This window comes from Variovorax sp. 05T418, assembly GCF_056396385.1.
On the sequence record NZ_JBFTLJ010000004.1, the window covers coordinates 166,353 to 277,724 of the forward strand.

103 protein-coding genes, 1 tRNA gene and 3 pseudogenes (2 of these 107 running past the window's edge) are annotated in these 111,372 nt (G+C 67.6%); 64 read left to right on the forward strand and 43 right to left on the reverse strand.

Annotated features, from left to right (window positions below; translation table 11 throughout):
• The 5 genes from AC1DMS_RS09300 to AC1DMS_RS09320 form a co-directional block, all read right to left on the reverse strand.
• Positions 1–1,089, reverse strand: the 5' portion of a protein-coding gene (locus AC1DMS_RS09300) for a SurA N-terminal domain-containing protein (protein WP_012746931.1). The gene continues 822 nt to the left of window position 1, outside the view; 1,089 of the gene's 1,911 nt are visible here — the first part of the coding sequence; it begins with the start codon at positions 1,087–1,089; the stop codon falls past the left edge of the window.
• A gap of 77 nt (positions 1,090–1,166) precedes the next feature.
• Positions 1,167–1,242, reverse strand: a tRNA-Val gene (locus tag AC1DMS_RS09305).
• Positions 1,243–1,271: 29 nt separating this feature from the next.
• A complete protein-coding gene (locus AC1DMS_RS09310) occupies positions 1,272–1,544 on the reverse strand; it encodes an HU family DNA-binding protein (RefSeq protein WP_007830705.1) in 273 nt (90 codons plus the stop codon).
• Positions 1,545–1,759: 215 nt separating this feature from the next.
• Positions 1,760–2,845 (reverse strand): tartrate dehydrogenase, encoded by a 1,086-nt coding sequence (locus tag AC1DMS_RS09315; protein ID WP_478180906.1) that lies wholly within the window; start codon positions 2,843–2,845, stop codon positions 1,760–1,762.
• The gene (locus tag AC1DMS_RS09320) at positions 2,842–3,756 is read right to left on the reverse strand and encodes an alpha/beta fold hydrolase (protein ID WP_478180907.1); all 915 of its coding nucleotides are present in this window, start codon (positions 3,754–3,756) and stop codon (positions 2,842–2,844) included. Before AC1DMS_RS09320 ends, AC1DMS_RS09315 begins: the two co-directional genes overlap by 4 nt.
• Before the next feature lie 70 nt (positions 3,757–3,826).
• Here AC1DMS_RS09320 and AC1DMS_RS09325 point away from each other — a divergent pair, with 70 nt between their 5' ends.
• Positions 3,827–4,789, forward strand: a complete 963-nt coding sequence (locus AC1DMS_RS09325) for a LysR substrate-binding domain-containing protein (RefSeq protein WP_478180908.1) — start codon at positions 3,827–3,829, stop codon at positions 4,787–4,789.
• Between the two features lie 18 nt (positions 4,790–4,807).
• Here AC1DMS_RS09325 and AC1DMS_RS09330 read toward each other — a convergent pair whose 3' ends face one another.
• From AC1DMS_RS09330 to uvrC, 3 genes are read right to left on the reverse strand one after another with little or no spacing between them, the layout of a single operon-like run.
• On the reverse strand, positions 4,808–5,692 hold the full coding sequence (locus AC1DMS_RS09330; RefSeq protein WP_012746927.1) for a DMT family transporter: 885 nt from the start codon (positions 5,690–5,692) through the stop codon (positions 4,808–4,810).
• Positions 5,689–6,255, reverse strand: a complete 567-nt coding sequence (gene pgsA, locus AC1DMS_RS09335) for a CDP-diacylglycerol--glycerol-3-phosphate 3-phosphatidyltransferase (protein WP_012746926.1) — start codon at positions 6,253–6,255, stop codon at positions 5,689–5,691. The genes AC1DMS_RS09330 and pgsA overlap by 4 nt, the downstream gene beginning before the upstream one ends.
• A 54-nt stretch (positions 6,256–6,309) precedes the next feature.
• Positions 6,310–8,271: an excinuclease ABC subunit UvrC gene (uvrC, locus tag AC1DMS_RS09340; protein WP_012746925.1), complete on the reverse strand. Its 1,962-nt coding sequence runs from the start codon at positions 8,269–8,271 to the stop codon at positions 6,310–6,312.
• A 141-nt stretch (positions 8,272–8,412) separates the two neighbouring features.
• Between uvrC and AC1DMS_RS09345 the strand changes: the two genes are divergently transcribed.
• Entirely contained in the window at positions 8,413–10,467 is a 2,055-nt protein-coding gene (locus AC1DMS_RS09345; protein WP_478180909.1) for a gamma-glutamyltransferase family protein, read from the forward strand.
• Positions 10,468–10,502: 35 nt separating this feature from the next.
• Here the strand turns inward: AC1DMS_RS09345 and AC1DMS_RS09350 are convergent, their stop codons facing one another.
• On the reverse strand, positions 10,503–11,900 hold the full coding sequence (locus AC1DMS_RS09350; RefSeq protein ID WP_478181061.1) for a M20/M25/M40 family metallo-hydrolase: 1,398 nt from the start codon (positions 11,898–11,900) through the stop codon (positions 10,503–10,505).
• An 83-nt stretch (positions 11,901–11,983) separates the two neighbouring features.
• On the opposite strand from AC1DMS_RS09350, the gene earP reads away from it, so the two are divergent.
• The 4 genes from earP to AC1DMS_RS09370 all read left to right on the forward strand — a co-directional run bounded on the left by earP (position 11,984) and on the right by AC1DMS_RS09370 (position 15,684).
• On the forward strand, positions 11,984–13,147 hold the full coding sequence (earP, locus tag AC1DMS_RS09355; protein WP_478180910.1) for an elongation factor P maturation arginine rhamnosyltransferase EarP: 1,164 nt from the start codon (positions 11,984–11,986) through the stop codon (positions 13,145–13,147).
• Between the two features lie 190 nt (positions 13,148–13,337).
• Positions 13,338–13,892 (forward strand): elongation factor P, encoded by a 555-nt coding sequence (gene efp / locus AC1DMS_RS09360; RefSeq protein ID WP_012746921.1) that lies wholly within the window; start codon positions 13,338–13,340, stop codon positions 13,890–13,892.
• A gap of 86 nt (positions 13,893–13,978) precedes the next feature.
• A complete protein-coding gene (locus AC1DMS_RS09365; RefSeq protein ID WP_478180911.1) occupies positions 13,979–14,758 on the forward strand; it encodes a crotonase/enoyl-CoA hydratase family protein in 780 nt (259 codons plus the stop codon).
• 62 nt (positions 14,759–14,820) lie between these two features.
• The gene (locus AC1DMS_RS09370) at positions 14,821–15,684 is read left to right on the forward strand and encodes an LOG family protein (protein ID WP_026283814.1); all 864 of its coding nucleotides are present in this window, start codon (positions 14,821–14,823) and stop codon (positions 15,682–15,684) included.
• A 45-nt stretch (positions 15,685–15,729) separates the two neighbouring features.
• On the opposite strand, the gene AC1DMS_RS09375 is transcribed toward AC1DMS_RS09370, so the two are convergent.
• Genes AC1DMS_RS09375 through pncB form a run of 5 tightly spaced genes read right to left on the reverse strand, consistent with a single transcriptional unit; the run spans position 15,730 to position 21,940 of the window.
• Entirely contained in the window at positions 15,730–16,893 is a 1,164-nt protein-coding gene (locus AC1DMS_RS09375) for an MFS transporter (protein WP_028256160.1), read from the reverse strand.
• Entirely contained in the window at positions 16,890–18,257 is a 1,368-nt protein-coding gene (locus AC1DMS_RS09380) for a DNA recombination protein RmuC (protein ID WP_278878463.1), read from the reverse strand. The genes AC1DMS_RS09375 and AC1DMS_RS09380 overlap by 4 nt, the downstream gene beginning before the upstream one ends.
• Positions 18,258–18,282: 25 nt before the next feature.
• Entirely contained in the window at positions 18,283–19,269 is a 987-nt protein-coding gene (locus AC1DMS_RS09385; protein WP_307594076.1) for a 2-hydroxyacid dehydrogenase, read from the reverse strand.
• A gap of 11 nt (positions 19,270–19,280) precedes the next feature.
• Positions 19,281–20,693 (reverse strand): sodium:proton antiporter, encoded by a 1,413-nt coding sequence (locus AC1DMS_RS09390; RefSeq protein ID WP_307594074.1) that lies wholly within the window; start codon positions 20,691–20,693, stop codon positions 19,281–19,283.
• Positions 20,694–20,719: 26 nt separating this feature from the next.
• Positions 20,720–21,940, reverse strand: coding sequence for a nicotinate phosphoribosyltransferase (pncB, locus tag AC1DMS_RS09395; protein ID WP_012746914.1), 1,221 nt, complete (start codon positions 21,938–21,940; stop codon positions 20,720–20,722).
• A gap of 176 nt (positions 21,941–22,116) precedes the next feature.
• Here pncB and AC1DMS_RS09400 point away from each other — a divergent pair, with 176 nt between their 5' ends.
• Both AC1DMS_RS09400 and AC1DMS_RS09405 read left to right on the forward strand, forming a co-directional pair.
• The gene (locus AC1DMS_RS09400; RefSeq protein ID WP_012746913.1) at positions 22,117–22,350 is read left to right on the forward strand and encodes a CsbD family protein; all 234 of its coding nucleotides are present in this window, start codon (positions 22,117–22,119) and stop codon (positions 22,348–22,350) included.
• A gap of 38 nt (positions 22,351–22,388) precedes the next feature.
• Positions 22,389–22,805, forward strand: a complete 417-nt coding sequence (locus AC1DMS_RS09405; protein WP_012746912.1) for a hypothetical protein — start codon at positions 22,389–22,391, stop codon at positions 22,803–22,805.
• A 57-nt stretch (positions 22,806–22,862) separates the two neighbouring features.
• Here AC1DMS_RS09405 and AC1DMS_RS09410 read toward each other — a convergent pair whose 3' ends face one another.
• Together AC1DMS_RS09410 and AC1DMS_RS09415 are read right to left on the reverse strand one after the other, a co-directional pair.
• Positions 22,863–23,306, reverse strand: coding sequence for an acyl-CoA thioesterase (locus AC1DMS_RS09410; RefSeq protein WP_307594072.1), 444 nt, complete (start codon positions 23,304–23,306; stop codon positions 22,863–22,865).
• A complete protein-coding gene (locus AC1DMS_RS09415) occupies positions 23,303–24,229 on the reverse strand; it encodes a histone deacetylase family protein (RefSeq protein WP_174545050.1) in 927 nt (308 codons plus the stop codon). Before AC1DMS_RS09415 ends, AC1DMS_RS09410 begins: the two co-directional genes overlap by 4 nt.
• A gap of 189 nt (positions 24,230–24,418) precedes the next feature.
• On the opposite strand from AC1DMS_RS09415, the gene AC1DMS_RS09420 reads away from it, so the two are divergent.
• Both AC1DMS_RS09420 and AC1DMS_RS09425 read left to right on the forward strand, forming a co-directional pair.
• Positions 24,419–24,970, forward strand: coding sequence for a phasin family protein (locus AC1DMS_RS09420; protein WP_012746908.1), 552 nt, complete (start codon positions 24,419–24,421; stop codon positions 24,968–24,970).
• Between the two features lie 128 nt (positions 24,971–25,098).
• Complete coding sequence (locus AC1DMS_RS09425; RefSeq protein ID WP_012746907.1) at positions 25,099–25,857, forward strand: 3-hydroxyacyl-CoA dehydrogenase; 759 nt, start codon at positions 25,099–25,101, stop codon at positions 25,855–25,857.
• Here the strand turns inward: AC1DMS_RS09425 and AC1DMS_RS09430 are convergent.
• Positions 25,805–26,746 carry a YihY/virulence factor BrkB family protein gene (locus AC1DMS_RS09430; RefSeq protein WP_307594070.1) on the reverse strand — a complete coding sequence of 314 codons (942 nt, stop codon included), beginning with the start codon at positions 26,744–26,746 and terminating at the stop codon, positions 25,805–25,807. The genes AC1DMS_RS09425 and AC1DMS_RS09430 overlap by 53 nt on opposite strands.
• A gap of 82 nt (positions 26,747–26,828) precedes the next feature.
• Between AC1DMS_RS09430 and dnaG the strand changes: the two genes are divergently transcribed.
• The 5 genes from dnaG to sugE all read left to right on the forward strand — a co-directional run bounded on the left by dnaG (position 26,829) and on the right by sugE (position 34,275).
• A complete protein-coding gene (dnaG, locus tag AC1DMS_RS09435; protein WP_478180912.1) occupies positions 26,829–28,805 on the forward strand; it encodes a DNA primase in 1,977 nt (658 codons plus the stop codon).
• 296 nt (positions 28,806–29,101) lie between these two features.
• Positions 29,102–31,453 carry an RNA polymerase sigma factor RpoD gene (rpoD, locus tag AC1DMS_RS09440; protein WP_026283816.1) on the forward strand — a complete coding sequence of 784 codons (2,352 nt, stop codon included), beginning with the start codon at positions 29,102–29,104 and terminating at the stop codon, positions 31,451–31,453.
• A gap of 100 nt (positions 31,454–31,553) precedes the next feature.
• Positions 31,554–32,789, forward strand: coding sequence for a multidrug effflux MFS transporter (locus AC1DMS_RS09445; RefSeq protein WP_012746903.1), 1,236 nt, complete (start codon positions 31,554–31,556; stop codon positions 32,787–32,789).
• Between the two features lie 15 nt (positions 32,790–32,804).
• Entirely contained in the window at positions 32,805–33,935 is a 1,131-nt protein-coding gene (locus tag AC1DMS_RS09450; protein ID WP_012746902.1) for an HPP family protein, read from the forward strand.
• Positions 33,936–33,954: 19 nt separating this feature from the next.
• Entirely contained in the window at positions 33,955–34,275 is a 321-nt protein-coding gene (gene sugE, locus AC1DMS_RS09455; protein ID WP_012746901.1) for a quaternary ammonium compound efflux SMR transporter SugE, read from the forward strand.
• A 9-nt stretch (positions 34,276–34,284) separates the two neighbouring features.
• On the opposite strand, the gene AC1DMS_RS09460 is transcribed toward sugE, so the two are convergent.
• From AC1DMS_RS09460 to AC1DMS_RS09470, 3 genes are read right to left on the reverse strand one after another with little or no spacing between them, the layout of a single operon-like run.
• Complete coding sequence (locus tag AC1DMS_RS09460; protein WP_278881393.1) at positions 34,285–35,271, reverse strand: Bug family tripartite tricarboxylate transporter substrate binding protein; 987 nt, start codon at positions 35,269–35,271, stop codon at positions 34,285–34,287.
• Between the two features lie 37 nt (positions 35,272–35,308).
• A complete protein-coding gene (locus tag AC1DMS_RS09465) occupies positions 35,309–36,514 on the reverse strand; it encodes a CaiB/BaiF CoA transferase family protein (protein ID WP_478180913.1) in 1,206 nt (401 codons plus the stop codon).
• Positions 36,511–37,458 (reverse strand): hydroxymethylglutaryl-CoA lyase, encoded by a 948-nt coding sequence (locus AC1DMS_RS09470; protein ID WP_478180914.1) that lies wholly within the window; start codon positions 37,456–37,458, stop codon positions 36,511–36,513. Before AC1DMS_RS09470 ends, AC1DMS_RS09465 begins: the two co-directional genes overlap by 4 nt.
• Before the next feature lie 98 nt (positions 37,459–37,556).
• Here AC1DMS_RS09470 and AC1DMS_RS09475 point away from each other — a divergent pair, with 98 nt between their 5' ends.
• From AC1DMS_RS09475 to AC1DMS_RS09485, 3 genes and pseudogenes are all read left to right on the forward strand, one after another.
• On the forward strand, positions 37,557–38,474 hold the full coding sequence (locus AC1DMS_RS09475) for a LysR family transcriptional regulator (RefSeq protein ID WP_478180915.1): 918 nt from the start codon (positions 37,557–37,559) through the stop codon (positions 38,472–38,474).
• 121 nt (positions 38,475–38,595) lie between these two features.
• A pseudogene (locus AC1DMS_RS09480) lies at positions 38,596–39,489 on the forward strand (MBL fold metallo-hydrolase); the annotation flags it as partial.
• Positions 39,483–40,220, forward strand: coding sequence for a DsbA family protein (locus AC1DMS_RS09485; protein WP_478180916.1), 738 nt, complete (start codon positions 39,483–39,485; stop codon positions 40,218–40,220). The pseudogene AC1DMS_RS09480 and the gene AC1DMS_RS09485, both read left to right, overlap by 7 nt.
• A gap of 19 nt (positions 40,221–40,239) precedes the next feature.
• Here AC1DMS_RS09485 and AC1DMS_RS09490 read toward each other — a convergent pair whose 3' ends face one another.
• The 7 genes from AC1DMS_RS09490 to AC1DMS_RS09520 all read right to left on the reverse strand — a co-directional run bounded on the left by AC1DMS_RS09490 (position 40,240) and on the right by AC1DMS_RS09520 (position 47,780).
• Positions 40,240–41,940 (reverse strand): tannase/feruloyl esterase family alpha/beta hydrolase, encoded by a 1,701-nt coding sequence (locus AC1DMS_RS09490; RefSeq protein ID WP_478180917.1) that lies wholly within the window; start codon positions 41,938–41,940, stop codon positions 40,240–40,242.
• 30 nt (positions 41,941–41,970) lie between these two features.
• Positions 41,971–42,675: an ABC transporter ATP-binding protein gene (locus AC1DMS_RS09495; protein ID WP_478180918.1), complete on the reverse strand. Its 705-nt coding sequence runs from the start codon at positions 42,673–42,675 to the stop codon at positions 41,971–41,973.
• Positions 42,668–43,429 carry an ABC transporter ATP-binding protein gene (locus tag AC1DMS_RS09500; protein ID WP_436289087.1) on the reverse strand — a complete coding sequence of 254 codons (762 nt, stop codon included), beginning with the start codon at positions 43,427–43,429 and terminating at the stop codon, positions 42,668–42,670. Before AC1DMS_RS09500 ends, AC1DMS_RS09495 begins: the two co-directional genes overlap by 8 nt.
• Complete coding sequence (locus AC1DMS_RS09505) at positions 43,426–44,424, reverse strand: branched-chain amino acid ABC transporter permease (RefSeq protein WP_478180919.1); 999 nt, start codon at positions 44,422–44,424, stop codon at positions 43,426–43,428. Before AC1DMS_RS09505 ends, AC1DMS_RS09500 begins: the two co-directional genes overlap by 4 nt.
• A gap of 1 nt (position 44,425) precedes the next feature.
• Positions 44,426–45,298, reverse strand: a complete 873-nt coding sequence (locus tag AC1DMS_RS09510; RefSeq protein ID WP_012746890.1) for a branched-chain amino acid ABC transporter permease — start codon at positions 45,296–45,298, stop codon at positions 44,426–44,428.
• Positions 45,299–45,654: 356 nt separating this feature from the next.
• Complete coding sequence (locus tag AC1DMS_RS09515) at positions 45,655–46,830, reverse strand: ABC transporter substrate-binding protein (protein ID WP_012746889.1); 1,176 nt, start codon at positions 46,828–46,830, stop codon at positions 45,655–45,657.
• A 176-nt stretch (positions 46,831–47,006) separates the two neighbouring features.
• Positions 47,007–47,780, reverse strand: coding sequence for a GntR family transcriptional regulator (locus AC1DMS_RS09520; RefSeq protein ID WP_012746888.1), 774 nt, complete (start codon positions 47,778–47,780; stop codon positions 47,007–47,009).
• Between the two features lie 164 nt (positions 47,781–47,944).
• On the opposite strand from AC1DMS_RS09520, the gene AC1DMS_RS09525 reads away from it, so the two are divergent.
• Genes AC1DMS_RS09525 through AC1DMS_RS09535 form a run of 3 tightly spaced genes read left to right on the forward strand, consistent with a single transcriptional unit; the run spans position 47,945 to position 51,173 of the window.
• A complete protein-coding gene (locus tag AC1DMS_RS09525) occupies positions 47,945–49,066 on the forward strand; it encodes a 5-methyltetrahydropteroyltriglutamate--homocysteine S-methyltransferase (protein WP_012746887.1) in 1,122 nt (373 codons plus the stop codon).
• Positions 49,067–49,093: 27 nt separating this feature from the next.
• Positions 49,094–49,759, forward strand: coding sequence for a glutathione S-transferase family protein (locus tag AC1DMS_RS09530; protein WP_018903043.1), 666 nt, complete (start codon positions 49,094–49,096; stop codon positions 49,757–49,759).
• Between the two features lie 34 nt (positions 49,760–49,793).
• Positions 49,794–51,173, forward strand: a complete 1,380-nt coding sequence (locus AC1DMS_RS09535; protein WP_018903044.1) for a phospholipase D-like domain-containing protein — start codon at positions 49,794–49,796, stop codon at positions 51,171–51,173.
• Here the strand turns inward: AC1DMS_RS09535 and AC1DMS_RS09540 are convergent.
• Complete coding sequence (locus tag AC1DMS_RS09540; protein WP_018903045.1) at positions 51,151–51,858, reverse strand: TetR/AcrR family transcriptional regulator; 708 nt, start codon at positions 51,856–51,858, stop codon at positions 51,151–51,153. The genes AC1DMS_RS09535 and AC1DMS_RS09540 overlap by 23 nt on opposite strands.
• Before the next feature lie 99 nt (positions 51,859–51,957).
• Between AC1DMS_RS09540 and AC1DMS_RS09545 the strand changes: the two genes are divergently transcribed.
• The 5 genes from AC1DMS_RS09545 to AC1DMS_RS09565 all read left to right on the forward strand — a co-directional run bounded on the left by AC1DMS_RS09545 (position 51,958) and on the right by AC1DMS_RS09565 (position 58,684).
• Positions 51,958–52,968 (forward strand): HlyD family secretion protein, encoded by a 1,011-nt coding sequence (locus AC1DMS_RS09545; RefSeq protein WP_436289081.1) that lies wholly within the window; start codon positions 51,958–51,960, stop codon positions 52,966–52,968.
• 132 nt (positions 52,969–53,100) lie between these two features.
• Positions 53,101–54,882 carry an ATP-binding cassette domain-containing protein gene (locus AC1DMS_RS09550; RefSeq protein ID WP_478180920.1) on the forward strand — a complete coding sequence of 594 codons (1,782 nt, stop codon included), beginning with the start codon at positions 53,101–53,103 and terminating at the stop codon, positions 54,880–54,882.
• Complete coding sequence (locus tag AC1DMS_RS09555; protein WP_478180921.1) at positions 54,879–56,012, forward strand: ABC transporter permease; 1,134 nt, start codon at positions 54,879–54,881, stop codon at positions 56,010–56,012. The genes AC1DMS_RS09550 and AC1DMS_RS09555 overlap by 4 nt, the downstream gene beginning before the upstream one ends.
• A gap of 13 nt (positions 56,013–56,025) precedes the next feature.
• On the forward strand, positions 56,026–57,144 hold the full coding sequence (locus AC1DMS_RS09560) for an ABC transporter permease (protein WP_478180922.1): 1,119 nt from the start codon (positions 56,026–56,028) through the stop codon (positions 57,142–57,144).
• 10 nt (positions 57,145–57,154) lie between these two features.
• Entirely contained in the window at positions 57,155–58,684 is a 1,530-nt protein-coding gene (locus AC1DMS_RS09565) for an efflux transporter outer membrane subunit (RefSeq protein WP_478180923.1), read from the forward strand.
• Here AC1DMS_RS09565 and AC1DMS_RS09570 read toward each other — a convergent pair.
• On the reverse strand, positions 58,681–59,733 hold the full coding sequence (locus AC1DMS_RS09570; protein ID WP_436043176.1) for an ROK family protein: 1,053 nt from the start codon (positions 59,731–59,733) through the stop codon (positions 58,681–58,683). The genes AC1DMS_RS09565 and AC1DMS_RS09570 overlap by 4 nt on opposite strands.
• A gap of 144 nt (positions 59,734–59,877) precedes the next feature.
• On the opposite strand from AC1DMS_RS09570, the gene AC1DMS_RS09575 reads away from it, so the two are divergent.
• A complete protein-coding gene (locus AC1DMS_RS09575) occupies positions 59,878–61,407 on the forward strand; it encodes an ABC transporter permease/substrate-binding protein (protein ID WP_478181062.1) in 1,530 nt (509 codons plus the stop codon).
• Positions 61,408–61,456: 49 nt separating this feature from the next.
• On the opposite strand, the pseudogene AC1DMS_RS09580 reads toward AC1DMS_RS09575, so the two are convergent.
• Positions 61,457–62,296 (reverse strand): annotated as a pseudogene (locus AC1DMS_RS09580) (LysR family transcriptional regulator); the annotation flags it as partial.
• A gap of 73 nt (positions 62,297–62,369) precedes the next feature.
• Here AC1DMS_RS09580 and AC1DMS_RS09585 point away from each other — a divergent pair.
• A complete protein-coding gene (locus AC1DMS_RS09585; protein WP_478180924.1) occupies positions 62,370–63,623 on the forward strand; it encodes an MFS transporter in 1,254 nt (417 codons plus the stop codon).
• A gap of 58 nt (positions 63,624–63,681) precedes the next feature.
• Here the strand turns inward: AC1DMS_RS09585 and AC1DMS_RS09590 are convergent, their stop codons facing one another.
• From AC1DMS_RS09590 to AC1DMS_RS09615, 6 genes are all read right to left on the reverse strand, one after another.
• The gene (locus tag AC1DMS_RS09590) at positions 63,682–65,118 is read right to left on the reverse strand and encodes an aldehyde dehydrogenase family protein (RefSeq protein WP_278878942.1); all 1,437 of its coding nucleotides are present in this window, start codon (positions 65,116–65,118) and stop codon (positions 63,682–63,684) included.
• An 86-nt stretch (positions 65,119–65,204) separates the two neighbouring features.
• Entirely contained in the window at positions 65,205–66,560 is a 1,356-nt protein-coding gene (gudD, locus tag AC1DMS_RS09595) for a glucarate dehydratase (protein WP_478180925.1), read from the reverse strand.
• 32 nt (positions 66,561–66,592) lie between these two features.
• Complete coding sequence (locus tag AC1DMS_RS09600) at positions 66,593–67,042, reverse strand: nuclear transport factor 2 family protein (RefSeq protein ID WP_436035470.1); 450 nt, start codon at positions 67,040–67,042, stop codon at positions 66,593–66,595.
• A 48-nt stretch (positions 67,043–67,090) separates the two neighbouring features.
• Positions 67,091–68,002, reverse strand: a complete 912-nt coding sequence (gene kdgD, locus AC1DMS_RS09605; RefSeq protein WP_012746871.1) for a 5-dehydro-4-deoxyglucarate dehydratase — start codon at positions 68,000–68,002, stop codon at positions 67,091–67,093.
• A 43-nt stretch (positions 68,003–68,045) separates the two neighbouring features.
• Positions 68,046–69,020 carry a Bug family tripartite tricarboxylate transporter substrate binding protein gene (locus AC1DMS_RS09610; RefSeq protein ID WP_012746870.1) on the reverse strand — a complete coding sequence of 325 codons (975 nt, stop codon included), beginning with the start codon at positions 69,018–69,020 and terminating at the stop codon, positions 68,046–68,048.
• Positions 69,021–69,102: 82 nt separating this feature from the next.
• The gene (locus AC1DMS_RS09615; protein ID WP_012746869.1) at positions 69,103–69,924 is read right to left on the reverse strand and encodes a FadR/GntR family transcriptional regulator; all 822 of its coding nucleotides are present in this window, start codon (positions 69,922–69,924) and stop codon (positions 69,103–69,105) included.
• Between the two features lie 61 nt (positions 69,925–69,985).
• On the opposite strand from AC1DMS_RS09615, the gene AC1DMS_RS09620 reads away from it, so the two are divergent.
• The 19 genes from AC1DMS_RS09620 to AC1DMS_RS09710 all read left to right on the forward strand — a co-directional run bounded on the left by AC1DMS_RS09620 (position 69,986) and on the right by AC1DMS_RS09710 (position 91,726).
• The gene (locus tag AC1DMS_RS09620) at positions 69,986–70,819 is read left to right on the forward strand and encodes an NAD-dependent epimerase/dehydratase family protein (protein WP_278878940.1); all 834 of its coding nucleotides are present in this window, start codon (positions 69,986–69,988) and stop codon (positions 70,817–70,819) included.
• Positions 70,809–71,699 carry an SMP-30/gluconolactonase/LRE family protein gene (locus tag AC1DMS_RS09625; RefSeq protein WP_478180926.1) on the forward strand — a complete coding sequence of 297 codons (891 nt, stop codon included), beginning with the start codon at positions 70,809–70,811 and terminating at the stop codon, positions 71,697–71,699. The genes AC1DMS_RS09620 and AC1DMS_RS09625 overlap by 11 nt, the downstream gene beginning before the upstream one ends.
• A gap of 56 nt (positions 71,700–71,755) precedes the next feature.
• Positions 71,756–72,733 (forward strand): TRAP transporter substrate-binding protein, encoded by a 978-nt coding sequence (locus AC1DMS_RS09630; protein ID WP_012746866.1) that lies wholly within the window; start codon positions 71,756–71,758, stop codon positions 72,731–72,733.
• A gap of 63 nt (positions 72,734–72,796) precedes the next feature.
• Positions 72,797–73,285, forward strand: coding sequence for a TRAP transporter small permease (locus AC1DMS_RS09635; RefSeq protein ID WP_012746865.1), 489 nt, complete (start codon positions 72,797–72,799; stop codon positions 73,283–73,285).
• Positions 73,286–73,293: 8 nt separating this feature from the next.
• Entirely contained in the window at positions 73,294–74,589 is a 1,296-nt protein-coding gene (locus AC1DMS_RS09640; protein ID WP_012746864.1) for a TRAP transporter large permease, read from the forward strand.
• Positions 74,590–74,620: 31 nt separating this feature from the next.
• Positions 74,621–76,210: a galactarate dehydratase gene (garD, locus tag AC1DMS_RS09645; protein ID WP_278878935.1), complete on the forward strand. Its 1,590-nt coding sequence runs from the start codon at positions 74,621–74,623 to the stop codon at positions 76,208–76,210.
• Positions 76,211–76,227: 17 nt separating this feature from the next.
• Positions 76,228–76,989 carry an SDR family NAD(P)-dependent oxidoreductase gene (locus AC1DMS_RS09650; RefSeq protein WP_436035460.1) on the forward strand — a complete coding sequence of 254 codons (762 nt, stop codon included), beginning with the start codon at positions 76,228–76,230 and terminating at the stop codon, positions 76,987–76,989.
• Between the two features lie 59 nt (positions 76,990–77,048).
• Positions 77,049–78,029, forward strand: coding sequence for a tripartite tricarboxylate transporter substrate binding protein (locus tag AC1DMS_RS09655; RefSeq protein WP_278878931.1), 981 nt, complete (start codon positions 77,049–77,051; stop codon positions 78,027–78,029).
• Positions 78,026–79,117, forward strand: coding sequence for a lactonase family protein (locus AC1DMS_RS09660; RefSeq protein ID WP_478180927.1), 1,092 nt, complete (start codon positions 78,026–78,028; stop codon positions 79,115–79,117). The genes AC1DMS_RS09655 and AC1DMS_RS09660 overlap by 4 nt, the downstream gene beginning before the upstream one ends.
• Before the next feature lie 40 nt (positions 79,118–79,157).
• The gene (locus AC1DMS_RS09665; RefSeq protein ID WP_012746859.1) at positions 79,158–80,150 is read left to right on the forward strand and encodes a Bug family tripartite tricarboxylate transporter substrate binding protein; all 993 of its coding nucleotides are present in this window, start codon (positions 79,158–79,160) and stop codon (positions 80,148–80,150) included.
• 115 nt (positions 80,151–80,265) lie between these two features.
• Positions 80,266–81,117, forward strand: a complete 852-nt coding sequence (asd, locus tag AC1DMS_RS09670; RefSeq protein WP_478180928.1) for an archaetidylserine decarboxylase — start codon at positions 80,266–80,268, stop codon at positions 81,115–81,117.
• 179 nt (positions 81,118–81,296) lie between these two features.
• Entirely contained in the window at positions 81,297–81,758 is a 462-nt protein-coding gene (locus tag AC1DMS_RS09675; protein WP_478180929.1) for a winged helix-turn-helix transcriptional regulator, read from the forward strand.
• 102 nt (positions 81,759–81,860) lie between these two features.
• Positions 81,861–82,211 carry an FKBP-type peptidyl-prolyl cis-trans isomerase gene (locus tag AC1DMS_RS09680; RefSeq protein ID WP_012746856.1) on the forward strand — a complete coding sequence of 117 codons (351 nt, stop codon included), beginning with the start codon at positions 81,861–81,863 and terminating at the stop codon, positions 82,209–82,211.
• Between the two features lie 166 nt (positions 82,212–82,377).
• Positions 82,378–82,953 carry a nucleotide exchange factor GrpE gene (gene grpE, locus AC1DMS_RS09685; RefSeq protein ID WP_027730027.1) on the forward strand — a complete coding sequence of 192 codons (576 nt, stop codon included), beginning with the start codon at positions 82,378–82,380 and terminating at the stop codon, positions 82,951–82,953.
• A 112-nt stretch (positions 82,954–83,065) separates the two neighbouring features.
• Positions 83,066–85,003, forward strand: a complete 1,938-nt coding sequence (gene dnaK, locus AC1DMS_RS09690) for a molecular chaperone DnaK (RefSeq protein WP_012746854.1) — start codon at positions 83,066–83,068, stop codon at positions 85,001–85,003.
• Between the two features lie 97 nt (positions 85,004–85,100).
• Complete coding sequence (gene dnaJ / locus AC1DMS_RS09695; RefSeq protein ID WP_012746853.1) at positions 85,101–86,237, forward strand: molecular chaperone DnaJ; 1,137 nt, start codon at positions 85,101–85,103, stop codon at positions 86,235–86,237.
• Positions 86,238–86,897: 660 nt separating this feature from the next.
• Positions 86,898–88,820 carry a PrkA family serine protein kinase gene (locus AC1DMS_RS09700; RefSeq protein WP_012746852.1) on the forward strand — a complete coding sequence of 641 codons (1,923 nt, stop codon included), beginning with the start codon at positions 86,898–86,900 and terminating at the stop codon, positions 88,818–88,820.
• A 69-nt stretch (positions 88,821–88,889) separates the two neighbouring features.
• Complete coding sequence (locus AC1DMS_RS09705) at positions 88,890–90,182, forward strand: YeaH/YhbH family protein (RefSeq protein ID WP_478180930.1); 1,293 nt, start codon at positions 88,890–88,892, stop codon at positions 90,180–90,182.
• Entirely contained in the window at positions 90,179–91,726 is a 1,548-nt protein-coding gene (locus AC1DMS_RS09710; protein WP_436035453.1) for a SpoVR family protein, read from the forward strand. The genes AC1DMS_RS09705 and AC1DMS_RS09710 overlap by 4 nt, the downstream gene beginning before the upstream one ends.
• A 24-nt stretch (positions 91,727–91,750) precedes the next feature.
• Here AC1DMS_RS09710 and aroQ read toward each other — a convergent pair whose 3' ends face one another.
• Entirely contained in the window at positions 91,751–92,191 is a 441-nt protein-coding gene (gene aroQ / locus AC1DMS_RS09715) for a type II 3-dehydroquinate dehydratase (protein ID WP_278879173.1), read from the reverse strand.
• A 55-nt stretch (positions 92,192–92,246) separates the two neighbouring features.
• On the opposite strand from aroQ, the gene AC1DMS_RS09720 reads away from it, so the two are divergent.
• From AC1DMS_RS09720 to AC1DMS_RS09765, 10 genes are read left to right on the forward strand one after another with little or no spacing between them, the layout of a single operon-like run.
• Positions 92,247–92,924 (forward strand): Rieske 2Fe-2S domain-containing protein, encoded by a 678-nt coding sequence (locus AC1DMS_RS09720; protein WP_478180931.1) that lies wholly within the window; start codon positions 92,247–92,249, stop codon positions 92,922–92,924.
• A gap of 13 nt (positions 92,925–92,937) precedes the next feature.
• The gene (locus tag AC1DMS_RS09725; protein WP_478180932.1) at positions 92,938–93,801 is read left to right on the forward strand and encodes an aromatic ring-hydroxylating dioxygenase subunit alpha; all 864 of its coding nucleotides are present in this window, start codon (positions 92,938–92,940) and stop codon (positions 93,799–93,801) included.
• Complete coding sequence (locus AC1DMS_RS09730; protein WP_478180933.1) at positions 93,798–94,436, forward strand: glutathione S-transferase family protein; 639 nt, start codon at positions 93,798–93,800, stop codon at positions 94,434–94,436. Before AC1DMS_RS09725 ends, AC1DMS_RS09730 begins: the two co-directional genes overlap by 4 nt.
• 42 nt (positions 94,437–94,478) lie before the next feature.
• A complete protein-coding gene (locus AC1DMS_RS09735) occupies positions 94,479–95,585 on the forward strand; it encodes an S-(hydroxymethyl)glutathione dehydrogenase/class III alcohol dehydrogenase (protein ID WP_478180934.1) in 1,107 nt (368 codons plus the stop codon).
• A gap of 21 nt (positions 95,586–95,606) precedes the next feature.
• Entirely contained in the window at positions 95,607–96,530 is a 924-nt protein-coding gene (locus AC1DMS_RS09740) for an alpha/beta fold hydrolase (protein ID WP_478180935.1), read from the forward strand.
• The gene (gene fghA / locus AC1DMS_RS09745) at positions 96,530–97,405 is read left to right on the forward strand and encodes an S-formylglutathione hydrolase (RefSeq protein ID WP_436035445.1); all 876 of its coding nucleotides are present in this window, start codon (positions 96,530–96,532) and stop codon (positions 97,403–97,405) included. Before AC1DMS_RS09740 ends, fghA begins: the two co-directional genes overlap by 1 nt.
• A gap of 36 nt (positions 97,406–97,441) precedes the next feature.
• A complete protein-coding gene (locus AC1DMS_RS09750) occupies positions 97,442–97,945 on the forward strand; it encodes a GNAT family N-acetyltransferase (RefSeq protein WP_223262442.1) in 504 nt (167 codons plus the stop codon).
• Positions 97,946–97,971: 26 nt separating this feature from the next.
• Positions 97,972–98,361, forward strand: coding sequence for a VOC family protein (locus AC1DMS_RS09755; protein ID WP_025569733.1), 390 nt, complete (start codon positions 97,972–97,974; stop codon positions 98,359–98,361).
• A gap of 19 nt (positions 98,362–98,380) precedes the next feature.
• Positions 98,381–98,767, forward strand: coding sequence for a TfoX/Sxy family protein (locus tag AC1DMS_RS09760; protein WP_012746840.1), 387 nt, complete (start codon positions 98,381–98,383; stop codon positions 98,765–98,767).
• Positions 98,764–99,375 carry a 3'-5' exonuclease gene (locus tag AC1DMS_RS09765; RefSeq protein ID WP_278879184.1) on the forward strand — a complete coding sequence of 204 codons (612 nt, stop codon included), beginning with the start codon at positions 98,764–98,766 and terminating at the stop codon, positions 99,373–99,375. The genes AC1DMS_RS09760 and AC1DMS_RS09765 overlap by 4 nt, the downstream gene beginning before the upstream one ends.
• Here the strand turns inward: AC1DMS_RS09765 and AC1DMS_RS09770 are convergent.
• Both AC1DMS_RS09770 and AC1DMS_RS09775 read right to left on the reverse strand, forming a co-directional pair.
• Positions 99,372–100,100 carry an alpha/beta fold hydrolase gene (locus AC1DMS_RS09770; protein WP_478180936.1) on the reverse strand — a complete coding sequence of 243 codons (729 nt, stop codon included), beginning with the start codon at positions 100,098–100,100 and terminating at the stop codon, positions 99,372–99,374. The two genes, AC1DMS_RS09765 and AC1DMS_RS09770, sit on opposite strands and share 4 nt — an antisense overlap.
• A 123-nt stretch (positions 100,101–100,223) precedes the next feature.
• Positions 100,224–101,198 (reverse strand): AraC-like ligand-binding domain-containing protein, encoded by a 975-nt coding sequence (locus AC1DMS_RS09775; RefSeq protein WP_478180937.1) that lies wholly within the window; start codon positions 101,196–101,198, stop codon positions 100,224–100,226.
• 119 nt (positions 101,199–101,317) lie between these two features.
• Here AC1DMS_RS09775 and gnd point away from each other — a divergent pair, with 119 nt between their 5' ends.
• Positions 101,318–102,742 (forward strand): decarboxylating NADP(+)-dependent phosphogluconate dehydrogenase, encoded by a 1,425-nt coding sequence (gnd, locus tag AC1DMS_RS09780; RefSeq protein WP_478180938.1) that lies wholly within the window; start codon positions 101,318–101,320, stop codon positions 102,740–102,742.
• Positions 102,743–102,983: 241 nt separating this feature from the next.
• On the opposite strand, the gene AC1DMS_RS09785 is transcribed toward gnd, so the two are convergent.
• A complete protein-coding gene (locus AC1DMS_RS09785; RefSeq protein ID WP_478180939.1) occupies positions 102,984–104,078 on the reverse strand; it encodes a PA0069 family radical SAM protein in 1,095 nt (364 codons plus the stop codon).
• Between the two features lie 118 nt (positions 104,079–104,196).
• Between AC1DMS_RS09785 and AC1DMS_RS09790 the strand changes: the two genes are divergently transcribed.
• The 5 genes from AC1DMS_RS09790 to AC1DMS_RS09810 are packed head-to-tail and all read left to right on the forward strand — an operon-like array spanning position 104,197 to position 107,716.
• The gene (locus AC1DMS_RS09790; RefSeq protein WP_012746834.1) at positions 104,197–104,802 is read left to right on the forward strand and encodes a GbsR/MarR family transcriptional regulator; all 606 of its coding nucleotides are present in this window, start codon (positions 104,197–104,199) and stop codon (positions 104,800–104,802) included.
• Between the two features lie 57 nt (positions 104,803–104,859).
• Positions 104,860–105,285 carry a thiol-disulfide oxidoreductase DCC family protein gene (locus AC1DMS_RS09795; protein ID WP_478180940.1) on the forward strand — a complete coding sequence of 142 codons (426 nt, stop codon included), beginning with the start codon at positions 104,860–104,862 and terminating at the stop codon, positions 105,283–105,285.
• Positions 105,286–105,302: 17 nt separating this feature from the next.
• On the forward strand, positions 105,303–106,262 hold the full coding sequence (locus AC1DMS_RS09800) for an SAM-dependent methyltransferase (protein WP_478180941.1): 960 nt from the start codon (positions 105,303–105,305) through the stop codon (positions 106,260–106,262).
• Between the two features lie 32 nt (positions 106,263–106,294).
• Positions 106,295–107,347 carry an SRPBCC domain-containing protein gene (locus AC1DMS_RS09805; protein WP_478180942.1) on the forward strand — a complete coding sequence of 351 codons (1,053 nt, stop codon included), beginning with the start codon at positions 106,295–106,297 and terminating at the stop codon, positions 107,345–107,347.
• Positions 107,348–107,368: 21 nt separating this feature from the next.
• Positions 107,369–107,716 (forward strand): DOPA 4,5-dioxygenase family protein, encoded by a 348-nt coding sequence (locus AC1DMS_RS09810; RefSeq protein ID WP_012746830.1) that lies wholly within the window; start codon positions 107,369–107,371, stop codon positions 107,714–107,716.
• On the opposite strand, the gene AC1DMS_RS09815 is transcribed toward AC1DMS_RS09810, so the two are convergent.
• Complete coding sequence (locus AC1DMS_RS09815; RefSeq protein WP_278874674.1) at positions 107,717–109,066, reverse strand: aromatic ring-hydroxylating oxygenase subunit alpha; 1,350 nt, start codon at positions 109,064–109,066, stop codon at positions 107,717–107,719.
• 22 nt (positions 109,067–109,088) lie between these two features.
• Positions 109,089–110,084, reverse strand: coding sequence for a Bug family tripartite tricarboxylate transporter substrate binding protein (locus AC1DMS_RS09820; protein ID WP_278874678.1), 996 nt, complete (start codon positions 110,082–110,084; stop codon positions 109,089–109,091).
• A 112-nt stretch (positions 110,085–110,196) separates the two neighbouring features.
• Here AC1DMS_RS09820 and AC1DMS_RS09825 point away from each other — a divergent pair, with 112 nt between their 5' ends.
• Positions 110,197–111,018 carry a helix-turn-helix domain-containing protein gene (locus tag AC1DMS_RS09825; RefSeq protein ID WP_478180943.1) on the forward strand — a complete coding sequence of 274 codons (822 nt, stop codon included), beginning with the start codon at positions 110,197–110,199 and terminating at the stop codon, positions 111,016–111,018.
• Positions 111,019–111,043: 25 nt separating this feature from the next.
• Here AC1DMS_RS09825 and AC1DMS_RS09830 read toward each other — a convergent pair.
• Positions 111,044–111,372 (reverse strand): annotated as a pseudogene (locus tag AC1DMS_RS09830) (glutathione S-transferase); it runs 328 nt beyond the window's last position.

The following is a 111,372-nucleotide window of genomic DNA, read 5'->3' on the forward strand; positions in this document are numbered from 1 at the left end:
AATGATGTGATAGCCGAACTCGGTTTCGACCACGTCGCTGATGTCGCCCTTCTTGAGTGCGAACAGCGCATCCTCGAAAGGCTTGACCATTGCACCGCGCGTCACGAAGTCGAGGTCGCCGCCCTTCTCCGCCGATCCGGGATCCTGCGAATTCTTGCGCGCGACGTCGGCGAAGGTGGCGGGCGCCTTCTTCACTTCGGCAAGCAATTGCTCCGCCTTGGCCTTGGCCTTGGCGCGGTCGGCTGCCGGTGCGCTGGCCGGCGCGGTGATCAGGATGTGGCTTGCGCGGCGCTCTTCCTTGGTGCCGAAGCGCGCCGTGTTCTGCTCGTAGTAGGTCTTGAGGTCGGCCTCGTTCACCGAGATGTTCTTCTTGGCGGCTTCGAGGTCGAGCACCAGGTACTCGATGCTGGCCTGCTCGGGCGCCTGGAACTGCGCGGTGTGGGCCTTGTAGTAGGCCTCCACGTCGGCATCGCTCACGGTCACCTTGGACGCGAAGCTCTCGGGGCTGAAGCGCGCGACCTGGATCTCGCGCCGGTCGTAGAAGGCGTTGATGGTTGCCGCCGCCAGCGCGGGCGGCGTGAACGCCGTGCCCGTGACGCCCAGCAGCATCTGCTGCGTGGCCAGCTCGGCGCGCATCGACGCCTCGTACTGCTCCGGCGTGCGGCCGGTGACGCGCTGGAAGCTCTCGCGGTCGAACTTGCCGTCCGGCGTGCGGAAGGCCGCAAGGCCCGTGTCCTGCGCGAAGATGCGCGACAGCCGCTCTTCGGAGATGGTCACGTTCGACTTGGCCGCTGCCGCGGCCAGCACGCGGTCGCGCACCATGCGCTCCAGCGTGGCATAGCGCATCACGTCGGATTCGAGCAGCGTTGGATCGACGTTGGGCGATTGCTGGCGGATGCGGTCGGTCTCGAGACGGTGCTGCGCATCCCACTCGGGCCGGGTGATGTTCTGGCCATCGACCCGCGCAACCTTCACTTCGCCGCCGGAGCCCTGATAGCGCTCCACGCCAAAGAGGACGAACGAGGGAATGATCAGCAAGAACAAGAAAATCATGACGATCTTGTTGTACTTGCGGAAGAAATCAAACATGCTTGAACACTCTTTTGCGACGGATGTCGGGACGGCAATAAAAAAGGCGAACCTGTGTTCGCCTTTGCATCGGGTGGTGGTGGGTGCTGAGGGGCTCGAACCCCCGACCTACGCCTTGTAAGGGCGCCGCTCTACCAGCTGAGCTAAGCACCCCACCGGGAATACTCTCCGTAGTCTACGTCTTAGTTCAGCGCGTCTTTCAACGCCTTGCCCGGACGGAACTTCGGAATCTTGGCGGCCTTGATTTTAATCGCGTCGCCGGTGCGCGGATTGCGGCCGGTGCGGGCGGCCCTTTTTCCGACTGCGAAAGTGCCGAAACCGACCAGCGACACCGAGCCGCCTTTTTTGAGCGTGGTACGAATGGCGCCGATGGTGGATTCCAGCGCGCGGGTGGCGGCTGCCTTGGAAATATCGGCGTTCTTTGCGATGTGCTCAATCAGTTCGGTCTTGTTCACAAGGGCCCCTTGTAGAAGAAATAAAGTTGGTCGGCTTTCGTCAGCTGCGAGCTGGCCGCGAAATGACGCGGCTCGAAAAGCCTGGCAGGACTGACGCCTCGGCAGCGCGCTGCCAGCGAGGATTACAACCACTGGTCTGCAGGGTGTCAATACGACACGAGGCCGTGCAGAACAGCGGAGCGCGCGATTTTAGGGGCGTTTCTTGAAGACGAATTTCAAAGGGCCTCGGCAATGGCCTTGCCAAGGTCGCTGGTGCTCGCCTTGCCGCCGATGTCGGGCGTGCGCGGCGCTCCGCTTTGGGGCGCCAGCACCTTTTCGATGGTGGAAAGGATCGCGTCGTGCGCGTTCTTGTGGCCCAGGAACTCGAGCATCATCGCGCCGCACCAGATCTGTCCGATGGGGTTGGCGATGCCCCTGCCCGCGATGTCGGGCGCCGAGCCGTGCACCGGCTCGAACAGCGAGGGCGTGGTGCGCTCCGGGTTGAGGTTGGCGCTGGGCGCAATGCCGATGGTGCCGGTGCAGGCAGGGCCGAGGTCGGACAGGATGTCGCCGAACAGGTTGCTGGCCACCACCACGTCGAAGAAGTCGGGCCGCTGCACGAAGTGGGCCGTGAGAATGTCGATGTGGAACTTGTCGAGCTTCACGCCCGGATAGTTCTTTGCCATTTCGGCCACGCGTTCGTCCCAGTACGGCATGGTGATGGAAATGCCGTTCGACTTGGTCGCGCTGGTCAGGTGCTTCTTGGGGCGCGATTGCGCAAGCTCGAACGCGAACTTGAGCACGCGGTCGACGCCCACGCGCGACATCACGGTTTCCTGCACCACGATCTCGCGCGGCGTGCCTTCGTACATGCGCCCGCCGATGCTCGAGTACTCGCCTTCGGTGTTCTCGCGCACGATGTACATGTCGATCTCGCCGGGCGCGCGCGGCGTGCCGTCGCGCCGCACCACGGGGGCCGTGATGCCGGGCATCAGGCGCGCGGGGCGCAGGTTGATGTACTGGTCGAACTCGCGGCGGAACAGGAGCAGCGAGCCCCAGAGCGAGACATGGTCGGCAATCTTCTCGGGCCAGCCGACCGCACCGAAGTAGATGGCGTCATGGCCGCCGATCTGGTCCTTCCAGTTGTCGGGCAGCATCTTGCCGTGCTTCTCGCAGTAGTCCCAGCTCGAGAAGTCGAAGTGGTCGAACTTCAGGTCGATGCCGAACTTGCGCGCCGCGGCATCGACCACGCGCAGGCCTTCGGGCATGGTTTCCTTGCCGATGCCGTCGCCGGCGATGACTGCGATTCTGTGGGTGGTCATGGTCTGGTTCCTTCTTGCTGGAGAGGGGAAGTGAAAAACTGGAGCGCCTCGGCGAGCAGTTCGCCCGGGGCCTCCTCCGGTACGTAGTGGCCGCACGGCAAGGCGCGGCCCGAAACCTGGGCGGCGCATTCGCGCCAGAGCGAGAGCACATCGAAGCAGCGGCCCACCGCGCCGTGCTCGCCCCAGACCACGCGCAGCGGCTGCGCAAGCTTGCGGCCGGCGGCGATGTCGGCGCGGTCGTGCACCAGATCGATGGTGGCGGACGCGCGGTAGTCGCCGCAGATCGATTCGGCCGTGCCCGGAATGGCGGCGCAGCGCTCGTATTCGGCCAGCACCTCGGGCGCGAAAGGCGCGAGCCCCGCGTGGCGCCCGCCCATCACGCTGCGCACGTAGCGCACCGGATCGGAGGCGATCAGCGCCTCGGGCAGCGGCGGCGGCTGGATCAGGAAGAACCAGTGCCAGTAGGCGCGCGCAAAGGCCTCGGTGGTGTTCTCGTACATCGAGAGCGTGGGCGCGATGTCCAGCAGCAGCATGCGGTCGACGGCCGCCGCATGGTCGGCCGCCAGCCGATGCGCGACACGCGCGCCGCGGTCGTGCGCCAGCACGCCGAAGCGCTCGAAGCCGTGATGGCGCATGGCGGCGAGTGCATCGAGCGCCATTTCGCGCTTGCTGTAGGCCACGTGGTCGGCATCGTCCGCGGGGCGGCCGGAGTCGCCATAGCCGCGCAGGTCCACCGCCACCACCGTGAACCGCTCGGCGAGCGCCGGCGCCACGCGATGCCAGATCAGGTGCGTCTGCGGATGCCCGTGCAAGAGCAGCAGGGGCGCGCCGCGCCCGCCGATGCGGCCATGCACGCGCACGCCGTTGCGCTCGATGTCGAATCTCGGAAAGTCGAAGAAGGAAGCAGTCACGCGGCGATTGTGCGTTGCGCTCCATCGATCATCAAGCAACAATCAACCAATTCATACTTTCCAATCTGGCATGAATCCATTGTCGATGGACCGCGGCGATCTCGAGCTGGTGCTGGCGATCCGCGACCAGGGAAGCCTGGCGGGCGCCTCCGCCACGCTGGACGTGGTGCCCTCGGTCGTGACCAAGCGGCTCGGTGCGCTCGAGGCGCGGCTGGGCCAGCGGCTGTTCGAGCGCACCACGCGCCGCCTCAGCGTGACAGCCGAGGGCGAAGCGGTCTGCCTGCACGCGAGGGCGTTGCTCGAAGGCTTTGCGGCGCTCGAAAGCGAGCTCGGCGAGCGGCAGAACGAGCTGGTCGGCACCATCCGGCTGGCCGCCACTTTCGGCTTCGGCCGGCGCTGGCTCGGCCCTGCCCTGGCCAGCTTCCAGGCGCGCCATCCCGGGCTGCAGATCGAGTTGCTGTTGACCGAGCGGCTGCCCGACCTCGGCGCCGAAGGCTATGACGGCGCGCTCTGGCTCTGGGCCGTGCAGCAGCGCCGCGCGGCCGACTGGGTCACGCGCCGCATTGCGCGCAACCAGCGCGTGCTGGCCGCCTCTCCTTCATATATAGAGCGGCGCGGCCTGCCGGCCACCGTCGATGCGCTGGCGGCGCACGACTGCCTGGTCGCGCGCGAGAACGGCGAGGTCAACCAGCACCAGTTCGCGCTGTGGACCCTGCGCCATGCGCGCGACGGCAGCACGGCGCGCGTGCGCGTCCAGGGTCCGCTCACGAGCAATTCGGGCGAGATGGTGCGCGACTGGTGCCTGGCCGGCCACGGCATCATGCTGCGCAGCCTGTGGGACATCGCACCGCAACTGGCTTCCGGTGAACTGGTGCGGGTGCTGCCCCACTACGCCATGCCCGATGCCGACATCCACTGGATCGCGCCCTGGCGCCCCAAGACGCCGCGCCGCGTGCGGCTGCTGCTCGACCACCTGGCCGAACAGTTCCGCGGCGAACCCTGGAAACCCGGCAAGGGCGGTTCGCCGCGCTGAAGAAAAAGCAAGGGCGGCTCAGCGATCGCTGCGCACCACCAGGCTCACGCCGGCGGCGGTAAGCCCGATGCCCAGCAAGGTCACCAGGGTGATCGGCTCGGCGAACAGCAGCCAGGCCATGACTGCCGTGCACGGCGGCACCAGGTAGAGCAGGCTCGTGACGGCGGTGGCCGTGCCGCGCTGGATCAGCATGTAGAGCAGCGAGCTGCCGCCCAGCGACAGCACCAGCACCGACCAGGCCATGGCGCCGGTCGAATGCGCGTTCCATTCGATGCCCTGCGATTCCATGGCCGCAAAGGGCAGGCACACGATCAATGCGGCCGCCATCTGCACGGCGCTCGCGCTGCGCACGTCGCAGGGCGCGACGAAGCGCTTCTGGTACAGCGTGCCCGCCGTGATCGAAAGGAGCGCCATCACCGCAAGCGCCATGGTCAACGCGCTGACCTCGCTGCCCTGGCCGAACTTGCGCGACACCACGAGCACCAGGCCCGCAAAGCCGAGCACCAGCCCGGCCCATTGGCGCTGCGAGATGCGCCCGCCGTTGAACGACAGCCAGACGGCGGTCAGCACCGGCTGGATGCCGACCAGCAATGCCACCAGCCCCGCACCCATGCCCGCATGCACCGCGGCCCAGACGCCGCCCAGGTAGCCCGCCTGCATCAGGACGCCGGTGACCGCCAGATGCCCCCACTGCGCGCGGTCCTTCGGCCAGGCGACCCGCGCAAGCCTGACCCAGAGGCAGAAGCACACGAGAGAAAGGGCAAAGCGCACAGCCAGGAACTTGAGCGGCGGCGCATAGGGCATGCCATAGCGCGCAACGATGAAGCCCGTGCTCCAGATCAGCACGAAGACCGCCGGCATGGCGCGCAGCCAGCTTGCGCCGCGGGCCGCAGCCACGCTCATTTGGCGCGGGCCCGGATTTCGGGAATGGCCTTCTGCAGGTAATAGACCATCGACCAGATCGTGAGCACGGCCGAGATCCAGATCAGCCACTGGCCCCAGAGGCCGGTGTCGATGATCTTGAAGAGGCGTCCGTCATAGAGCAGGAACGGAATCGCGACCATCTGCACGGTGGTCTTGACCTTGCCGATCATGTGCACCGCCACGCTCTTGCTCGCGCCGATCTGCGCCATCCACTCGCGCAGCGCCGAGATCGCGATCTCGCGGCCGATGATGATCAGCGCCACGAACACGTCGGCGCGGTTCAGGTGCACCAGCACCAGCAGCGAGGCGCAGACCAGGAACTTGTCGGCCACCGGATCGAGGAAGGCGCCGAAGGCCGAGGTCTGGTTGAGCTTGCGCGCCAGGAAGCCGTCGAGCCAGTCGGTGGCCGCAAAGACGATGAACATGACCGTGGCGATCAGGTTGCGCATCGGCTCGGCCATCGGCAGGTAGAACACACCAACGATCAATGGAATCGCGACGATGCGCGTCCAGGTCATGATGGTCGGGAGGGTCCAGAACATGCGGGCGATTGTGTCATGCGCGAGAGGCTGAAGCTGAAGCCGGGGCAATCGGCCTCAATGCAGCGCGCGATAGATTTCCTCGGCCAGGTCGGTGGCAATGCCTTCGACCGATGCAATGTCCTCGACGCTGGCGGCCGCCACGCCGCGGATTCCGCCAAAGCGCTGCAGCAGGCGCGCCCGGCGCTTCGGCCCGATGCCCGGAATGTCCTCGAGCTGGCTGCCGCCCACGCGCACCTTCGCGCGCTTGGCGCGCATGCCGGTGATGGCGAAGCGGTGTGCCTCGTCGCGGATCTGCGCCACCAGCATCAGCGCCGCGGAGTCCTTGCCCAGGTAGACCTTCTCGCGGCCATCGGCAAACACCAGTTCCTCGAGCCCGACCTTGCGCCCCTCGCCCTTCTCGACGCCGACGATGAGCGACAGCGGCAGGCCCAGTTCGCTGAACACCTCGCGCGCCATCGACACCTGGCCCTTGCCTCCGTCGACCAGCACCAGTTCCGGCATGCGCGCGGTCCGGGTCTTGGGCGGCGCACCGCCGCCATCGCTCTCGGCGTCGCCCGGCGGCAGCGCTTCAGTCTCGGCCGCCATGGCCTCGGCCAGCTTGCCGTAGCGGCGGTGCAGCACCTGGCGCATCGCGGCGTAGTCGTCGCCGGGCGTGATGCCCTCGATGTTGTAGCGGCGGTATTCGCGGTTCTGCATCGTGTGGTGCTCGAACACCACGCACGAGGCCTGCGTGGCCTCGCCCGCGGTGTGCGAGATGTCGAAGCATTCGATGCGGAAGTTGTCGAGATCGTCGGGCGCGAGCTCCAGCGCATCGGCCAGCGCACGGGTGCGCGCCTGCTGCGAACCTTCTTCCGCCAGCAGCCGGGCCAGTTGCAGGCCGGCGTTGGTCTCGGCCATCTCGAGCCAGTGCCTGCGTTGCTCGCGCGGCTGGAACACCGCCGTCACGCGCGCGCCGGCCTGCTGCGAGATCGCCTCGATCAGCTCGCGGCTCACCAGGTGGCTCAGCACCAGCGTGGCGGGCACGGGCACGTCGATGTAGTGCTGGGCAATGAAGGCCTCGAGCACCTGCACCTCGATCGGATCGGCCGCGGCGGGCGCTGCGCCCTCTTCCGCATCGAGCTCGCCATGGTGGATCTGCGCGGCGTCTTCCACATGCACCGGGAAATAGGCGCGGTCGCCCAGGTGCCGGCCGCCGCGCACCATCGCCAGGTTGACGCAGGCCTTGCCGCCCTGCACCTTGACGGCAAGGATGTCCACGTCCTTGTCCGAAGCGATCTCGATCGACTGCTGATGCAGCACGCGCGAGATCGCCGACATCTGGTTGCGCAGCTCGGCCGCCTGTTCGAATTCGAGCTTCTCGGCGTGCTCGGTCATGCGCGCCTCGAGCTTGGAGAGCACGAGCTGGGTGTCGCCCCTCAGGAAGGCCTCGGCGCTGGCCACGTCCTGCGCATAGGCCTCGGGCGTGATGTAGCCCACGCAGGGGCCGGTGCAGCGCTTGATCTGGTACAGCAGGCAGGGCCGTGTGCGGTTGGCGTACACCGTGTCTTCGCAGGTGCGCAGCCTGAACACCTTCTGCAGCAGCTGGATCGACTCCTTCACCGCCCAGGCGCTCGGGTAGGGCCCGAAGTAGCGGTGCTTCTTGTCGACCGCGCCGCGGTAGTAGGCCAGGCGCGGAAACTCGTGCGAGGCGATCTTCAGGTAGGGGTAGCTCTTGTCGTCGCGGAACAGGATGTTGTAGCGCGGCTTGAGCGTCTTGATGAGATTGTTCTCGAGCAAGAGCGCCTCGGCCTCGGAGCGCACCACGGTGGTCTCCATGCGCACGATCTTGCTGATCATGTGGCCGATGCGCGTGCCGCCATGGCTCTTCTGGAAATAGTTGGCAACCCGCTTCTTGAGGTTGCGCGCCTTGCCCACGTAGAGCACCGCGCCGGCCGCGTCGAAATAGCGGTAGACGCCCGGCAGCTGCGGCAGGGCCGCGACTTCGCTGAGCAATTGATCGGAATGCACGTCTGACATGGCGGCTATTGTGGCGCGCACGCCAGGCCGCAGGGCCAGCCTGCGAGGAAACCCCGATCGGCCTGGAATGAATTGTGCTGATGATGACGGGCGCGAGGAGCGCCTGTGTCATTTCATCAAGACTACTCGGGGGAACTCTCCATGAAGAAAAACATCCGGACGGGCGCCTGGCTGGCACTGTCCCCCATCGCGCTGGCCTTGACGGTGGCCGGCTGCGGCGGCGGCGGCAATGGCGCGCAGGACAACGCCGCCCTGGTCGCGGCGATCGCCGCCATCAACGCGGCCAACGCCAACCGGCCTGCCCCACCGCCGCCCGAAGCCGACAAGGGCTGCCTGATCGGCGACGGCGGCACGCCGGTCGTGGTGGGTTCCGGCGACCCGGGCGACCCGGCGGCACCCGAGCCCGCCTCGGGCTACGTCGTCGGCCACAAGCTGGTCTACGCGAAGAACTACATGGTGGTGGCCAACCATCCGCTCGCCACGCGCGCGGGCTGCGATGTCCTCAAGGCCGGCGGCAGCGCAGTCGATGCGGCAGTGGCGGTGCAGGCCGTGCTGGGCCTGGTCGAGCCGCAATCCAGCGGCCTGGGCGGCGGCGCGTTCATGCTTCACTACGACGCGGCAACCAGGAAGCTGCAGGCCTACGACGGGCGCGAAATGGCGCCGGCAGCGGCAACCGAGAACTACTTGCGCTGGATCGACGACGTGGCGGACCAGAACCCACCCAAGCCCAGCGCCCGTGCGAGCGGCCGTTCCATCGGCACACCCGGCGCGGTGCGCATGCTCGACATTGCCTACAAGGACCATGGCAAGCTGCCCTGGAAAGACCTCTTCAGCTACGGCATCACGCTCGCCGCCGATGGCTTCCCGATCGGCGGGCGCATGGCCGCCGCCATCTCCGGCTCGGCCGCCAGCCTCAAGCGCGACGCCGAGGCCACGGCCTACTTCTTCAACGACGACGGCACGCCGAAGGCGCTGGGCACCAGGCTCAAGAACCCGGCCTATGCCAGGACCCTCGGCACCGTTGCCACACAGGGCGCGGACGCGTTCTACACCGGCGCCATCGCGCAAGGCATCGTCGACAAGATCGGCATCACGGCGGCCGCCGATGGTTCGGCCATCACGCCCGGCAAGACGACCATGGCCGACATGGCCGGCTACGTGGCCAAGCGCCGCGACCCGGTCTGCGGCACCTACCGCGACTACTACGTGTGCAGCATGTCGCCGCCGTCTTCCGGCGGCATTGCGGTGGTGCAGTCGCTGGGCATCCTGGAGACCTTCAACCTGGGCCTGTACAAGCCCACCGCCATCGACCTCGAAGGCGGCAAGCCGACCGTGATGGGCGTGCACCTGGTGAGCGAGGCCGAGCGCCTGGCCTATGCCGACCGCGACAAATACGTGGCCGACACCGACTTCGTGCCGCTGCCCGGCGGCTCGGTCAACACCCTGATCAACAAGCCCTACCTGCAGAAGCGGGCCAGCCTGATCAGCCTGTCGGCGAGCATGGGAACGGCACTGCCGGGCGACCTTGGAAGCGTGCCCCTGGGCATCGACAAGACCGAGGAGCACGGCACGACGCACTTCACCGTGGTCGACAAGCAGGGCAACGTCGTCACGATGACCACCACCGTCGAGAGCACGCTCGGTTCGTTCCACATGACCCAGGGCTTCATGCTGAACAACCAGCTGACCGACTTCGCTTCCAACCCCGACGACACCAGCGTCACGCCGAGCGTGAAGGTGGCCAACCGCGTCGCCCCCGGCAAGCGCCCGCGCAGCACGATGGCGCCCACGATGGTGTTCAGGAAGAACAGCGACGGCAGCATGGGAGAGTTCGTGATGGGAACCGGATCGCCGGGAGGCGGCACGATCATCCAGTACGTGGTGAAGACGCTGGTCGGCGCGCTCGACTGGGGCCTCGATGCGCAGCAGGCCACCTCGCTGGTGGACTTCGGCGCCTCCAACAGCAAGACCACCAACGTGGGCGGCGAGCACCCGGCGATCGACACGTCGGACTCGGGCAACAACGACCCGCTGATCACCGGCCTGCGCGCGCTCGGCCACACAGTGGGCTTCGGGGCGCAGTCCAGCGGCATCAGCACCATCATGCGCACGACCGTGGGCGGCAAACCGGTGCTCACCGGCGGCGCCGATCCGCGGCGCGAAGGCATCGTGCTGGGAGACACCTTCACGCCCTGACCGGGACGCCCGCCCTCTCCGCGGGAGGGCGGCGCCTATCTGGCGAGCTCGCTCACCAGCCGGTACAGGAACTCGCGGCCGTCGTAGAGCCGCTGGATCTCGATGCGCTCGTCCAGCCCGTGGGCGCGCGCATCCGCGGGATCGAGGAACATGCCCGTCACGCCATACATCGGAATGCCGGCGTTGCGCATGAAGCGGCTGTCGGTGGCGCCGGTGCTCATCGCGGGCACCACCGGCACGCCGGGCCACATGGCCTGCGTCACCGATTCCACGGTCTTCACCAGGTCGCCGTTCAGCGGCGAGGCCGGGCTGCGCAAGGGCTTGCCGAGGTTGCGCACCACGATCTTGTCGTTGCCCACGGCCTGGGTCAGCAGGCGCTCGACTTCGTCCGGGTCGTCGTGCGGCAGGATGCGGCAGTTGACCGTGGCCTTGGCCGACTGCGGCAGCGCGTTCTCGGCATGGCCCGCCTGCACCATGGTCGCCACGCAGGTGGTGCGCAGCTGCGCGTTGTAGGCCGGGTTGGCCGAGAGCCGCTCGATCACCGCGGGCTCGGGGTTGCCGCCGCCGACGGCGCGCATGTCGTCGGCCAGCTGGCCGGTGGCAAACGGCGCGCTGCGTGCGAAATAGGTCTTGGTGACCTCGCCCAGCTTGACCGGGAACGCGTAGCTGCCCAGGCGCTCGAGCCCCGCGGACAGTGCGTAGATCGGGTTGCTTTTGGTCGGCACCGAGCTGTGGCCGCCGACGTCGCGCGCCTCGAGCATGTAGGTGGTGTACATCTTCTCGGCCACCTGCATGCGGTGCAGGTTGGGCTTGCCCCCGCGCAGCTCGCCGCCGCCGCCTTCGTTGATGCCGAACTCCGCCTGCAGCAGCTCGGGCTTGTTGTTGATGAGCCAGAAGGCGCCGTTGCTGAGCGCGTCGCCGCGCTCTTCGTCGGCCGTCAGCGCCAGGATGATGTCGCGGCTGGGCTTGAAGCCTTCCTGCTTGAGCTGCCCCAGCACCGACACCAGCGCCGAGGCCATGGCCTTGTCGTCGATCGATCCGCGCGCCGTGAAATAGCCGCCGGTTTCCTGCAGCTTGAACGGATCGGTCTTCCAGTCCTCGCGCCGGGCCTCGACCACGTCGATGTGGGCCAGCAGCAGCAGCGGCTTCTTGCTGCCGTTGCCCTTGAAGCGCAGCACCAGGTTGCCCTTCTTGGGGAAGGGCTCGAAGATCTGGATGTCGCCGGGCGCAAAGCCCGCTTCGACCAGCCGCTTCTCCATGGCGCGCGCCGCGAGCGTGTTGTCGCCCGCCGAATGGCTGGTGTTGATCTCGATCAGCTCCTTGTAGATGTCGTGAAAGCGCTGCTGCTGCGGTGTCAGCGACGGCGTCGTTTGCGCCGAGGCACCGGCCAGGCCGCCCAGGGCCAGGGAAAGCGCGAGCACGGTTCTCGCCATGCCGGGGTGGGCAAAGAAACCAAGGGAAAGTGGCGAACGGCGGCGGGTCGGCAGGCGCATGGTTTCTCTCTCCGGATGTTGTGATGCCGGCCAGCATACCAAGCAGGCACCACGGCCTCGCCCCGCCGAAGACAGGCACACTCGCGCCCATGCAATGGGACATTTTCTGCAGGGTCATCGACAACCACGGCGACCTCGGCGTGTGCTGGCGGCTGTCGAGCCAGCTGGCCGCCCTCGGCGAACGCGTGCGCCTGTGGATCGACGACGCCACGGCGCTGCACTGGATGGCGCCCACCGGCTGCGAGGGCGTGAGCGTGGTCGACTGGCTCCAGCCCGCCGCCGTCCGGCAAGCCGTGGCGGCCCCGCCGCCCGATGTGCTGGTCGAGGCCTTCGGCTGCGAGCCGGCGCCCGAACTGATCGCGCGCTTTGCCGAGCCGCAGGCCCCGGGGGGGCCGGGGCGGGCGTGGATCAATCTCGAGTACCTGTCGGCCGAGCCGTACGTCGAACGCCTGCACGGCCTGCCCTCGCCCGTGTTCAAGGGGCCCGGCACGGGGTTGACGAAGCGCTTTTTCTATCCGGGCTTCACACCCGCCACGGGAGGGCTGCTGCGGGAGCCCGGCCTGCTGGAGCGACGGGCACGCTTCGACCGCGCGCAATGGCTCGCGGCGCAGCAAATTCCCTGGCGCGACGGTGAACGCCTGTTGTCCCTGTTCTGCTACGAGCCGCCGTCGCTGGCGACCCTGCTCGAGCAATTGGCAGTGGGTTCGCAGCCCACACGGCTCCTGGTCACCTCGGGCCGCGCCGCGCATGCGGTCAGGGCGTTCTTTGCCGACAGGAAACAGCCGGATCACGGGGTCTCGGGGCTCGGCGCGCTATCAATTTCATACCTGCCGTATCTCACGCAAGCCGATTTCGATCATCTTCTCTGGGCCTGCGACCTGAATTTCGTGCGCGGCGAGGATTCGCTCGTTCGGGGGCTGTGGGCCGGCGCGCCGCTGGTCTGGCAGATCTATCCGCAGGACGACGACGCGCACCACGTCAAGCTCGGCGCCTGGCTCGACTGGCTGGGCGCCCCGCCGTCGCTACGGCAGTTCCACCATGCCTGGAACGGGTTCGACAGCAGCCCCCTGCCCGCTCTCGAAACACAGGGCCCATGGCGTGAAACCGTGCTGGCCGCCCGCCAAAAGCTGTGCGCACAAGAGGACTTGGTCACTCAATTGCGGCATCTGGTCGCCGGAAAAAGCTAAAATAGCGGGCTTTGCGGATTTCGGCCCGGATTTACACAGATCCGAGATGCTCTCCGCCAAACCTGCCGCGGGACATGTACCGCGGGGCCAATGAGGCCGGCAAGACACGCCGGCAAGACCTTGCAAACCACATTGCATACGTCGCCCGATGGCTCCGCGCACCGAGCGGCCAACATCCAGAGAACCTGATATGAAAATCGCTCAAGAAATCCGCGCCGGCAACGTCATCATGCACGGCAAGGACCCGATGGTCGTCCTCAAGACCGAATACAGCCGCGGCGGCCGCAATTCCGCCACCGTGCGCATGAAGCTCAAGAGCCTGATCGCCAACTTCAACACCGAAGTGGTGTTCAAGGCCGACGACAAGATCGACCAGATCGTGCTGGACAAGAAGGAGTGCACCTACTCCTACTTCGCCGATCCGATGTACGTCTGCATGGACACCGAGTACAACCAGTACGAAGTCGAAGCCGAGAACATGGGCGACGCCCTCAACTACCTCGAAGACGGCATGCCGGTCGAAGTGGTGTTCTACGACGGCAAGGCCATCTCGGTCGAACTGCCGACCAGCGTCGAGCGCGAAATCACCTGGACCGAGCCGGCCGTCAAGGGCGACACCTCGGGCAAGGTGCTCAAGCCCGCCAAGATCGCCACCGGCTTCGAAGTGCCAGTGCCGCTGTTCGTGTCGCAAGGCGACAAGATCGAAATCGACACCCGCACCGGCGAATACCGCAAGCGCGTCTAAGCCCGCACCCCTGCTGGCTGGCCAGCACCCAACGACAAAGGCTCCGCAAGGAGCCTTTTTCCGTTGATGGGCTTACCCTTGCGCCCATGAACACGTCCGCCAGCGTCCGCACCGAGATCGATGGGCCGGTCAGCACCATCGTCATGAGCCGCCCGAAGCAGCGCAACGCCGTCGACCGGCCCATGGCCGACGCGCTGCGCGCCGCCTTCGAGCGCTTCGAAGCCGATCAAAGCCAGCGCGTTGCGGTGCTCTGGGGCGAGCACGGCAGCTTCTGCGCCGGCGCTGACCTGGGCGCGGTCGGCGACCCCGCGCGCCGCAACGAACTCGACCCCGAGGGCGGCGGCACGGGCCCGATGGGCCCGACCCGCATGGCGCTTGCCAAGCCCCTGATCGCCGCCATCAGCGGCCATGCGGTGGCCGGCGGCCTGGAGCTGGCGCTGCTGGCCGACCTGCGCGTGGCCGAGGAAGATGCCGTGCTCGGCGTGTTCTGCCGGCGCTGGGGCGTGCCGCTGATCGACGGCGGCACGGTGCGGCTGCCGCGCATCGTTGGCATGGGCCGCGCGCTCGACCTGATCCTGACCGGACGCCCCGTGAGCGCCCCGGAAGCGCAGGCCATGGGCCTGGTCAACCGCGTGGTGCCGCTCGGCCAGGCCCGCCACGCGGCCGAAGCGCTCGCGCGCGAGATCGCATCGTTCCCCCAGCAGTGCATGCTGGCGGACCGCCAATCCGTCCATGCCCAATGGAACCTGCCGCTGGCCGAAGCGCTGCGGCAGGAAGGCCGGCTCGGCGTGCCGATCGTCGCGGCCGAAGGCGTGGCCGGTGCCGAACGCTTCGTTCGCGGCGAGGGGCGCCACGGCACCTTCTGAGCCGCGGGGCGCCGCATCCGCGACGCTGCACAATGCTGCAAGTCTTCCTGTCCGATTTCTCCATGAACAACACGCACGACCTTCACGACAAGCGCCTCGCGGACGCCTGGGCCACCCTCAAGGCGCACGCCGAAAAGGGCCTCCCCCTCGATCCCGATCCTTCGCGCCTCGCCTTTGCCGATCCGGAATTCCTGCTGCGCCGCGAAACCCGCGGCATCCGCATGCAGCTCGAGCTGATGAAGCCCGACCTGGAGCAGCGCGCCCACGGCATCGAGAACACCGTGGTGGTGTTCGGCAGCGCGCGCTTTCGCAGCGAGGAAGAAGCAGCCGCGCTGGTCGCGCAGGCCGAAGCCGCCGGCGATGCGGTGGCGGCCGAGCGCTGGCGCCGCCTGGCGCGCAGCTCGCACTACTACGAGAAGGCGCGTGCCTTCGGCAAGCTGGTGGCGGAGTTCAGCAACGGCAAGGAGCCCGAGGACAAGCTCTTTGTCTGCACCGGCGGCGGCCCCGGCATCATGCAGGCGGCCAACCGCGGCGCGCACGAAGGCGGCGGCCTCTCGGTCGGCCTGGCCATCGCGCTGCCGATGGAAGAAGAAGCCAACCCCTACGTCACGCCGGCGCTGAGCTTCAAGTTCCACTACTTCGCGATCCGCAAGATGCATTTCATGATGCGTGCCAAGGCGCTGGTGGCGTTTCCGGGCGGCTTCGGCACGCTGGACGAGCTGTTCGAGGTGATCACGCTGGTGCAGACCCGCAAGTCGAAGCCGGTGCCGATCGTGCTGTTCGGCTCGGCCTACTGGAAGAAGCTGGTCGACTTCGACTTCCTGGTCGAGGAAGGCGTGATCTCGCCGGCCGACGTGAAGCTCTTCGAATACGTCGACGCGCCCGAAGATGCCTGGGATGCGATCAAGCGCTTCTACAAGCTGTAGTCCGGTTCCAGGCTCCGGCGGCATCGCCCCGCCTCCGCGGGGCAGCTAGACCTTCAAGCCCCAGGTCGCCCGCGCCCCCAGCACAACCACGCCGCCCACTACCCAGAAGACGCCCGCGATGCCGATCAGCGCGCCGATCGAGCCGAACAGCATCGGCATGGCCACGCTCGATGCGTTGATGGTCATGAGGCGCAGGCCCAGCGCCTCGCCGTGCCGCGCATGCGGTGTGATCTGGTGCAGCATGCTCATCACCATCGGCTGCACCGCGCCGAGCGCAAAGCCCAGGATCACCGAGCACAGGCCCATGCTCCAGGCCGAATCGAGCAGCGGATAGACCGCGAACACCAGCGCCGTGACGAGGGTGGAGCTCAGGATCACGCTGCGCTCCGAAGCGCGCGAGGCCACCAGCGGCAGCACCACCCGGATGGCCGCCGCTGCAATGGCGAAGGCGCCGAGGATGGAACCGATCATCGACGCGCTGATGCCGCGGTCATGCCCCAGCACCGGCAGCACGAAGGCATGCACGTCCCAGCTCGACGACTGCAGCCAGTTCACGAACAGCAAGCGGCGGAACATCGGCTCGCGCAGCAGGTCCCAGGCGCGCGTGGGCGCGGCGCCGGCGGCGGGTGCCGCAGGCGGCGGTTCGTGCGCGCCGCGCGCCAGCAGCCAGCAGGCGATGGGAAAAGCCGCCATCACCGCAAAGCAGACCCGGAACGCCAGCATGTCCGCAGGGGCTCGCCCCGCATGGTCGATGAGCATGCCGGCGACGAACGGGCCGATGAAATTGGCAACCGCGGGCGCTATCGCAAGCCAGCTGAACACGCGCTTGAGCTGCGTGGCGTTGGTCGCGGAGCGGCCCACGTGGCGCTGCAGCGCAATGACGGTCGCGCCGGTGGCGCCGCCGGTCAGCAGCGCCGCGATGCACATCATTGGAAAGGTCGGAAAGGCGAGCACGAGTGCTGCGCCGGCCGAAGCCGCAATGACCGACAGCCACAGCGGCCGCTTGAACCCGTACCGGTCGGCAAAGCGCCCCGCCGGCAGCGCCAGGAACACCTGCGTGAGCGCGAACAGCGCGATCAGCACGCCGACGGCCGCCGCGCTGTAGCCCAGTTGCAGCGCCAGCAGCGGGGTTGCGAGCCGCATGCCGGCCATGGTGGCGTGCAGGCAGACCTGGGCGCCGATCACGCGCAGCAGTTCGGAGCCTTTCACGGAGTGTCGTCGCCCTCGCTGTCAGCGGTGGGAGGCAGCAGCACCTGCGCCTCTGCCTCGGGCAGCGCCTCGACCTTGCGCAGCGCCAGGCGCATCTGCTTGGCGCGCGTGTCGGCCTTGTCGAGCGTGTCGGAGGCCTTGGCCACCTGCTCCTTGATGCGCGAGACCCATTCGCCATAGCGCTCGAACTCGGTCTTGACCGCGCCCAGCACCTTCCAGACCTCGGAGGCCTGCTGCTCGAGCGCCAGCGTGCGAAAGCCCATGTGCAGGCTGTTGAGCATGGCAAGCAGGGTGGTGGGGCCGGCCAGCGTGACGCGGTGCTGGCGCTGGATGGCGTCCATCAGGCCCGGGCGGCGCAGCACCTCGGCATAGAGGCTTTCGACCGGCAGGAAAAGAATGGCGAAGTCGGTGGTGTGCGGCGCCGCCAGGTAGTTCTCGGCGATCGAGCGGGCCTCCACGCGGATGCGCGCCTCGAGCGCCTTGGCCGCGAGCTCGGCGCCGGGCGCGTCGGCGCGCTCGTGCGCATCGATCAGGCGCTCGTAGTCGTCGCGCGGAAACTTGGCGTCGATCGGCAGCCACACCGGAGCGCCATCGTCGCCGCGGCCCGGAAAGCGGATCGCGAAGTCCACGCGCTGGCCGCTGCGCGGCTTGGTCTCGATCTGCTTGGCGTACTGCTCGGGCGTGAGCACCTGCTCGAGCAGCGCCTCGAGCTGCACCTCGCCGAACACGCCGCGCGTCTTCACGTTGGTCAGCACACGCTGCAGGCTGCCGACGCCGACGGCCAGCGTCTGCATCTCGCCCAGGCCCTTGTGCACCTGCTCGAGCCGGTCGGCCACCTGCTTGAAGCTCTCGCCCAGGCGGGCTTCGAGCGTGCTCTGCAGCTTCTCGTCGACGGTCTTGCGCATCTCGTCGAGCTTGGCGGTGTTGCTCTGCTGCAGCTGCGCGAGCTGCGCTTCCATGGTCGCGCGCACTTCCGACAGACGGCGCGCATTGGATTCGCTCAGGCCCTGGAGCTGGGTGTTGAGCGTGTCGGCCAGCGTCTTCTGCAAAGAGGCGAGCTGCAGCGAGAAGGCATCGAGCTGGGCGTTCTGCGTGCGGGTGGCTTCGGCGCCCTGCTGCACCAACGCCTGCTGGAAGGTGGCGAAGGCCTGCGCGGTTTCCTGCCGCGCGCCGCGCGAGCTTTCGCCGATTTCGTGGCGCAGTTCGCGCTCGGTGCGTTCGTTGGCGGTGCCCATGGCGGACAGCACGGAGAGCAGTTCGCTGTGGTCGGGCGCCGGCTGGCGGCGTGCCAGCAGCCAGACCGCGAGCACCAGCTGGACCACCGCAAGGGCGGCCAGCAGAAGAAGAATCAGGGAAGTGTCCAAGGTGGCGATGAGGGTCCGTGTTTATTTACTTGGCAGCGGGCGGAACGGGCGTGACGGGCGTCAGTGCGCCCTTGCCGCTGAACCAGGCGATGAGGTTGTCGGCCGCGAGATCGGCCATGGCGCGGCGCGTGGGCACGGTGGCGCTTGCGATGTGCGGCGTCAGCACCACGTTGGGCACGGTCAGCAGGTCGGGATGGACCTTGGGTTCGCCCTCGAACACGTCGAGCCCCGCCGCGGCAATGCGCTTCTCGCGCAGCGCCACGGCCAGCGCCGCGTCGTCGACGATGCCGCCGCGCGCGATGTTCACCAGCGTGGCGGTCGGCTTCATCAGCGCGATCTCGGCCGCGCCGATGGTGTGGTGCGACGCCGGCGAATACGGCACCACCAGCACCACGTGGTCCGCCGTCTTGAGCAGCTCTTCCTTGCTCAGGTAGCTGGCCTTGCATTCGGCCTCCAGCGCCGCATCGAGCCGCGAACGGTTGTGATAGACCACCTTCATGCCGAAGCCGTGCGCGCCGCGCTTGGCAATGCCCTGGCCAATGCGGCCCATGCCGATGATGCCGAGCGTGGCGCCGTGGATGTCGGAGCCCGCGAACATGTCGAAGCTCCACTTCTGCCACTTGCCCGCGCGCAGGAAGTGTTCGCTCTCGGTGATGCGGCGGGCCGTGGCCATGAGCAGCGCAAAGCCGAAGTCGGCCGTGGTCTCGGTGAGCACGTCGGGTGCGTTGGTGCCGAGCACGCCGTGCGCGGCCATGGCGTCGACGTCGAAGTTGTTGTAGCCCACCGCCATGTTGGCGCAGATCTTCAGGTCGGGGCAGGCGTCGAGCAGCGCGGCGTCGATGCGCTCGCTGCCGGTGGTGAAGGCGCCCTGCTTGCCTTGCAGCCTGGCGATCAGCTGCTCCTTGCTCCAGCTTTCGTCGGCCTGGTTCGACTCGATTTCGAAATGCTGCGAGAGGCGCTCGATGGTCTCGGGAAAGATCGCGCGTGCGACCAGGATCTTGGGCTTGCTCATGATGTCTGCTCTCAACGGAAGAAGATGAAGGTGGAAAGAACGAACAGCGGAATCAGCACGACCACGGACCAGCCCATGTACCCGAAGAAGCTCGGCATGCGCACGCCGCGGCTTTCGGCAATGGCCTTGACCATGAGGTTGGGCGCGTTGCCGATGTAGCTGTTGGCGCCCATGAACACGGAGCCGGCCGAAACTGCGGCCAGCGTGGTGGCGTAGGTGGTCATGAGCGTGGCCGGATCGCCGCCTGCGGTGTTGAAGAACACGAGGTAGGTCGGCGCGTTGTCCAGGAACGAGCTCAGGATGCCGGAGGCCCAGAAATACATGGCCGGATCGGGCTGGCCGTCGGGCCTCGTCACCGCCGCGATCACGGGCGCGAACGCCCCGTGAGCGCCGGCCTTGAGCATCGCGATCACCGGGATGATGGTCAGGAAGATGCCCGCGAACAGCTTGGCCACCTCGGCCATCGGACCCCATTCGAACTGGTTGTCGGCATGCACCTTGGCCGCGGTGGTCTTGAACGAGACGAGCGTGATGGCGATGAGCCCGACGTCGCGCACCAGCCCCGGCAGCCCGACGTGCGTGCCGAACACCTCGAAGCCGACGGGCGATTTCCAGACGCCGGAAAGCAGCACCAAGAAGACGATTCCGCCCAGCAGCCAGAAGTTGGCAGCGCCGTCGAAGCCGACGCGCCGGGTGTCCGGCGTCGGGTCGAACGGCAGCACGCCTTCCTTGCGGTAGAGGTGGCGGTCGATGACGTAGAACAGCGCCAGCAGCATGCCGACGAGGAACAGCGTGTTGGGCAGGATGTTGCGCGCCGTCCAGAAGAAATCGACGCCTTTCAGGAAGCCGAGGAACAGCGGCGGGTCGCCGAGCGGCGTGAGCGAGCCGCCCGCATTCGAGACGATGAAGATGAAGAACACCACCACGTGCGCCTTGCTCACGCGGTTGTCGTTGGCGCGGATCAGCGGGCGGATCAAGAGCATCGAGGCGCCCGTGGTTCCCATGAGGCTCGCGAGCACCGCGCCAATGGCCAGAATGGCCGTGTTCAGGCCGGGCGCGCCGTGCAGGTTGCCGCGGATGTGGATGCCGCCCGCCACCGTGAACAGCGCCGTGAGCAGGATGATGAAGGGAATGTATTCCTCCACCAGCGCGTGCACGAACTGGGAGCCGGCCAGCGGCGCGCCATGGATCGCGGCAAAGGGAAGCAGGAACGCCAGCGCCCAGGCGGCGGAGATCTTGCCGTAGTGGTGGTGCCAGACCGACGGGGCCAGCAGCGGCATCAGCGCAATCGACAGCAGGATGCCCGCGAACGGAACACCCCAGAGCGCCGACAGCTTGCTGCCGTCGAGCTCGGCCGCCATGGCCAGCGCGGGGAACATCATCGGCAGCGCTGCGGCTGCCGCAAGGCGGATTGTTTTTTTCATCGGGGCCGTACCGTACCAGACGCGCGTCAGGCCGGCGGCTGCTCGATCTCGAACACCTGGCGCAGGTAGGCCAGGTATTTTTCGTCCTCGCACATGTTCTTGGAAGGCGTGTCCGACAGCTTGGCCACCGGCTGGCCGTTGCAGTTGATCATCTTGATGACGATCTGCAGCGGCTCGTAGCCGAGGTCGTTGGTGAGATTGGTGCCGATGCCGAAGGCCAGCTGGCAGCGGCCGCGGAACTGCTGGTAGAGCTCGACGGTGCGCGGCACCGTGAGGCTGTCGCTGAAGATCAGCGTCTTGGTGCGCGGATCGACCCGGTTGGCGATGTAGTGCGCCAGCATGCGCTCGCCCCACTGGAACGGATCGCCGCTGTCATGGCGCGCACCGTCGAACAGCTTGCAGAAGTACAGGTCGAAGTCGCGCAGGAAGGCGCTCATGCCGTAGACGTCGGACAGCGCAATGCCCAGGTCGCCGCGGTATTCGCGGGCCCAGCTCTCGAAGCCGAAGATCTGGCTGTCGCGCAGCCGCGGGCCGAGCCCCTGGCAGGCCTGCAGGTATTCGTGCGCCATGGTGCCGAGCGGAATCAGGCCGAGCTTCATCGCATAGAGCACGTTGCTGGTGCCCGCGAGCTGGGGCAGCCGCGCACCGGGCTCGGCCTGCGCCGGCGGCGAGGTGACGGCACCGAGCCTGGCGGTCAGCGTGCGCAGCACCTCTTCATGCCAGTCCTTGGAAAAGCGGCGGCGCGTGCCGTAGTCGGCAATCTTGAGGTCCGACAGGCCGGCATCCTGCAGCTGCCCGATCTTGGTCTCCAGGCGCCGCCGGCCTTCCTCGAGATCGGGCTTCTTCTGCGTGTTGCGGAAGTAGACCTCGTTCACGATGGCCAGCACCGGAATCTCGAACAGGATGGTGTGCAGCCAGGGCCCCTTGATGCGGATCTCGAGCTCGCCCGAGGGCTGGGGCGTGATGGAGATGTACTTTTCGTTGAGCCGGAACAGGCCCAGGAAGTCGACGAAGTCGCTCTTGATGAAGCGCATCGAGCGCAGGTAGGCCAGCTCGGCGTCCCGGAACTGCAGCGAGCAGAGGCTTCGCACCTCTTCGCGGATCTGCCCCGCGAACTGCGCCAGGTCGATGCCGGGATTGCGGCACTTGAACCGGTACTCGACCTGGGCGCCCGGGAAGTGATGCAGCACGACCTGCATCATGGTGAACTTGTAGAGGTCGGTGTCGAGCAGGCTGTGAATGATCATGGTGCGGCGCGCGTTGTCCCAAGCTTTTCGGCGTGCGTTCGATTATCACGGGCGCCGTCGGCTTGTGCCTACGGCGCCAGCACTGGGCGTCCTACCGCCAGGGTGAATGGCCCCCGCGACAGTGCGTTCACGGCAGCCGGGGAGCTCGCCGAATCCATCTTTTCAAGGAGATTCGCATGAACAAGGACACCATTGCAGGCAACTGGAAACAGCTCAAGGGCAAGGTCAAGGAGCAATGGGGCAAGTTGACCGACGATGACTTCGACGTGATTGCCGGCAAGCGCGACCAGCTGCTGGGCCGCATCCAGGAACGCCACGGCATCAGCCGCGACGAGGCCGAAAAACAGGTCCGGGACTGGGAAACGCGCGACGGCCGCACGCCGGAAGCGCTCTGGTACGAGAAGTACTGAGCTCCCGATTCCTCTCTGAACAGCAAAGGAAGAACACCATGAAAAAGCACCTGCTCATGCTCGCTCTTGCATCCACCTGCTTCATGGCCACCCAGGCGGGCGCCATGACCAAGGACGAATACAAGGCGGCCAAGGAAAAGATCGAGGCCGACTACAAGTCCGCCAAGGCCCAGTGCGATGCAATGAAGGACAACGCGAAGGACGTCTGCCAGAAGGAAGCCAAGGGCACGGAAGACGTGGCGAAGGCCGAACTCGAACAGCAGTACAAGCCGAGCGACGCCCATGCCCGCAAGGTGGCCGAGGAGAAGGTCAAGGCCACGTACGAAGTCGCCAAGGAAAAATGCGACGACCAGTCCGGCGATGCCAAGGCTGCCTGCGTGAAGCAGGCCAAGGCCGACGAGGCCCAGGGCAAGGCCGAGATCAAGGCCATGAAGAAGACGAAGACGGCCATGTAGCCGCGGCCCGGTCCGCACGGCAAAAAAGGCGCCCTCCTCGGGCGCTTTTTCTTGTGATCAGGCCTTCAGCGAATCGACCACGCGCTGCAGCGCCTCGGGAAGCGGCACCGGCCGCTGCGTGGCCCGGTCCACATACACGTGCACGAAGTGGCCCTGCGCGGCTGCGCTGTCCACGCCTTGCGCAAAGAGCGCGATCTCGTAGCGCACGCTCGACCGTCCGGCCTGGGCCACGCGGATGCCGGCCTCCACGGTCTGGGGAAACGCGATCGGGGCGAAATAGTTGCATTGCGTCTCGACCACGAAGCCGACGGTCTGCCCCTGGTGGATGTCGAGCGCGCCGCGTTCGATCAGCAGCGCATTCACCGCCGTGTCGAACCAGCTGTAGTAGACGACGTTGTTGACATGGCCGTACATGTCGTTGTCGGCCCAGCGCGTGGGAATGCTGCGGAACGCGCGGTAGCTGCTTCGGGAATGCGGCGTGGGTTTGGCGGCGGAGCTCATCGGGCGGCATTTTGCCAGCGGCGCCAATAGTCGAAGGCCACCCTGAAGGTGCCCAGCTGCACCTGCACCGTTTCGGCGATGTCGCTGGCGTAGCCTCCGGCCATCGCAAAGGCCAGCGGAATGCGGCGCTGCCAGGCCCAGTCGAACACCCGGCGGTCGCGCGCCTCCAGGCCGTCGAATGTCAGCTTGAGCCGGCCGAGGCGGTCGCGCTCGAACGGGTCGGCGCCCGCCAGGTAGATCACCAGGCCCGGCGAGAAGCGCCGCTCCAGCTCGTCGAGCGCATGCTCGAGCGCGGTGAGGTAGTCGGCATCGCCGCAGCCGTCGGGCAGCTCGACGTCCAGGTCGCTCGCCTCCTTGCGGAACGGAAAGTTCTTCTGGCCGTGCAGCGACAGCGTGAAGACGCTCGGGTCGCTGCGGAAGATGCTGGCCGTGCCGTTGCCCTGGTGCACGTCCAGGTCGATCACCGCGACCTTGAGCTGCCGGCCAGCGCGGCCGTGCTCCGCCTGCATCAGCCGCGCAGCCACCGCGGCGTCGTTGAAGACGCAGAATCCGCCGCCCTTGTCGGCGTATGCATGGTGCGTGCCGCCCGCCATGTTGGCCGCCACGCCGCCGGCGAACGCCGCGCGGCAGGCCGCGATGGTCGCCCCGGTGGACCGGCGCGAGCGCTCGACCATCGCCTCGCTCCAGGGAAAGCCGATCTCGCGCATGGCCTGCGGGCTCACGCTGCCGTCGCTGATGGCGGCGATCCACTGCGGGGTGTGGGCCAGCGCCAGCTCGCCGTCGGTGGCACGCGGGGCCTGGTCCATGTCCACCGCCGGCAGGTGCTCCAGCAGGCGGTCGCGCAGCAGGGCATAGCGGGACATCGGGAAGCGGTGGCCCGGAGGCAGGGGCAGGACGAACTGGCCGGAATAGAACGCGCGCATGGCCCGCATTCTGGAGGCCGGAGCGAATTTAGAAAGTGTGTTCTAAATTGCTGCAAAGCAGCAAAACCCCCTTGATCGCAAAGCTGTGCTGCCTATACTTGAGGCCATGCTGCACCGCAACATAGAACATGGACGACGAGGCAGCGCAACGTGAACCGACCACCCTTCATCCTTACCGGAGATTCCCAAATGGCCCTGACCGCTGACCAAATCCTCGCCGCCCAAAAAGCAAACCTCGAAACCCTGTTCGGCCTGACCACCAAGGCCTTCGAAGGCGTCGAGAAGCTCGTCGAACTGAACGTGACCGCCTCCAAGGCTGCGCTGAGCGAAGCTCAGAGCACCGCCCAAGCCGCCCTGAACGTCAAGGACGCACAAGAGCTGCTGACGCTGCAAGCCAGCCTGTTCCAGCCCCTGGCCGAAAAGACCGCTGCCTACAGCCGTCATCTCTATGACATCGCCCAGGGCACCGGCGCCGAGTTCACCAAGGCTTTCGAAGCCAAGGCTGCTGAAGCCCAGCAAACCTTTGTCGGCCTGGTCGACAGCGCTTCCAAGAATGCACCCGCCGGCTCGGAAACCGCCGTTGCCGTGCTGAAGAGCGCCGTGGCTGCCGCCAACAACGCTTTCGAATCGGTCCAGAAGGCCGTCAAGCAAGCGTCGGACGTTGCCGAAGCCAACTTCAACGCCGTGTCGACGCAAGCCGTTGCCGCCGCCAAGACCGCGACCACCTCGCGCAAGCGCTAAGCTGCCGACCACCACCAGTTGTCTCCTTGGGTCCTCACGGATCCAATTCAAGCCTCGTCTTCGGACGGGGCTTTTTTTTGTCCCGCAGCCGTCTTCGATAATGCCGGTCTCATTTCAGGAGACTCTCAATGCAGATCGACGGCAAGGTTTTTATCGTGACCGGTGGCGCCTCGGGCCTCGGCGAAGGCACGGCGCGCATGCTGGCTGCCAATGGCGGCAAGGTGGTGATCGCCGACATGCAGGCCGACAAGGGTGAAGCCGTCGCCAAGGACATCGGCGGCGTGTTCGTCAAGTGCGACGTGAGCCAGGAGGCCGACGGCCAGGCGGCGGTGGCCGCGGCGCAGAAGCTCGGCAAGCTGGTGGGCCTGGTCAACTGCGCGGGCATCGCGCCGGCCGAGAAGACCGTGGGCAAGAACGGCCCGCATGCGCTGGCGGTGTTCAGCAAGACCATCACGGTCAACCTGATCGGCAGCTTCAACATGATCCGCCTCGCGGCCGACGCCATGAGCCGGAACGAGCCCGAAGCCACGGGCGAGCGCGGCGTGCTGATTTCCACCGCATCCGTGGCGGCCTACGACGGCCAGATCGGCCAGGCCGCCTACAGCGCCTCCAAGGGCGGCGTGGTCGGCATGACCCTGCCGATCGCGCGCGACCTGGCACGCAACGGCATCCGCAACATGACCATTGCGCCCGGCATCTTCGGCACGCCCATGCTCTTCGGCATGCCGCAGGAGGTGCAGGACGCGCTGGCCGCCAGCGTGCCCTTCCCTTCCCGCCTGGGCACGCCGGAGGACTACGCCAAGCTCGCCAAGCACATCATCGAGAACGACATGCTCAACGGCGAGGTGATTCGTCTCGACGGAGCGATTCGGCTTCCGCCCCGGTGAGCGGTGGCACCGCCGTGCTGCCGGTGCGGTCCAGCCGCTCGTACTGGGCGATCACCTGGGCGCCCAGCAGCACGAGCGTGGCGGCGATCTCCAGGCTCAGCAGCACCACGATGGCCGTGGTGAGCGAGCCGTAGACCACGTTGACCTGCGACAGCGTCGAGAAGTACCAGATCAGCACGCGCCGCGTGGCCTCCCACAGCAGCGCGGCGGTCACGCCTCCCAGCAGCGCATGGCGCAGCGACATGCGGCCGGCCGGCATCACGAGGTAGAGCGAGGTCAGCATGAATATCTCGCCGCCCAGGCCCAGCAGGTAGAGCAGCAGGCCCGACACCCCCGACAGCGACCAGCTGCGGCCCAGCAGGTCGACGCTTTCCTGGCCCACCAGCTGCAGCGCGCCCGACACCAGCGTGACCAGCAGCAGGCCCACGCACAGGAACAGGATGTAGAGATAGGGCATGACCGCCGACACCAGGAAATGGCGCCGGTGGTCCGCCTTGCGGTGATGGAAGATCACCGCCATGGCGCTCTCCAGCACGCTGAAGGCCAGCGAGCTGAAGAAGATCATGGTCACGAACAGCACCGGCCCCATCACGTCGCGGTGCTGCAGAAAGTTCGACAGCTCCGCCACGATCGCCTTCGACTGCCCCGGCAACAGCCATTCGAGGTACCGGCCGATGGTGCGCAGCAGCTCGGCCTGCTCGATCAGGTGGGACATCGCGATCACGCTCACGATCAGGAGCGGCACGATGGAAAGCAGGGCGTAGTAGGCCACGGCTCCCGCGAGCAGCAGCCCCTGGTTGGCGCGGAAAGCCTTGAGCGCATCCCAGACGAAGCGCAGGGGATGGCGCAACAGCGGCGCGACGTGGTGCAATGGGTGGGGCGTCTTCATCCGTGGATTCCAGCTGCGGGCAGTATGGCCTTCGCGCGCGGGCGTTCGAAGGCTTGCGTATGATTTGCCGCTCTTCGCCTACATGACCATCCCCGCTTCATTCATCCAGGAACTCATCGCGCGCGCCGACGTGGTGGAAATCGTCGGGCGCTACGTGCAGCTCAAGAAGGCCGGCGCCAACTTCATGGGCCTGTGCCCGTTCCACGGCGAGAAGTCGCCCTCCTTCTCGGTCAGTCCCACCAAGCAGTTCTATCATTGCTTCGGCTGCGGGGTCCACGGCAACGCCATCGGCTTTCTCATGGAGCACGCGGGCATGGGCTTCGTCGAGGCGGTGCACGACCTTGCCGGCCAATACGGCCTGCAGGTGCCCGAGGACGATGCCTCTCCGGCCGAACGCGCCCGCGCCGCCAGCCAGCGCCAGAAGCAGGCCACGCTGACCGACGTGCTCGAAAAAGCCGGCGAGGCCTACCGCAAGGCCCTGCGGCAGGCACCGGGCGCCATCGAATACTTGAAGGGCCGCGGCGTCTCGGGCGAAGTGGCCAGGCAGTTCGGCATCGGCTATGCGCCCGCCGGCTGGCGCACGCTTGCCAGCGTGTTTCCCGACTACGACGACCCGCTGCTGGCCGAAAGCGGCCTGGTGATCGTCAACGCCGAAGACGGCGCCGAAGACGCCAAGCGCTACGACCGATTCCGCGACCGCGTGATGTTCCCGATCCGCAACGTGAAGGGCGAATGCATCGGCTTCGGCGGCCGGGTGCTCGGCGACGAAAAGCCCAAGTACCTCAATTCGCCCGAGACGCCCGTGTTCAGCAAGGGGCGCGAGCTCTACGGCCTGTACGAGGCCCGCGCCGCCTTCCGCGAGCGCGGCTTCGCCCTGGTGACCGAGGGCTACATGGACGTGGTCGCGCTGGCCCAGCTCGGCTTTCCCAATGCCGTGGCCACGCTCGGCACGGCCTGCACCACGGAGCACGTGCAAAAACTCTTCCGGTTCACCGAATCGGTGGTGTTCAGCTTCGACGGCGACGCCGCCGGCCGCCGCGCCGCGCGCAAGGCGCTCGACGGCGCCCTGCCCTATGCCACCGACGTGCGCAGCATCAAGTTCCTGTTCCTGCCGGCCGAGCACGACCCCGACAGCTTCATCCGCGAGTTCGGCGCCGATGCGTTCGCGCGCTTCATCCAGGAAGCCACGCCGCTGTCGCGCTTCATGCTCGAGGCCGCGCGCGAAGGCTGCGACCTGACCACCGCGGAGGGCCGCGCCCACATGACGAGCAATGTGCGCCCGCTCTGGAGCGCCATGCCCGACGGCGCGCTCAAGCGCCAGCTGCTGAGCGAGATCGCCGCGCTGGTGCAGCTCGACGCGGCGGCGCTCTCCGAACTCTGGGCCTCCACGCCGGGCCCGCGCAGGCCGGCTGCGGCGCCGGCCCAGCGCCACGATGCGGGCCACGAGAGCGACTACCCCGACATGCCCCCGCCGGCCGAATACGAGCCGCCGCGCTATGAAAGCGATAGCAAGCCGCGCAAATTCACCAAGGGCAAGCGCTGGGGCGGCAAATTCGAGGCGCCGATCGAGCCGCTGCGCGGCCGGGGCAAGCCGCCGAGCCGGCCGGACGTGGCGGCGCGGCTGCTGCTGTCGAACATGGCGCAATGGGACGCGCTGTCGCACGAGCTCCACGTGATGCTGTGCGACCTGCCGGGCCCGCACGGGGCGCTTTTCACCTGGCTCGACAGCCAGTTGCACGAGCACGGCGTGCAGCCGTGGGCGGCGCTCCGCGAAGGCATGCGCGGGCTCGATTTCGAGGCGCTGGCCGAGCGCCTCATGAGCGTTTCCGAGAGCGCCCCTGTCCCCGAGGGCGAGGAAGAGCAGCACTTGGCCGATGCCGCCAAGGAGCTCGCGAGCGTGCTCGACTTCATGCTCGACGACCGGCTGAAGGCCCAGCAGAGCGAGGCCATTGCCGCGGTCGGAAAGGACCCGAAGGCGCTCGAACGCTACAAGGCGCTGGAGGCCAGGCGGCTCGAATTGCGCAACCGATTGAACCCGCGCGGTGCAGAAACTGCTTGAAATTTGCGCAATAGGCTATAATGTAAGGCTTCGCAACTGGCGAAATTAGGCAAGAGCGACAGCAGCACCTCCGGGCCGACCCCTAGCGCAACGCACTCCCACGGAAAGAATCCGTCGGAAAGGGTCAATAACCGCAAGGACTGCACACCAAATGTTCGCCCGACATCTTGCCTGACGAGGAATTTCTTCCTCTTTCCCAATTGTTCCGTCCGTGCCTGTGCCCGGACCGTGGTGGCGCTGCCGTGTGGCGGTGCGCCTGTGATTCCGCTTGGTCCATCTTGCTGTAACGAGGTCGTATGCCCAGTTCAAAGAAGCCTGCTCCTTCACTCGCCAAAAGCGCCGCCGCGAAGTCTGTCGCAGAAAAACCGTTGAAAGCTGGCGTTATGCCGGCAACTAAGTCGGGTGCCGCCGCTTCCAAATCGGCAGCCGCAACGAAAGTGAAAACCGTGCCCACGAAATCGACCTCCATCGACGATCCGAAAAAAGCTGCCGCCAAGGCAGTTGCCGCCCCCGCCGCCAAGAAAGTAGGCCGCCCGCCCAAGGCCGCCGGCGCCGCTGCGCCCGCCACCGGCGCCAAGCGCGGCCGCAAGCCCAAGGCCGGCAACGAAGCACCCGAAAGCGACGTCGACCTGTCGGACATCGAGGAAGACCTGGCCGGCGACGAGCCCGCAACCGCCACGACCACCGAGGAAAAGGTCAAGCCGCTGCGCATGAAGATCAGCAAGGCGAAGGAACGCGCCTTGATGAAGGAGTTCGGCCTGGACGAGACCGTGCTCTCCGAGGAAGACCTGGCCAAGCGCCGCTCGCGCCTGAAGACGCTGATCACGCTCGGCAAGACCCGCGGCTACCTCACGCACGGCGAAATCTCCGACCACCTGCCCGACAAGCTGGTCGACGCCGAGACCATGGAAGTCGTGGTCACCATGCTCAACGACATGGGCGTGGCGGTGTACGAGCAAACGCCCGACGCCGAGACCCTGCTGCTGAACAACACCGCGCCCACCGCCACCACGGTGGAAGAAGCCGAGGAAGAAGCCGAAGCGGCCCTGTCCACGGTGGACAGCGAATTCGGCCGCACGACCGACCCGGTGCGCATGTACATGCGCGAAATGGGCACGGTCGAGCTGCTCACGCGCGAAGGCGAAATCGAAATCGCCAAGCGCATCGAAGGCGGCCTGATGGCCATGATGGAAGCCATCTCGGCCTCCCCCGCCACCATCGCCGAGATCCTGCGCCTGGCCGCCGACATCCGTGAAGGCAAGGTCGTCATCTCCACCGTGGTGGACGGCTTCTCGAACCCCAACGAAGCCGACGACTACGTGGCCGAGGAAGACTTCGACGAGTTCGACGAGGAAGACGACGACGACGGCAAGGGCGGCTCCAAGGCCCTCACCAAGAAGCTCGAGGAACTCAAGCGCGATGCGCTCGAGCGCTTCGACCGCATTGCCTCGATGTTCGAGAAGGTCCACAAGATCTACGACAAGGAAGGCTACGGCACGCCCGCGTACGAGAAGGCCCAGCAGGCCCTGTCGGACGAGCTCATGACCATCCGCTTCACGGCCAAGACCATCGAGAAGCTGTGCGACCTGGTTCGCACGCAGGTGGACGACGTGCGCAAGAAGGAGCGCGAGCTGCGCCGCATCATCGTGGACAAGTGCGGCTTCCCGCAGGACGAGTTCATCCGCGATTTCTCGGGCTACGACAAGAACGGCAACCGCGTGCCCTCGAACCTGCTGAACCAGAAGTGGGTCGAGAAGCAGGCCGCTGCCGGCAAGCCCTGGAGCGCCGTGCTCGCGCGCAACATTCCGCCGGTGCAGGAACTGCAGCAGAAGCTCGCCGACATCCAGTCGCGCGTGGTGGTGCCGCTCACCCAGCTCAAGGAAATCAACAAGCGCATGAACGAGGGCGAATCGTCCTCGCGCGATGCCAAGAAGGAAATGATCGAGGCCAACCTGCGCCTCGTGATCTCCATCGCCAAGAAGTACACCAACCGCGGCCTGCAGTTCCTGGACCTGATCCAGGAAGGCAACATCGGCCTGATGAAGGCGGTCGACAAGTTCGAATACCGCCGCGGCTACAAGTTCTCGACCTACGCCACGTGGTGGATCCGCCAGGCCATCACGCGCTCGATCGCGGACCAGGCGCGCACCATCCGCATCCCGGTGCACATGATCGAGACGATCAACAAGATGAACCGCATCTCGCGCCAGCATCTGCAGGAGTTCGGCTTCGAGCCCGACGCCGGCATCCTGGCTGCCAAGATGGAGATCCCGGAAGACAAGATCCGCAAGATCATGAAGATTGCGAAGGAGCCGATCTCGATGGAAACCCCCATCGGCGACGACGACGATTCGCACCTGGGCGACTTCATCGAGGACAGCAGCAACACGGCCCCGATCGAGGCCGCGATGCAGGCAGGCCTGCGCGACGTGGTCAAGGACATCCTCGACAGCCTCACGCCGCGCGAAGCCAAGGTGCTGCGCATGCGCTTCGGCATCGAGATGTCGACGGACCACACGCTCGAAGAAGTCGGCAAGCAGTTCGACGTGACGCGCGAGCGCATCCGCCAGATCGAAGCGAAGGCCCTGCGCAAGCTCAAGCATCCCTCGCGTTCGGACAAACTGCGCAGCTTCATCGATACTCTGTAATCCGGGTTCCCTGAAGCCACAAGCGCCCGCAGCGCCCCGTCATACGGGCGGCGGGCGCTCTCTTTTGTGCAACGCAAACAAGAAGAATGGAGCAATTGCCATGAATCCCGATGCAGACAAACTCTGGCAGGCCCCGCGCTGGGCACTGGCCGTGCTGCTCGCGGTGCTGGGCATGCTGGGCCCCTTCTCCATCGACACCTACATCCCGGCCTTCTCTGGCATTGCGCGCTCCATCGGCGCCACGCCGGCCGAGATGCAGCAGACACTTTCGGCCTACCTGTTCGGCTTTGCGTTCATGAACCTGTTCCATGGCGCGCTGTCGGACAGCTTCGGCCGGCGGCCCGTGGTGCTGTGGGGGCTCGCGGTGTTCACGCTCGCCTCGCTGGGCTGCGCGCTGTCGCAGAACATCGCGCAGCTGGTGCTGTTCCGCGGGCTGCAGGGCCTGTCGACCGGCGCGGGCATCGTGGTGTCGCGCGCGGTGATCCGCGACATGTTCCCGCCGGCCGAGGCGCAGCGCGTGATGAGCCAGGTGACGATCTACTTCGGCGTGGCGCCGGCCATTGCGCCGATCATCGGCGGCTTCCTGTTCGTGCATGCGGGCTGGCACGCGGTGTTCTGGTTCCTGGTGGCGGTCGGCGTGGTTCTGTTCGCGGCCAACTACAAGCTGCTGCCCGAAACGCTGCACCAGAGCCAGCGCCAGTCCTTCCATGTGCGGCACCTGCTGCGCGGCTACTGGGACCTGTGTTCCGATCCGCGCTTCCTGCTGCTCGCGCTCGCGAGCGGCGTGCCGTTCAACGGCATGTTCCTCTACGTGCTGGCCGCGCCCGCCTTCCTGGGCGACCACCTCTCGCTGCAGCCGCAGCAGTTCTTCTGGTTCTTCCTGCTGACCATCGGCGGCATCATGCTGGGCGCGCGCGCCAGCGGCCGCATGGCGGGCAAGGTGACGCCCAAGCGGCAGATCCGCGACGGCTTCCTGATCATGCTGGTCACCTCGGTGGTCAACGTGGCGGCCAACTTTTTCTTCGATGCGCACGTGGCATGGGCGCTGTGGCCGCTGGCGGTGTTCGCCTTCGGCTGGGCGCTGATGGTGCCGGTGGTCACGCTGCTGGTGCTCGACCTGCACCCCGAGCGCCGCGGCATGGCCTCGTCGCTGCAGGCCGTGATCGGCTCGACCGCCAACGGCCTGGTGGCCGGCGCGATCGCGCCGCTGGTGATGCATTCCACGCTGGCGCTTGCCGTCACCTCCATGCTGATGCTGGGCATCGGCCTGGTCGCCTGGGTCTGGCTGCACGGCCGCTGGCCCGAGATCGGACGAAGCCTCGCCAACGAAACCTGAAAGAGCGATACCCGCATGCGGACCTCCCCGTTCCTGACCTACGCGCGCGCCTGGTTGCCGGGCCGCACCACCGTCGACATGCGCGAGAGGCTGCGCGCGGTCTGCGGGGCCGCCATCGGCCTGCTCGTCACGGCCGTGCTGTGCCGCTGGCTGGCCGAGCCGCTGGGCAGCAGCGTCTGGCTGATCGCACCGCTGGGGGCCAGCGCCGTGCTGGTGTTCGCGGTGCCCGCGAGTCCGCTGGCGCAGCCCTGGTCGGTGATCGGCGGCAACACGCTGTCGGCGATGGTCGGCATCGCCAGCGTGAGCTGGATCCCCGACCCGGCGCTGAGCGCCGCGGTGGCGGTGGCCGCCGCCATCGGCGTGATGTTCTTCGCACGCTGCCTGCATCCGCCGGGCGGCGCGGCGGCGCTGCTCGCGGTGCTCACGCACACCACGCATTTCTCGTCCGCCCTCTTTCCGTTCTTCACCAATTCGCTGCTGCTGGTGCTGGCGGGCGTGGCCTACAACTCGCTCACGGGCAGGCGCTATCCGCATGTGCAGGTCGCGCAGCCGCCGCGCACCGATGCGCGCTTCAGCCAGGCCGACATCGATGCGGTGCTGGCGCGCTACAACCAGGTGCTGGACATCAGCCGCGACGACCTCGAATCGCTGATCCAGCAGACCGAGCTCGAGTCGTACAAGCGCCGGCTCGGCACCCTGCACTGCGGCGACATCATGTCGCGCGATCCGGTGTCGGTGGAGTTCGGCACGCCGCTGCAGGAGGCCTGGATGCTGATGAACCAGCGCCGCATCAAGGCGCTGCCGGTCACCGACCGCACGCGCCGCGTGGTCGGCATCGTGACGCAGGCCGACTTCTTCCGCCAGCTCGACCTGGAGCACCACGAAGGCATTGCCGGCCGGCTGCGCGACCTGATCCGCGCCACGCGCACCGTGGTGTCGAACAAGCCGGAGGTGGTGGGCCAGATCATGACGCGCCAGGTGCGCGTGGCCAGCGCGGATCGCCCGGTGGTCGACCTGGTGCCGCTGTTCTCCGAGGGCGGCCACCACCATATCCCCATCATCGACCATGAAAAGCGGCTCACCGGCATGATCACGCAGTCGGATTTCGTGCGCGCCCTCTACCGTGCCGTGCGGCCGGAGAACTGAAACTTTTCAAGGAGCGTGCATGGCGTGGATCGTTTTGCTGGTGGCGGGGCTGCTCGAAATGGGATGGGCCATCGGGCTCAAGTACACCGAAGGATTCACGAGGTTCTGGCCTTCCGTCGGCACTGCGATCTCGATGGTGCTCAGCGTGGTGCTGCTGGGCTGGGCGATGCGCTCGCTGCCCGTGGGCACGGCCTACGCGGTGTGGACCGGCATCGGCGCCGTGGGCACGGTGATCCTGGGCATCGTGCTGTTCCATGAGCCCGCCAACGCCGCGCGCCTCATCTGCGTGGGCCTGATCGTCGCGGGCATCCTCGGGCTCAAATTCACGAGCGCTGCCTGAATCGGTGCTTCACTCCAGCACCACGTTCGCCTTCTTCACCAGCGCCGCATAGCGCGCCGCCTCGCTGCGGAAGTAGCTCGCGGCCTGCTCGGGCGAGGTGGGCTTGATGATGTTGCCCTGCTTGTCCATGGCCTCGCGCACCTCGGCGCTCGCGAAGGCCGCGGCCACGGCGTCGTGCACGCGCTGGACGTCGGCAGGCTGCATCTTCGGCGGGCCGATCACCGCGAACCAGCCTTCCACGACGTAGTTGGGCAGGCCCTGCTCGGCGATGGTGGGAATGTCGGGCGCGGCCGGCGAGCGAGCCGGGCCGCACAGGCCGATGGCGCGCAGCGCGCCGCTCTTGAGGTGCGGCTGCACCGCGGGCAGCGCCACCACGCCCATCTCGACCTGGCCCGCGATCATGTCGGTGACCATCGGGCCGGTGCCCTTGTAGGGAATGTGGCGCGCCTTCACGCCGGCCTCTTCCATGAACATCTCGCCGGCCAGGTGGATGATGGTGCCGTTGCCCGACGAGGCGTAGTTGTAGCTCTCGGGCCGGGCGCGCAGCAGCGCCACCAGTTCCTTCACGTTCTTCGCGGGCAGCTTGGAATTGACCACCAGCACCAGCGGCGTCGCGCCCACCACGCTGATCGGCGTGACGTCGCCAAGGGCGTCGAAGGGCATCTTCTTGTACACGGCGGGATTGATGACGTGGTTGTTCGACACCATGCCGAGCGTGAGCCCGTCGGGCGCGGCCTTGACGACGGCCGAGGTGCCGGTGATGCCGCCCGCGCCGGGCAGGTTCTCGATCACCACCGGCTGGCCGAAGGCCTTGCCGAGTGCAACCGAAGCCGCGCGCGCGATGGCGTCCACGCCCGAGCCGGCGCTGATCGGCAGGATGAAGCGGACGGGCTTGTCGGAGCCCTGCGCGATCGCGGGGCACGCCGACAGCGCGGCGGCGCAGGTGCCGAAGCCCAGGACGGCGCGGCGGGTCATCGGGGGAAGGATCGTGTGCATGGTCTTTGTCTCTCTTTATGTTTTTTGGAAAAGGCGTTCAGGCGACGGCCGATTCGGCCTGCATCGCGGCCACCTGCGCATCGCCGTAGCCGAGCTCGGCGAGCAGCTCGCGCGTGTGCTCGCCGAGCGTCGGCGGGTCCAGGCGCACGCCCAGGCGCTCGCCGCCGAGCGTGATCGGGAACAGCGTGGTCTGCGCGGTCTGGCCGGCGCGCTCGCCGTCGGGCAGGCGGATGTCGGCGAGGCCGCCGGTCGCCTTCAGGTGCGGATCCTCGTAGAGGTCCTCGGGCCGCACGATGGGCGCGAACGGCAGGCCGCGCGCCTCGAAGATCGCCGACAGTTCGGCGGCCGGGCGGTCGGCCAGGCGCTGGCGCAGGTCCGCGAGCAGCGTGGGGCGCAGGCGGACCCTGTCGTTGTTGGTGCGCAGCGCCGGGTCGGCCTTCAGGTCGTCGAAGCCCAGCGCGTCGCAGAACACGGTCCATTGCGCATCGCTCACCGCGGCCAGGAAGATCTGCTCGCCATCCTTCACGGTGAACACGTCGTACAGCGCCCAGGCCGAGATGCGCTGGGGCATCGGCGCCGCGGCCTGGCCGGTGATCGCGTACTGCAGCATATGCTGGCCGACCAGGAACACGTTGTTCTCGAACAGCGCCGACTGCACCTCCTGCCCCTTGCCGGTCTGCGCGCGCTGCATCAGCGCCGCCATGGCGCCGATCGCGCCGAACATGCCGCCCATGATGTCGTTCACGCTGCTGCCCGCGCGCAGCGGGTCGCCGGGGCGCCCCGTCATGTAGGCGAGGCCGCCCATCATCTGCACCACTTCGTCCAGGGCCGTGCGGTGCTCGTAGGGGCCGGGCAGGAAGCCCGTGTGGTTGACATACACCAGGCGCGGGTTGAGCTTGCCGAGCGCGGCATGGCCGAGGCCGTACTTGTCCATGGTGCCGGGCCTGAAGTTCTGCGCCACCACGTCGGCGGTCGCGCACAGGCGCAGCGCCGCTTCCAGGCCCTGCGGGTGGCGCAGGTCGAGCGCGATGCTCTTCTTGTTGCGGTTGAACATCGGAAAGAAGCCGGTGCCCGCGCCCAGCAGGTGCCGTGTGCGGTCGCCCTCGATCGGCTCGACCTTGATGACCTCGGCGCCGAGGTCGGCCAGCACCATGCCGCATGTCGGGCCCATGACCATGTGCGTGAATTCGACCACGCGGATGCCCGTGAGCGGCAGGCGCTTTTCTTCGTCGGCCGCGCTCATGCGGTGGCTCCCGCGGTTGCTGCGAAGGTCTTCGGGAAACCCGCGCGCCACACCGTGCCCTGCAGCGTCTCGCCTTCGAGCCAGCCGGCCACGCGCTGGCGCAGGCCGAGCAGCTTCGGCAGGTCGACGCCGGTTGCAACGCCCATGCTTTCGAGCATGAAGACGAGGTCTTCGGTGTCGACGTTGCCGCTGGCACCGGGCGCGTGCGGGCAGCCGCCGATGCCGGCCAGGCAGGCGTCGAAACGCGCGATGCCGACTTCCAGCGCGGCATAGACGTTGGCGAGCCCCAGGCCGCGCGTGTCGTGGAAATGGCCGCACCACAGGCGCTCGCCCGCGATGCGCTGCGCGCGCTCGAACAGGCTGCGGACCATCGCGGGATCGGCATAGCCGACGGTGTCCGCCAAGCTCACGCGGTCGGCGCCCGCATCGAGCAGCGCCTGCATCAGCCGCAGCACCTCGCCGGAGTCCACATGGCCCTGGATCGTGCAGCCGAACGCGGTGCCCACGCCGCCCTCGATCAAGGTCCTGGAGCCCGCGGCGTCGCGCGCGGCGCGGATGCGCGCGACTTCGGCCACCACCTCGTCGGGCGTCTTGCGCAGGTTGGCAAGGCTGTGGGCATGGCTGGCGGACAGCGGCACCATCATGAGATCGGCCTTGCCGGCAATGGCCAGTTCGGCGCCGCGCAGGTTGGGCACCAGCACCGAGGCGACGAGCCCGGGCAGCGTCTTTGCAAAGGCCAGCAGCTCGGCCGTGTCGGCCAGCTGCGGCAGCAGGCGCGCGGGCACGAAGGAGCCGACTTCGATCTCGCGCTGGCCGGCGGCGTGTGCAGCGCGGATCCAGTCGAGCTTCTGGGCGGTGGGCAGGGTTCTGGCGATGCTCTGCAGGCCGTCGCGCAGCCCCACTTCGCGAACGGCCGCGCTGGGCGGCAGGAAGGCATGAATCAAAACTGGTCTCCGTCGTGAGGGTCGGCATCGATCTTAGAAGTTCCGATTCGATCCAGAAGGTATATTTTGGAAGCCATTCGATTCCAGAACGGAACATCATGAGAGACCTCGACCTCACCACGCTCCGCCTCTTCGTCGCCGTCTGCGAGACCCGCAGCATCGCGCGTGCGGGCGAGCAGGCCAGCATCGTCGGCTCGGCCATCAGCAAGCGCCTGGCCCAGCTCGAGGACGCCGTCGGCACGCCGCTGCTGCTGCGCAAGCGCCGCGGCGTGGTGCCCACGCCCGCCGGCGAAACGCTGCTCGAGCATGCGCGCGCGATGCTCGGCAGCGCCCACCGCATCGAGCGCGACATGGCCGCCTATGCAGGCGGCGCGCGCGGGCATGTGCGCATCCTGGCCTCAGCCTCGGCGCTGGCCGAATCGCTGGCCGAGGACGTGGCGAACTTCCTGCAGAACCCCGCGCACCGCAACATCCGCGTCGACATGGAAGAGCGCGTCAGCCCCGAGATCGTGCGCGGCATCCGCGAGGGCAGCGCCTCGATCGGCCTGTGCTGGGACGCGGCCGACCTTGAGGGCCTGCAGCGGCGCGACTACCGCACCGACCACCTCGCGATCGTCGCGCACCCCTCGCATCCGGCGGCGCGCCACGGCCAGGTGCGCTTCGAGGACGTGCTCGGCCATGAATTCGTCGGCATGCCCGCGCTGAGCGCCGTGCAGCTGATGCTCGCGCGCGAAGCGGCGGTGGCGGGCAAGCCGCTGGTGTACCGCGTGCTGGTGTCCAACTTCGATGCCGCCCTGCGCGTGGTGCGGGCCGGGCTCGCGATCAGCGTGGTGCCGGCCGAGGTGGCGCGGCCCTTCACCGACACCTACGGGCTGCGGCTGATGCCGCTCGCCGATGCCTGGGCGCGCCGCCGATTCGCGATCTGCTTTCGCGACGAAGCGGCGCTCTCGCCGTCGGCGCAACTGCTGGTGGCGCATCTCGAACAGTGCGCGACCGAGCGCGAGGCCGCTGGGTGATTTGCTCGAAATGCGAAACTATTCATTGGCAAATACAAGGTTTTTGTTTCCATTCACGAAACCTAACATTCGGGCTGTCCGCGCTGCCATCCCGCCAACGCCACTCCACCGAAAGACCCGAATGTTCCGCAGAACCCTTCTCTCCGCCGCCGCGCTCGGCGCCGCCCTGTCGTTCGCTGCCCTGGCGGCCCATGCCGCCGAGCCGCTCAAGCTCGAGGTGTACAACCCCGGCGCCAAGTCGATGTTCCCGGTGTCTTCCGAACTGGTCATGGGCCAGGCCGATGCCGTGCTGATCGACGCGCAGTTCCAGCGCAACGACGCCGAGGCGCTGGTGCAGAAGATCAAGGCCAGCGGCAAGAAGCTGACCACGGTCTACATCAGCCACAGCGACCCCGACTACTACTTCGGCCTCGACGTGATCCAGGCCGCGTTCCCCGACGCAAGGATCGTCGCCACGCCGCAGACCGTGGCCGCCATCCAGGCCTCCAAGGACGGCAAGCTTGCGCACTGGGGCCCGATCCTGAAGGACAACGCGCCCAAGGCGCTGGTCGTGCCCGAGCCGCTGGCCGGCGACAGCATCACGCTCGAAGGCCGCAAGATCCAGGTCGTGGGCCTCGACGGTCCCACGCCCGAACGCACTTTTGCATGGATCCCCTCGCTCAAGGCGGTGGTCGGCGGCATTCCGGTCTCGGCCAACATCCATGTGTGGGTGGCCGACACGCAGACGCCCGCCTCGCGCCGCGAGTGGATCAAGACGCTCGGCCGCATCGAGGCGCTGCGCCCGAAGACCGTGGTGCCCGGCCACTACCTTCCGAATGCGGACGGCAGTGCGCCCTACGCGCTCGCCTCGGTGAAGTTCACGCGCAGCTACCTGCAGGCCTTCGAGACCGAGGCCAAGAAGGCCGCGGACTCGGCCGCGCTCATCGCCGCGATGAAGAAGCGCTACCCGAAGCTCGAAGGCGCCTCGTCGCTCGAACTGGGCGCCAAGGTCATCAAGGGAGAAATGAAGTGGCCGCAGTGAACGACAACCCATCGGCAGCAGGCGCCACGCTGCACTACATCTTCGATCCGATGTGCGGCTGGTGCTATGCGGCTGCGCCGCTGGTCGAGGCGGCGCGCGGCGTGCCGGGCCTCCAGGTCGCGTTCCACGGCGGCGGCATGATGACCGGCGCCAACCGGCGCGCGATCACGCCGCAATGGCGCGACTACGTGATGCCGCACGACCGCCGCATTGCCGAGCTCACGGGCCAGCCCTTCGGCGAAGCCTACTTCGACGGCCTGCTGCGCGACACCGGCGCGGTGATGGACTCCGAGCCGCCGACCACCGCGGTGCTCGCGGCCGAGGCGCTGCGCGAAGGCGGCGGCCTCGACATGATCCATCGGCTGCAGCGCGCGCACTATGTCGAAGGCCGGCGCGTGGCCGATGCGGAGGTGCTCACGGCGCTGGCAGCGGAGCTCGGCTTCGATCGAGGCGCCTTCGCATCGGCCTTCTCGCGCCTTGCCGGCGAAGCGACGGCCAGGCACATCGCCGCAAGCCGCGAGCTGCTGCAGCGCGCGGGCGGCCAGGGCTTTCCGACCTTCGTGCTGGCACAGGCCGACGGCAGCGAGGGCCGGATCGAGATCGGTCCCTGGCTCGGCCGTACCGAGGAATGGAAGGCGCAGCTCGCCGGGCTCGTGCTGCCCTCGCCTGCCACGGCGGCGGGCGCCGGCCCGACCTCATGCGGGCCCGACAGCTGCGCGGTCTGAGCCGCTCAATCGCTTCGCGCTACCTGCTGCACTGGAAGCTCGCGGCCTGCGACACATCGCCGCCGGTGTAGCGCGGCCACAGCGGCCACTCGCACAGCGGGCGCGCGCGCACGACCCTGAACGGCGGCGGCACTTCCTGTTCGACCAGCTGCAGCCCGCTGGGCGCACGGCCGCGCTCGACCCAGTCGGCCAGCGCGCCGAGCATGTCGACGTTGGCCGGCGCGCCGCTGCCCACGTGGTCGACGCCGGGTGCGGTGTACAGGCGCAGGAAGCGGTCCGCGTTGTCACGGCCCATGCGGGCAACGACCGACTCGTAGTAGCGGATGCCTGCGAACGGGCTCTGCGCATAGTCGGCCATGTGCTCGAGCATCAGCAGCTTGCCGCCGCGCGCCTGGAAAGCGCCCAGGTCGGGGTTCGTCGAATCCATCAGCTGCGAGACGGCGGCGATGCGCGTGGCAAAGTCTTCCGCGCGGTAGTTGCGCACGTCGAGCGACGGATTGCGCGCATAGAAATACTGCAGCGCGCCGCTGCCATAGAACCACGCGATGCCGTTGCTCGGCTGCGGCGGCATCGTCGGCGCGCTGGTGCCCGTCCACCATGCATTCCACCCGCCCATCGATGCGAAAGCCGGCGTCGCCTCGCCACCGATGCCCCAGCCGGGGTATTCGGTGACGCCATGGGCCAGCGGCACGGGCGAGCGCCACGGCGAACGCAGCGTGCGCACCGCCTGCACCTGCGCATCGTTCAGGCAGTTGTCGCCGCTCGTGCCCGCCGCGCAGCGCAGGCTCGCCGGATCGAAGCGCTGCAGGCAGGCCACCGGGTTCGACACGATGCGGTCCGCCGCGCCATCCGCGGCATCGCACGATGCGAGCACGGCGTTGTGCACCAGCTGCACCTGCGCGGGCCGCAGCCATCCTTCGCCGAAGGTGGCGATGCCGTTGCGCGTGCCGGCGTGCTGGAGCCCCGTCCAGTTGATGACCGGCACGCGGCTGAAGATGCCGTCGAAGTCCTGCGGATAGCGCTGCGCCATCGTGAGCGCCTCGCGCCCGCCTTCGGAGCTGCCCATGAAGTACAACTTCTGCGGCGCCTGCCCGTAGGCGCGCTGCATCAGCGCCACCGCCACGTCGCGCACCTTCTTGTACGAGGCGTGGGCGAAGTTCGCCAGCGCCTCGTCGTTGAGCGCAAAGGCCTGCGGCGGCTGGCCCGCCACGTTCTGGTGGCCGGAGTCGGTGCCGTAGGTCACGTAGCCCTGCGCGAGCGGTGTCGGCTGGTCGAAGCGCGCAGCCGGCACCAGCGCAAGGCCGGTGATCAGCGTGCCGTTGAAACCGCCGCCGCCGTACTGCACGCTGCGCCCGTTCCATGCGAGCGGCAGGTTGACCCGGAACAGGATCGGCGGTGCCGTGGCATCGAGCGGCGCGATGCGGCCGAGCACCGCGCAGTGCGCAGGCGTTGCCGGCGTGATGCGCGCGGCCGGGCTGGGGCCGCGCTCGGCGACGGCAAGGGCCGTGGCGGGAACGAGCGTGGCCGAATCGATCGTGGCCGCGCCGCTCGGCAGGCCGATGGCCGCGGGCGCGACCGGCGCGGCGGCAAGGGCCGCACAGGCCACCGCCGGATCGGTGCCGAGGCCGAGGCTCTTCGGGCCGGTGGTGCCGCAAGCGGCGAGCAACGCGGCGGCCGCCAGCATGGCGCCCCCGCTGAGCACTGTCTTCGGGATCGCCATTTTTCTGTCTCCTTGTTGTTCGCCGGGCCGCTAGCGCGCCACGCCCAGCAAGCGTTCGAGCACCTGCGGCTGGCTGCGCAATGCCGCGGCGCTGTCGGTGTGCACGATGGTCCCGTGGTCGAGCACCACGGCGTGATCGGAAATCGCGAGGATCGCCTGCGGATGCTGCTCCACGATGATCGCGGCCAGCCCCTCGTCCTGCGTGATGCGGCGGATGGCGCGCAGCAGCTCTTCCACGATGATCGGCGCCAGCCCTTCGAGCGGCTCGTCGAGCAGCAGCAGCTTGGGGTTGAGCACCAGCGCGCGGCCCACGGCCAGCATCTGCTGCTCGCCGCCCGAGAGCTGCGTGCCCAGGTTGGTCTTGCGCTCGGCCAGGCGCGGGAACATCTCGTAGACGCGCTGCGGGTTCCACTTGCCGGGCCGCTCCACCGCCGTGAGGTTCTCGTGCACCGTGAGCGACTTGAAGATGTTGCGCTCCTGCGGCACCCAGCCGATGCCGGCCGCCGCGCGCTGGTGCGGCGCGAGCTTGTGCAGGGCCAGTCCAGCCAGCGAGATGCTCCCGCCATGCTGCCGCGTCGCACCCGCCAGCGTGTTGATCAGCGTGGTCTTGCCCGTGCCGTTGCGGCCCAGCAGCGCCAGCGTCTGGCCTTCGCCGAGCGCGAAGGCCACGTCGTGCAGCACCACGGCCTCGCCGTAGCCGGCGCTCAGGTTCTCGATGCGCAGCAGTTCAGACATGAACGGCATCTCCATGGCCGAGGTAGACCTCTTTCACCTTCGGATCGTTGGCGATGGTTTCGGGATCGCCCTCGGTCAGCAACGTCCCGTTGACCAGCACCGTCATGCGGTCGGCAAAGCTGAACACCAGGTCCATGTCGTGCTCGATCAAGAGCACCGACACGTCGGCCGGCAATGCGGCCACCGTCTGCAGCAGCTCCTCGCGCTCGCCGGCGGGAACGCCCGCCACCGGTTCGTCGAGCAGCAGCACGCGCGGCTCGCAGGCCAGCGCAATCGCGATCTCCAGCAGGCGGCGCTTGCCATAGGCCATGAACTTCGTCTGCTGCTGCGCCACGTCGCCGAGGTGGAACTGCTCGAGCAGCTGCGCCGCGCGCTCCGTCACGGCCTTGCTGGACCCCAGCGGGCGCCACCATTGCGACGCAATGCCCTGGTGCTGCGACACCACGAGCGCCAGTGTTTCGAGCGGCGTCATCGAGTCGAACAGCTGGTTGATCTGGAAGGTGCGCACCAGGCCGCGCGCCACGCGCTTGTGCGGCGCGAGCGTGGTGATGTCTTCACCGAGCAGCGAGATGCGGCCTTCGGTGGGCACGAGCACGCCCGTCAGCAGGTTGATGAGCGTGGTCTTGCCGGCCCCGTTGGGGCCGATCAGCGCATGGCGCGCGCCGCGCTTGAGCTCCATCGTGACGTTGTTGGTGGCCGTGATGCCGCCGAAGCGCATCACCAGGCCCTCTGTCGAAAGCACGGTCTCGGTCATGCCGCGCCTCCCTTCTTCCTCTTGCGCAGCCAGGTCCATGGCTTGAGCACGCGATCGCGCCCCACGAGCACCAGCAGCACCAGCAGGAGGCCGATCCAGAACATCCAGTACTGTGGCGTCACGGCCGAGAGCCAGTTCTGCAGCAGCTTGAAGACGATGGCGCCCGCCACGCCGCCATAGAGCCAGCCCACGCCGCCGATCACCAGCATCAGCAGCACGTCGGCCGAGCGGTCGAAGGCCAGCACGTCGAGCGAGGCAAAGCCCGTGGTCTGCGCGAGCAGCGCGCCCGCGGCACCGGCAATGCCGGCGGCCACGGTGTAGATGACGACGACCCGCGACACCACCGGAATGCCGATGGCCATGGCGCGCAGCCGGTTGTCGCGGATGGCCTTGAGCGTGGCGCCGAAGGGCGAATGCACGATGCGGCGCATCGCAAGGAACAGCAGCAGCATCACGGTCAGCGAATACCAGGCCGCCGTGCGGCCGTAGAGGTCGAACGCGAACAGGCCGAGCACCGGCCCCATCACCACGCCCTGCAGGCCGTCGGCACCGCCCGTGAGCCAGTCGAGCTTGTTGGCGAGTTCGAGCAGGAGCAGCGCAGTGCCCAGCGTGACCATCAGCCGCGTGAGGTCGCTGCCGCGCAGGATCGTGACGCTGGCCACCAGGCCAAGCACGGCCGAGAGCGCGGCGGCCACCACCAGCCCCACGGTCGGGTCGGGCATCACGAGCTTGGCGAACAGCGCCGCGGCGTAGGCGCCGAAGCCGAAGAAGGCGGCATGCCCGAGCGAGACGATTCCGGTGTAGCCGAGGATCAGGTCGAGCGACATCGCGAACAGCGCGACGATGGCGATCTCGTTGACCAGCAGCGAATGCGAGGGCATGAGAAACGGCAGCGCAAAGGCCACGGCCCACACCACGAATTCGAGCGGGCGCCAGCGCGCCTTGCGCAGCAGGGCCGATTCGTAGGTCGTTGTTGCAGAAGAAGGCGCGCTCATTTCAACGGCCTCCCTTGCGCGTGAACAGCCCCTGCGGCCGCCACATCAGGATCAGGATCATGAGCAGGTAGACGGTGAACGCACCCATCTTGGGAATGAAGTACTTGCCCGCCACGTCGGCAATGCCGAGCAGCAGCGCGGCCGCGAGCGGGCCGGTGATCGACGAGGTGCCGCCGACCGACACCACGATCAGGAAATAGATCATGTACTTGAGCGGAAAGGTCGGATCGAGTCCGAGGATCTCGGCGCCCAATGCACCGCCCAGCCCCGCGAGCCCGGAGCCGACCGCAAAGGTCAGCAGGAACACGATGTTGACGTTGATGCCCAGCCCTGCGGCCACGCGCGGATCGTCGACCGCGGCGCGCAGCCGGCTGCCGAAGCGCGTCTTCGACAGGATGAGCTGAAGCACCACCGTGAGCACGGCGCACACGGCAATGATGAAGAGCCGGTAGTGCCCCATGCCGAGCAGCAGCGCGCCGTCGCCGACTTCGGTGCGGCCGCGCAGCCATTCGGGCAGCTGGATGTTCTGCTGCGACGAACCGACGAAGTAGTCGACCGCCGCCACGGCCATGAATGCGAGGCCGATGGAAAACAGCACCTGGTCGAGGTGCGGCTTGCCGTACATCGGCCGGTAGAGCGTGCGCTCGAGCAGCGCCCCGGCCAGTGCCACCACGATGAAAGCGAGCGGCAGGCAGGCCAGGAACGGCACGCCCAGCTTCTGCATCGCAAACACCGTGAGGTACCCGCCCGCCATGGCAAAGGCGCCATGCGCGAGGTTGATGAAGTTCATCAGCCCGAGCGTCACGGCCAGCCCCACGGCGAGCACGAAGAGCAGCATGCCGTAGGCGATGCCATCGAAAAGAATGGTCAGCATGTCATTGTTCCGCTACGGCGTTTGCTTGGGCTCGCTTGTTTTTCGGTTCTTGTTCGAGACGTTTTGTTCAGGGCGCGTGCCCAGGCCACCGGGTACTCCCCTCCGCGAATGTCCCCCGCCTTCGGCTCCTCCTTTATTTCGCTGCGGGGAGCACCCGATGCCCTGGGCACCAGGGCACGCTCTGGGTGCACCGCTGATCAACCAGTGCTCTGAACACGCTCCCGTCGATGGGGTGCCTTGCGCAGCGAAATCAAGGAGGAGCCCGAAGGGCGGGGGACATTCGCTTCGCCGCGTACCCCGTCGGCGGGAGCGCCGCCCTGAACAGGAGCGCCCGAACAAAGCACCCGAACACCCAATTACTTCGCCTTGCCCGGATCCTTCACACCCTTGATCACGTCGAACTCGACGTTGTAGAGCTGCCCGTCCTTCTTCTCGACCTTGCGCAGGTACACGTCCTGCACGATGTCGCGCGTCTGCGCATCGATGTACACCGGGCCGCGCGGGCTCTCGAAGATCTGGCCCTTCATGGCGGCCAAGAGCGCATCCCCGCCGCCCTGCCCCTTGGTGGCCTTGAGCGCCTCGTAGATCACGCGCATGCCGTCATAGCCGCCCACGGCCATGAAGTTGGGGCGCATCTTCGGGTTGGCCTTCTGGAAGGCCTCGACGAACTTCTTGTTGGCAGGCGACGGATGCGCGGCCGAATAGTGGTGCGAAGTGACCACGCCCAGCGCGCCGTCGCCCATGTCGTTGAGCTGGTCGTCGTCGGTCACGTCGCCGGTGGCGATCATGCGGATGCCGGCCTTGTCCATGCCGCGCTCGAGGAACTGCTTCATCACGGCCGCGCCGGCGCCCGAGGGCACGAAGACGAACAGCGCGTCGGGCTTGGCGTCGCGCACCTTCTGCAGGAACGGTGCGAAGTCGGGGTTGCGCAGCGGCACACGCAGCTTCTCGATCACCTTGCCGCCGTTGAGCTGGAAGCGCTCGGTAAAAAACTTCTCGGCGTCGTTGCCCGGGCCGTAGTCGGCCACCAGCGTGACCACCGTCTTCACGCCGTTCTTGGGCGCCCAGTCGCCCATGGCCACCGACACCTGCGGCAGCGTGAAGCTCGAACGCACGATGTAGGGCGAGGCCTCGGTGATGCTCGACGTGGCCGCGGCCATCACCACCTGCGGCGTCTTCGACTGCGTGGCCAGCGGCGCGGCGGCCAGCGCGGCCGGCGTGACGCCGAAGCCCGCGATCACGTTCACCTTGTCGTTGACGATGAGTTCCTGCGCGAGGCGCTTGGTGACGTCGGGCGTGGCCACGTCGTCCTTGACGATCAGTTCGATCTTCTTGCCCGCCACGGTGTCGCCGTTCTGCGCCATGTACAGCCGGGCCGCCGCTTCGATCTGCCGGCCGGTGGAGGCCTGCTGCCCCGTCATCGGCAGGATCAGGCCGATCTTGAACTTGTTGCTGTCCTGCGCAGTGGCAAGCGACATGGAAAGCGCAAGCGCCGTGAGGCCTGCGGTCTGGATGAGATGGCGTCTTTGCATGAAGTTTTCCTTGGGGGGGCGGATGCGAACGGGGAGCTATTTTTCAATACTTTGCAACATGCGGCGGAGCAGGCAATCACCTACTCCACCGCCGGGGCGCGCCTTTGTTGCGCGATGAACAAATGAACTGCGCGATGATCGCGCAGCACAGCGGGCTGCGTGCATGCATCCATTGCTCAGCCGCGGCGGCGGATCAGCTGCACGCCGGGCAGCGGGCGCTGTTCGGCGGTGGTTGCGCCATGCAGCGCCTCGCGCAGGTTGCGCCGCGCGATGCGGCTGTGCTCGCGCATCAGCGCCTCGGCGCGCGAGCCTTCGCCGGCCTCGATGGCATCGAGCACCTGCAGGTGCTGGTCCTGCGCGATCACGAGCATGTCGCGCGCGGCGGGCGAATTGGCCTGCACGATGACGAAGCCCGACGGCGACGCGAACGGCAGGTTGACCACGCGTTCGAGCTGCTGCGCAATGACCGGGCTGGCCGCCATTTCGCACAGCAGCGAATGGAACTTCTCGTTGTGCGTGACGTAGCGCGAGAACGCCGCGTCGTCGAGCGCGGGCTCGCGCAGCAGTTCGTCGATGCGTGCCAGGCAGGCGCGCGCCTCGCGCAGCACCACCGGCGCCGCGCCGCGTTCGGCCGCGAGCCGCGCCACCAGGCCTTCGAGCGTGCCGCGCAGCTCGATCGCGTCGGCCACGTCGCGCTCGGAAAACGTGCGCACCGCATAGCCGCCGTTGGGCAGCGCCTCGAGCAGGCCTTCCTGTTCGAGCCGCATGAGGGCGCTGCGCACCGGCGTGCGCGAGACGCCGAGCTGCTCGGAGATGGCCACCTCGGCAATGCGCGCACCGCCGGGCAGCTCGCCGGCCAGGATCATCTCGCGCAGCCGCAGCTGTGCCTTCACGGCCTGCGAGCCGCCGCCGTCCGCGGGTTCGACGGGTGATGCAGCTGCGGCTTTCATGCGGTTGCGGGTGTTCTCATGAATACTGAATGTATACAAATCTCACGAGACTTTCGCTGATGAAGCCCCGTATTGCGGGTAAACACTAAGCCCGTTGTACACACCAATGTCCGTTCCTGAGGCGATACGATGTCCATCGTTTTTCAGCCACGACGGAGATCACCATGTCCCAGCACGCCGCCCTGCCCGCCCGCTACGACCACGTGGGCAGTTTCCTGCGCCCCAAATACCTGCTCGAAGCACGCGAGCAAAAGGCCAAGGGCGAGATCACGCCCGAGCAGCTGCGCAAGGTCGAAGACAAGGCCATCACCGAGATCGTCCGGTTCCAGGAAGACATTGGCCTGAAGAGCATCACCGACGGCGAATTCCGCCGCACCTACTTCCACATCGACTTCCTCGACCAGCTCGGCGGCGTGAAGACCGACATTCCAGTCACCATCCGCAAGCCCGACGGCACCGAGGAACTCGCGCCGCCCGCGATGCGCGTGCTCGACAAGGTGCGCCACATCAAGGACATCCAGCTCGCCGACTTCCAATACCTCAAGAGCCAGGTCTCGGCCGGCCGCACGCCCAAGGTGACGATTCCTTCGCCGACGATGCTGCACTTCCGCGGCGGCCGCGCCGGCATCAGCAAGGAGGCCTACCCCGAGCTCGACCCGGTGTTCTACGACGACGTCGCCAAGGCCTACGGCGACGAACTGCGCTCGCTCGCGGCCGCGGGCTGCACCTACGTGCAGATGGACGACACCAACCTGGCCTACCTGTGCGACGAGCACATGCGCGAAGCCGCCCGCAAGCGCGGCGACGATCCCAACGAGCTGCCGCACCGCTATGCCGCCTTCATCAACAAGGTGGTGGCGCAGAAGCCGCCGGGCATGCTGCTGGCCATGCACCTGTGCCGCGGCAACTTCAAGAGCACCCATGCCGCGGCCGGCAACTACGAGCCGGTGGCCGAGGCGCTGCTGAAGGAAATGGACCTCGACGCCTACTTCATGGAATACGACGACGCGCGCTCGGGCGACTTCAAGCCGCTGCGCTACCTGCCCAAGGGCAAGACGGTGGTGCTGGGCCTCGTGACCACCAAGTTCGGCGAGATGGAAGACAAGGACGAACTCAAGCGCCGCATCGAGGATGCCGCCAAGTACGCGCCGCTCGAGCAGCTCGCGCTGTCGCCGCAGTGCGGCTTCTCGAGCACGGTGCACGGCAACAACATCGCGGTGGAAGCGCAGCGCGCCAAGCTGCGCCTCGTGGTCGAGACCGCGCAGGAGGTCTGGGGCTCGACCTGAAGCGCCTTTCATGGTGAAGTCGGGGGCATGAAGACCCAGATCTATTCCGCCCCCCTCAGCATGTTCGGCGCCAAGGTGCAGATCGCCGCGCTCGAAAAAGACGTCGATTTCGAACTGGTGATGGTGCCCTTCACCAAGGACGACACCTACGAGCCCAAGCACCCCGAGGTGCTGCGCGTCAATCCCGTCAAGCAGCAGGTGCCGATCCTGATCGACGGCGATGTCGAGCTGTTCGATTCGACCCAGATCTTCGAGTACCTCGAAGACCGGTATCCGAATCCTGCGCTGTGGCCCCGCGGCATTGCCGAGCGGGCCCGTGCGCGGCAGCTCGAGCAGAAGTCGGACGAAGTGTTCTTCCCCAACGTGATCCGGCTCTTCGGCCTGCAGCACGACATGCAGAGCGCGCCCGCCGTGGCGGCCTGCGCCGCCTGCGCGCGCTACTACGAGGAAATGGAAGGCCTGCTGGCCACGCGCGAATACCTCGCTGGCCCCTACTCCTTTGCCGACATCGCCTTCTACATGGCGCATGTGTTCGCCGACCGCAAGGGCGCCGGCATGACCGGTGCCACGCCGCGGCTCGTGGCCTGGCGCGGCCGCGTGGGCGAGCGGCCCGCAGTGCGCGCGGCGGTCGATCCGATGATGCGCTTCCTGGCCTCCGAGGGACGCGGCGTGCCCGCCTTCCTGCAACGCTGAGCGGCGCGGACCTGTCCTCGGGCATCATCGCCACATGCCGAATTCCATATTCGACTGGCTCCCCTCTCCGTCCCAGCATTTTCTCGTCGTCACCTTTGCGCTGCTGGTCTATGTGCTGACCACGCGCGCGCGCCGCGAGCAGCGCGCCCCCACCACGGCCATTGCCTGGGTCATGGGGCTGGTGCTGATGCCCTACATCATCCTGCCGATGTACCTGCTGTTCGGCCAGCGCAAGCTGCGACCCGCGGGCTCGCCGCGGCCGCCGCGCACGGCCGCGCGCGGGCACTGGGCGGCCGACCTCATCGAGAGCTTCGGCCTGGCGCCGCCCGGGCGCTGCGAGATCCGGCTGCATGCCGATGGCGACGCCGCGCGCGAGGCGTTGTGGCAGGTGATCGACGGGGCGCGCGAGCGCATCGACGTGTGCACCTTCATCATCGGCGACGACGCGCTGGGCCATGCCGTGATCGAGCGGCTGGCGCTGCGCGCGCGCGAAGGCATCAAGGTACGCGTGCTGCTCGACGGCTTCGGCGCGCTGACCCTGCCGCGGCGCCATATGCGCCTGCTGCGCGCGGCGGGCGGCGAGATCGCCGTGTTCCGCCCTTTCTTCAGCCTGCGCCGCATCGGGCCGCGCAACCTGCGCAACCACCGCAAGTTCACCATTGCCGACGACGGCTGGCTGTGGTCGGGCGGGCGCAACCTCGCGAGCGAATACTTCGCCGGCAACGACGCGCAACCCGACGCCTGGCGCGACCTTTCGTTCGACCTGCGCGGCAGCGTGGCCGCCGCGGCGGCGCGCCAGTTCGACCACGACTGGAGCTCGGTGCGCGGGCGCAAGGCGCGCGCCATCACGGCCGACGACGTGGCGGAAAGCGCGGGCAGCGCCATGGCGCAGTTCCTGCCGAGCGGCCCCGACCAGACCGAGGACACCGCCCATGCACTGCTGATCGATGCCTGCTTCCGCGCCGAGCACCGCGTGCTCGCCGTCACGCCCTACTTCGTGCCCGGCGACGGGCTGCGCGATGCGCTGCGGCTGGCCGCGCGGCGCGGCGTGCAGGTGACCATCGCCATGCCCGCGCGGTCGAACCACCGCCTGGCGGACTTCGTGCGCGCACGCGCCATGCGCGACCTGGCGCGTGCCGGCGTGAGCTTTCGCATGCTGCCGTTCATGGCCCACGCCAAGGCCGTGGTGGTCGACGACGAACTGGCCATGTGCGGCTCCATCAACCTCGACCTGCGCAGCCTGCTGCTCAACCACGAGGCGGCCGTGGTGTTCTACGGCCCGCGAGAGATCGATTGGCTGGCCGAGTGGATCGACACCATCGCCTCCGCCGGCGAGCCCTACCGCGCGCGGCGGCCGGGCCTGGTGCGCGACGTGGCCGAGGGACTGCTGCTCACCGTCGCCTTCCAGCTTTAACGGGCGCCGCCTCCTTCGCGATGGCGTCGAGGCCCGCGAACACGTAGCGCATCAGGTCGTCCGCGAGGCCCTCCGCATCCTTCAGCGCCGGCAGCACCTTGCTCGCCAGGTCCTTGGGTGCCACCGTCATCACGATGCAGGGCAGCACCGCGAACAGCAGGCCACGCTGCACCGAGGGATGGTCCTCGGGCAGGCCCATGATGCCGCCGATCAGGCCGCGGATCAGCCGGGCCTTGGGCAGCACCGCCTGGCGGATCAGCGCGGGCAGCGCCGGAGACGGCGACAGCGCCTCGCGCAGCACCACGCGAAAGCCCCAGGGCGCCTTGGACTGGCTGCCCATCTCGACCAGGTGCGTGAGGAAGGCGCGCAACTTGAGCCGCGGATCGCCGGCCTCGCTGGCCAGGGTGATCAGCTCGTCCATGCTCACGAGCTGGCGGTGCGCCTCGATCAGCACGGCCTCGTAGAGTCCGTCCCGGCTGCCGAAGTGGTAGTTGACCGCCGCCATGTTGGTGCCGGCGCGCGTGCAGATTTCCTTGCTGGTGCTCTCGGCGAAGCCGCGCTCGGCGAACAGTTGGCCCGCGGTTTCGAGGATGTGCAGGCGCGTGGTGCTGCCGTCGGTGCGCTGGGTGCGCGCCGCGCCCTCGCGCGCTGCGGGGGAGCGGGTGGTGGAAGAGCGTGTCGCCATGCGCCAAGGTTAATCGAACTGAAAAAATACTTCAAATTCAAATTTCAATTTGATAACATCCGGCCGTTATCCGACCCGGAAACCGGCAGGAGCCCGCCCATGAACAAGAAACCCTTCATTGCCGCGGCCGCCGTGGCGTTGGCCGCTGCGGCCGGCGGCTGGTGGTACTTCAGCCGCTCGGCCGCACCGTCCGACCAGCTCGTGCTGTACGGCAACGTCGATGTGCGCCAGGTCTCGCTCGCCTTCAATGCCAACGAGCGCGTGGCGGAGCTCGCGGTGCGCGAAGGCGACCACGTGCGGGCCGGGCAGGTGCTGGGCCGGCTCGACACGCGCTCGCTGGTGCTGCGCGTGGCGCAGGCGCAGGCGCGCATCGGCGTGCAGGAGCAGGCGCTGCTGCGCCTGAAGACCGGCAGCCGCCCCGAGGAACTGGCGCAGGCCGGCGCCCAGGTGGCCGCGGCGCAAGCCGATGCCGACCTGGCGCAGCAGCAGCTCGCACGCCTGCAGGCCATCGGCCAGACCACCGCCGGCCGCGCCGTGAGCCAGCAGGACCTCGACAGCGCGCAGGCCCGCCGCAAGGTGGCGCTCGCGCAGCTGGACAACGTGCGCAAGGCGCAGCAGCTCGCGGTGGCCGGCCCGCGCAAGGAAGACATCGCGCAGGCGCAGGCCCAGCTCGAATCCGCGCGCGCCGACCTCGCGCTCATGAACCACCAGCTGGCCGAAGCCGAGCTCAAGTCGCCCATCGATGCCGTGGTGCGCGCCCGCCTGCTCGAGCCCGGCGACATGGCTTCGCCGCAGCGCCCGGCCTTCACGCTGGCCATCACCGATCCCAAGTGGGTGCGCGCCTATGTGGCCGAGCCCGACCTCGGCCGCGTGCGGCCCGGCCAGCCGGCCAGCGTGGCCACCGACAGCCAGCCCGGCCAGCCGATCGCGGGCAAGGTGGGCTACATCTCGTCGGTGGCCGAGTTCACGCCCAAAACGGTGCAGACCGAGGAGCTGCGCAGCAGCCTGGTCTACGAGATCCGCGTGATGGTCGACGACAAGGAAGACCGGCTGCGGCTCGGCATGCCAGCCACTGTGCGGCTGCAGCTGTCGTCGACCGGCAAGCCGTGATGACCGATCTCATCGATCGTCCGTGCGCATTGCTCCCTCCCCTTCCGGGGGAGGGCTGGGGTAGGGGCGCCCCCATCCCAACCTTCCCCCGAAAGGGGAAGGAGCAAGACCGCATGCCCGGAGGGAGGTTGAATGCTGCGCGTTGAGCCGGCCGTCAGCGGACGCTCCCTGCACAAGCGCTTCGTGGCCAAGGGCTCGAAGCAGGTGGTGCGCGCGCTCGACGACGTGTCGCTCGAAGTGCCCACCGGCACGCTCACGGCACTGGTCGGCCCCGACGGCGCCGGCAAGACCACGCTGCTGCGGCTCATGGCGGGCCTGATGCGCGCCGACGAGGGCGAGCTGCGCGTGCTCGGCATCGACGTGTCGGCCGATCCGCAGGCAGTGCAGGACCGCATCAGCTACATGCCGCAGCGCTTCGGCCTCTACGACGACCTGAGCGTGCAGGAGAACCTTGACCTCTACGCCGACCTGCATGGCGTCTCCGCGGACAAGCGCCGCGAGCGCTATGCGCGGCTGATGGAAATGACCGACCTCGGCCGCTTCACCAGCCGTCCCGCGGGCAAGCTCTCGGGCGGCATGAAGCAGAAGCTCGGCCTGGCCTGCACGCTGGTGCGCTCGCCCGACCTGCTGCTGCTCGACGAGCCCACCGTGGGCGTCGATCCGCTCTCGCGGCGCGAGCTCTGGCAGATCGTGCAGCAGCTGGTCGGCGAGGAAAAGCTTTCGGTGATCGTGAGCACCGCCTACCTCGACGAGGCCGAGCGCTGCAGCCACGTGTTCGTGCTGCAGGAGGGCCGGCTGATCGCAGAGGGCACGCCGGACGAGATCCGCGGCCATGCCGAGGGCACCTGCTTCGTCGCGGCGCCGCCCGAGGGCGAGGCGCCGCGCCTGATGCAGGCGCGCCTGCTCGATGCGCGGCAGCAGATCGTCGATGCCGTGCCGCAGGGCGGCGAAGTGCACTTCATCCGCCGCCCGGACGCGGACGACGCGGCGCTCGAAAAGCTGCTGGCCGGCGCGCGCGCCGAACCCGTGCCGCCGCGGCTCGAGGACGGCTTCATGACACTGCTGCGCACGCGGCAGGCCAGCGACACGAACATTGCCCCATCGGCGGCGAGCGAAGGCCTTGCGCCGGCCGAGGGTGAACCCGGCGAAGTGGTCATCGAGGTGAAGGACCTGGTGCGCCGCTTCGGCGACTTCGTGGCCGTGGCCAGCACCAGCTTCTCGGTGCGGCGCGGCGAGATCTTCGGCCTGCTGGGGCCCAACGGCGCCGGCAAGACCACCACCTTTCGCATGCTCTGCGGCCTCCTGCCCGCAAGCGGCGGTCAGCTGCGCGTGGCCGGCGTCGACCTGCGCCATGCGCGCGCGCAGGCCCGCCAGCGCATCGGCTATGTCTCGCAGAAGTTCGCGCTCTACGGCAATCTCACGGTGCGCGAGAACCTCTCGTTCTTTGGCGGCGCCTACGGCCTGCGCGGGCAGAAGCTGCAGGGGCGCATGGACACGGTGCTGCGGCAGTTCGACCTCGAGCGCGAACTCGACGCGCCCAGCGGGCAGCTGCCCGGCGGCTACCGGCAGCGCCTGGCCATGGCCACGGGCCTGCTGCACGAGCCCGATATCCTGTTTCTCGACGAGCCCACCAGCGGCGCCGATCCGCTTGCGCGGCGCGAGTTCTGGCGCCGCATCACGGCGCTGGCCGAAGGCGGCACCACCGTCGTCATCACGACCCACTTCATGGAAGAGGCCGAGTACTGCGACCGCATCGTGATCCAGGACGCCGGCAAGGTGCTGGCCATCGGCACGCCGCGCGAGGTGCGCGCGCAGGCGCAGGACGGCGCAGACGGCGGAAGGCGCATCGACATGGAGCAGGCCTTCATCGGCATCGTCGAGAAGGCGCGGCAGGAAGAAAGGAGACAGCCATGAGCGGCTTCGGCACCCGGCTCGTCTCGCTCACGCGCAAGGAATTTCGCCAGCTGCTGCGCGACCGCAGCAACCTGGCCATCGGCATCCTGCTGCCGATGGTGCTGATCCTGATCTTCGGCTATGGCATGTCGCTGGACGTGAAGAACGCACCGGTGGCCGTGGTGGTCGAAGATTCCTCGCCCACCGCGCACGAGGCCATTGCCGGCCTGCAGCTCTCGCCCACCATCGCACCCGTGCTGCTGGGCTCGATGCACGATGCCGAGGCCCTGATGCGCGAGCGCAAGGTCGATGGCATCGTGCGCGTGCCCGCCGACTTCTCGCGCGCGCTGGCCGCGGGCAATGCGCGCGTGCAGCTCATCGTGCATGGCGCCGACGCGGGGCGCGCCACCATCATCCAGGCCTATGTGAGCGGTGCGCTGGCGCAAGCGGCCCTGCGCCAGGCCGACCGCGGCGGCGGCGCCGGTGCGGCTGCGCCTTCGGCGGGCCGCGTGACGGTGGAGCAGCGCATGTGGTTCAACGCCGCGAACACCAGCACCTGGTACCTGGTGCCCGGGCTCATCGTGCTCATCATGACGCTGATCGGCGCCTTTCTCACCGCGCTGGTGATGGCCCGCGAATGGGAGCGCGGCACGCTCGAGGCGCTGTTCGTCACGCCGGTGCGGCCGGTGGAAATACTGCTGGCCAAGATCATTCCGTATTTCGCGGTCGGCATGCTGGGCCTTGCGCTGTGCCTGCTGGCCGCGCGCTTCCTGTTCGCGGTGCCGATGGTCGGCTCGCTGTTCGCGGTGGTGCTCAGCTCGATGCTCTACCTGATCGTGGCGGTGAGCCTGGGGCTGGTGATCTCGTCGGTCACGCGCAACCAGTTTCTTGCGAGCCAGGTGGCGCTGATCGCCACGTTCATGCCCTCGATGATGCTGTCGGGCTTCCTGTTCGACCTGCGCAACGTGCCCACCGCCGTGCGCGTGATCGGCCACCTGCTGCCGGCCACCTATTTCATGGACCTGATCAAGACGCTGTTCCTCGCGGGCGACGTCTGGCCGCTGATCTGGCGCAACTGCGCGGTCCTCGTGGCCTATGCCGTGGGCCTGCTGCTGCTGGCCCGCCTGGTGACGCGCAAGAGCCTGGACTGAAGGGGAGCATTCCATGATCGACTTCCTGCTGCGCATTGCCAACCTCTGCAAGAAGGAGCTGCTCGCCATCTTCAAGGACCCGGCCAGCCGCGTGATCCTGTTCGTTCCGGCCATCATGCAGAGCCTCATCTTCGGCTACGCCGCCACCTACGACCTCTCGAACGTGCCCTATGCGCTGCTCGACCAAAGCCGCACGGGCGCCTCGACCGAACTCATTGCGCACCTGGACAGCACCGGCGTCTTCCATCGCGTGGCCACGCTGCGCACGCAGGCCGACATCCGCGAGGTGATCGATACCGAGAAGGCGCTGCTGGTGATCCAGATCGCGCCCAACTTCGAACAGCAGCTCGGCGCGGGCCAGCCCGCGGCCATCCAGCTGGTGCTCGACGCGCGCAACTCCAACACCGCGGGCTCCGCGGCCGGCTATGTGGGCGCGGTGGTCGAGCGCTACAACGCCGAGCTGCGCACGCGCGCCGGCGCGCCGCCGGTTCCGCTCACCATTGAATCGCGCGCCTGGTTCAACCCGAACCTCCAAACGCGGTGGAACCTGCTGCCCGGCCTGATTGCCGCGCTCAGCATGCTGCAGACGCTGCTGCTCACCGCGCTCTCGGTGGCGCGGGAGCGCGAGCAAGGCACCTTCGACCAATTGCTGGTCACGCCGATGTCGCCGCTCGAGATCATGATCGGCAAGGCGCTGCCGCCGGTGCTGGTGGGCCTTGCGCAGTCGACGTTGATCCTGCTGGTCGCGCTGTTCTGGTTCGGCATTCCGATGGCGGGCTCGCTCATCACGCTCTACACCGGGCTGGTCTTCTTCACGGTGGCCAGCGTGGGCATCGGCCTGTCGATCTCGGCGGTGTCGGCCAACATGCAGCAGGCCATGCTCTACACCTTCGTGCTGCTGATGCCGATGATGCTGCTCTCCGGCCTGACCACGCCGGTGCGCAACATGCCGCACGTGCTGCAGCTGATCACCATGGCCAACCCGCTGCGCTTCGCGATCGACCTGGTGCAGCGCGTCTACCTCGAAGGCGTGGGCCTGGCCACGGTGTGGCACAACCTGATTCCGCTGTCGATCATCGCCATCGTCACGCTGCCGCTGGCGGCCTGGCTGTTTCGCCATCGTCTGGTCTAGGGAGCACTCCATGTCCGCATCGCGCACCCTCTTCTCCTGTTCCGCGCTCGCGCTCCTTCTTGCAGGCTGCGCCGTGGGGCCCGACCACCGGCCCGCGCAGCCGCAGGCGCCGGCCGACTGGTCCGCATGGCACGGCGGCTCGGCGGCGCTGCTCGGCGCCGAGCGCAAGGCCGCGCCCACGGCCGCCGCATCCGGCGACTGGAAGGCCTTCGGCGATCCGCTGCTCGACCAGTTGCAGGCCCGCGCGCTCGCGGCCAATCACGACCTGCAGACCGCGGCCCTGCACTTCGCGCAAAGCCGCGTGCAGCGCACCGCGGCCGCGGCGCAGCAGGCGCCACAGCTCAATGCCAGCGCCAGCGTGAACCGGCAGCGCCAGAGCGAGAGCGGCGCCGCCACGCGGATGATCGATGCGCTGGGCTCGTCGGTCGCCAACCGCGACCAGCTGATCCGCACGCTCAGCGAGCCCTACAACCTTTACCAGGCCGGCTTCGACGCCTCCTGGGAAATCGATCTCTGGGGCCGCGTGCGGCGCAGCATCGAGGCCGCCGATGCGGATGCCGGCGCATCGGCCGCGCTGCTGCAGCAGGCGCAGCTCAGCGTGCAGGCCGAGGTGGCGCGCAGCTACTTCGAACTGCGCGGCGCGCAGCGCGAACTGCGCGTGGCGAACGCCGACATCGCGGCCGCGGCCGAATCGCTCGAGCTGGTGCAGGCGCGTGCCGACGGCGGCCTGGTCACCGACCTGGACCCGACGCGCCAGCGCACGCAGCTGGCCGAACTCAAGGCGCGCATCCCCATGCTGCTGCAGCAGGAGGCGCAGGCGATGAACCAGATCACGCTGCTGACCGGCGCAGCGCCGGGCGCGCTGAATGCCGAGCTCGCGCCAGCTTCCGAGGGTGCGGGCAATCCGCTCGAAGCGCCGCCACCGCCGCCGCTGCCCGAGCTTGCGCTGGGCCTGCCCGGCGACGTGGTGCGCCGGCGCCCCGACATCGCCGCGGCCGAAGCCCAGCTGCATGCCGCCACCGCGCGCATCGGCGTGGCGGTGGCCGACCTCTATCCGCGCGTCACGCTCGGTGCGGGCTTCGGGTACGAATCGGCCGGCAGCGAGCGTTTCGGCGAATGGGGCAGCCGGCAATGGCATGTCGGGCCTTCCATCAGCCTGCCGATCTTCGACAACGGCCGGCGCCGCAGCACGGTGAACCTGCGCGAGCTGCAGCAGCAGGAAGCCGCGGTGGCCTTCCAGCAGGCCGTGCTCAAGGCATGGCACGAGATCGATTCGGCGCTCAGCGCCTACGCCGCCGAGCGCCAGCGCCATGCCGAGCTGGCCGAGCGCGAGCGCAGCAGCCGCGATGCGCTCACGCTGGCGCATGCGCGCTATGCGAACGGACTCACGGATTTCGGCGTCGAACTCGATGCGCGCCGCGCACTGCTGCAGGCGCGGCGCGACCAGGTGCAGAGCACGAGCCGCATGGCGGTGGGCATGGTGGCGGTCTACAAGGCGCTCGGCGGCGGCATTCCCGCGGCGCCCGGCACTCCAGGCTAGAAGGTGTTGGTGAAGCTCGCATTGCCGAGCCCGGTGCCGATCGTCAGCACGCCCCAGTGGGACACGTCGCGCATGAAGGGCAGTTCGCTCAGCCCCTGCACCACCGCGTCGTTGTGCATCAGGATCAGCGTGGGGCCGGAGCCGATCATCGGCATGCGGCGCCACAGCGCGCTCGGCAGGTGGAACGCGCGGCTTTCCCAATCGCCCGGCAGGTTCTGCGTGCCGCGCTCGATCGAGCCGTCCTTGCGGATCAGCCCGGGGCAGGCAATGCCGATGAAGGGCGCCAGGCGGATGTGCTTGCGCTCGCAGTAGCGCACCATGTCCTCGAGCATGGCCGCGATGCGCTCGACCATGCCGGTGCGGTTCGGGTCGTCGTCCGCATGCCGCCATTTCTCCCGCCGCACCACCTTGGCCAGCGACAGGTCGCGCGCCTTGCGCCGGCGCGTCTTCACGATGCCGCAGCGCACGTTGGTGCCGCCGATGTCCACCGCCAGGATGGCGTCGTGCTTCTTGAGCATGGCCGGCGGTGCCAGGTGCACCCAGCCGATCAGGCCGCCGTCGTCGACCTCGTGCGACAGGCGCCCGAGCTGGACGTGAACGCCCAGCTCCTCGAGGATGGCGGCGGTCTGCAGGATGGCGCGCTCGCCCACGTCGCTTTCGGTGAAGCCGCCGCCCACCACGATGCGCTCCACCTTCTTCCATGAGGGCTGGCGCGTGAAGCGCTGGATCACGAGGGCCAGTTCCTCGGCGAACTCCTCGATGGCGCCGTGCATCAGGTCGCCGGCCGCCGAGGTCTTCAGCAGCACGCGGTCGAGCTGCTTCTTGCTGAGGTCGCGCGAGTGTTCCTTGCCCAATGGATCGGTGCCCGTCTTGCGGCGGCGCTTGCGCCAGCGCTCGAGCAGTTCCCTGAAGGCCGTCTGGCTGGCCTGGTCGCCCACGAAGCCGTCCTTGTCGCGCAGCTGCAGGCTGTAGCCCTCGACCCGAAGGCCCGGGAGTTCGCGCAGGCCGTGAACGTCGGGGCCGGGCAGGAGATGGGTTTTCTTCTTCATGGCGGCCACTATGGGCGCGGCTGCATCTACGAAGCATCGGTAGCCCGCACCAGGGTTTGTAGGAGATTGGCGGGTACGCCGGCCAGGGCCTCTGTCAACGCTATTTCTATACACTGGCCTGCGATGCCACTGCCCCACCACCGCATGCTGCGCGCCGCCTTGTTGTTCCTTGCCATGGCCTGGCTCGGTGCCGTTGCATCGGCGCAGCCCGGCGAGGGCACGCTGCGCGTCGGTTCCAAGCGCTTCACCGAGTCGTACATCCTGGCCGAGCTGCTCGCGCAGACCGCCGCGCCGCACACCGCATCGCCGCCGGTGGTGCGCCAGGGGCTCGGCAACACGGCCATCGTGTACGAGGCGCTGCGTTCGGGCGCCATCGATCTCTATGCCGAATACACCGGCACCATCGCGCTCGAAATTCTCAAGGGTTCGCCGGCGGAAACGCGCGAGGCCATGAACGCGGCGCTGGCGCCCATGGGCCTGGGCGTGGCGATTCCGCTGGGCTTCAACGACGGTTATGCACTGGCCGTGCGGGCGGCCGATGCCGAGCGGCTCGGGCTGCGTACGCTGAGCGATCTTGCAAAGCATCCTGAACTCAAGCTCGGCCTGTCGAACGAATTCCTCGGCCGCGCCGACGGCTGGAAGGGCCTGGCCGCACGCTACGGCTTCACGCAGGCGCCCACCGGCCTCGACCATGGCCTGGCCTACGAAGCCGTGGCCGCGAAGCAGATCGACGCGATCGACATCTACACCACCGACGCCAAGATCGAGCATCTCGGCCTGCGCGTGCTCGAAGACGACAGGAAATACTTTCCGCGCTACGACGCCGTGGTGCTCTACAGGCTCGACCTGCCCACGCGGCTGCCCCAGGCCTGGGCCGCGTTGAAAACGCTCGAAGGCCGCATCGACGAACACGCGATGATCGCGATGAATGCGCGCGCCGAACTCCAGAGCGTGCCCTTCGACACCATTGCGCGCGACTTCCTGGCCGGCGCAGGCCAGGGCGCAAAGACCCAGGAGCCCCGGCGCGGCTTCAGCGCCAAGCTGTTCGGCCCCGATCTCTGGCAGCTCGCGCGGCAGCACCTGGTGCTGGTCGCCGTATCGGTGGGCGTGGCGATCCTGGTCGGCGTGCCGCTCGCGATCCTGGTGTTTCCGCATGTGCGGCTGCGCGCGCTGGTGCTCGGCTTCGCGAGCCTGCTGCAGACCGTGCCTTCGCTCGCGCTGCTGGCCGTGCTGATCTCCATGCTCGGTGCGATCGGCGCGCTGCCTGCGCTGATCGCGCTCACGCTCTATTCGCTGCTGCCGATCATGCGCAACACCGTGACGGGCCTGGCCGAAGTGCCGAACGGCCTGCGCCTGGCCGGCACCGCGCTGGGCATGACGCCGCCGCAGAGCCTGCGGCTGGTGCTGCTGCCGCTGGCACTGCCCACACTGCTGGCGGGCGTGCGAACGGCCACCGCCATTGCCATTGGCACCGCGACCATCGCGGCCTTCATCGGCGCGGGCGGATTCGGCGAGCGCATCGTCACGGGGCTCGCGCTCAACGACCGCGAGCTGCTGCTGGCCGGCGCGCTGCCGGCCGCGGCGCTGGCGTTGCTGAGCGAGGGGATCTTCGAGCTCGTGGAGATGCTGATGCGCCGCCGGCGCCGGGCGCCGCCGCCTTCGCTTCCGCCATGAGGCATTCGCGCAGCAGCGTAGCACCCGCTCCCAGCGCCTTGTCGCCGCGGTGGCAGAAATGGCACTGCTGGCTGGTTCCACCGCCGGGGCCGATGCGGCTCACCGGCAACTGCACCAGCGTTCCGGCGGCCAGGTCGCCGGCCACCAGCCACGACGGCATCTTTCCCCATCCCAGGCCCGCGCGCAGCAGCGCGAGCTTGATGTACATGTCGGTCACGCGCCAGGTCGAGGGCGAGAGCACATCGATGTCGTAGCCCTGGCTGAGCGTGCTCGGGTCTTCCACCACGACCTGCACGTGCTCCGCCGCGGCGGCATCCAGGCCCCCGGCACCGCGCCGGCCCGCATGGACCGCCAGCGCATGCGACGGCGCAGCGACGGCCAAGGTATGAAGCTGCATGAGGAATTCGCGGCTGATTTTTTCGTCGGCATGGCCGAAGGCCGCAATGGCGAGATCGCACCGACCCGAATTCAATGCATCGACGGTGCCGCCCATCGAGCTGTATTCCACGCGGATGGCAATGCTCGGGTAGACCGCATGCATGCCACGCAGCGCGCTGGCCAGGAGCTCCGGCGGAAAGAGCGTGTCCACCGCAACTGCCAGCCCGAGCTCGATGCCCTGTTCGAGCCCCTGCGCGCGCGAGCGCAGCGCCTCGACCTTCGACAGGATGACCCGCACGTCGCCCAGCAGTGCCTTGCCCGTGGGCGTGAGCACCGGCTTGTGGCCGGAACGGTCGAAGAGCCGCACCTGGAGCTGTTCCTCGAGATTGGCAATGGCATGGCTCACGGCCGACTGCACCCGGTGCAGCCGGGCCGCGCCGGCACGGAAGCTGCCGGCATCCGCCACGGCAACGAACATCTGCATCTGGCTCAGCGTGAGGATGTCCAGCATGATCTGTCCAATCGATTGAGTTGGCCGATATTATTCGCTTTCATTGATCGGGTGCCCGCTGCAAAGTGGCGGCATGCAGAACCGAATCGAAATGCGCGGCGCCACATCGCCACCCGCCGCCGCGCCGCTCTCACCTTCTTCAACGCACTGGCTCGGCGTGGCGCTGGTCGTGGCCGCCGGGGTCGTGGCGTCCCTCCAGGTCGGCAAGGTCGCCATTGCCGTGCCGCAGTTGCGCACGGACTTCGGGCTCGACCTCACGATGGTCGGCTGGCTCATGGCAACGTTCTCGCTGCTGGGCGTGGTTGGCGCGGTGCCGGTCGGCGCGTGGGTCGCGCGCGCCGGCGACAGGCGCCTGCTGGTGGCCGGCCTGCTGGCCATTGCCATCGGCAGCATGGTCGGCGCATGGGCCCACGGCATTGCCATGCTGCTGATCGGCCGCGTCGTCGAAGGCCTGGGTTTCGTGCTGATCACCATTGCCGGCCCTTCGGTGCTGCAGCGCATGGTCGCGCCCGGCGGCAAGGACCTTGCCTTCGCGATCTGGAGCTGCTTCATGCCCGCCGGGATTGCCATCGCGCTCTTCAGCGGCTCGCTGCCGGGCAGCTGGCGCGGCTTGTGGCTGGGCAATGCCGCGCTTGCGGGCTTGATCGCGGTGCTGGTGCTGGCGGGCGTTTCGCGCGGCGCGAGTGCAAATACCCGCGAGGCACTGGTCTCGTGGCGCAGCATGGCCCGCGACGCGGCCGCCACGGCAAAGGCCGGCGCGCCGGCGCTGATCGCCGCTTCGTTCGTGATCTACAGCCTGCAGTTCTTCGCGCTCTTCAGTTTTCTGCCGGTGCTGCTGATCGAGCGCATGGGCGTGGGCACGGCCACCGCCGGACAGCTGAGCGCCGCGGCCTGCTGCGTCAACGTGGCGGGCAATCTTGCGGCCGGCATGCTGCTCCAGCGCGGCATCGCGCGCTGGCTGCTCGCGGCACTGGCCAGCGCGGCGATGGGCATCGCGTCCATCGGGATCTTCCTGCCGGTGCTCGGCGCAGTGCCGGCCTTTGTGCTGTGCCTGGTTTTTTCGGGCGTGGGCGGCCTGCTTCCCGCAACGCTGATCGGCACCTCTCCCATCGTGGCACCGAGCACGCGGCTGGTCCCGATGTCGATGGGCTTGCTCATGCTGGGCAGCAATCTCGGCCAGATGATCGGCCCCGTGATCGTGGGCGGTGCAGTGGATTCGCTGGGCTGGCCGGCGGCCGCCGCCATCGTCGCCCTGGCGGGCGCAATGGGCGTGCTGCTTGCACTGGGCCTGCGCCGCTCGATGGCGCGCGGCGGCCATCGGCTGTAGGGCGGACAAAGTGGACGGCCAGCGCCGGGCGCGTGCGGCGCCCGGCGCGGGGGTGGCATCAAGCCAGCGTGTACGCCGTCTTCACCGTGGTGAAGAACTCCTGCGCATACTTGCCCTGCTCGCGCGGGCCGTAGCTCGAGCCCTTGCGCCCGCCGAACGGCACGTGGTAGTCCACGCCCGCCGTGGGCAGGTTCACCATCACCATGCCGGCCTGGCTGTGGCGCTTGAAGTGCGTGGCGTACTTCAGGCTGGTGGTCGCAATGCCGGCCGACAGGCCAAACTCGGTGTCGTTGGCCGTGGCCAGCGCCTCTTCGTAGTTCTTCACCCGGATCACGCTCGCCACCGGGCCGAAGATCTCTTCCTTGTTGATGCGCATCGCCGCCGCCGATTCGCTGAACAGCGCCGGCGACATGTAGTAGCCGTCGGTCTCCAGCTTCAGCAGTTCCCCGCCGGCCGCCAGCGTGGCGCCCTCGCCCTTGCCGATGGCGATGTATTCCATGTCCTGGTCCAGCTGCGACTTCGAGGAGACCGGGCCCACGTCGGTGCCCTGCGCCAGCGCATCGCCCACCTTGATCTTGGCCATGCGCGCCTTCATCGCCTCGATGAACTTGGGGTAGATGCCTTCGGTCACGATCAGCCGGCTCGACGCCGTGCAGCGCTGGCCGGTCGAGTAGAAGGCGCTTTGCACGCTGAGCTCCACGGCCTGGGCCAAGTCGGCGTCGTCCAGGATCACCTGCGGGTTCTTGCCGCCCATCTCGAGCTGCACCTTCTTGTGGTTGGTCACGCACTGCACCGCGATGTTGCGGCCCACGCCGACCGAGCCGGTGAAGCTGATGGCATGGATGCCGGGGTGGCTGACCAGCGCGTTGCCGATCACGCTGCCGCGGCCCATCACCAGGTTGAACACGCCCGCCGGAATGCCCGAGCGGCTGATGATCTCGGACAGCGCCCAGGCGCAGCCGGGCACGAGGTCGGCGGGCTTGAGCACCACGCAGTTGCCGAAGGCCAGGGCCGGGGCGATCTTCCAGGCCGGGATGGCAATGGGGAAGTTCCAGGGCGTGATCAGGCCGACCACGCCGACCGGCTCGCGCGTGATTTCCACGCCGATGTTGGGGCGCACCGAGGGCAGCACTTCGCCTGCGAGGCGCAGGCATTCGCCGGCGAAGAACTTGAAGATCTGGCCGGCGCGGGTGGCTTCGCCGATGCCTTCGGCCTTCGTCTTGCCTTCTTCACGGGCGAGCAGGGTGCCGAGCTCTTCCTTGCGCGCGAGGATCTCGGTGCCGATCTTGTCCAGGGCATCGGAGCGCGCCTGGATGCTGCCGGTGGCCCAGGCCGGGAAGGCGGCGGTAGCGGCGGCCACGGCGGCCTCGACATCGGCAGCCGTGCCCTGCGCGTAGTGGCCCAGCACGTCGGACAGGTTGCTGGGGTTGAGGTTGGGGCTGTAGCTTGCGCCGGCACGCCATTCGCCGCCGATCAGGTTGTCGAAGTTTTGCATGAGGATTCCTTGTGCTGCTCGATGGAAAGAAAGAAGCCGGAGCACTGCGTGTCCGGCTGCGGAAATGGAAACGGGAGACTAAACCTTCAGCGCACCATGCAGGGTTTTTTATTGTCGAAAGTCCATCCCTGAATCAGGTATTGCATCGCCTGCGCATCGTTGCGCGCGCCCAGGCCATGCTTCAGGTACAGCTGGTGCGCCTTCTCGACTTCGTCCATGTCGAGCTCCACGCCCAGGCCGCCGCGCGTGGGCACCTTCACGTAGCCGCCTTCGATCTGCAGCGGCGCCTTGGTCAGGCGCTGGCCGTCCTGCCAGATCCAGTGCGTGTCGATGGCCGTGACCTTGCCCGGCGCGGCCGCGGCCACGTGCGTGAACATGGCGAGCGACACATCGAAGTGGTTGTTCGAGTGCGAGCCCCAGGTCAGGCCCCAGGCCTGGCACAGCTGCGCCACGCGCACCGAGCCCTGCATCGTCCAGAAGTGCGGATCGGCCAGCGGAATGTCGACCGACTGCAGCGAGAGGCTGTGCACCATCTCGCGCCAGTCGGTGGCGACCATGTTGGTGGCCGTGGGCAGGCCCGTGGCGCGGCGGAACTCGGCCATCACCTCGCGGCCCGAGAACACGCCTTCGGCGCCGCAGGGGTCTTCGGCATAGGCCATGACGCCGTGCAGGTCGCGGCACAGGCGGATCGCATCGGCCAAGAGCCAGCCGCCGTTCGGGTCGAGCGTGACGCGCGCCTTGGGAAAGCGCTCGTGCAGCGCGCGGATGGCCTCGACTTCTTCCTCGCCGCGCAGCACGCCGCCCTTGAGCTTGAAGTCGGTGAAGCCGTAGCGCGCATGCGTGGCCTCGGCCAGGCGCACGATGGCTTCGGGCGTCATGGCTTCTTCGTGGCGCAGGCGAAACCAGTCGTTGTCGGCGTTCGGGTCGGTCTCATACGCCAGGTCGGTCCTGGTGCGGTCGCCCACGTAGAACAGGTAGCCGAGCATCTGCACCGCGTCGCGCTGCTGGCCTTCGCCGAGCAGTGCGGCCACCGGCACTTCGAGGTGCTGGCCCAGCAGGTCGAGCAAGGCCGCCTCGACGGCGGTGACCGCATGGATGGTCACGCGCAGGTCGAAGGTCTGCTGGCCGCGCCCGCCGCTGTCGCGGTTGGCAAAAGCACTGCGCATGCTGTTGAGCACTGCGTGGTGTTTGCCCAGGGGCTGGCCCACGATGAGGCCGCGCGCATCTTCGAGCGTCTGGCGGATCTTCTCGCCGCCCGGCACTTCGCCCACGCCGGTGTGGCCCGCGCTGTCGGTCAGGATCAGCAGGTTGCGCGTGAAGAACGGGCCGTGCGCGCCGCTCAGGTTCATGAGCATGCTGTCGTGGCCCGCGACGGGCACCACGCGCATGCCGGTGACCACGGGTGCGCCGGAGATGGGAGAAGCGGAGTCTGGAAGTGTCATTTTTTGCGCGAGCCCTGGAAGAAAAAATGCTGCTAGATCCGAACGGCCTGGCGGGCCAGCATCTTCCACTCGCCGCCCTGTTTTTGCCAGATGCCGAGGATCTTGAGCGCCACCTTGCCGGGCTTGCCCGAATCGTTGGTGTCGGCCGCGAGCGTGTGGCGCACGATCGCAACGTCGCCCGCCAGCTTGATGGTCTGGTCGGTGATCGTGATGCTCACGAAGTCCGACTTGCCGGCCACCAGGTCGCCGATGAAGCTGGCCTTGGTGTCGACCTTGCCGCTCGAATGGCCGTAGCTCAGGTCGTCGGCCACCAGTGCGCCAAGGGCGGCCGGCGTGGGATCGATCATTGCAAGGCGCAGCCGCTCGGCGGCCGCGGCCACGGCCGGCTCGGCCGAAGCACCGCCGCCCGCGGGCGCCATGGCACAGCCCGAAAACATGACGGCCGATGCGGCAATGAGGAAGAACTTCTTGATGATGGACATGCGTTGTCTCCGTTGTTGTTTGTTGTCGTCGTTCCCGGCCCCGGCCGCTTACTGCGGGCCGAGCGCGTCGATCAGCGCCTTGAGCTGTTCCATCTCGGCGGGCTGGAGGTCCGTGAGCGGCGTGCGCACCGGGCCGGCGTCGTGGCCGACGATCTTGGCACCGGCCTTGACGATGCTCACCGCATAGCCGGGCACGCGGTTGCGCAGATCGAGATACGGCATGAAGAAGTTCTTGAGCAGGCGGTGCTGCGTGGGCAGGTCGTCGGCGGCAACGGCCTTGTAGAAATCCATCGCGGTCTTCGGGATGAAGTTGAAGACGGCCGACGAATACACCGGCGTGCCCAGCGCCTTGTAGGCCGCGGCATAGACCTCGGCCGTGGGCAGGCCGCCCAGGTAGGCGAAGCGGTCGCCCATCTTCTGGTAGATGGCGACCATGGCTTCGATGTCGCCCACGCCGTCCTTGAAGCCGACGAGGTTGGGGTTGCGCTCGGCCAGCGCGGCCAGCGTCTCGGGCTTGAGGCGGCTGGTGGCGCGGTTGTAGACGATCACGCCGAACTTCACGCTCTTGCACACGGCTTCCACGTGCGCGGCCAGGCCTTCCTGGCCGGCTTCGGTCAGGTAGTGCGGCAGCAGCAGGATGCCGTGCGCGCCGGCCTTCTCGGCCGCCTGCGCGCACTGGATCGCAAAGCGCGTGGGGCCGCCGGCGCCCGCGATGATCGGCACCACGCCGCGGCAGGTGTCGACCGCGGTCTGGATGATGCCGGGGTACTCGTCGCCCGTCAGCGAGAAGAACTCACCGGTGCCGCCGGCCGCGAACAGCGCGCTCGCGCCGTAGGGAGCGAGCCATTCGAGACGCTTCTCGTAGCCCTTCTTGTTGAAGTCCCCGTTCGCGTCGAAGTCGGTCAACGGGAACGAGAGCAGGCCGGAGCCCATGATGGATTTGAGTTCTTGAGGGTTCATCGAGACACCAATGAGTGAGTTGAAAAATGGATGCTGAGGGCGCTCAGTCCAGCTTGATGCCGGCGTCGGCAACGACCTTGGCCCAGCGCGCGCGCTCCTTGCCGAAGAACTGCTCTTCCTCGGCCGGCGCCATGGTCACGACCTCGGCGCCCTGCCCCGCAAGGCGCGAGCGGATGTCGGCCGTGCGGATGACGGTGATCAGTTCCTTGTTGAGGCGCTGCACGATGGCGTCGGGCGTGCCCCTGGCCACGCGCACGCCCTGCCAGGTGCCCGACTCGAAGCCGGCCACGCCCTGCTCCGCGATGGTGGGCACTTCGCCGATCAGCGGCATGCGCGTCGCTTTCGACACGCCGAGCACCTTGAGCTTGCCGCTCTGCACATGCGGCAGGGTGGCGAGCATGCCGTTCATCAGGATCTGCGTCTGGCCGGCGACCGTGTCCTGCACCGCCTGCACGCCGCCCTTGTAGGGCACGTACTGCCAGCGTGCGCCGCTCGCACGCTCCAGCGCCACGCCGGCCAGGTGCGGCGCACTGCCGGTGGCGGTGACGGCGAAGTTGATTTCCGACTTCTTCGACAGCGCGATCAGTTCCTTCAGGTTGTTGGCCTGGACCGAGGGATGCACCACCAAGAGGTGCGGCGAATAGGCCAGCATGGTCACGCCGCGCAGGTCCTTGGAAGGATCGAAAGGCAGCCGCGTGTAGACCGAGGGGCTGATGGCGAGCGCGCCGACGTCGCACAGCAGCAGCGTGTAGCCGTCGGGCTTGGACTTGGCGACGAAATCGGCGCCGAGGTTGCCGTTGGCGCCCGGCTTGTTGTCGACGATGACCGGCTGGCCCAGCGCTTCCGACAGCGGCTGGCTGATGGAGCGGGCAATGATGTCGGACGAACCGCCCGGCGGGTACGGCACCACGATGCGCACCGGCCTGGACGGCCAGTTGTCGGCGGCATGCACGCCACCGGCCGCAAGCACCCCGCCGCCCAGGGCGCCTAGCATCAGATCACGTCGTTTCAAGCTCATTCTGAGTCTCCTGCTGGGTTGTGTTGTCAGTCATCGTACAACTAGGAATGACACTTGTCCAGCCTCTGCTCGAAATTTCTTCTCAGGGAGCCGCTGGCGGCGTCTTGGCCGCGGCCTGCTGGGCCGCTTCCTGCGCCACGCGCAGCCGCTCGCGGCTGTTGGTCAGGTGGATGCGCATGGCCGCGCGGGCCGATTCGGGATCGCGGCGCGCGATGGCCGCGTAGATCTCTTCGTGCTCGCGGTTCACGCGGCTCAGGTACTCGCCGCGCCGGTCGTAGTTGCGGATGGCGGTGATGCGCGTGCGCGGAATGATCGTGGTGCCCAGGTGGCTCATGATGTCCGCGAAGTACGGATTGCCGGTGGCCTGGGCGATCTGCAGGTGGAAGCGGAAATCGGGCGCCACGGTGTCCCCCGCCACCGCCACGTTGCGCTCGAAATCGTCGAGCGCCTGGCGCATCGCGAGCAGCTGCTCCTCGGTGCGGCGCGTGGCGGCCAGCCCGGCGGATTCGGTCTCGAGGCTGATGCGCAGCTCGAGCACCGCCAGCACGTCCACCGAGGTGGCGATGTCGGCGGAATCGAGCCGGAACATGCCGGCCGCGCGCGGCTGCAGCACGAAGGTGCCCACGCCGTGGTGCGTTTCCACCAGCCCCGCCGCCTGCAGCTTGGACAGCGCCTCGCGCACCACGGTGCGGCTCACGCCGAAGGATTGCATGATGGCCGACTCGGTCGGCAGCTTGTCGCCCGGGCGCAGCTGCTGGCTGCGGATCTTCTCGCCCAGGTCCTCGACCAGCCCGTGGGCGAGCCCGCGTGCGCGCGGACGCGGGCGCCCCACGAAGGGCGTGCCGGCGGCAACTTCTGTCGCCGCGTCGGAAATTGAGGGATTACCCGCAGTCGTCTGGACCATGGTCACGATAATAATCCCGCATTAGTTGTACGACAACAGATAACTTCTCAGGCCAGCAAAAATGTCGACGTCCCATCAAGCCCCCAACACCCCGCTCCACCGGATTCTGCTGACCGGCGCCGCCGGCGGACTGGGCAAGGTCCTGCGCGAACGCCTGCGCCCCTACGCCCGGATCTTGCGCCTTTCCGACATTGCCGCCCTCTCCCCTTCCGAGGGCGCGCACGAAGAAGTCGTGCCCTGCGATCTTTCGGACAAGGCCGCGGTCCACGCACTGGTCGAGGGCTGCAGCGCCATCGTGCACCTGGGCGGCGTTTCGGTCGAGCGGCCGTTCGAGGAAATCCTCGAGGCCAACATCAAGGGCGTCTTCAACGTCTACGAAGCCGCGCGCCGCCACGGCGTGAAGCGCGTGGTGTTCGCAAGCTCCAACCACGTGATCGGCTTCTACAAGCAGAGCGAGCACATCGACGCCCACGCCCCGCGCCGGCCCGACGGCTACTACGGCCTGTCGAAGTCCTTCGGCGAGGACATGGCGCAGTTCTATTTCGACCGCTGGGGCATCGAGACGGTGAGCATCCGCATCGGCTCGTCCTTTCCCGAGCCGCTCAACCGCCGGATGATGAGCACCTGGCTCAGCTACCGCGACCTGACCACGCTGCTCGAGAAGTCGCTCTTCACGCCCGGCGTGAAGCACACGGTGGTCTACGGCATGTCCGACAACCGCGACGTCTGGTGGGACAACAGCGCCGCCGCCCACCTGGGCTTCGTGCCGCAGGACAGCTCCGAGGTGTTCCGCGACAAGGTCGAGGCGCAGCCGCCCGTGGCGCCGACCGATCCCAACGCCATCTACCAGGGCGGCGCCTTCACGGCACAGGGACCGTTCGGCGATGCAGGCTGAGCTCGTCTTCGATGCGCGCAACGGCACCGGCGAAAGCCCGGTGTGGCATGCCGCGGAGCAGGCGCTCTACTGGGTCGACATTCCGGCGCGCACGCTGAACCGCTGGCATGCGAGCGAAGGCCATGCCCAGTGGCATGCGGACGAAATGATCGCCTGCATCGCGCCGCGCGCCGATGCGCCCGGCGCCTGGATCGCCGGCATGGAAAGCGGCCTCTTCTCGCTCGCGCCGCAGGCCGGCGGCACGCTGGCCGCCACCGCGCTCGCACCCGTGGCGCATGCCGTGCTCGCGATGCGCTTCAACGACGGCCGCTGCGACCGCCAGGGCCGCTTCTGGGCCGGCACGATGCTGCAGGACATGGCTGCCGGCGCGCGCGTCGGCCGGCTCTACAGCTACGCCAAGGGCAGTGCCGGCGCCGCCATGCGGCTGGACGACTTCATCGTGCCCAACGGGCTTGCCTTCAGTCCCGACGGCCGCACGATGTACCTCTCGGATTCGCATCCCGCGGTGCAGGCCATCTGGTCCTTCGACTACGACACCGACACCGGCACGCCGCACAACCGCCGCCTGTTCGCCGACATGAAGCCGCTGCCCGGCCGCCCCGACGGCGCGGCCATGGACGCCGACGGCTGCTACTGGATCTGCGGCAACGACGCGGGCCTGGTGCACCGCTTCACACCCCAGGGCCGGCTCGACCGCTCGCTCGAAGTGCCGGTGAAGAAGCCCGCGATGTGCGCCTTCGGCGGCCCCGCGCTCGACACGCTCTTCGTCACCTCGATCCGGCCCGGCGGCGTCGACCTGTCGGACCAGCCCCTGGCCGGTGGCGTGTTCGCGCTGCGGCCCGGCGTGGCGGGCGTTCCCGAGCCGGCGTTCGGCGGCTGACCCTTTTTCTTCTTTCTTTCTTTTTTCACGACAACCACCACGCAGAGGACGAGACAATGAAGCTCCACAAGACCCTGATCGCACTTGCCGTCGGCGCCGCAGCCGCGCTCACCACACTGGCTGCCAGCGCCACCGAGTTCCGCTCGGCAGACATCCATCCCGACGACTACCCGACCGTGACCGCGGTCAAGTTCATGGGCGAGCGGCTCAAGGCGCTCTCCGGCGGCAAGCACAGCATCAAGGTGTTCAACAACAGTTCGCTCGGCAGCGAGAAGGACACCATCGAGCAGACCAAGATCGGCGCGCTGCAGATGGTGCGCGTGAACATCGCCCCGATGAACAACATCTGCGCCGAGACGCAGGTGCCGACCATGCCCTTCCTGTTCCGCTCGGTGGACCACCTGCACAAGGTGCTCGACGGCCCGATCGGCGAAGAGATCCTGAAGTCGTGCGAGAAGCAGGGCTTCGTCGGCCTCGCCTACTACGACAGCGGCGCGCGCTCGATGTTCACGGCCAAGAAGCCGGTGCGCAGCTTTGCCGACATGAAGGGCCTGAAGGTGCGCGTGCAGCAGTCCGACCTGTGGGTGTCGATGCTCGAGGCCATGGGCGCCAACGCCACGCCGATGCCCATGGGCGAGGTCTACACGGGCCTGAAGACCGGCCTGATCGACGCCGCCGAAAACAACTACCCGACCTACGAAAGCGCCCGCGCCTTCGAAGTGGCCAAGTACTACAGCAAGACCGAGCATTCGATGGCACCCGAGATGCTGCTGTTCTCCAAGCGCGCGTGGGACAAGCTCTCGGCCGAGGAGCAGGGCTGGATCCGCCAGGCCGCCAAGGAATCGGTGCCCTACATGCGCAAGCAGTGGGAAGAGCGCGAGATCAAGTCGCTCGCCACGGTGAAGGCCGGCGGCGCCGAGATCATCGAAGTCGACAAGGCCCCGTTCCAGGCCGCGATGAAGCCGGTGTATGACAAGTTCATCACGGACGCGAAGCTCAAGGACCTGGTCAAGCGCGTGCAGGACACGAAGTAAGTCCGCCTCCTCGACCTGGCTCCTCCCCTTCCTTCCCCCTCCGGGGGAAGGGCAAAGAAATCTATGTACACCAAACTTTGCCGCACCCTCGCCCGTGCCTGCATGTGGTTGGGCATCCTCGGGCTCGTCGCGGTGATCTGCGCCGTGAGCTGGCAGGTGTTCGGCCGCTACGTGCTCAACAACACCCCCACCTGGGCTGAAAGCCTGGCGCTGCTGCTGGTGCTCTACGTCACGATGTTCGGCGTCGCCGTCGGCGTGCGCGACGCGGGCCACATCGGCCTCGAATCCTTCCTCGTGCTCGCGCCCGACTGGCTGCGGCTGAAGATGGAATACCTGATCCACGCACTGATCCTCGTGTTCGGCCTGGCCATGGCCTGGAATTGCGCCTCCCTCGCCGAATCGGTGTGGGACTACCGGCTGCCCACGCTCTGGATCTCCGAGGGCTGGAAATACGTGCCCGCCTCCGTGGCCGGCGTTCTCATCGTGATGTTCTCCATCGAACACATCATCGCGCTCGCCCAAGGCCGCGAAGTCGAACCCGCCTGGGCCTGAACCGCATCATGACGATTCCTCTGCTCATTCTTTGCCTCTCGTTCACGCTCTTCCTGCTGCTGGGCGTGCCGGTCGCTTTCTCGATCGGCCTCTCGGCCCTGTCCACGCTGCTGTATGAAGGCCTTCCGCTGGAAGTCGGTTTCCAGCAGATGACCTCCGGCATGGGCATCTTCTCGTTCCTTGCGATTCCGTTCTTCATCTTTGCCGGCGAGCTGATGCTCTACGGCGGCATTGCGGACCGCATCGTCAACTTCGCGCGCAACGTCGTGGGCCACGTGCGCGGCGGCCTCGGCATGTCGAACGTGGTGGCCTGCACGCTGTTCGGCGGCGTCTCGGGCTCGCCCGTGGCGGACGTCTCGGCCATGGGCGCCGTGATGATCCCGATGATGAAGAAGGAGGGCTACCACGCCGACTACGCGGTCAACGTGACGACCCATGCGGCCCTGGTCGGCGCGCTGATGCCGACCAGCCACAACCTGATCATCTATTCGCTCGCGGCGGGCGGCAAGGTGTCGATCGCGGCGCTGATCCTGGCGGCGCTGCTGCCGGCGGCGGTGCTCACGCTCAGCAACCTCGCGGCCGCCTACCTGGTGGCGGTGAAGCGCGGCTACCCGGCCGGCAGCTTTCCGGGCTGGGCCATCGTGGCGCGCTCGTTCGCGGCGGCGCTGCCGGGCCTGTTCATCGTGGTGCTGATCCTCGGGGGCATCCTGTCGGGCGTCTTCACGGCGACCGAGTCGGCGGCCGTGGCGGTGCTCTATGCGCTGGCGCTCACCATCTTCGTCTACCGCACGCTGAAGTGGGAGCACTTCGTCAAGGCGGCCTCGAAGGCGGTGCGCACCACCGGCGTGATCCTGCTGCTGATCGGCATCTCCAGCACCTTCGGCTACCTGATCAGCCTGTACGGCGTGGCCGAACTCACGGGCCAGATGCTGTCGCAGATCACGAGCACGCCGTGGGTGATCTTCCTGCTCATCAACATCATCCTGTTCGTGCTGGGCACCTTCCTCGACATGGCGGCAACGATCCTGCTGTGCACGCCGATCTTCCTGCCCATTGCACAGCACTACGGCATGAGCTCGGTGCAGTTCGGCATCGTGATGCTGATCAACTGCGCGCTCGGCCTGAACACGCCGCCGGTGGGCACCACGCAGTTCGTGGGCTGTGCGATTGGCGGCGTGTCGGTGGGCACGGTGATGAAGACCATCTGGCCGTTCTACGGTGCGCTGATCTTCGCGCTCGCGGTGGTCACCTTCGTGCCGGCCTTCTCGACCTGGCTGCCGAGCATGTTCATGGTCGTGAAGTAACGGCAGCACAAAGCAAGACAGAGGTTCCGCGATGACCGATCCGAACACCCGAGCACCGCACTTCATCCGCATGCACGCGGCGGACAACGTCGCCATCGTGGCCAACGACGGCGGCCTGCCCGCCGGCACCGTGCTCGCGTCCGGCCTGGTGCTGGTCGACAAGGTGCCCCAGGCGCACAAGGTGGCGCTCGAGGACATTCCCGAAGGCGGCGTGGTGCGGCGCTACAACGTGCCGATCGGCTATGCCCTGAAGCCGATCCCGGCCGGCAGCTGGGTGCACGAACGCCTGCTGCAGATGCCCGCCGCGCGCGAGCTCGAAGGCCTGCCGATCGCCACCGTCAAACCGCCCGTGCAGCCGCCGCTCGAGGGCTACACCTTCGAGGGCTACCGCAACCTCGACGGCTCGGTGGGCACGCGCAACATCCTCGCCATCACGCAGACCGTACAGTGCGTGGCGGGCGTGGTCGACTTTGCCGTGCAGCGCATCAAGACCGAGCTGCTGCCCAAGTACCCCAACGTCGACGACGTGGTGGGCCTCTCGCACAGCTACGGCTGCGGCGTGGCCATCGATGCGCCCGACGCCGTCATCCCGATCCGCACGCTGCGCAACATCAGCCTCAACCCGAACTTCGGCGGCGAGGTGATGGTCATCAGCCTGGGCTGCGAGAAGCTGCAGCCCGAGCGCCTGCTGCCGCCCGGCAGTATCGCGCTGGTGGACGAGCGCAACGTGGCCGACGTCGGCGAAACAGCCAACGCCAAGCTCGACGTGGTGTGCCTGCAGGACGACGCGCACGTCGGCTTCATGTCGATGATCGATTCGATCATGCGGCAGGCCGAAGAGCACCTGGAGCGGCTCAACGCCCGCCGGCGCGAGACCGTGCCCGCGAGCGAGCTGGTGGTGGGCGTGCAGTGCGGCGGCAGCGATGCCTTCTCGGGCGTCACAGCCAATCCGGCCGTCGGCTTTTGCACCGACCTGCTGGTGCGCGCCGGCGCCACCGTGATGTTCTCGGAAGTGACCGAGGTGCGCGACGGCATCGACCAGCTCACCTCGCGCGCCACCACGCCCGAGGTGGCCGAGGCCATGATCCGCGAGATGGCCTGGTACGACGCCTACCTGGACCGCGGCCGCGTCGACCGCAGCGCCAACACCACGCCCGGCAACAAGAAGGGCGGGCTCTCGAACATCGTCGAAAAGGCGATGGGCTCGATCGTCAAGAGCGGCAGCGCGCCGATCTCGGGCGTGGTTGCGCCGGGCGAGAAAGCGAAGCAAAAGGGCCTGCTCTACGCCGCCACGCCCGCCAGCGACTTCATCTGCGGCACGCTGCAGCTGGCCGCCGGCATGAACCTGCATGTGTTCACCACCGGCCGCGGCACGCCCTACGGCCTGGCCGAGGTGCCGGTGATCAAGGTGGCCACGCGCAGCGACCTGGCGCGCCGCTGGCACGACCTGATGGACGTGAACGCGGGCCGCATCGCCGACGGCGACGCCACCATCGAGGACATCGGCTGGGAGATGTTCCGCCTGATGCTCGACGTGGCCAGCGGCCGCAAGAAGACCTGGGCCGAACAGTGGAAGCTGCACAACGCGCTGGTGCTGTTCAACCCAGCCCCCGTGACCTGACTTCGAAAGGAAACACCATGGAAGACCTCAAGGGCAAGACCGCACTCGTCACCGGCGCCAGCACCGGCATCGGCGCCGCCGTGGCCATTGCGTTCGCGGCGCGCGGCATGCGCGTGGCGGTGCACTACAACAGCTCGGCCGATGCCGCCAACCAGGTCGCCGAGACCATCCGCCAGGCCGGCGGCGACGCCTTCACGCTGCAGGCCGACGTGCGCGACACGGGCGCGATCCGCGAGTGCGTCAAGCAGGCGGCATCGCGCCTCGGCCGCATCGACGTGCTGGTGAACAACGCCGGCAGCCTGGTCAAGCGCGTGCCCATCGCCGAGTTCGACGATGCGCTGTTCGACGAGGTGATGCACATCAACGCACGCTCGGTGCTCGCGTTTGCGCGCGAGGCGGTGCCGCTGATGCGCACGCACGGCGGCGGCAACATCATCAACGTGACCTCGGTCGCGGCGCGCACCGGCGGCGGGCCGGGCGCCTACCTGTATGCGGGCTCCAAGGGCTTCGTGAGCACGGCCACGCACGGGCTCGCCCGGGAACTCGTCGGCGACAGGATCCGCGTGAACGCCGTGGCACCGGGCGTCATCCAGACGCCGTTCCAGGACCGCTTCTCGACGCCCGCCATGCTCGAATCGTTCCGCACCGCCATTCCCATGGGCCGCATCGGCACGCCCGACGAATGCGTGGGCGCCTTCCTCTACCTGGCTTCGGAGCAGCTCTCGGGCTACGTGACGGGCCAGGTGATCGAAGTGAACGGCGGGCAGTACATGCCCTGACGCGGCAGGCGCGCTTTTTCGAGACACCGGAATCAGATCAATAACGGAGACAACACCTCATGAAGAGAAGCAGATTCCTTGGCGGCCTCGCCACCCTTTCGGCTGCGGCCGCCCTGTCGCTCGGGTTCGCCGCGACTGCCGCGGCGCAGGCCGGCGACTTTCCGAACCGCACGATCGAGCTGCTGGTGCCCTACCAGCCGGGCGGCGGCACCGACGGCCTGGCGCGCGCCTTCTCCGAGGCCAGCCGCAAGCACATTTCGCAGAGCATCGTGATCGTCAACCGCCCGGGCGCGGGCGGCGCCATCGGCTGGACCGAGGTGATCAACGCCAAGCCCGACGGCTACAAGCTCGCGGTGCTCACGGTGGAACTGCTGACGCTGCCGCACCTGGGCCTGGCCAAGTTCAACTACGACGACTTCCAGCCGATCGCGCAGCTCAACGCCGACCCGGCCGCCATCACCGTCAAGGCCGATGCGCCGTGGAACACGATCGAGGAATTCCTCGCGGCGGCGAAGAAGTCGCCCGAGAGCGTGCGCGTCGGCAACTCGGGCAACGGCTCGATCTGGCACCTGGCCGCCGCGGCGCTCGAGGACAAGACCGGCGCCAGGTTCGGCCACATCCCGTTCCAGGGTGCGGCGCCCGCGGTGCTGGCGCTGCTGGGCGGGCACATCGAGGCCGTGGCGGTGAGCCCGGCCGAGGTCACGACGCATGTGCAGTCCGGCAAGCTCAAGGTGCTGATGGTCATGGCCGACAAGCGCGTAAAGGGCTTCGACAAGGTGCCCACCGCCAAGGAGCGCGGCATCGACCTGTCGATCGGCACCTGGCGCGGCCTCGGCGCCCCCAAGAACACGCCGCCCGAAGTGATGGCCAAGCTGCGCGAGATCACGGCCAAGACGGCCGCCGAGCCGCTCATGCACGAGGTGATGGACCGGCAGAACCTCGGCTACGTCTACACCGACGGCGCGGTGTTCAAGGAAACCCTGGCCAAGGACAACGCCTACTTCAAGGCGCTGATCGCCAAGCTCAACATCAAGCCATGAACCACCGCACTCCCATCCTTCGCGCGCTCCAGGGCGCGGCCGCGCTGCTGTCCGTGGCCGCCATGGGCCAAGCCTGGGCCGCCACCTGGGTCTACGTGTCCAACGCCGACAGCCAGGAGATCTCCGTGCTCGAGCTGGACCGCACCGAGGGCGTGCTCAAGCCGGTGCAGACGCTCAACGTCGGCGGCACGGTCATGCCGATGGCCGTGAGCCCCGACAAGCGCGTGCTCTACGCCGCGCTGCGCTCCCAGCCATTCCGCGTGGTCAGCATGTCGATCGACGCGGCCACCGGCAAGCTGCAGAAGCTCGGCGAGGCGCCGCTGGCCGACAGCATGGCCAACATCGACCTCGACGCGAGCGGCAAGTGGCTCTTCGCGGCCTCCTACCAGGGCGGCAAGATCTCGGTCAACGCCATCGGCAAGGACGGCGCGGTGGGGCCGATCCAGCAGCTGGTGCAGACGGGCCCGAACGCGCACGCGGTCCACGCCGATGCGAACAACCGCTTCGTGCTCGCCACCAGCCTGGGCGGCGACAACGTGTCGAGCTGGCGCTTCGATGCGGACAAGGGGCTGCTCGCGGCCAATGATCCGCCGCTGACCATGAGCACCGCCAAGTCGGGACCGCGCCACTTCGTTTGGGACAAGGCGCAGCGGCACGTCTACCTGCTGAACGAGCTCGACGCGTCCCTGCACGTGTACGCCTGGGACGCGGCGCGCGGCACGCTCAAGCTGGAGCAGAGCACCACCACGCTGCCGCCGGGCTTCACGGGCAAGCCCTGGGCGGCCGACCTGCACCTGACGCCCGACGGGCGCTACCTGTACGCCTCGGAGCGCACCTCGAGCACGCTCTCGGCGTTCAAGGTGGACGCGGCGAGCGGCCAGCTGCAGCCGCTCGGCCAGACGCCGACCGAGAAAGGGCCGCGCGGCTTCGCGATCGATTCGAGCGGCCGCTACCTGATTGCCGCCGGGCAGGAGTCGCACGGCATTTCGCTGTACCCCATCGACTCGGCCACCGGCGCGCTGGGCAAGCCATCGCGCGTCACCGCGGGCAAGAACCCGAACTGGATCGAGATCGTAGACGCACCCTGAGGTGGCGGCCGCCATCCACATCATCAAAGGAGATATTGCAATGCAACGCCGCACATTGATTCGCACCGCCCTCGCCTCTTCGCTCGCCGCGGGCCTGCCCGCGTTCGCGCAGGGCCCCGGCAACTGGCCCACGGGCAAGGCCATCACCTACCTCGTGCCCTTTCCCGCGGGCGGCACCACCGACGTGCTGGCCCGCCTGATCGGCCAGAAGCTCGGCCCGGTGCTGGGCACGAGCGTGATCATCGACAACAAGGGCGGCGCCGGCGGCAGCGTGGGCTCGGAAATCGGCTCGCGCGCAGCGCCCGACGGCTTCATGATGGTGGGCGGCACGATCAGCTCGCACGCGATCAACGTGAGCCTGTATCCGAAGCTCGGCTACGACCCGCAGAAGTCGTTCGCGCCGGTGACGCTGATCGGCACCAACCCGCTGGTGCTGGTGGTCAACCAGGCCAGCCCCTACAAGACGCTGAAGGACGTGCTGGAAGCCAGCAAGACCAAGTCGGGCGGGCTCTCGTCGGCCTCGGCCGGCACCGGCACCTCGCAGCACCTGTCGCTCGAGCTGCTGGCGTTCAAGTCGGGCGTGAAGTTCACGCACATTCCCTACAAGGGGAGCGGCCCGGCGATCCAGGACGTGATCGGCGGCCAGGTCGACATGATGTTCGACACCACCGTGGTGGCGGGTCCGCACATCCAGAGCGGCAAGCTGCGCGCCATTGCCGTGACCTCGGCCAAGCGCCTGGCCTCGATGCCCGACGTGCCGACGGTCGCGGAATCCGGCATTGCGGGATTGCAGGACTTCGAGGTGCTGTCGTGGCAGGCGATCTTCGTGCCCGCGGGTACGCCGGCGCCCATCGTCGAGCGGCTGCACACCGAGATCCGCAAGATCCTCGCAACGCCCGAGATGCAGGAAAAGCTCAAGGGCTTCGGCATGGAGCCGGCCGACCTCTCCACGGCAAAGATCGCGGCCTTCCAGAAGGCCGAGGTCGAGAAGTGGGCGCAGGTGATCAAGGCCGCGGGCATCAAGGCGGACTGACGCCAACCGGGAAACGGCGCGCCGGATACAAGGGAAGCCTCCTACGCCCGGGCTGCCGGGCGCTTTATAGAATGCCCCTCCGATTCGCACTCCAGGCATTCCAGGCCTCCCACACGTGTCCGACCGCTCTGCCGTACTGCCCCAATACCTGTTCCCCAAGCAGGCCCTGACGAACTTCGCCGGCTGGGTCGCGGGCAAGGAACGCGGCGCCGTCACCACCTGGATCATCCGGCGCTTCGTTGCCAAGTACGGTGTCGACATGGGCGAGGCGCTCGAATCCGACATCAACCACTACAAGAGCTTCAACCAGTTCTTCACGCGCGCGCTCAAGCCCGGCGTGCGGCCTCTTGCGCAGGCCGACCTCGTGTGCCCGGTGGACGGCGCGATCAGCCAGTTCGGCGCCATCGAGGGCGACCAGATCTTCCAGGCCAAGGGCCACAACTACACGACCACCGCGCTGGTCGGCGGCGACGCGGTGCTCGCGGCGCGCTTCGCGCATGGCAGCTTTGCCACGCTGTATCTGAGCCCGAAGGACTACCACCGCATCCACATGCCCTGCGACGGGCGCCTGGTGCGCATGATCCACGTGCCCGGCGACCTGTTCTCGGTCAACCCGGTCACCGCGCGCGGCGTGCCCGGGCTGTTCGCGCGCAACGAGCGCGTGGTGTGCGTCTTCGAATCGGCGCACGGGCCTTTCGTGCTGGTGCTGGTGGGTGCCACCATCGTCGGCAGCATGGCGACCGTGTGGCACGGCGTGGTCAATCCGCCGCGCGGCGGCGAGCTGCGCGAATGGCACTACGCCGACCAGCAGATCCTGCTCAAGCAGGGCGAGGAGATGGGCCGCTTCCTGCTCGGCTCCACCGTCGTCATGCTGTTCCCGCCGCCCCCGCTGGCCTTCAACCCCGACTGGGCGCCCACCCGGCCGGTCCGGCTGGGCGAGGCCATGGCCAATTTCGCGAATTTGTGAAGCTTTGTCTCACGGCCCGCATGCAGCATGCACCCGTAGCTATAAAACTAGTAGCATCGTGATCCTTGCGCTATAGTCGCCGACGCAATGCGCGGTCCCTGATAGCGAGCCAACAAGAACGCGAGGCACCGGCCCTGCCCAGGACCGACGGCCCGCCCAGCCCCGAGGAGATGATGTCGATGAGTACCAAGGAAAACGCAGCCGTCAGCCAGCTGCTTGCGCTTCTCGAGGCCCGCTACGCACTTCGCGTGCTCTGGGCGCTGCGCGACGGCCATGCCCAGACCTTCCGGCTGCTGCAGGACAGCGTCGGCAGCATCACCCCCAACACGCTCAACACCCGCATCAAGGAACTGCGCGAGGCGGGCCTCGTGAGCCACGGCGGCGACGGCTACAGCCTCACGGTGAGCGGACAGGACCTTCTCAAGCGGCTCTCGGACCTGCAGGCCTTCGCGGGCAAATGGCAGCTGGGCCAGGTCAAGAAGGCCGCGGCACCGGCGGCGCCCACGCCTGCTGTGCCTTCATCGCCTTCGTCTTCGCCTTCGGCGCCCCCTTCGTCCTCTTCCCCGGGCGCCCCGCCCTCCGCCCCGCCTGCGGCGCCCTCCCCGCCCTCCTCCGTCCCGCCTCTTGACACTGGCAATTGAGCAGGCCGGCCGGGCCGCTGCCGGGGCGTCGGTAAACTCCGCGCCTTCGGTCCGTTTATCCATCCACCTTCCATCCTCCCATTGACGCAAGGAGCGTTCAACATGCCTACCACTCCCTCCGGCCTGCAATACGAAGACACCACCGTGGGCGACGGCGCAGAAGCCAAGGCCGGCCAGCACGTGCACGTGCACTACACCGGCTGGCTCTACAACGACGGCGTGCAAGGCGCCAAGTTCGACTCGAGCCGCGACCGCAACGACCCGTTCGCGTTCTCGCTGGGCGCAGGCCAGGTCATCAAGGGCTGGGACGAAGGCGTTGCCGGCATGAAGATCGGCGGCAAGCGCACGCTGATCATTCCCGCTTCGCTGGGCTATGGCGCACGCGGCGCAGGCGGCGTGATCCCCCCGAACGCCACCCTCAAGTTCGACGTCGAGCTGCTCGACGCGCACTGAACTCGCCCCCGGGGGCCGCGCGCGCTGCGTGCCGCTACGCCCTCCCGTCGGCGCTTTTGTCCCCGTTGCGGCCTTCCGGCCGCATTTTTTCGCTTGAAAAGCCCCTGACCAGCCCCAAGTGGCTGGCTATCGTTTGTTTCCCGGCCCCCCGCCGGTTCTTTGAAAAATGTCTGACCCGCAACAATCCGCACAGAATTCGCAAATGCTGCAAGGCGAGCCAAGCCCCGAAGAACTGGAAGCCGCACAGGCTGCCAACGAAGCGGAGGCGCAGGATGCGCTGGCCGTGGCACAGGGCGAACTCGCTGCCCTGCAGGCCAAGAACGCCGAGCTGTCCGACCAGTACCTGCGCGCCCAGGCCGACGTCCAGAACGCCCGCCGCCGCGCCGACGACGAGATCACCAAGGCGCGCAAGTTCGCGGTCGAAGCCTTCGCCGAGAGCCTGCTGCCGGTGACCGACAGCCTCGAAGCCGGCCTGGCCGTCAAGGACGCCACGCCCGAGCAGATCCGCGAAGGCGCCGAAGCCACGCTGCGCCAGCTCAAGAGCGCGCTCGAACGCAACAAGGTGATCGAGGTGGCCCCGGCCCCCGGCGCCAAGTTCGACCCGCACCAGCACCAGGCCATCTCGGTGGTGCCCGCTCCCGAGCAGGAGCCCAACACCGTGGTGACCGTGCTCCAGAAGGGCTACACCATCAACGACCGCGTGCTGCGCCCGGCGCTGGTCACGGTCAGCGCCCCCAAGTAAGCGGCGCGGTACACACGATTCCCACAGGAAATCCCCGCTTCATACCTTGAATCGCGCCGGGTTATCCACAAGTTCATAACAACATATTTTTCAGGCTTTCAGGAGTAAGAACATGGCAAAGATCATCGGCATCGACCTCGGCACCACCAACTCGTGCGTGTCGATCATGGAAGGCAACACCACGCGTGTGATCGAGAACTCGGAAGGTGCGCGCACCACGCCGTCGATCGTGGCCTACCAGGAAGACGGCGAAGTGCTGGTCGGTGCCTCGGCCAAGCGCCAGGCCGTGACCAACCCCAAGAACACGCTGTACGCGATCAAGCGCCTGATCGGCCGCAAGTTCGAGGAGAAGGAAGTCCAGAAGGACATCGACCTGATGCCCTACACCATCGCGAAGGCCGACAACGGCGACGCGTGGGTGGAAGTGCGCGGCAAGAAGATCGCGCCCCAGCAGGTCAGCGCCGACATCCTGCGCAAGATGAAGAAGACCGCCGAAGACTATCTCGGCGAGCCCGTGACCGAAGCCGTGATCACGGTGCCGGCCTACTTCAACGACGCGCAGCGCCAGGCCACCAAGGACGCCGGCCGCATCGCCGGCCTGGACGTCAAGCGCATCATCAACGAACCCACCGCCGCGGCGCTGGCCTTCGGCCTCGACAAGCAGGACAAGGCCGACCGCAAGATCGCCGTGTATGACCTGGGCGGCGGCACCTTCGACATCTCGATCATCGAAATCGCGGATGTCGACGGCGAGAAGCAGTTCGAAGTGCTGTCGACCAACGGCGACACCTTCCTGGGCGGCGAAGACTTCGACCAGCGCATCATCGACTACATCATTGCCGAGTTCAAGAAAGAGCAAGGCGTGGACCTGGGCAAGGACGTGCTCGCGCTGCAGCGCCTGAAGGAAGCCGCCGAAAAGGCCAAGATCGAGCTGTCGAACAGCGCGCAGACCGACATCAACCTGCCCTACATCACGGCCGACGCCTCGGGTCCGAAGCACCTGAACATCAAGCTCACGCGCGCCAAGCTCGAAAGCCTGGTCGACGAGCTGGTCGAGCGCACCATCGCGCCCTGCCGCCTGGCCATCAAGGACGCCGGCATCAGCGTGTCGGACATCAACGACGTGATCCTGGTCGGCGGCATGACCCGCATGCCCAAGGTGCAGGAAAAGGTCAAGGCCTTCTTCGGCAAGGAGCCGCGCAAGGACGTGAACCCCGATGAAGCCGTGGCCGTCGGCGCCGCCATCCAGGGCCAGGTGCTCTCGGGCGACCGCAAGGACGTGCTGCTGCTGGACGTGACCCCGCTGTCGCTCGGCATCGAGACCATGGGCGGCGTGATGACCAAGATGATCACGAAGAACACCACGATCCCGACGAAGTTCGCGCAGACCTTCTCCACCGCCGAGGACAACCAGCCGGCCGTGACCATCAAGGTGTTCCAGGGCGAGCGCGAGATCGCCTCGGGCAACAAGCTGCTGGGCGAATTCAACCTCGAGGGCATCCCGCCGGCAGCGCGCGGCACGCCGCAGATCGAGGTGAGCTTCGACATCGACGCCAACGGCATCCTGCACGTGGGCGCCAAGGACAAGGGCACCGGCAAGGAAAACAAGATCACCATCAAGGCGAACTCGGGCCTGTCGGAAGACGAGATCCAGAAGATGGTGAAGGACGCCGAGCTCAACGCGGCCGAGGACAAGAAGAAGGTCGAGCTCGCGCAGGCCCGCAACCAGGGCGAAGCCATGGTGCACAGCGTGAAGAAGTCGCTCGGCGAACACGGCGCGAGCCTGGACGCCGGCGAGAAGGAAAAGATCGAAGCCGCGATCAAGGACCTGGAAGAAGCCCTCAAGGGCGAGGACAAGGCCTCGATCGAGGAAAAGACCAACACGCTGATGACCGCAAGCCAGAAGCTCGGCGAAAAGATGTATGCCGATGCGCAGGCCGCGGCAGGCGCCGCCGGCGGCCCGGGTGCCGCTGCTGGCCCGGAAGCTGCAAGCGCACCGGCCGACGACAACGTGGTCGACGCCGAGGTCAAGGAAGTCAAGAAGGGCTGATCTTCAGTCCTTCGAACGAGGCTGGACCACCTGACCGGGTGTTCCAGCCTTTCTCGCTTCAAGTTACGGCTTCCCGCCCGCCCCGACCGAACCAGCCATGGCCACAAAACGCGACTACTACGAAACCCTCGGCGTTCCCAAGAACGCGAGCGAGGAGGAAATCAAGAAGGCTTATCGCAAGCTTGCGATGAAGCACCACCCGGACCGCAACCACGGCGACACCACCAAGGACGCCGAGACCAAGTTCAAGGAGGTCAAGGAAGCCTACGAAATGCTGTCTGACGCGCAGAAGCGCGCGGCCTACGACCAGTACGGCCACGCCGGCGTCGACCCCAACATGCGCGGCGGCCCCGGTGCCGAAGGCTTCGGCGGCTTTGCGGAGGCCTTTGGCGACATCTTCGGCGACGTGTTCGGCGGCGCGCGCGGGCGCACCAGCGGCGGGCGCCAGGTGTTCCGCGGCAGCGACCTGAGCTATGCGATGGAAGTCACGCTGGAAGAAGCGGCCGAGGGCAAGGAAGCGCAGATCCGCATCCCCAGCTGGGACGACTGCGGCACCTGCAAGGGCACCGGCGCCAAGCCTGGCACCAAGCCCATCACCTGCACCACCTGCCACGGCGCCGGCGCCGTGCAGATGCGCCAAGGCTTCTTCAGCGTGCAGCAGACCTGCCCCACCTGCCACGGCAGCGGCAAGATCATTCCCGAGCCCTGCACCGTGTGCCATGGCCAGGGCAAGATCAAGAACAACAAGACGCTCGAGGTCAAGATCCCGGCCGGCATCGACGACGGCATGCGCATCCGCAGCACCGGCAACGGCGAACCGGGCACCAACGGCGGGCCGCCGGGCGACCTGTACATCGAGATCCGGCTCAAGAAGCACGAGCTGTTCGAGCGCGACGGCGACGACCTGCACTGCGTCGTGCCCGTCAGCATGACCACCGCGGCGCTGGGCGGCGAGATCAGCGTGCCCACGCTCAAGGGCGCCGCCGCCATCGACATTCCCGACGGCACCCAGAGCGGCAAGCAGTTCCGCCTGCGCGGTAAGGGCATCAAGGGCGTGCGCTCCAGCTATCCGGGCGACCTGTACTGCCACGTGCGCGTCGAAACGCCGGTCAAGCTCACCGAGCACCAGCGCAAGCTGCTCAAGGAGCTCGACGAATCGCTCAAGAAGGGCGGCGACAAGCACAGCCCTACCGACAAGGGCTGGTTCGACAAGGCCAAGGAATTCTTCAGCTGAAGGCCCGGCGCAGCCGATTTCCCAGTCTTTTCAAGCAGTTAGAAAGCGCGGCACGCACTCGCTTGGGTGCCGCGCTGCTTCGCGCACGCGAACGGTGCCTGCCGACCTCGTTCGGTGCCGCGCACCATTGACGACACCCCCTCGGAACCCCGCCGACCACGCGTTGGCGCGCTTTCCCACGCCCACATGCGCGACATGCCCATCAAAAGATGGCGCGCAGATTGCTTTTATATATTTTTCGATTGAGCAATAAACCTAAACACGACCCGGCGCGTTATTGGTGTGTAACTGCTTTGAGCCGCCGGGGGCTCATTAGGAGGTGCTTTCGCCGGAAAAGATGCAATGACTGCATATGCCGATCGCCATAGGTATTTTCACTGGGCGGCAGGGTGGCGCTGAGATCGATAGCCCGAACCCTGAAATTTAGCTGGAATTGCCAAATGCTGCGGGTTTTTCTCAGGAACTTTACTCGGCACTGTGGTTCTGATTTAACAAAGAATTTTCCGGGTGCACTCTTTGCTTTATGCTGTTTGTGCAGATGGAGATTAAGGGAGTTTCGATGGCTTGCAGCCATGGGCGGTACACCTTTAAAAAGTTGCTACGCGTTGCGGCTGCTGGCTTCGGGTCCAATAAACCCGCAGACCTGATGGAGGCGTGACCATGGATGTGATCAGCAACTTTGCCGCCCGTTACGAGCGCACCCGCGAGGAAGTCCTCTCGCTGCAGGACTTCCTGGATATCTGCAAACGCGACCCCACCGCGTATGCCACTGCGTCCGAGCGGATGCTCAAGGCCATCGGCGAACCCGAGCTGGTCGACACGCGCAACGATTCCCGGCTTTCGCGGATCTTCGCGAACAAGGTCATCAAGATCTACCCGGCGTTCAAGGAGTTCTACGGCATGGAGGACGCCATCGAGCAGGTGGTGTCGTACTTCAGGCATGCCGCGCAGGGCCTGGAGGAAAAGAAGCAGATCCTCTATCTGCTCGGCCCGGTCGGTGGCGGCAAGAGCTCGATCGCCGAGCGCCTGAAGCAGCTCATGGAGCACGTGCCCTTCTATGCCATCCAGGGTTCGCCGGTCAACGAGACGCCGCTCGGCCTGTTCGACGCCGCCGAAGATGGCGAGATCCTCGAAAAGGAATACGGCATCCCGCGCCGCTACCTGAACCGCATCCTCTCGCCCTGGGCCGTGAAGCGGCTCGAGGAGTACGGCGGCGACATCCGCCAGTTCAAGGTGGTCAAGCGCTACCCGTCGGTACTGCGCCAGATCGCCGTGGCCAAGACCGAGCCGGGCGACGAGAACAACCAGGACATCTCCTCGCTGGTCGGCAAGATCGACATCCGCAAGCTCGAGACCTACGCCCAGGACGACCCCGACGCCTACGCCTATTCGGGCGGCCTGTGCCTGGCCAACCAGGGCCTGCTGGAGTTCGTGGAAATGTTCAAGGCGCCCATCAAGGTGCTGCACCCGCTGCTCACGGCCACGCAGGAAAGCAACTTCAAGGGGACCGAGGGCTTCGGCGCCATTCCGTTCGACGGCATCGTGCTGGCGCACAGCAACGAGAGCGAATGGAAGGCCTTCCGCAACAACAAGAACAACGAGGCTTTCCTCGACCGCATCTACATCGTCAAGGTGCCCTACTGCCTGCGCGCCTCCGAAGAAATCAAGATCTACGAGAAGCTGGTGCGCAACTCGTCGCTCGCCAAGGCGCCCTGCGCCCCGGGCACGCTGCGCATGATGGCGCAGCTCTCGGTGCTCACGCGGCTGAAGGAGCCCGAGAACTCCAGCATCTACAGCAAGATGCAGGTCTACGACGGCGAGAACCTCAAGGACACCGACCCCAAGGCCAAGTCGATCCAGGAATACCGCGACTACGCCGGCGTCGACGAAGGCATGAGCGGCGTCTCGACCCGCTTCGCGTTCAAGATCATCTCGAAGGTGTTCAACTTCGACAGCTCCGAGGTGGCCGCCAACCCGGTGCACCTGATGTACGTGCTCGAGCAGCAGATCGAGCGCGAGCAGTTTCCGCCGGAAACCGAGCAGAAGTACATCAGCTACATCAAGGAGCTGCTGGCGCCGCGCTACGCGGAATTCATCGGCAAGGAAATCCAGACCGCCTACCTGGAGAGCTACAGCGAGTACGGCCAGAACATCTTCGACCGCTACGTCACCTATGCCGACTACTGGATCCAGGACCAGGAGTTCCGCGACGTGGACACCGGCGAAGTGTTCGACCGCGCCTCGCTCAACGCCGAGCTCGAGAAGATCGAGCGGCCCGCAGGCATCGGCAACCCGAAGGACTTCCGCAACGAGATCGTCAACTTCGTGCTGCGCGCGCGCGCCGGCAACGCCGGCCGCAACCCGGCCTGGACCAGCTACGAGAAGCTGCGCGCAGTCATCGAGAAGAAGATGTTCTCCAACACCGAGGAACTCCTGCCGGTGATCAGCTTCAACACCAAGAGCAGCGCCGACGAGCAGAAGAAGCACGAGGACTTCGTGACCCGCATGGTCGAGAAAGGCTATACGGCCAAGCAGGTTCGCCTGCTCTGCGAGTGGTACCTGCGCGTGCGCAAGAGTTCATAGCGGCAGTTCACAGCGGCGGAGCCCCACAACAGGCTCCGCCCCCTTTTTGCAAGGAGCTTTGACAACATCGTGGCCATCCTGCAGCAGATCATCGACCGCCGGCTTTCGGGCAAGAACAAGTCCATTGGCAACCGCGAGCGCTTCCTCAGGCGCTACCGAGGGCAGATCCAGGAGGCTGTGCGGCGCGCGGTCAGCGGGCGCAACATCCGCGAACTGGAGCAAGGCGAAGATGTCACCCTGCCGCGCCACGACGTGTCCGAGCCCGTCTTCGGCCATGCCCGCGGCGGCGACCGCGAGTACGTGCACCCGGGCAACCAGGAATACCTGAAGGGCGACCGCATTGCGCGTCCGGAGGGGCAGGCCGGCGGCGGCTCGGGAAGCGGCGAGGCCGCAGACAGCGGCGAAGGCGAGGACGACTTCGTCTTCCGCCTCACGCGCGAGGAGTTCATGCGCGTGTTCTTCGACGACCTGGCGCTGCCGCACCTCATCCGCACCCAGATCGCCGAGGTGCCCGAATGGAAGAGCCACCGGGCCGGCTTCACGAGCGATGGCTCGCCCAACAACCTGCACGTGGTGCGCTCGATGCGCGGCGCCCTCGCGCGGCGCATCGCGCTGGGCGGCGAGCCGCGCAAGGAGCTGCGCCGCCTGGAGACGCACCTGCTGCACCTGCGGCAGCATCCGCAGGCCGAGCAGCCCCTGATCCAGAAGGAAATCCTCGAGACCGAGGAGCGGATCGCCGAGCTGCGCCGCACCTCGCGCCACGTGCCCTACATCGATCCGATCGACCTGCGCTACCGCAACCGCGTGAAGACCCCCGTGCCCAGCGCCAAGGCCGTGATGTTCTGCCTCATGGACGTGTCGGGATCGATGGACGAGGCGCGCAAGGACATGGCCAAGCGCTTCTTCATGCTGCTGTACATGTTCCTCACGCGGCACTACGAAACCATCGACCTCGTGTTCCTGCGCCACCACACGCAGGCGCAGGAAGTCACCGAGGAAGAGTTCTTCCATGCCACCGAAACCGGCGGCACCGTGGTGTCGAGCGCGCTGGTGCTGATGGACGAGATCATCAAGGCGCGCTATCCAAGCGGCGAGTGGAACGTCTACGGCGCGCAGGCGAGCGACGGCGACAACTGGCACCAGGACAGCGGGCGCTGCCGCGAGCTGCTGGTCGACCACATCCTGCCGGTGGTGCGCTACTACGCCTATGTGCAGGTGGCCGAGACCGAGCAGAACCTGTGGCAGGAATACGCGCAGCTCGAAGGCATCGAGCCCAATTTTGCGATGCGCAAGGTCTCGGACGCGCGGGACATCTACCCCGTCTTCCGCGACCTCTTCAAGAAGGAGGGAGTGCCCGCATGACCTCCGACCACCCTCCCCTCGCGCGCGGCACCGAACGCCTGGAACGCCTGCCCAGTCCGTCGGACTGGACCTTCGATCTCATCGAGACCTACCACACCGAGATCGCGAAGACGGCCAGGAGCTTCGGCCTGGACGTGTATCCCAACCAGCTCGAGGTGATCACCGCCGAGCAGATGATGGATGCCTATGCCAGCGTCGGCATGCCCATGATCTATCGCCACTGGTCGTACGGCAAGCAGTTCATCGCCACCGAGAAGAACTATCGCCGCGGCCACATGGGGCTGGCCTACGAGATCGTCATCAACTCGGACCCCTGCATTGCCTACCTGATGGAAGAAAACACCATGGCCATGCAGGCCCTGGTGATCGCGCATGCGGCCTATGGCCACAACAGCTTCTTCAAGGGCAACTACCTGTTCCGAATGTGGACCGATGCGTCCTCGATCATCGACTACCTCGTCTATGCGCGGCACTACATCGCCGAATGCGAGGAACGGCACGGCCTCGATGCGGTGGAGCAGCTGCTCGACTCCTGCCACGCGCTGATGAACTACGGCGTCGACCGCTACCGCCGCCCGCAGAAGCGCTCGCTGGCGCAGGAAGGCACGCAGCGTGCCGAACGCGAGCGCTACATGCAGCAGCAGGTCAACGACCTCTGGCGCACGCTGCCGCGCAAGAGCGAACACACCACCGAATCCGACTCGTCCCGCCGCTTCCCCTCGGAGCCGCAGGAGAACCTGCTCTATTTCATCGAGAAGAACGCTGCGCTGCTCGAGCCCTGGCAGCGCGAGGTGGTGCGCATCGTGCGCAAGATCGCGCAGTATTTCTATCCGCAGCGCCAGACCCAGGTCATGAACGAGGGCTGGGCCACGTTCTGGCACTACACCCTGCTGAACACCATGTACGACCGCGGCCAGCTCGCCGACGGCTTCATGATGGAATGGCTCAGCTCGCACACCGGCGTGATCTTCCAGCCGCCCGTCGGGCATCGCGCCTACAGCGGCATCAACCCCTATGCACTGGGTTTCTCGATGTTCACCGAGCTGCGGCGCATCTGCGAGAAGCCCACCGAGGAAGACCGCCGCTGGTTCCCCGACTTCGCGGGCACCGACTGGGTCAAGACGCTCGACTACGCGATGCGCAACTTCAAGGACGAGAGCTTCGTCGGCCAGTTCCTGAGTCCCAAGACCATGCGCGATTTCAGGCTGTTCGCGATCCGCGACCACCAGAGCGAACCCGAGCTGGAGGTGTCCGCCATCCACGACGACAGCGGCTACCACGCGCTGCGCGAATCGCTGTCACGCCAGTACGACATCGGCAGCAGGGAGCCCGACATCCAGGTGTGGAACGTCAACATGCGCGGCGACCGCGCGCTGACGCTGCGCCACACGCAGCGCAACAACCTGCCGCTGCACGACGATGCCGAAGAGGTGCTCAAGCACGTCGCGCGGCTCTGGGGCTTCGACGTGCACCTGGAGAGCGTCGATGCCCAGGGCCACATCACCCGCAGCTGGAAGGCCGCGGCCCCACGGCAAACCGACTGAGCGGCCGGCGCCGCAGCGGGCTCGTCAGGGCACCAGGGCCGCAATGGCCAGCAGGTAGCCCTTCACGCCAAGACCCACGATGATGCCGCGCGCCGCGGGCGAGATGTACGAGCGGTGGCGGAATTCCTCGCGCGCGTGCACGTTCGAGATGTGCAGTTCGATGAGCGGCACGCTCGCGCCCTTGATGGCGTCGTGCAGCGCGATCGAGGTGTGGGTGTAGGCGCCCGGGTTCATCACCACGCCGAGCATGTTGCCGGCGGCCACTTCGCGGCCGGCCTCGTGGATCCAGTCGATCAGCACGCCCTCGTGGTTCGACTGGCGGCATTCGATCTCCACGCCGTGCTTCGCGCCGGCCTCCTGGCACAGGCGCTCGACGTCGGCCAGCGTGTCGCGTCCGTATTGCTCGGGCTCGCGGGTGCCGAGCAGGTTGAGATTGGGGCCGTTGAGGACGAGTATTTTCTTCATGGTGAATGGCTTCCTGGGATGCCGCCATTATGGTTGCGCTAAGGTGGCGCGCATCATGAGCACAGACAGCATTCCAACCTGGCATCCCGTGGCCCGCTCGGCCGAACTGCGCCCCGGCGCCAACATCGTCGCGGGCTTTGCCGAAGGCCAGGAACTGGCCCTCTGGCGTGCGGCCAGCGGCGCCGCGCAGGCCTGGGAAAACCGCTGCCCGCACCGCAGCGTGCGCTTCACGCTGGGGCAGGTGGTGCAGGACCGCCTCGCCTGCGCGTACCACGGCTGGCAGTACGACGCCGGAAACGGCCAGTGCGCGAGCATTCCCGCCCATCCCGGCATGCCGGCGCCACGCAATGTGTGCGCGAAGGTGTTCCATGCGGCCGAGGCGGCCGGCATGCTGTGGGTGAGCCTCGCGGCCGAGGCGCCGCCTTCTCCGCCGCCGGGCGATGCCGTGCCGGCCGGCTGGTTCTTCTGCCGCACGCTCAGCGTGCGCGCCGGCGCGGCCCGCGTGCGCGATGCGCTCGCGGCGCGCGGGTTCGGGTCGGAGGCGCCGCCTGCTTTGCGCGGCGCGCTCGGCAAGGTCGATGCCGCCGCGCTGGTGCTCGATGCACAGCCGCAGCTCGCCTTCATTCACCTCTGGACGCCCGCCGCGCCCGGCAGCGGCGCCATGAAGAAGCTGCACGCCGCCGCGCGCGCCCTGCGCGGCGAAATCGAAGAACAACAGCAGCCGCAAGCCTGACCGGAAGAACCCCATGCCCTTCATCACCGATGACCCCAACATGCTCGACGACTGGCTGGTCGCAGGCCCTGCGGCCGCGCTCGCCGGCAGCTCCGAAGCGCGGCCCCGCGCAGTTCGCCTGCTCGGCGAAACGCTGCAGCTGTGGACCGATGACGCCGGCATGCCGCGATGCCGGCTCGGCACACGCGCGCTCTCGGTCCAGGAGCGCCACGGCCATCTTTGGGTCTGCCCGAGCGGCAGGCCCGCACGGCCGCTGTTCGACTTTCCCGAATACGGCGAAGCCGGGCGCCGCATCATCGACTGCGGCGCCATCGGCGTGGCGGTGTCGGGCTTGCGCGTGATCGAGAACTTCCTCGACATGGCGCACTTCCCCTTCGTGCATGCCGGCTTCCTGGGCCAGGTGCCGCACACCGAAGTGGCCAAGTACCAGGTGCAGGTCGATCCCGCCACGCACGAGATCTGGGCCACCGACTGCCGCTTCTGGCAGCCCCGCGCCTCGGCCGCCCACGGCAGCGGCAGCGAAGTGCTCTACAAGTACCGGGTGATGCAGCCGCTCTCGGCCATGCTCTACAAGTCGAGCTCGCGCGCCGGCGAGCTCGATGCCATCGGCCTGTTCCTGCAGCCGCTGGACGACGAGCACGTGATCGCCCATACGCTCTTGGCCTGCTACGACGACAGCTCCACCGATGCCGAGCTCATCGCGTTCCAGCAGACGATCTTCGGGCAGGACAAGCCGATCCTGGAGAACCACGCCTTCAAGCGCATGCCGCTCGAAGGCCGCGCCGAAACGCCGACCCGGGGCGACACCTCCTCCGTCACCTACCGGCGCTGGCTGCGCGAGCGCGGCATGCGCTTTGGCGTGAGGCAGGCGGCATGATCCGGCTCTACGACTACGCCCTGTCGGGCAACTGCTTCAAGGTGCGGCAGATGCTTGCCTGGCTCGGCATCGACTACCAGCGCGTGCCGGTCGACTTTCATCCGGGCCGCGAGCACCGGTCGGCCGCGTTCCTGGCAGAGGTCAATCCGCTGAGCCAGCTTCCGGTGATCGACGACGACGGCTTCTTGCTGCGCGACGCGCAGGCCATCCTCGTCTATCTCGCGAGCAAGCACGACGCCGAAGGCCGCTGGTACCCCGCCGATCCGCAGTTGCGCGGCCAGGCCGCGATGTGGTTTGCCATGGCCGACGAGCTCACCCGCACCGCCTCGGCCGCGCGGCTGCACGACGCCTTCGGCTACGAGAACATCGACATCGAGGCCTGCCGGCGCGGCGCGCATGCGGCCTTCCGCCTGCTGGACGACCATTTGGCCGAGCGCGCCAGCGAGGGCCGCCAGTGGCTGGCCGGCCCGCATGCGACCGTGGCCGACCTGGCCTGCTTTCCCTATGCCGCCCTCGCCGGCGAAGGTGGCATTTCGCTGGACGAATACCCCGCCCTGCGACACTGGATCTGGAACTTTCGCCACCTGCCCGGCTTCATCGGAATGTCGGGTATCTTTGCCGCCGGGGCGGCCTGAACGCCGGCCTCGCTATCCTTCCTCCCTTTGCCCTGAAGCGCCATGAAAACCAAAGCTGCCGTCGCCTGGAAATCCGGAGCCCCGCTCACCATCGAAACCGTCGACCTCGAAGGGCCGAAATTCGGCGAGGTGCTGGTCGAGATCAAGGCCACCGGCATCTGCCACACCGACTACTACACGCTCTCGGGTGCCGACCCCGAAGGCATCTTCCCGGCCATCCTCGGCCATGAGGGCGCGGGCATCGTGGTCGACGTGGGCCCCGGCGTCACCACGCTGAAGAAGGGCGACCACGTCATTCCGCTCTACACGCCCGAATGCCGCCAGTGCAAGTTCTGCCTGTCGCGCAAGACCAACCTGTGCCAGCTGATCCGCGGCACGCAGGGCAAGGGCCTGATGCCCGATGCCACCAGCCGCTTCAGCATGGGCGGCAAGCCCATCTTCCACTACATGGGCACGAGCACCTTCAGCAACTATACGGTCGCCCCCGAGATCTCGCTGGCCAAGATCCGCGAGGACGCGCCCTTCGACAAGGTCTGCTACATCGGCTGCGGCGTGACCACCGGCATCGGCGCGGTGATCTTCACGGCCAAGGTGGAAGCCGGCGCCAACGTGGTGGTGTTCGGCCTCGGCGGCATCGGCCTGAACGTGATCCAGGGCGCCAAGATGGTGGGCGCCGACAAGATCATCGGCGTCGACCTGAACCCCGAGCGCGAGGCGATGGCGCGCAAGTTCGGCATGACGCACTTCCTCAACCCGAAGGAGCACGAGAACATCGTCGATGCGATCGTGCAGCTGACCGACGGCGGCGCCGACTACAGCTTCGAGTGCATCGGCAACACCAAGGTGATGCGCCAGGCGCTCGAATGCACGCACAAGGGCTGGGGCCGCAGCATCATCATCGGCGTGGCCGAGGCCGGCGCGGAGATCAGCACGCGGCCGTTCCAGCTGGTCACGGGCCGCAAGTGGGAAGGCTCGGCCTTCGGCGGCGCGCGCGGGCGCACCGACGTGCCCAAGATCGTCGACTGGTACATGGAAGGCAAGATCAACATCGACGACCTGATCACCCACACCATGCCGCTGGAAGACATCAACAAGGGCTTCGAGCTGATGAAGCGCGGCGAATCGATCCGCGGCGTGGTGCTTTACTAGCCTTCGAGGAGAGCGCCCGCCATGAACCGCATGGAGCCCCTGCGCAAGATCGAAGCGGGCGTCCTCGAGATCGCCTACTACGAAACGGGGCCCTCGGACGGCGCGCCCGTGCTGCTGATGCACGGCTTTCCGTACGACATCCACACCTATGCGGAAGTCGCGCCGATGCTCGCCGGGCAAGGCTGCCGCGTGATCGTCCCGTACATGCGCGGCTACGGTGCCACGCGCTTCCTGCGCGATGCCACGCCGCGCTCGGGCGAACAGGCGGCCTTCGGCGCCGATTTGCTCGCGCTGCTCGACGCGCTGGAGATCGACCGCGCGGTGCTCGCCGGCTACGACTGGGGCGGCCGCGCCGCCTGCGTGGTGGCGGCGCTGTGGCCCGGGCGCTGCGCGGGCCTGGTCTCGCTCAACAGCTACAACATCCAGAACATCGCCAAGGCGATGGAGCCGGACACGCCCGAGAACGAGCACAGCCTCTGGTACCAGTACTACTTCCACAGCGAGCGCGGCCGCGCCGGCCTCGCGAAGGACCGCAGGGCACTCACGCGGCTGCTGTGGCGGCTCTGGTCGCCGACCTGGAAGTTCGACGACGCCACCTTCGAGCGCAGCGCCGCGGCCTTCGACCATCCTGATTTCGTCGAGGTGGTGATCCACTCGTACCGGCACCGCTTCGGCCTGGTGGCGGGCGACCCGGCCTATGCGGACATCGAACGCCGCCTGGCCGCGCAGCCCGCGATCACCGTGCCCACCATCACCTTCGACGGCATCGACGACGGCGTGCGGCCGCCCGCCGATGCCTCGGCCCACGCGCAGCGCTTCAGCGGCCCGCGTTCGCACCGCCTGGTGCCCGGCGCAGGCCACAACCTGCCGCAGGAGGCGCCGCGCATCTTTGCCGACGCCGTGCTCGAACTCGTGCCCGCCTTGCGGCACCACAACACCCTCTGATGACCGACTCCCTCAAGACCCTTTCCGAGCACCATGCCTTCGGCGGCGTGCAGAGCTTCCACGAGCATGCCTCGCACGAGATCGGCCTGCCGATGCGCTTTTCGGTCTACCTGCCGCCGCAGGCTGCGCAGGAGCGCGTGCCGGCCCTTCTTTACCTTGCGGGGCTGACCTGCAACGAGGAAACCTTTGCAGTGAAGGCCGGCGCGCAGCGCATGGCCGCCAGCCTGGGCCTGGCGCTGATCGCGCCCGACACCAGCCCGCGCGGCAGCATCGCCGAAAACCTGCCCGGTGCCACCGCCCACTGGGACTTCGGCGTTGGCGCAGGCTTCTACCTCGATGCCACCGAATCGCCCTGGTCCACCCACTGGCGCATGGAAAGCTGGATCGTGCACGAGTTGCTGCCGTTGGTGGGGAGGCACTTTGCCATCGACGACCAGCACCTGGGCATCTTCGGCCATTCGATGGGCGGCCACGGTGCGCTCACGCTGGCGCTGCGGCACCCGGGACGCTTCAAGTCGCTGTCGGCCTTTGCGCCCATCTGCGCGCCCACGCAATGCCCATGGGGCCAGAAGGCGTTCGGCGGCTACCTGGGCGAGCCCGGCGGCGACCGCGCGCAATGGCTCGCGCACGACGCCAGCGCGCTCATGAAGTCGCAGACCGCCGCGCCCTATCCGCAAGGCATATTGGTCGACCAGGGACTGGCTGACAAATTCCTGGCCGAGCAGCTCAACCCCGAAGCCTTCGAGGCCGCCTGCTTTGCCGCCGGCCAGCCGCTCACGCTGCGCCGCCATGCGGGCTACGACCACGGCTACTACTTCATCCAGACCTTCATGGCGGACCACATCGCGCACCACGCGCAGACGCTGCGCGGCTGATCGACCGCGGCCCACGGCCGGCTTATCATGGGGCGCATGTCCGCAGCACAGATTCCCGCCTTCCAGTTGCGGTCCCGCGACGGCGCCGCCGAAGAGAGCCTGGCACTGGCCGGCATCTGGCGCCGCGCCTGGATCGCGGCCAACCGGAATGCCGCCGTCATCGAGCCGATCACGCATTGGCTGCGGCGCGTGCAAACCGAATTCGTACCGCCCGCCGACGTGGTGCTGGCCGAGCGCGAAGGCCAGGTGCTCGCCTTCATGGTGCTGCTGGTGCGGCGCGAATACGTGGCGCAGCTGTTCGTCGAACCTCATCTTCGCAACCAGGGCCTCGGGCAGGCGCTGCTCGACGAAGCCAGCGTGCGCATGCCGCTCGGCTGGAAGCTTCACGTGGCCACCAGCAACACTGCGGCGCAGCGCTTCTACGAACGCTACGGCCTGGTGCGCGGCGCGGTCGACCGGCACCCGGCCAGCGGACGCGAACGGGTCGCCTACCATTGGTATCCGGCGAGCCCGCCGCGGCAGCCGCGTCGCACCGGCTGAGCGCCTTCTTTCCCTGCCCTTTCTCCATGCGCATCGATCACATCGCCCTCTGGACCACCGATCTCGAACGCTGCAAGCGCTTCTACGTCGACTACTTCGGCGCCACGGCCGGGGCGGGCTATGCCAATCCGGCCAAGGGCTTTGCCTCTTGCTTCCTGAGCCTGGGCGACGGTGCGCGCATCGAGGCCATGACCACCCGCACGCTCTCGCCGGTGCCCGCCGAACCCGGCGCCCAGCGCATGGGCTGGACGCACTTGGCCATCAGCGTGGGTTCGGAGGCTGCCGTCGATGAACTGACGCAGCGGCTCAAGTCGGACGGCTACCCGCTGCTCGACGGCCCGCGCCGCACCGGCGACGGCTACTACGAGAGCGTGGTGCTCGACCCCGACGGCAACCGCATCGAGATCACCGCATGAGCCGCACAAAGCCTGCCCGATGAGCGAATTCGTACAGAGCCTGCACGAAGTCTTCGAGCGCCTCGGCCGCATCGAAACGCGCCGCATGTTCGGCGGCCACGGCGTGTGGCACGAGGGCCGCATGATCGCGCTTGTTGCCAAGGACACGCTCTACCTCAAGTCCGATGCCGGCAGCGCCGAGCATTTCGACAAGCTGGACCTGCCGCCCTTCACCTATGTGCGCGAAGGCAAGGCCATGCCGATGTCATACCGGCTCGCGCCGGCCGATCTTTTCGAAGACCGCGAGGAAGCCGCGCTCTGGGGCCGCCGCGCCTACGAGGCAGCCCTGCGTTCGGGCCAGCCGCCGAAGAAGAAAACCGCCAGGAAAGCCCCGGTGAAGAAGAAAAAGAAAGCAGCCTCCTCGTGAGCGACAACCCTCCCGCATTGCCGCCCCTCCCCGAACGCGAGCAGATCGCGCTGCTCGAACCCTTCGAGGGCCTGGGCCTGAAAGACATCGTGGTCGTCTCCACGCTGCAGGACGCCGAACATGCCGCCGCCGAATTGCTGGCCGCCGGCGTGGCCGGCTTCGACACCGAATCCAAGCCCACCTTTGCGAAGAACGAGGTCTCGGGCGGCCCGCACGTGGTGCAGTTCGCCACGCGCGAAACGGCCTGGCTGTTCCAACTGCACCGCACCGAATGCAATCCGGTGGTCGCAACGCTGATTGCTTCCACCGAACTGCGCAAGGTCGGCTTCGGCCTTTCGACCGATCTCACGCTGATACGCAACCGCCTCAACATCGAGCCGAAGGCGGTGTTCGACATCGACAGCGAGTTCCGCCACCGCGGCTACCGCAAGTCGGTCGGCGTGAAGGCGGCCGTGGCGCTGGTCTTCAACCAGCGCTTCGTCAAGTCGCGCAAGGCGACCACCTCTAACTGGGCCAACAGGCAGCTGACCGAAGCGCAGATGCGCTACGCGGCCAACGACGCCTATGCATCGATCCGCGTGTTCGATGCGCTGTTCGGCAAGCCCTAGTCCCGCCCCGCCTCCAGGATCGCCTGCGCCAGGCGCTTCGGGTTCGAGAAGAACATCTCGTGGCTGCCGGGGCACTCCACCAGCCTGAACAACCCGAGCCGCTCCGACAGGCGCGGATGCCACGGCAAGCCGTGCGGCATGGCCGTGTCCTGCAGGCAGTTGAGGTACGACTTGCCGATCTGCAGCGCCGCCAGCGGCTCGCGCAGCCGGATCTTGTCGGTGAAGGTGCGGTAGGGATGCGGGTTCAGCCGCTCGTAGCTGGCCTGCGCGAGCGGCAGGTCTGCGTCGTTGATGAAGGCTTCGCGCCAGATCTCGAACGGCAGGCTCACCGCATTGCCATTGGCCGCGGCCACGGCGTCGAACATCGCGACGTAGTGCGGGGGCACCATGTCGTTGAGCGATTCGCCATCGAGCGGCACGAAGGCGTTGACGTAGACCAGGCGCCGCAGCCGCTGCGCGATGCGGTCCGCCACGCCCGAGATCACCATGCCGCCGTAGCTGTGGCCCACCAGGCGAACGTTCACCAGGTCGTGCTCCTCGATGAAGCGAACGGCCGAGTCGATCGCATCGACGAGGCTGGTGCGCGAGCGGTCGTCGCCGGGGCGGTTGCCCGCGAGCGTGGGGCAATGCACGTGGTGGCCGGGCTCGCGCAGGCCGGCGGCCACGGCCTCCATCTCGGCGCCGGTGTGCCAGGCGCCGTGGATCAGGACATAGGTGTCGGACATGGGTGTCTCCTTCTTTATCGTCGTCGTTGAATTGGGACGACTTTAGGAAACACGGGGCGGCGCGAATGGCCGCTCGCTGCCAGGCCCATGGCCGATTTGCGCCTGCGCTGCCTTGTTTTTGCCTCAGCGCTGGCGCCGCCAGGCACCCGGCGTCATGCCGAGATGCCGGCTGAATTGGCGAACGAAGTGGGACGCATCGGCGAGCCCGACGCGCAAGCCGATTTCCGCAATGCTCAGGCGATCGAAGCGCGCATCGCCAAGCATGCGCCGCGCCACCTGCATGCGAAAGCCGGTCAGCGCGGCGGCGAAGGTGGTCGACCCTTCGCACAGGCAGCGGTGCAGGCTGCGCTCCGAGATGCCCAGTCCGCGTGCCACGCCGGCAGCCGTCAGGCCCGGCTCGGCATGGCGTTCGCGCGTGGCGTCGAGCACGCGGCGGCGCAGCGCGGCACGGGCGCTTTCGCTGGGCGCGGCCGGCCCGCCCGCTTCGCATGCCGCGCCGGCGGCAAGTGCGAGCAACCCGCCAAGGTGATCGGTCAGCAAGGCCGCGGGCAGCGGCGGCTTCAAAGCGCCCTGCGGAGAAAGCTGCTGGGCAAAGCCGCTCAGCACACGGCCCCAGCCGGACTGCCCGTCGATGCGCCGCGCCACCTGGCCGCCGGCATCGGGGAGCCACGACTCGACCCACGCGGTCGGCAGTTCGAGCGACAGCGTATCGGCGGACTGGAGCAGGCGAAGTTCATAGCAGCGCCGCGAATCGACCAGCACCAGGTCGCCCGGCAGCATGCGCGCCGAGCGGCCGTCCTGCACGGCGACCCAGGGCGAATCGGTCTTGCACAGCAGGTAATAGTAGTTGCTGCGGCTCTGGGCAATGGCCCGGCGCCTGCGGTACACGTCCTGCGCGCTGCCGCGGACCCGGTTCACGCCGATGGCACCCAGCGGTGCGGATTCGAGCGTGGCGCCGAAGCTGCCGGCCAGGGCACTGGTCACGTCCATTTCGAGAAAGCCTTCGCACACCGCGTCGATCCAGTAGTCCAGCCGCTGCGCCGGGGGCACGGCGTCGGTGGACCAGGTGTGGACCGCGGGCGAGGCATTTGCGTTCATCGCGCCAACATACCCAAGCCGCGCGCGCTTGCCAAGCGGGTATAGACGCCCTCCCACGGCAGCGCCCCGGCGCCCCCGGCACAATGCCCGTCACATCCACCGCAGACGAAAGAAGGGCCATGAGCAACAACAAAAGCGATTTCGGATTGATCGGCCTGGCCGTGATGGGCCAGAACCTGGTGCTGAACGTGGAAAGCCGCGGCTTCCAGGTCAGCGTGTACAACCGCACCGAAGCCACCACCGAGGCCTTCGTGGCCGCCAACCCCGGCAAGAAGCTGGTCGGCGCGAAGACGCTGGAAGAGTTCGTGCAGAGCCTGGCACGGCCGCGCAAGATCCAGATCATGGTGAAGGCCGGCGCGCCGGTCGACCAGGTCATCGAGCAGCTGATCCCGCTGCTCGACAAGGACGACATCGTGATCGACGGCGGCAACAGCCTCTACACCGACACCGAGCGCCGCGACGCGTACCTTGCCACCAAGGGCCTGCGCTTCATCGGCGCCGGCGTCTCGGGCGGCGAGGAAGGCGCGCGCAAGGGTCCGTCGATCATGCCGGGCGGACCGCTTTCCACCTGGGAAGTGATGAAGCCGATCTTCGAGAGCATCGCGGCCAAGGTCGACGGCGAGCCCTGCGTGATCCACATCGGCCCCGGCGGCGCGGGCCACTACGTGAAGATGGTGCACAACGGCATCGAGTACGGCGACATGCAGCTGATCTGCGAGGCCTACAGCCTGTTCAAGGCGGCCGGCTTCAGCACCGACGAGATGGCCGCGGTCTTCAACGAATGGAACGAGGGCGAGCTGCAGAGTTACCTGATCCAGATCACCGCCAAGGCGCTCGAGCAGAAGGACCCGGAAACCGGCCAGCCGATCGTCGAACTCATTCTCGACAAGGCCGGCCAGAAGGGCACGGGGCAGTGGACGCTGGTCAACGCGGCCGAGAACGCGGTGGTCATCAGCACCATCAACGCCGCCGTGGAGGCGCGCGTGCTGTCGTCGCAGAAGACAGCGCGCGTGGCGGCCAGCAAGCTGCTGCAGGGGCCGAAGGCCGAACTCTCGCTCGGCAAGAAGGCGCTGGTGGCCAAGGTGCACGATGCGCTCTATGCCTCGAAGGTGGTCAGCTACACGCAGGGCTTCGACCTGATCCAGACCATGGGCGAGAAGAAGGCGTGGAAGCTCGACCTCGGCGGCATCGCGGCCATCTGGCGCGGCGGCTGCATCATCCGCGCGCGCTTCCTGAACCGCATCACCGACGCCTACCGCGCCGACCCGTCACTGGGCAACCTGATGCTCGACCCCTTCTTCAAGGACCTGCTCAACCGCACGCAGCAGAACTGGCGCGAGGTGGTGGCGCTGGCGGTGGGCAACGGCATTCCGGTGCCGGCGTTCAGCGCCTCGCTCGCCTACTACGACAGCTACCGCACCGAGCGGCTGCCCGCGAACCTGCTGCAGGCGCAGCGGGACTTCTTCGGGGCCCACACCTATGAGCGCGTGGACAAGCCGGCCGGCGAGTTCTTCCACACCAACTGGCCGGAAGTCATCGGCTGACCCCCTTGCAAATCAGACCGCCGGCAACCAGGCCTTCACTTGCCCGACCGGTGCCCCCAGCGGCTCGGTCGCGCAGCGCGGCGCCGAGGCTCGATTTGCTGCAGCCCGAAACACCCATCGCGACCAGCGACGGCCCGTTCATACATACCCTTCCTGGTGAAACCGCGGGGGTATTTCTCCGCGCATCGGCGGGACTTGAATCCGCCTTCCGTCGGGACAGGCGCCACCGCCGCGGCCCATCCTAGAACAGGCTGCCCTGCCCCGCTGCGCCAGGCGGCCGGAACGCGCCGAGGTCGAGCGCAATGCGCTCGCGGTTGAAGCCGATGCGGTTCGCCGCCTTCTCGAAGCGCTGGCGGATCAGGTCGGCCCACAACCCGGAGCCCTTCATGCGGGTGGCGAAGTCGGCGTCGTAGTCCTTGCCGCCGCGCATCTCGTGGATGCGCGCCATGATGCGGTCCGCGCGCTGCGGGTAGTGCAGCTCGAGCCATTGCTTGAAGAGCGGCGCCACCTCCCAGGGCAGCCGGATCACCGTGTAGAAGGCGTTGCGCGCACCGGCGCCCCAGGCGGCTTCGAGCACCTGTTCCATGTCTTCGTTGACGAAGGGAATCTGCGGCGCCACGCTCACACCCACCGGCACGCCCGCCTCGGCCAGGGTGCGTATGGTGCGCAGCCGCCGGTGCGGCGCGGCGGCGCGCGGCTCCAGCTTGCGGGCCAGCTCGCCGTCGAGCGTGGTCACGGTGATGTACACCGCGGCCAGGTGCTCGGCGGCCATGGGCGCGATCAGGTCGAGGTCGCGCTCCACCGCGCTCGACTTGGTAACCAGCGCAAACGGATGCCGCGTTTCCTTTAGCAGCTCGATCACCGAACGGGTGAGCCGCAGTTCGCGTTCGATGGGCTGGTAGCAATCGGTGGCGGTGCCGATCGCGATGTGGCTGGGCCGGTAGCTCCTGCGGCCGAGTTCGGCACGCAGCACCTCGACGATGTTGCGCTTGGCGATGAGTTTGGTCTCGAAGTCGAGCCCCGGCGAGAGGTTGAGGTAGCTGTGCGTGGGCCGCGCAAAGCAGTAGATGCAGCCGTGCTCGCAGCCGCGGTAGGGGTTGAGCGAACGGTCGAAGGAAATATCGGGCGAGTCGTTTTCGTTGAGCACCGACTTCACGTCCTCGAAGCGCACTTCGGTGGCGAGCGGCGGCAGGTCGTCGGCTTCGGCCGCGCCTTCTTCGAGCGTGCCCCAGCCGTCGTCGAAGGCATTGCGCTCGTCGCGCGAAAAGCGGTGCGCGAGGTGCGTGGCCGCGCCGCGGCCCTTGATGGCATGGATGGGAATCCGGGCGGCCGGCATGGCAGGTCCTTTCTCTCGAGTACTGTATGTTTACACAGTATTCCAAAGCTTTTCCGCAGGCAAGCTGATTTTTAGTTTCTCTCTTGACAGAAATTTCTAAAATCCTAGACTCCGAGGCATGGAACTCACCGACATCCAACGCAAGTTCGTTCTCCACTGGGGAGAAATGGGCTCCATGTGGGGCGTCAACCGCACGGTCTCGCAGATCCATGCGCTGCTGTTCGCACACGGCAAGCCCATGCATGCGGAAGAGCTCTCCGACACGCTGGGCGTGGCCCGCTCCAACGTGAGCAACAGCCTGAAGGAACTGCAGGCCTGGAACCTCGTGCGCGTGACGCACATCCTGGGCGACCGGCGCGACTATTTCGAAACCAGCGTCGACGTCTGGGAACTGTTCCGCACCGTGGTGCGCGAGCGCAAGGAGCGCGAGTTCGACCCGACCATCCGCGTGCTGCGCGAGATCGTCTCCAGCCCCGACTTCCAGAAGGAGCCCGCCGATGCGCAGGACCGCATCCGCTCCACCATGGACCTCATGAGCAAGCTCGCCACCTGGGCCGACGAGATGCTGCGGCTCTCGCCCGGCACGCTCGACAAGGTGCTGACGCTCGGGGCCAGCGTGCAGAAATTCGTTCGCGGCGATGCGGCGCCGGCGGCCACGCCCGCGGCTCCCAAGAAGGATGGCGACGACCCCGATGCCCACCATGCCAGCCTGCCGATGATCTGAGCCGCTCTTTTTTTGCCTCATCATTTCTGTTTTGACAGAAACAACGAAAACAAACTCATGCGCGCCATCGCCACCTACCCGCTGACCGTCTACTTCGATGCCACCTGCGTCCTGTGCACGGCAGAAATGAACGCAATGAAGGCGCGCGATGCCTCGGCCCGCCTGAACCTCGTCGACTGCTCACCCGCCGGCTTCGACGCGGGCCCCGCCCCGCGCGAGGCGCTGATGACCGCCATCCACGCCGTCGACGCCGCAGGGCAGCTGTTCGTGGGCGTTCCCGCCATCCGCGCCTGCCGCGATGCCGTCGGGCTGCCAAGCGGCAGCCTGCTGCTCGACCTGCCGCTCATCGCGCCGCTGGCCGACCGCGCCTATGCGGTGCTCGCGCGCAACCGCTACCGGCTGCCGCGCTGGCTGGTGGCCCTGCTCGCGGGCAAGGCCCCGCGCTCATCCCGCACCTGCGCCGGCGGCAATTGCCGGATCTGAAAAAAAAAGGAGCTCTCGTGACCAAGGTCTTCCAGCCCGATTTCCGTCCTGCCGCCGCGCGCACCGCGCCTCCGGCATCCGCGGCACCCGAGGCCTCCATCACCAAGGCCGACACGCAGGACTATTTCACCGAGGTGGCCGACGACTACCGCGCATGGAGTCCCAGCTACAACATGCACTTCGGCTTCTGGCGGCTCGGGCTGAATCCACTGCGGCGCGAAGGCATGCTGGTGGAAATGAACCGCGCCGTCGGCCGCGCGCTCAAGCTCGACCAGCCCCAGCCGGCGCACAAAAGCACGCAGCGCCGCTGCGTGGTCGACCTTGGCTGCGGCGCCGGCGCCACCGCGCGCACGCTGGTGGGCGACGACCCGTCGCTCTTTGCCGTCACGGTCACCAACGTGGCGGTGCAGAACCGCATCGCGCTGCGGCTCGATGCCGGCGCCGGCGTGGCCGACCGCGTGGCGCACATCGAGGCCGACTACACGCGCACCGGCCTGCCCACCGCACAGGCCGACGGCGCCTGGGCCGTGGAAAGCGCCTGCTACGCGAGCGGCACGGCCAAGGCCGATTTCGTGTGCGAGGCGGCCCGCCTGCTGAAGCCCGGCGCACGGCTCGCGGTGATCGACGGCTTCCTGCTGCGCGAGAAGCCCGGCCGCAGCGCCGGCTGGCTGCACCGCCTGTGGGCCGACAGCTGGGCCGTGCCCACGCTGGCGGTGCGGGACGATTTCGTCGCCGCGTTGCGCGACAACGGCTTCGACGACATCGAGGTGCGGTCGCTGCGCTGGCGCGTGGCGCCCAGTGCGCTGCACATCCCGGTGCTGGCCACGCGCTTCGCGCTGGCCGAACTCTGGAAGGCGCGCGGCCGGCTCAGCCCCTGGCGCCGCAAGCACATCGTGGCCAGCTACTGCGCGCTGGTGCTGGGCCTTTTCTGGCGCGATTTCGACTACTGCATGGTGACCGCCCGGCGCAGCGACTGAAAACCAACACATGACGAGGAGAAGAGATCGAGATGAGCACCGAACCCGATGACACCCAACGGCCTGGCCCGGCCGTGCCGGCGCCCGCCGCCGCGCCCGCGATGAGCGGCATCTCCATTCGCCACATGCCCTTCGCCTGGTTCTGGCCTGCGCTGGCCGGTGCCCTGGTGGCATTGCTGCTGCGCATCGCATTCAGCGGTGGACCGGGCCAGCGCTTCTCGGCGATGCTCGGCTCGTTCATCTACCTCGCGCCTGCCGTGTGCGGCGCGGTCACGGTCTACATGGCCGAGCGCATCGGACGGCGCAGCTGGGGCTACTACCTCTGGATGCCCTGGATCTCCACGGCCCTGTTCCTGGCCGGCACATTGGCCATCTTCATCGAAGGCCTCGTCTGTGCGGTCGTGATCATTCCGCTTTTCGCGTTCATGGGCAGCCTCGGCGGCCTCGCGATGGGCATCGTCTGCCGCATCACGAACTGGCCCCGGCCTGCGCTCTACAGCTTCGCCTTGCTGCCGCTGGTCTTCGGCGCCGTCGAGGCACAGTGGCCCAACCCCGAGCAGGTCTCGGGCACCTCGCGCACCCTCTTCATTGCCGCGCCCGCCGAACGCGTGTGGCATGAACTCAACAATGCGCAGGGCATCCGCCCGAGCGAAGTCGGCGATGCCTGGGCCTACCGCATCGGCGTGCCGATGCCGGTGGCGGGCGTGACCCAAGACACGCCCGAAGGCCGCGTGCGCAAGGTGCAGTGGCAAAAGGATGTGCACTTCGACGAAATCATCACCGAGTGGCAGCCGCTGCAGCGCGTGAAGTGGCGCTACCGCTTCTCGCCCGATTCCTTTCCCGCCGGCGCGCTGGACGACCACGTGGTGATCGGCGGCCACTATTTCGACCTGCGCGACTCGGCCTACACGCTGACGCCGCGCGAGGGCGGCACGGAGCTTCGCATCGATGTGTCCTGGCGCGTGAGCACGCGCTTCAACTGGTACGCCGACCGCGTGGCGCAGTTCCTCCTGGGCGACTTCTCCGAGCACATCCTGCGCTTCTACAAGGCGCGCAGCGAAGCGGCCGAAGCGGCCGCCGCCTGAACGGGCCACAATGACCGGACCATGCCGCGCCGCCCCGAAAACCTCTATCCGCAATACCACGCCCACGTCTACTTCGACCCCGCCACGGTGGCCGAGGCCCGGCAGCTGTGCGAACAGGCGGGCCGCGAACTGATGGTGGTGGTCGGCCGCGTGCACGAACGCCTGGTGGGGCCCCACACGCGCTGGAGCTGCCAGCTGGCGTTCGATGCGGCGGAGTTCGACCAGGTGATCGAATGGCTCGAGGCGCACCGCAACGGCCTCGACATCTTCGTGCACGGCGTCACGGGCGACGACTTTGCCGACCACACGGCGCATGCGATGTGGCTCGGCGAAGAGAACCCGCTCGACCTGCGGATGTTCCGGCGCTAGCTAGCCCGCCTGTTCTTCTTCGCTCGCGGGTTGCGGCGTGTGGTGCTCCGCCGCGCTGCCGTGCACCTTGAAGAATTTCGCGCCCTCCACCTTCTGGCCGATCGCGCGTTCGTAGGCCGCGCGCACGTGCTCGGGCTGCCCGGCCTGGCCGAAGAAGTCCTTCAGGTAGGGCCCCAGCAGCGGATGGGCGGCAAGCTCCGCGCGCGGCAGGCCATGGAGCATCTCGTCGCGGCAGGCCGAAGGCAATGGCACGTTGCGGTTCATCGTGGTGTCGCGGATCAGGCCCTTGGGCTCGTGCGCCGGATCGGCCTGCATCGCCTCCAGTTCCTCGAAGAAGCGGCGGCGCATCATCACGATGCCCTTGTCGCTCTGGCCGAGCTTTTCGCGGGTGCGATCGGTGACCGTGCCCTGCCCCACCCAGACCACGAAGTCCTGGTTGGCCACGTGGCTCGTGATCCAGCGGCCGGTGGCCGGATCCTTGATCGGGCCGTACCACGACGGAATGCGCTCCTGCACGTAGGGCTCCTGCTCGGTCGGCACGCGGCTCAGCACCCACAGCACGCTCAGGGTGTTGTGGTCGTCGATGGGCACGCGCCATTCGAAGTGGTGGCCAAGGAAGAAGCCGTTGGGCCACAGCGTGACGCGGCCGGTGGTCCACATCACGTTGTCCTCGCTCTCGCCGCCGCGCAACCGCCGGTAGACGAAGCCGTGCTCGAACTCATCGAACGCGAGCTTCAGGTGGGTTGGCACATAGGGGCCTTCGTCGCCCTGCAGGCGCGTGGTCCAGTTGTTGTGCGTCCACTCGAAATGCACGGGGTCGATGGAATTTTCCTGGCACTGGAACCAGTTGCAGGGGATCTCTGCGAACACGGCCTGCGCGAAACCGTTCCTGAAGTTGAACAGCTCCCAGTCGGGCAGCAGCGGTGCGGGCTGCGGCCCCATGTAGGCCCAGAGCAGCCCGGCCTTTTCCTGCACCGGGTAGGCCTTGATCTTCGTGTTCCTGCGCATGCGCGCGTCCGGGTCCAGCGTTTCCTCGAAGGGCTGGTGCACGCACTGGCCGCTCTGGTCGTACTGCCAGCCGTGGTAGCTGCAGCGCAAGCCGCATTGCTCGACAAAGCCGTAGGACATGTCGGCATTGCGATGCGGGCAGCGGCGGTCCACGAGCCCGTAGTTGCCGCCCAGGTCCTTGTAGAGCACCAGGTCCTCGCCCAGGATGCGCAGCGGCTTGACGGCCTTGTCGTCGAACTCGCTGGCTCCGGCAACCGGATGCCAGTAGCGGCGCAGGTAGTCGCCCATCGGCTTGCCCGGCCCGACCTCGGTCAGCAGGCGGTTCTTCTCTTCGCTCAGCATGTGCTTGTCTCCTTGTTCCAGCTCATTCGGCGCGAATGCCGAATTCCTTCACCAGCTTGCCGAAGCGCTGGTCGTCGTCCGCGATCTGCTGCGCCAGCACCGAGGGCGCGCCGCCGATCGGCTCGATGCCGAGCGCAGCCATGCGGGCCTGCACGTCGGGCATCTTCAGCACTTCGTTGAAGTGGCGGTTCAGGGCCTGCACCAGCTCCACCGGCATGCCCTTGGGGCCCAGCAGGCCCATCCATGCGCTGACATCCACGTCCTTGTAGCCAAGCTCGATCAGCGTGGGCACGGCGGGCATCAGCTTGGTGCGCTGGCGCTCGGCCACCGCCAGCGCAACGAGCTTGCCGCTGGCGATGTGGCCCGCCACCGCGCCGGGGGTGATCCAGCCCACGCCCACGTGTCCGCCGAGCGCGTCGTTCACCACCGGCGCCACGCCGCGATAGGGCGCGTGGGCAATCTGCGTTCCGGCGTCCTTGTTGAAGAGCTCGCCCGCGATGTGCATCGGCGAGCCCGCGCCCGGCGTGCCGTAGCTCAGCGCCTTGCCGGCCCGGGCATCGGCCACCAGCTGCGCCACGTTCTTGATGCCGGTGGACGGCGCGGTCACCAGCAGCAGCGGGATGTTGCCGGTCTTCACGATGGGCGTGAAATCCTTGACCACGTCGTGCGCCACGCCGGGGCCAGCCTTCAGCACATGCTGCGCGATCGGAAAGGTGCTGGGGGTGAACAGCAGCGTGTAGCCGTCCGGTGCGGCCTTGGCGACCCAGGCGTTGCCGATCATGCCGCTGGCACCGGGCCGGTTGTCCACGAGCACCGGCTGCCCGATGCGCAGCGAGAGTTTCTCGGCATAGATGCGCGCGACCGCATCGGTGTCGCCGCCCGCGGGATAGGAAACGACGATGGTGATCGGCCTGGCCGGCCAGGCCTGCGCCATGGCGCCGCCGGCGGCCAGCAGGGCAAGGCTCGATGCGGCGATGGCGGCGGCGGCACGGGCCGCTTCGCGACGGGTGAACTTCATGCTCTGTTTTCCTTTTCAGTGGGACGACGGGTGGGGTCGACGCACTGTAGGAACACGCTGCCGAAGCCAGAAGATATAGTTTCACCAGGTGAACCTTTTTCTGGAGTTCCGCATGTCCGACACCACCGGCGCCCGAAGCGTGAAATCGATCGATGCGCTGCGCCGCGGACTCGACGTGATGCTGGCCATCCAGCGCTCGTCGGCCGCCACGCTGTCGGAACTGCATCGCCAGACCGGCCTCTCGAAGGCCACGCTGCTGCGCATCCTGAAGACACTGCAGCAGGCCGGATGGGCCGAGCGCAGCGAACTCGACAAGCGCTATGTGCCGGCCTCGGCCGCCGGCGAATCGGGGCCCGCGGTGCAATGGCGCGCAAGCCTGTCGGCGCTGGCGGCGCAGTCGCGCGCCACGCTGCAGCGCCTGGTGCCGTGGCCCATCGACCTGGGGGTGCGCGACGGCACGGCCATGCTGATCCTGGACACGGACCGGCCGCGCAATGGCCTGGCGGTGAACTACCGGGCCCTGGGTTTCAGGCCGCCGATGCTGCTGTCGTCGCTCGGGCGCTGCTACCTGTCGTTCTGCCCCGAAGACGAGCGGCGCGAGATTCTCGCGGCGCTGGCCCGCTCGCCCAGCGACACCGACCGCGCCGCGCGCCGCCCCGAGAACATCCGGCGCATGATGGCCCATGCGCGCGACCAGGGCTACGTGGTGCGCGACCCCGCGTCGACGAGCATGGACTCGCCCGACCGCTTCGGCGCGCTCTCGGTGCCGGTGCGCCTGGACACGCTCGTGGTGGGCTGCCTGAGCTGCGCGTGGCTGCCGGCCGTGAAGACCGAGCGCGAGATCGTCTCGGCGCACCTGGCCGACCTGCAGCAGGCGGCGCAGAGCATCGAGCGCAAGCTGCGGCAGGCGGGCTTCGGGCCGCCGCCGGCTTGAAGAAGAACCCGCTCGGAAAACCTGCCTAGAACTCGGCGTCGAGCTCGTCGATTTCCTCGGGCTCTTCCTTCGCGGCGGCCACCCACTCCTGCATGGCGGGCAGGTCCATCACACGCTTGCAGTAGGCGGCGCAAACGCTGTCGAGCGGCACGTCGTAGCTCAGGAAGCGCGTGACCACCGGCGCATACATGGCGTCGGCCATGCCGGGCTGCTTGCCGAAGAGAAAGGGGCCGCCGTAGGTCTTGAGGCATTCGCGCCAGATGGCGACGATGCGGTCGATGTCGGCCTGCGCGCGCGACCAGATCTTGAAGCCGCGGAAGCGGGCCTTGATGTTCATCGGCAAGGCGCCGCGCA

Excerpts from the sequence above, each read along its gene's own strand:
- AC1DMS_RS09315 (WP_478180906.1), bottom strand. The coding sequence starts at position 2,845 with ATGACCACCCACAGAATCGCAGTCATCGCCGGCGACGGCATCGGCAAG.
- AC1DMS_RS09325 (WP_478180908.1), top strand. The coding sequence starts at position 3,827 with ATGAATCCATTGTCGATGGACCGCGGCGATCTCGAGCTGGTGCTGGCG.
- AC1DMS_RS09330 (WP_012746927.1), bottom strand. The coding sequence starts at position 5,692 with ATGAGCGTGGCTGCGGCCCGCGGCGCAAGCTGGCTGCGCGCCATGCCG.
- pgsA (WP_012746926.1), bottom strand. The coding sequence starts at position 6,255 with ATGTTCTGGACCCTCCCGACCATCATGACCTGGACGCGCATCGTCGCG.
- uvrC (WP_012746925.1), bottom strand. The coding sequence starts at position 8,271 with ATGTCAGACGTGCATTCCGATCAATTGCTCAGCGAAGTCGCGGCCCTG.
- AC1DMS_RS09345 (WP_478180909.1), top strand. The coding sequence starts at position 8,413 with ATGAAGAAAAACATCCGGACGGGCGCCTGGCTGGCACTGTCCCCCATC.
- AC1DMS_RS09350 (WP_478181061.1), bottom strand. The coding sequence starts at position 11,900 with ATGGCGAGAACCGTGCTCGCGCTTTCCCTGGCCCTGGGCGGCCTGGCC.
- earP (WP_478180910.1), top strand. The coding sequence starts at position 11,984 with ATGCCGGCCAGCATACCAAGCAGGCACCACGGCCTCGCCCCGCCGAAG.
- efp (WP_012746921.1), top strand. The coding sequence starts at position 13,338 with ATGAAAATCGCTCAAGAAATCCGCGCCGGCAACGTCATCATGCACGGC.
- AC1DMS_RS09365 (WP_478180911.1), top strand. The coding sequence starts at position 13,979 with ATGAACACGTCCGCCAGCGTCCGCACCGAGATCGATGGGCCGGTCAGC.
- AC1DMS_RS09370 (WP_026283814.1), top strand. The coding sequence starts at position 14,821 with ATGAACAACACGCACGACCTTCACGACAAGCGCCTCGCGGACGCCTGG.
- AC1DMS_RS09385 (WP_307594076.1), bottom strand. The coding sequence starts at position 19,269 with ATGAGCAAGCCCAAGATCCTGGTCGCACGCGCGATCTTTCCCGAGACC.
- AC1DMS_RS09390 (WP_307594074.1), bottom strand. The coding sequence starts at position 20,693 with ATGAAAAAAACAATCCGCCTTGCGGCAGCCGCAGCGCTGCCGATGATG.
- pncB (WP_012746914.1), bottom strand. The coding sequence starts at position 21,940 with ATGATCATTCACAGCCTGCTCGACACCGACCTCTACAAGTTCACCATG.
- AC1DMS_RS09400 (WP_012746913.1), top strand. The coding sequence starts at position 22,117 with ATGAACAAGGACACCATTGCAGGCAACTGGAAACAGCTCAAGGGCAAG.
- AC1DMS_RS09405 (WP_012746912.1), top strand. The coding sequence starts at position 22,389 with ATGAAAAAGCACCTGCTCATGCTCGCTCTTGCATCCACCTGCTTCATG.
- AC1DMS_RS09410 (WP_307594072.1), bottom strand. The coding sequence starts at position 23,306 with ATGAGCTCCGCCGCCAAACCCACGCCGCATTCCCGAAGCAGCTACCGC.
- AC1DMS_RS09415 (WP_174545050.1), bottom strand. The coding sequence starts at position 24,229 with ATGCGCGCGTTCTATTCCGGCCAGTTCGTCCTGCCCCTGCCTCCGGGC.
- AC1DMS_RS09420 (WP_012746908.1), top strand. The coding sequence starts at position 24,419 with ATGGCCCTGACCGCTGACCAAATCCTCGCCGCCCAAAAAGCAAACCTC.
- AC1DMS_RS09425 (WP_012746907.1), top strand. The coding sequence starts at position 25,099 with ATGCAGATCGACGGCAAGGTTTTTATCGTGACCGGTGGCGCCTCGGGC.
- AC1DMS_RS09430 (WP_307594070.1), bottom strand. The coding sequence starts at position 26,746 with ATGAAGACGCCCCACCCATTGCACCACGTCGCGCCGCTGTTGCGCCAT.
- dnaG (WP_478180912.1), top strand. The coding sequence starts at position 26,829 with ATGACCATCCCCGCTTCATTCATCCAGGAACTCATCGCGCGCGCCGAC.
- rpoD (WP_026283816.1), top strand. The coding sequence starts at position 29,102 with ATGCCCAGTTCAAAGAAGCCTGCTCCTTCACTCGCCAAAAGCGCCGCC.
- AC1DMS_RS09445 (WP_012746903.1), top strand. The coding sequence starts at position 31,554 with ATGAATCCCGATGCAGACAAACTCTGGCAGGCCCCGCGCTGGGCACTG.
- AC1DMS_RS09450 (WP_012746902.1), top strand. The coding sequence starts at position 32,805 with ATGCGGACCTCCCCGTTCCTGACCTACGCGCGCGCCTGGTTGCCGGGC.
- sugE (WP_012746901.1), top strand. The coding sequence starts at position 33,955 with ATGGCGTGGATCGTTTTGCTGGTGGCGGGGCTGCTCGAAATGGGATGG.
- AC1DMS_RS09460 (WP_278881393.1), bottom strand. The coding sequence starts at position 35,271 with ATGCACACGATCCTTCCCCCGATGACCCGCCGCGCCGTCCTGGGCTTC.
- AC1DMS_RS09465 (WP_478180913.1), bottom strand. The coding sequence starts at position 36,514 with ATGAGCGCGGCCGACGAAGAAAAGCGCCTGCCGCTCACGGGCATCCGC.
- AC1DMS_RS09475 (WP_478180915.1), top strand. The coding sequence starts at position 37,557 with ATGAGAGACCTCGACCTCACCACGCTCCGCCTCTTCGTCGCCGTCTGC.
- AC1DMS_RS09490 (WP_478180917.1), bottom strand. The coding sequence starts at position 41,940 with ATGGCGATCCCGAAGACAGTGCTCAGCGGGGGCGCCATGCTGGCGGCC.
- AC1DMS_RS09495 (WP_478180918.1), bottom strand. The coding sequence starts at position 42,675 with ATGTCTGAACTGCTGCGCATCGAGAACCTGAGCGCCGGCTACGGCGAG.
- AC1DMS_RS09500 (WP_436289087.1), bottom strand. The coding sequence starts at position 43,429 with ATGACCGAGACCGTGCTTTCGACAGAGGGCCTGGTGATGCGCTTCGGC.
- AC1DMS_RS09505 (WP_478180919.1), bottom strand. The coding sequence starts at position 44,424 with ATGAGCGCGCCTTCTTCTGCAACAACGACCTACGAATCGGCCCTGCTG.
- AC1DMS_RS09510 (WP_012746890.1), bottom strand. The coding sequence starts at position 45,298 with ATGCTGACCATTCTTTTCGATGGCATCGCCTACGGCATGCTGCTCTTC.
- AC1DMS_RS09515 (WP_012746889.1), bottom strand. The coding sequence starts at position 46,830 with ATGCAAAGACGCCATCTCATCCAGACCGCAGGCCTCACGGCGCTTGCG.
- AC1DMS_RS09520 (WP_012746888.1), bottom strand. The coding sequence starts at position 47,780 with ATGAAAGCCGCAGCTGCATCACCCGTCGAACCCGCGGACGGCGGCGGC.
- AC1DMS_RS09525 (WP_012746887.1), top strand. The coding sequence starts at position 47,945 with ATGTCCCAGCACGCCGCCCTGCCCGCCCGCTACGACCACGTGGGCAGT.
- AC1DMS_RS09530 (WP_018903043.1), top strand. The coding sequence starts at position 49,094 with ATGAAGACCCAGATCTATTCCGCCCCCCTCAGCATGTTCGGCGCCAAG.
- AC1DMS_RS09535 (WP_018903044.1), top strand. The coding sequence starts at position 49,794 with ATGCCGAATTCCATATTCGACTGGCTCCCCTCTCCGTCCCAGCATTTT.
- AC1DMS_RS09540 (WP_018903045.1), bottom strand. The coding sequence starts at position 51,858 with ATGGCGACACGCTCTTCCACCACCCGCTCCCCCGCAGCGCGCGAGGGC.
- AC1DMS_RS09545 (WP_436289081.1), top strand. The coding sequence starts at position 51,958 with ATGAACAAGAAACCCTTCATTGCCGCGGCCGCCGTGGCGTTGGCCGCT.
- AC1DMS_RS09550 (WP_478180920.1), top strand. The coding sequence starts at position 53,101 with ATGCTGCGCGTTGAGCCGGCCGTCAGCGGACGCTCCCTGCACAAGCGC.
- AC1DMS_RS09555 (WP_478180921.1), top strand. The coding sequence starts at position 54,879 with ATGAGCGGCTTCGGCACCCGGCTCGTCTCGCTCACGCGCAAGGAATTT.
- AC1DMS_RS09560 (WP_478180922.1), top strand. The coding sequence starts at position 56,026 with ATGATCGACTTCCTGCTGCGCATTGCCAACCTCTGCAAGAAGGAGCTG.
- AC1DMS_RS09565 (WP_478180923.1), top strand. The coding sequence starts at position 57,155 with ATGTCCGCATCGCGCACCCTCTTCTCCTGTTCCGCGCTCGCGCTCCTT.
- AC1DMS_RS09570 (WP_436043176.1), bottom strand. The coding sequence starts at position 59,733 with ATGAAGAAGAAAACCCATCTCCTGCCCGGCCCCGACGTTCACGGCCTG.
- AC1DMS_RS09575 (WP_478181062.1), top strand. The coding sequence starts at position 59,878 with ATGCTGCGCGCCGCCTTGTTGTTCCTTGCCATGGCCTGGCTCGGTGCC.
- AC1DMS_RS09585 (WP_478180924.1), top strand. The coding sequence starts at position 62,370 with ATGCAGAACCGAATCGAAATGCGCGGCGCCACATCGCCACCCGCCGCC.
- AC1DMS_RS09590 (WP_278878942.1), bottom strand. The coding sequence starts at position 65,118 with ATGCAAAACTTCGACAACCTGATCGGCGGCGAATGGCGTGCCGGCGCA.
- gudD (WP_478180925.1), bottom strand. The coding sequence starts at position 66,560 with ATGACACTTCCAGACTCCGCTTCTCCCATCTCCGGCGCACCCGTGGTC.
- AC1DMS_RS09600 (WP_436035470.1), bottom strand. The coding sequence starts at position 67,042 with ATGTCCATCATCAAGAAGTTCTTCCTCATTGCCGCATCGGCCGTCATG.
- kdgD (WP_012746871.1), bottom strand. The coding sequence starts at position 68,002 with ATGAACCCTCAAGAACTCAAATCCATCATGGGCTCCGGCCTGCTCTCG.
- AC1DMS_RS09610 (WP_012746870.1), bottom strand. The coding sequence starts at position 69,020 with ATGAGCTTGAAACGACGTGATCTGATGCTAGGCGCCCTGGGCGGCGGG.
- AC1DMS_RS09615 (WP_012746869.1), bottom strand. The coding sequence starts at position 69,924 with ATGGTCCAGACGACTGCGGGTAATCCCTCAATTTCCGACGCGGCGACA.
- AC1DMS_RS09620 (WP_278878940.1), top strand. The coding sequence starts at position 69,986 with ATGTCGACGTCCCATCAAGCCCCCAACACCCCGCTCCACCGGATTCTG.
- AC1DMS_RS09625 (WP_478180926.1), top strand. The coding sequence starts at position 70,809 with ATGCAGGCTGAGCTCGTCTTCGATGCGCGCAACGGCACCGGCGAAAGC.
- AC1DMS_RS09630 (WP_012746866.1), top strand. The coding sequence starts at position 71,756 with ATGAAGCTCCACAAGACCCTGATCGCACTTGCCGTCGGCGCCGCAGCC.
- AC1DMS_RS09635 (WP_012746865.1), top strand. The coding sequence starts at position 72,797 with ATGTACACCAAACTTTGCCGCACCCTCGCCCGTGCCTGCATGTGGTTG.
- AC1DMS_RS09640 (WP_012746864.1), top strand. The coding sequence starts at position 73,294 with ATGACGATTCCTCTGCTCATTCTTTGCCTCTCGTTCACGCTCTTCCTG.
- garD (WP_278878935.1), top strand. The coding sequence starts at position 74,621 with ATGACCGATCCGAACACCCGAGCACCGCACTTCATCCGCATGCACGCG.
- AC1DMS_RS09650 (WP_436035460.1), top strand. The coding sequence starts at position 76,228 with ATGGAAGACCTCAAGGGCAAGACCGCACTCGTCACCGGCGCCAGCACC.
- AC1DMS_RS09655 (WP_278878931.1), top strand. The coding sequence starts at position 77,049 with ATGAAGAGAAGCAGATTCCTTGGCGGCCTCGCCACCCTTTCGGCTGCG.
- AC1DMS_RS09660 (WP_478180927.1), top strand. The coding sequence starts at position 78,026 with ATGAACCACCGCACTCCCATCCTTCGCGCGCTCCAGGGCGCGGCCGCG.
- AC1DMS_RS09665 (WP_012746859.1), top strand. The coding sequence starts at position 79,158 with ATGCAACGCCGCACATTGATTCGCACCGCCCTCGCCTCTTCGCTCGCC.
- AC1DMS_RS09675 (WP_478180929.1), top strand. The coding sequence starts at position 81,297 with ATGAGTACCAAGGAAAACGCAGCCGTCAGCCAGCTGCTTGCGCTTCTC.
- AC1DMS_RS09680 (WP_012746856.1), top strand. The coding sequence starts at position 81,861 with ATGCCTACCACTCCCTCCGGCCTGCAATACGAAGACACCACCGTGGGC.
- grpE (WP_027730027.1), top strand. The coding sequence starts at position 82,378 with ATGTCTGACCCGCAACAATCCGCACAGAATTCGCAAATGCTGCAAGGC.
- dnaK (WP_012746854.1), top strand. The coding sequence starts at position 83,066 with ATGGCAAAGATCATCGGCATCGACCTCGGCACCACCAACTCGTGCGTG.
- dnaJ (WP_012746853.1), top strand. The coding sequence starts at position 85,101 with ATGGCCACAAAACGCGACTACTACGAAACCCTCGGCGTTCCCAAGAAC.
- AC1DMS_RS09700 (WP_012746852.1), top strand. The coding sequence starts at position 86,898 with ATGGATGTGATCAGCAACTTTGCCGCCCGTTACGAGCGCACCCGCGAG.
- AC1DMS_RS09710 (WP_436035453.1), top strand. The coding sequence starts at position 90,179 with ATGACCTCCGACCACCCTCCCCTCGCGCGCGGCACCGAACGCCTGGAA.
- aroQ (WP_278879173.1), bottom strand. The coding sequence starts at position 92,191 with ATGAAGAAAATACTCGTCCTCAACGGCCCCAATCTCAACCTGCTCGGC.
- AC1DMS_RS09720 (WP_478180931.1), top strand. The coding sequence starts at position 92,247 with ATGAGCACAGACAGCATTCCAACCTGGCATCCCGTGGCCCGCTCGGCC.
- AC1DMS_RS09725 (WP_478180932.1), top strand. The coding sequence starts at position 92,938 with ATGCCCTTCATCACCGATGACCCCAACATGCTCGACGACTGGCTGGTC.
- AC1DMS_RS09730 (WP_478180933.1), top strand. The coding sequence starts at position 93,798 with ATGATCCGGCTCTACGACTACGCCCTGTCGGGCAACTGCTTCAAGGTG.
- AC1DMS_RS09735 (WP_478180934.1), top strand. The coding sequence starts at position 94,479 with ATGAAAACCAAAGCTGCCGTCGCCTGGAAATCCGGAGCCCCGCTCACC.
- AC1DMS_RS09740 (WP_478180935.1), top strand. The coding sequence starts at position 95,607 with ATGAACCGCATGGAGCCCCTGCGCAAGATCGAAGCGGGCGTCCTCGAG.
- fghA (WP_436035445.1), top strand. The coding sequence starts at position 96,530 with ATGACCGACTCCCTCAAGACCCTTTCCGAGCACCATGCCTTCGGCGGC.
- AC1DMS_RS09750 (WP_223262442.1), top strand. The coding sequence starts at position 97,442 with ATGTCCGCAGCACAGATTCCCGCCTTCCAGTTGCGGTCCCGCGACGGC.
- AC1DMS_RS09755 (WP_025569733.1), top strand. The coding sequence starts at position 97,972 with ATGCGCATCGATCACATCGCCCTCTGGACCACCGATCTCGAACGCTGC.
- AC1DMS_RS09760 (WP_012746840.1), top strand. The coding sequence starts at position 98,381 with ATGAGCGAATTCGTACAGAGCCTGCACGAAGTCTTCGAGCGCCTCGGC.
- AC1DMS_RS09770 (WP_478180936.1), bottom strand. The coding sequence starts at position 100,100 with ATGTCCGACACCTATGTCCTGATCCACGGCGCCTGGCACACCGGCGCC.
- AC1DMS_RS09775 (WP_478180937.1), bottom strand. The coding sequence starts at position 101,198 with ATGAACGCAAATGCCTCGCCCGCGGTCCACACCTGGTCCACCGACGCC.
- gnd (WP_478180938.1), top strand. The coding sequence starts at position 101,318 with ATGAGCAACAACAAAAGCGATTTCGGATTGATCGGCCTGGCCGTGATG.
- AC1DMS_RS09785 (WP_478180939.1), bottom strand. The coding sequence starts at position 104,078 with ATGCCGGCCGCCCGGATTCCCATCCATGCCATCAAGGGCCGCGGCGCG.
- AC1DMS_RS09790 (WP_012746834.1), top strand. The coding sequence starts at position 104,197 with ATGGAACTCACCGACATCCAACGCAAGTTCGTTCTCCACTGGGGAGAA.
- AC1DMS_RS09795 (WP_478180940.1), top strand. The coding sequence starts at position 104,860 with ATGCGCGCCATCGCCACCTACCCGCTGACCGTCTACTTCGATGCCACC.
- AC1DMS_RS09805 (WP_478180942.1), top strand. The coding sequence starts at position 106,295 with ATGAGCACCGAACCCGATGACACCCAACGGCCTGGCCCGGCCGTGCCG.
- AC1DMS_RS09810 (WP_012746830.1), top strand. The coding sequence starts at position 107,369 with ATGCCGCGCCGCCCCGAAAACCTCTATCCGCAATACCACGCCCACGTC.
- AC1DMS_RS09815 (WP_278874674.1), bottom strand. The coding sequence starts at position 109,066 with ATGCTGAGCGAAGAGAAGAACCGCCTGCTGACCGAGGTCGGGCCGGGC.
- AC1DMS_RS09820 (WP_278874678.1), bottom strand. The coding sequence starts at position 110,084 with ATGAAGTTCACCCGTCGCGAAGCGGCCCGTGCCGCCGCCGCCATCGCC.
- AC1DMS_RS09825 (WP_478180943.1), top strand. The coding sequence starts at position 110,197 with ATGTCCGACACCACCGGCGCCCGAAGCGTGAAATCGATCGATGCGCTG.